Source organism: Bacillus sp. FSL R5-0286, from assembly GCF_038593245.1.
Lineage (GTDB): Bacteria > Bacillota > Bacilli > Bacillales > Bacillaceae > Bacillus > Bacillus altitudinis.
Map to the genome: position 1 here is coordinate 1,209,098 of NZ_CP151977.1, position 113,970 is coordinate 1,323,067.

The window sequence follows — 113,970 nt, forward strand, 5'->3', positions numbered from 1 at the left end:
AAATCATATCGAAACACGACTATGATTGATCGAAATACAACCTCTGAAAACGTATAGACAAGATTAAAACAGACTTTAAGAGTCTGTTTTTTTATGAAGTAGAATGAGTAAATGAACAGTTGGTCAATGTTATACTTATCTCAGATAGATACGAGGAGGCATCCACTTTGAAGTCATTCTGGGAGAAAGAAGAAGAGAGTCCTTTTACGTTAGAAAAGATAGATGAGGCACAAATTCGTGAAGCAGAGGGAACGCTTGGTGTCACTTTACCTGATACATACAAAAAACTCATTTTAGAATGGAATGGTGGTTTTACAGTTCGTAATGCTTTTCCAACCGATCGGCCGAATTCATGGGCAGAGGATCATGTTCAATTCGACCATCTAAGAGGAATTGCCAAAGATGATGGAATTATGAATAGCGCTCAGTTAAGTGATGAATTGGAGCTGCCAGAGGGACTTGTTTTCATCAGCGGGGAAGAAGATACATGGATCGCCATGGATTATCGAGAAACGAAGGAACATCCTCCTATTCACTATTTCGATTTAGAGCTGGAAGTAGATTTTAAGCTGGCAGATAGTTTCGATGAATTTGTTGAGCGGTTATATACAGCTGACGACGCCATGGTTGAAGTAATAGAGATTGAGGAGGAAGCTTCGGATTTATATATCAGTAAAGAAGAGCTTGAACACATTTTTGAGAGAGGAGACCTTCGTCAGCAGAATCTCTTCAAAATGGCACATTATCCGATGGAAGACATTGAAGAGATCGCATGGTTTTTCTTGCGCATGAAACAGTGCATCAAACAGATAAAAGATCAACATGTCTTGTATGAAACAGCTACTGCTATTCACTCCAACCTTTTGTTAAACCCAGATATGCCAAGGAATGACCGTATTAATCAAGAGCTGCAAGAAATTGCTGAATTTCTAGAAAATAGTGAAGATCCTAATATCGCCTTTTTGGGAGGGGACATTCATCCAGTGAAAGAACGATAGTGAAAGATGAAAAGCCCTTTCTAGGGCTTTTCGAATGTAGTTTATGATCTCTTTTTATTTAAAATTTTCATAATGAATAATGCTATATATGAAGCAATGAATGAGCCCAAAGTGTAAACAACAGCCCAGCCAAAGAAAGAGACATTAAAAAGTGTAAATGTCAGAATGAGCAAAATGATAAAGCTCACAACTGGCATGAAATAAACCTTTTGTACAAACAATGTGACGATTAATGAAGCGATCAAAATACTTACTGGAAGCAAGCCGAATGCGAATTCTAAATGAGTCATATCCATTCTCCTTTTAAAAATGACTTAGCTACATTTGATTTGTTCTCATTGTCTCTCATACACTCAAAATTCATAGTACATCGGGTTTTTGAGTTTAATAAATTATATTAGACAGAAGAATCAATAGCCATATCATAACACAGAAAAATGAAATTATTTCATTTTATGTAATTTAAAGGATGTTTGATGATTTTAAATCCTTCTTTTTGTCATCTTATTGAAAGTCATATTTAAATAAAGTATAGTAAATTTATATGATAAAGAGGAGGATGGTTAAAGATGATGCATTCAGGAAGATTACGCCAGAAAACTTTGAACAATCAGTAATTTCATATGTTCAAAGGCTCTGTTTTCATCAAACGGAGTAAACGGGGTAGTCTGCACATTTTTAATGATCTTCAGCGGGAAAGTATGCAATTTCACTAGAAAAGAGGCAGCTAATCGATCTGTCTTTTTTTTGTATGTTTTTTATGATGCAAACAAAGGCATATGTCTAGCTTTGTTTACTCTGACCACATAAAGTAGCCTGTTTGTGGGTTTTGTGATGATATTCTTGGTGCCTATTGATCATGACTAAATGAGCAATTGGAGGAATGGATATGAACAGACTGGAATTAAAGCAGTTAGTCAAACATCACGGATTAGAGATTTTAGAGAATACCATCAAAATAAATGAATCAGGTGTGGATTTCCGTGTCGCTCACGTCGAAGATTTACATGGTGATCAATGGATATTAAGAATGCCTCGCAGACCTGAATCAATGAAACATACCTTACAAGAAAAAAAGACATTAGATTACATTAGTAATCAGGTTCACTTTCAGGTTCCTAAGTGGTCTATCTTTACAGAAAATCTGATTGCTTATAAACAATTAGAGGGGGTACCGGCAGCTAGTATTGATGTGGAACAGCAATCTTATGTGTGGAGTTTTGACCAAACGAATGTACCGCAAGCTTATTATGAATCATTAGGAAGAGTTTTAGCGAATGTACATTCCTTAGATCAACAGCCTTTTAAAACGATCGGTGTGGAGATGATCAGTGCACATGAATTAAGAGGATCAATGAAACAGCGAATGGAACGTGTCAAATCGCAATACACCATTAACAGCGGTTTATGGGAGCGTTGGCAAGAATGGCTAGCTAAAGATTCTTTATGGCCGCCTTTTGTGGGAGTGAAGCATGGAGATTTGCATCCTGGCCACATTCTGATTGATGAAAATCAATGTGTTACCGGTGTGATTGATTGGTCTGAAGTGGGGATTGGTGATGTATCTGCCGACTTTTTGTCGCATCAACTTCTGTTTGGGAAAGAAGGATTAACGAAACTTATCCATGCGTATGAAAAAGCAGGCGGGAGAACTTGGTCAGGAATGGATGAACATATAATAGAACTTCTGACGACAAGTGCGATCACTGTGGCCGAGTACGCACAGAGATCAGGATTGAAAGATATGCATGAATCTGCCGCATACATGTTGGCAAACGAAAGCTGATCAATCAGAACGAATCCAAAAAAGCCCCCAAAAAGGGCTTTTTTTAATCTAATTCATGAAAAAATTGTTTGAGCTGATCAATGAAAACGGATTTGGATTTTCCCTTTTTATAGATAAACTCAATATTGATGTTGAAATTGATAGATGGATCGATAGAAATTTGTTTTAATGTTCCTTGTTTTACTTCATTTCTAACACAATGATGAGGAAGAAACGATAGTCCCATTCCTTGCAGCACCAAATTTTTTGCAGTTTCCATATGATCAACCTCAATGGAAATGTTCGGTGTAATATTGTTTTTTTGAAATAATCGGTGGAGCATTAACCAATCAAATGACCCATAGTCAAAGAAAATAAAAGGTTGTTCTTCTAGTTCATTCATATTGATGTTGCCATGGCTGGCAAGAGGGTGATGAGTTGGGACGAACAGCCCGATTGGATCGCTGAAAATCGGGATTGATTCAATTTGAGGATGTGTTTCAGTCCTGACAATGCCAAAGTCTACTTGGTTGTTAATCACTTTTTGGACAACATCCTTTGAATGTCCTGTTACAATTTTCACTTTCAGGTTTTCGTATTTTTCTTTTAGGGCGGGCAATATGTTAGGCAATAGATTATTGGAAATAGAGGATGCGCATCCAATCGTCAATTCATAAGGGATCATCGTTTGTTTGAGACTATGCTTTGCTTCTTGATAAGAATGGAGAATCTTTTTGGCATGCGGGTAAAACTGTTCACCTTTTTCCGTCAGAGATAATTTATTTCTCTGTCTATCAAATAATTTCAGATCTAATTCTTTTTCTAACGATTGAATACGTGCCGATACAGAAGGCTGGGTTAAATACAGTGCTTCTGCAGCTTTATTGATACTGCCTAGCTGGCATACATAAATAAACGCTTCTATATTCTCAATATTCATGTTATCCCCTTATATGACGTTCTTTAAATGTTTAGCTTTTCAAGCTCATACACTAATTTTACAGCTTCTTTCGCCAAAATGACAGTAGGATCAATCACTTTCACAGCTTTGGTTGACCTTAGAACTAAAGGAATTTCTGTACAGCCGGCAATGATGGCTTCTGCTCCTTGATTGATTAAAATTTCTGCAGCTAACGCCAGTTCACTTTCGCCTTTACTCAATTTCCCTGCTTTCACGGCATAAATCCCATTCATCACGTTTTTCTGAAGATTTTCACTAGGAGTCATGACATCAATCTTGTGATGGGCACAAGCCTTTTGATAGAGCTGGGTTTTTAATGTGCCATCAGTACATAGTAAGCCCACAGACGTATAGTGATGTTTGTTCAGGTGCTTAGCGGTTTCTAATGGCATATTCAAGATAGGGATATGAGTGGATTGTTGTACGTTTTCTAAAAAGAAGTGAGCGGTATTGCATGCAATCAGAATAAAGTCCGCTCCTGCGCGTTCTAATCTTTTAGCTGATGCAATCATATATTCTGTAGGATCTTCGCCTTTCCCAAATATGGCATTGGTTCTATCAGGGATTTGCGGATAATTATCAGCAATCACATGGAGATGATCCTGATCTTTAATAGCTGGTGTATGAGAGATAATTTTTTTCATCAGATCAATCGTCGCTAAAGGGCCCATACCACCCATAATCCCAATCGTTGTAGACATCACTATCACCACATTTCATTTTTTTCTATTATAAAAAAAGAAAGGATGGTGAGTGTTATAGAAAAGTTCTATTTGTATATAGAAGGTTGATCAAAAGCGCCTTTTATTTTCTTCTTTATCTGTTTTGAGGGATGAGTTGCAATCTAATCAAAAAACATTAGAATAAAGAAAAATTGATAAAGGAGCTACCATATGAACTTCAATTTGAATGAAGCTTTAGATATGTTGAGTCGAACTCCTCGTACATTAGAAAGTCTTTTGACAGGTTTATCGAAGGATTGGCTTCACAGTCGTGAAGGGGAGGGAACGTGGAATCCCGTTGAAGTCATTGAACATTTGATTGAAGCAGAGAAATTCAACTGGATTCCTCGATTAAATGTCATTCTTGCTGATGGAGAGAATACCCCATTTCCTGCATTTGACCGCTACTCCCATTTGAATCAAACTGAAAGACAGATAGAACAAGCACTAGCGGAGCTTCATCATGTGCGGATGGAGAATGTGGCATACATTCAGCGTATGACACATTCAAGTCTTGATCTAGAGAAAAAGGGCGTTCATCCAGAATTCGGCGTCGTGCAAGTGAGCGAATTACTTTCTGCGTGGGTTGTCCATGATTTCACCCATATTTCCCAAATTGTTCGGGTCATGGCGGAACGATATCGAACCGATGTAGGACCTTGGGGCGCTTATTTAGGGATTTTGAATAGGAAATAAATGATTAATGACGCTTCGCGGCCCACTCGGATTGAAGAATCGCATATTGATACTCATCGACCCAATGTCCTTTTGACATATAATTTTGTAGCAAATGTCCTTCGCGTCTCATGTCTAAACGTTCCAGCACTCGAATAGATTTTTCGTTGCGTACATCTGTAAAGGCAATGATTTTATGCTTGTTCAGTGTAGTGAAAATATATTCGATCATTGAATTCAAGGCTTCATGAATATAGCCCTTTCCTTGAAATTCAGGCGCGAGTGTAAATCCTATTTCAACGATTCTAGGCTCGCTGCCGAGTGTATGAATGGCGCAATCTCCTATCAGCTGATTGGATTCAGATAAGGCAATCGCGTATTGAAACCACGTCCCTGGTTGATTAGGTTGTTGCGTCATTTGGTGTTGAACAAATGATTCTGCGTCTTCGTGCGTGTAGTTTTCCCAGGATTGAAATGTGGCAATAGAGGGATTTGATCGGTATTGATAAAATGCTTCAATATCCTGCTGATCAAACTGACGAATCACAACCCGGTTTGTTCTTGTAAATATGCTGTTTGCATTCTTCATGTGTTACCCTCACTTTTTAGTTTGTTCTTGATTTAAAAAAGTCTATTAGCCATTCAGATAGCTGTTTTTGCGCTTTGGTCACAAATCGATCCGCATAATACGTTAATTCAAGATGCCGAACAGGAGCAGGGGCAGAGATAGGGATAGAGACAATATTAGGCCATGCTGAATGTTGCTTTAACAGCCCTCTTGGCTGGATGGTGGCGCCGATACCGGCTTCAACCAGCTGCAATAATGAAGTGGCAGACCCAACATCCATGACCGTGTCCAATTCAAAACCGTGTTCTTTACATACGTCATCGACCAAATCTCTTCCTAGATAGCCTTTTGGATACATGACCAGTGCATGCTTTGTCAGCTCTTTTAGCGTCACTTCACGCCTTTTTGCCAGTTCACTGTCTGAATGAACAAACAATTCGTAGGGCTCATCGCCAAGTGGAATTTGAATCAGTCGTTTATCCGCAGGCCCGCGCAGCCCAATTCCGATATCGACTTTATGTGAGAGCACCTCGTCACGAACAAAGATGGTCGAAAAAGCCTTTAGGTTGATCTCTGGATACAGCGTTTTAAATTCTACAAAAAGCGGAACAAGCTGAAAGTCAAGATCAGAGGGGAGGACGGCAAGCCGAACGGTACCCCGCTGTTCAGATAACAGTTCTTTCATAGCATTTTTGGCATCTCGTTCAGCCTGAAGCATTTTCATGCCATATTGATAAAGGAGCGTACCAGCTTCAGTTGCAACTACTTTTTTACCGATTCGGTCAAAAAGCGGCATCCCAACTTCAGCTTCAAGCAGCTGAATCTGTTGGCTTAATGTAGGCTGTGATATACCTAGTTGCTCTGCAGCCTTTGTGAAATGTAAATGATCGAATACAGCCATAAAATAGGTAATGTGACGAGTATCCATATGCCATCCTTTCATTAATGATAGTATTTTTCTATCATCATAATACGAATTATTGTATTGATCAATGAATGAAGCGGATTTATACTCATAGTAACCTCAACAAGATGAGAGAGGAAGAAGAGTATTGATAAAAAAAATATTTTATTTAGCTGCTTTATTTTTAGCTGCCTTAAACTTGCGCCCAATCATTACATCCGTAGCTTCTATGATGAGCATGATTCAATCAGACCTTGGCGTTAGTGCACTCACGGCAAGTCTTTTAACCACTTTGCCGGTCTTGTGCATGGGAGTGTTTGCCCCTGTAGCAACGAAACTAAGCCGCCGGTTTGGATTAGAGAGAACTCTTTTTTTCTCGATTTTTCTTATCACAATTGCGACTGGACTGCGTGGTACAAGTCAAACGGTTACCATCCTTCTCATGACTGCTTTTGCAGGAGGAGTTGGAATTAGTTTTGCCGGACCATTGTTGTCTAGTTTTATTAAAAAGTATTTCCCGAAAAGTCCTGGGATTGTCAGTGTGTACTCTATATCGATGACAGTTGGAGCTGCACTTGCTTCGGGCTTGACCATTCCGATTTACCTTCGCAGTGAGCATAACCTTCCACTTGCGTTATCCTGCTGGGCGATATTAGGCGTTATTGCCATGATTTTATGGCTCGGTCTAGCTCGTCAAAACCAACAAGCGGATCTTGCAGACGTGCCACTGAGATTACCGCTGCGAAACAAAAAAGCCATTCAATTCACCTTGTTCTTTGGCTTTATGTCTAGCATGTTCTATTCGTTAACAGCGTGGATTTCACCCATTGCGCTTGATTTTGGGAATAGTCCACAGTATGCCGCCATGCTGCTGACGATATTTACACTCATTCAGATTCCGGTGGCATTATTCGTTCCAAACATCGTCAATCGTCTAGGAAAGCCGAAATTATTTCTGATCTTATGCAGTTTGTCAGAGCTGATTGGCCTCCTATTCCTTCTACTGCCAATGCCGATCCTGCCAGCTGTTATTTTTCTGGGGATTGGAGCAGGTGGATTATTTCCTTTGGCGCTTATGCTGCCTATTATTGAAACGCGTACGCCAGAAGAAGCCGGTACATGGTCAGCGATGTCACAGATGGGCGGGTACATCATGGGAGGATTTGGTCCATTTTTAATCGGTTTGATTTTCGATATCAGCGGACATTTTCAAGCTGCTATTGTCGCAATGCTCGCCATCGTGATGCTGATGATTGGCGTTCAGTTATCGATGAAGTTAGGAAAAAAACGTGAAGAGGTATCCAATTAAAGATCAATATACCGCTGCTTTTATATCATGACTCAATTGAAATCGCCATAGCCTATTTCTAAGTAGGCTATGGCGATGATTTTGCTCAATCTTTAAAAGATGCACCTAAATGAATTATCGTGAAAGATTTTTTTCAACTTTACGAGTGGCCATTTCTGCAGCCTCCATGATCATTTCACCTAATGTTGGGTGAGGATGAATCGTCATGGCTAAATCTTCTACTGTAGCACCAATTTCAATAGAGAGAGAAAGTTCTGATATAAGAGTAGATGCCTCTGCACCTACGATTTGTGCTCCTAAAATAAGGCCAGATTCAGCATGGGCCACAATCTTCACAAATCCTTCTGGTTCTTTTAATGCCAGCGCTCGACCATTAATGGAGAACATTGTTTTTCCAATAACAGTCGGAATGGATTTTTGTTTGCAATCCGTTTCGCTCAGTCCAACACTCGTCAATTCTGGGCTGGAAAACACAACAAGTGGGATCGCTTTATAATCTATCATCGAAGGTTTCCCGGCGATTGCCTCTGCTGCCACCTTCGCTTCATAGGAAGCTTTATGAGCCAGAGCAGGACCCTCGGTGATATCACCAATCGCATATATGTGCGGAATGGAAGTTCTGCATTGTTCATCAATTTTAACCAGTCCGTTAGGGGTAATGGACAAACCGATAGAATGGAGACCTAATGTTCCATCTGTATTCGGTTTTCTTCCGACAGTAATCAGTGCATAATCCGCTTTCACCGTGTAGCTTTCTTTCTGTTTCTCATAATGAAGATCAATTCCGCTCATATGCTGCTCGGCATCTATGACGTTTGCTCCTGTAATCACGGTGATGTCATCTTCTTTCAATTGTCGAACAACAGGCGAGACAAGTTCACTTTCAAAGCCAGGCAATACTTGATTGCTGCCTTCTAGAATGGTGACTTTTGATCCAAACCTTGCAAACATCTGTCCGAGTTCAACACCAATATATCCACCCCCAACTACGACAAGGCTTTTAGGGATTTCGGGAAGGGATAGTGCTTCAGTGGACGATAATATACGACCTCCGAAAGGGAGTGATTTAATTTCAATTGGACGAGAGCCTGTTGCTAATATAAGGTGTTTGAAGTTGATTCGCTTTTCACCTTTTTCGGCATGTTGTATCACCGCTGTATGCTGATTGAACAAGCTTGCCTCGCCTTCCAGAATGGTAACTCCCGCTGACTTTAACAAAAATTGGACGCCTCCAGCTTGTTTTTCCACAACAGCTTTTTTGAACGCTTGAGCTTCATTGAAAGAACCGCTTTCTTGAAAACCATCCCATTGTGTGCGGAGTTTGAACCGCTCTGCTTCTGCTATTAGCGCTTTAGAAGGGATACAGCCTACATGGGTGCATACGCCACCTAATTGTTCACGTTCTACAATCGCTGTCTTCATGCCGAGATGAGCTGAACGTAATGCTGCCACGTAGCCTCCCGGACCTGATCCAATCACTAATGTATCTACTGTTTCAAAATGAATCATTTCTTGCACCTCCAATTTTAAAATATGATGATCATAATATATTATAGTCATCATATTTTAGCGAAGTCAATCCCATCTGAGTGAGCAAAGATGGATTTTAGTCAATTGACACATGATAATATGATGAATATAATATTTTGATAAATACACTTAGATGAGTTAAAAGGAAGGAGGAGAAAAGAGGATGCCTTATCCGAAAGGTCATAAGTCAAAAGTGAGAGAGCAGATCATCGCAAGTGCTGCACGAGCATTTCGAACAAATGGGGTCCGTAATATCAGTTTGCCATACATTATGAAAGGGGCAGGTCTAACTCATGGAGGGTTTTACGCTCACTTTAAGAACAAAGATCAGTTGGTGATAGAGACTTTTCATTTTGCTATTACGGATACGATCAAGCTGCTGCAAAGTGTTGCAGACAAGAAAGCAGATCAGCCTCGAATTCAGACGATCATTGAATTTTATTTAAGTTCCGTTCACCGTGATCAGACAGAAGTCGGCTGTATACTGCCAGCGCTGGCAGGGGAGATTTCTCAATTATCGCAAGAGGTACGGAAAGCTTATACCGATGAATTGAAACGGTTTATGGCGTTTATAGCCGATACGGGAAACATAAGTCTCTCTACAAGTTACGCACTAGTAAGCAGCATGGTCGGTACAATCGCTTTTGCGCGTGCTGTCAATGAGTCGCAGTTTAGTGATCAATTGTTACGGGGAGGCATAATACAGGCAAAACGTGTTCTAGAGGCAAATTAACATTCAAATAAAAAACATAGGGGATGTTGCGATGTTGATTAGAGAAGCAAGCATAGAAGATTATCCAGAATTAAGACAAGTCTATTTAGAATCCCGACGCCAGAGCTTTCACTGGCTCAATCCAGAAGAACTCAATCTGCAAGATTTTGATCAAGATACGCAGGAAGAGCAAATTTTCTTAGTTGAGGAGAACAATAAAATCCTTGGATTCATCTCATTATATGTACCAGATCGTTTTATTCATCTCTTGTTTGTACATCCAGAAGCTACTGGTCAAGGGGCTGGCGATCAGCTGCTCAAGCAAGCTATAAAAGTTTTGGGAACACCAGTCACCCTCAAATGTGTATCCGAAAATCACAAAGCTTTGTCTTTTTATCAAAAAAGAGGATGGAAGGCTGTTGTAGAGGAAGGGGAGCCTGGGGCGAAGTACTGGGTGCTTATTTATGAATAGAAGTCATGTTATCTATCATTCACACGGCCCTTTATAGGGCCTTTTTGATTGTCAGTTTCTAAAAGCCATTTCTTCAAATGAAAATCAATAACAAATGAGCGGCTAAAATCCGTTCTTTTTTATGCTTAAAAATTGGACATCTTATGAATGAGAATATGAGATTCCATTATTTTTAATATCCTAATGCATTATATTTTAAAGGGTGTTACCGTTGGATGTAAGGAATGATTGGCCAATCTTCCAATAAGAGTTGGAGGAGAATCATGAATTACAAAATTGAAATGTTAACGAATATGAAAATGGTGTATATGAGAAATATAGGACCGTATGGCAGTAAAGAGAATGTGGAGATGATGAAGAAATTTAAAAAATGGATCAACGAACATCAATTCAATGATGAATTAAAGAAGCATGGCATATACGGTGTCCCTCAAGATGATCCTGCAAGAACTTTACCTGAAAATTGCAGATATGACCTCATGTTCATGACAAATAGAGATTTCTCCAAAGATCAACTTGTTCAGACTGGTCATGTTGAAGGAGGAAAGTATGCTGTGTTTACGGTGACACATACAGCCGAAAAAGTGAATTTGTTTTGGAGACAATTACCTCAAATGATCCAACACAATCAATTGAACATACGCCATGCACCTATTATGGAGAGATATAGAGAAGATGAAGGCGAAGATAAGGTGTGTGAATTCTTACTGCCTATCTTTTAAACATTTTATCTAACTTTCATGAAAACAGACCTCTTGTGGTCTGTTTTCATGAATATAAAATCTACACGTTTAAATAGTTTAGGACTCGTTCCTTTAAATAACGATATTGATCCTTATTCGTATCTTGAAATGCTTCTTCCCGATTTGAAGGTACATCCATATAAAAAATTTCTTCAGAGAATTGTGAAGAAGTAAAGTCAATTCTTGTTCCATTCACTACGTTGTAAAAGTGCCATCCGCTGGGTAATGAGGTCTTGTTTATTTTTCCGCCTAAAAGATCATGGACAACTAAAGAAGTGACGCCACATTGTCCGTTTGCTGGGTTGTCTTTACTCCATTTTGAACTAGATTGAGAGGACCAGGCTTTATATAAAGCATCAATGATTTCGTCTGTCGAGTAGAGGTTCATTTACTAAAGATCCTTTCTATTTAAAGAGTGAGATAAATATAGCATCTGTTTAGTCTATAGTAGATTTTTTCATTTAAAAACCAATAAAATCTTTTCGTTGAAGCACTTGATCCAAATGATATACTATGGCTAAAACAATGAAAGGTTATGTCAGGAGGAGCATGGTGTGATATTCATCATAGGAATTGTAATCGCTTTTATTGTTGCTATTTTAGGCTTTACTGTTTTCGTAGGTAATGGGTTGGGAACGGCTTTTAGCATCATTGGGGGAATGGTCATTTTATTCATAGCGGGAAGGCTGCAAAGACAAAAAGAAAAGAATGATCCAAACATCTTATTAGATAAGATGATGATGCTCTTTCACGAAGACGGATTTCAGTCCTCAACATACATCTTTTCACAAAATGTTGATAAAGGATTTGCGATTGATGACGAGCGAAAGAAAATGCGCTTTATTACACATCAACCTGGCGGCTCATCTCAGAAATTCAGGTTTGAAGTCACTGAACTTTCTTTGCAAGAGTTGAAACAAGTTGACATGTTAGAAGATGGTAAACCGATTGAACATTCTACTAGTGATAATAATGAAGAGATTTCTACACTTCAATTAAGATTAACGATGAATGATCAAGAAGCATCAACGATCACGATCACCTTCCTGCAATTTGATGTGCCAGTTCGTAAGAGCACCGCCGAATATTTGATTGAACGAGAAAATCTGGAGGAGATTTATCATCAAATTGATTCAATGATGAAATCTGCGTATTAAGTAAATTTCTGTTCATAAAAAAGAAATCACAGTTTGATTGTGGTTTCTTTTTTTATCTCAATCAAGTTAAAGCCAGTCCAGTCATTGTAGTTGAATGTTTTTCTCAAAAATGAATAAAGATAGACTAGACACGAAAACGAACATTGATATTGAAATGACTCATGTGATGAGGAGGAAGCATACATGCAAAAGCTTTGCAGGGAAGTCTGGATTGAAGTCAATCTTGATGCGATAAAAAGGAATATCGAAGCGATTCAAGCGCATATTCCAAGAAAAAGTAAGATCATGGCTGTCGTGAAGGCGAATGCTTATGGACACGGTTCAGTGGAGGTAGCGCGGCAGGCACTAGAAAGCGGTGCGACAGAACTTGCAGTTGCTAGCTTAGAAGAAGGGATTGTATTGCGAAGAGCAAAAATAGAAGCACCTATTCTTGTGCTTGGATTTACACCGCTCGATTGTGTGAAAAGGGCCGCAGCCTGGAGAATTGATCTATCTGGCCTTCGAGAAGACTGGATTGCTCAAGCAAATGAGATCTTAGCTGAAGAAGAAAGCCAGCGCCGGCTTGGGATTCATGTCAATGTTGACACAGGGATGGGGAGATTAGGTGTACGGACAAAGGAAGAGCTGTTAGCGGTGGTGGGGGCGCTTGAAAAGAGTGAAAACCTGAGGTGGGATGGAATATTTACGCATTTCTCCACTGCGGATGAGCCTGATCCTGATTTTACGTTGCTTCAGCACAGCATCTTCATTGATTTTCTTCGGTTTTTGAAAGAAGAAGGGATCAAACTGCCGACCGTACATATGAACAATACAGCTGCTTCGATTGCGTTTCCTGAATTTAGCGCCGATATGATCCGGCTTGGTATCGGACTTTATGGATTGTATCCCTCGCAATACATTGAAAGCTTAGACGCTGTTCAGCTAGAGCCCGCTCTCAGTTTAAAAGCAAGGATTGCGTTCGTGAAGAAAATGGTGACAAAGCCAAGAACGGTCAGCTATGGGGCAACCTATGTGGCAAAGCCTGACGAAGTCATTGCAACCATACCGATTGGTTATGCAGATGGGTACTCACGTGCTTTATCCAATCGAGGGTTTATGCTTTTCCGCGGAGAACGAATGCCAATTGCGGGCCGAGTCACAATGGATATGACCATGATCAGCTTAGGAGACATGAAAGCAAAGCAAGGCGAGGAAGTCGTCATTTATGGCCGTCAAAAGGGCGGAGAAATTTCTGTTGATGAAATTGCTGAAATGCTCAATACGATTAACTATGAAGTCATTGCAACATTAAGCCGCCGTGTTCCAAGGTTTTATCGTCGAGGCGGGAAGATTATTAAAATATCGACGCCGGTGATGTATGTGTGAAAGTAAGGACAGCATGAAATTGCAAAAATCCCCCTTTATACGGAAAGGGGGATTTTGAGTTTCACGTCTTATTTCGGCTTAAGCTCGATACTCTTTATCTAAAATAAGAATTGGTTTAATCGTAGATCCATTTTTAGAATCTTCAAAAGCTTGTTCAATCTCTTCTAATTCGTAGAATTTTGCTAGTTTCTCAACTGGGAATTGTCCATTTTTAAAGAACTTGACTAGTTTAGGAATGAATAGTTGAGGAACGGCATCGCCTTCTATCACACCTTTTAACGTGAGCGCATTGAGCATGAGATCATTGGTCACATTAAACGTTAAATCGCGCTTTCCTACTGCTACTGTTGCACAAGTTCCTTTGACACGCAGGCAGTGAAGGGCAGCTAGCGTGACTTCTGGTACTCCAGTTGTTTCAAATGAGTAATGTGCCCCTTTTCCTTCTGTGATTTCCTTAATTTTTTCAGCTGGGTTCTCATGTTTACTGTTGATGACATGTGTTGCACCTAATTCTTTTGCTAGCTCAAGGCGGCTATCATGGATATCAACGGCAATAATCGGATCACAGCCTGCAATTTTTGCTGCCATTAACCCACTTAAACCAACAGCACCTGTACCGAACACAACAAAACTTGTACCTGGAGCTGGAGCAAGTGAATTTAAGACAGTACCGCTCCCAGTCATTAAGCCGCAGCCGAATGGTCCTAAATAACGTAAATCAGTTTCTTTGTCTACTTTTACCACATTTTTCTCATCAACCGTTGCATATGTACCAAATGACGATTGACCAAAAAATTGTGATACATCTTGATGATCATGTGTATGGATAGGCGTTTCATTATGTTTATTACGACCAGAAAAATTCAGTGGAATCATGTTTTCACATCCACCAGCGTTCCCGCCAAGACAATTATGGCAATGACCGCAATAAGCGAAACCTAGTACAACGTGGTCTCCTTCTTGAACGGTTGTGACATTAGAACCTGCTTTTACGACAATGCCAGAGCCTTCATGTCCTAATAAAGCAGGACGTGGGACAGGAAGCGTGCCATCTAATACAGTGGCATCCGTATGACAAACGCCAGATGCAACGATTTTGACAAGCACTTCATCTGCTTTTGGATCATCTAGTAATAGTGTTTGTTTCTCGAAATCTTTTTCATTTGTTGTGACCATCGCTTGAATTTCCATATCATGTGCCCTCACTTTTTGTATAGTATGATATTCTGAAGAAAGGTTAGATCAAATGTCACAAAAAATTCATTTCTTTATGACTAAGTTGATTGTAGGACGAAAGATTTTCCGTTTCAATCAGCAAAAAATCTTTTTTGTATAGGTTTTCAACACAAATGAATTTATGTATCTCTAATCAACATTTTTTAAAAAGTGTCTAAAGGAGGGGCCCATGATCAAAAAAGAGGACCGCCGGGTTGAGCGAACAAAAGAAACACTTCGTCAAACATTCAAAATACTAGTAAAAGAAAAAGGATATTCGCACGTAAAAGTGAAGGATATTGTGGAAAAGGCAAACTATAATCGGACGACGTTTTATGTGCATTATGAAAGTAAAGATGAATTAGCAGCAGATGTTATTCACCGGGAAATGGTAGATTTCGAATATGAATTTTGTAAGCCGACTCGTGAAAATCCACTGTTGGATTTAACTCGCATGAAACCAGAGGGCACCGATGTATTTCAATATATCGTTGAAAATTGCGACTATTATGATTTATTAGTGATGGAAGACCGAATTCCCCACATACAAGAACAATTGCTTAAGAAAATACAATATATTTTTCAAAATAGAATGTCATTTGTGAGTGATCAGTATGCAGAAATCAACGACAGTTATTTTGTCCAGTATCGTTCATACGGCATCTTTGGTTTTATTATTGAATGGATCAGAAATGACTACAATGCATCTCCCTCAGAAATGGCACGCCGCATTATCAATTTATTATATATTCAGTCCTCACTTATGATTCAGTTGAAAGATGAAGAAGCGATTATGAAAAGGTAATGCTTAGGCCGCATCTCTAGCGCACAACATTTTGAATGTATATAAAGTTTCGTTTAAAACTTCTTTAAATTGTAAAATTTGTAAAAAACAGCACGATAAAAGGAGGGAACATAACGAGTTGGAGGAATAGAAAATGAAAAAAAGGTTTTTATTATTTATCACGGTACTCCTATTAATGAGTACTCTTAGTCCATTTAAAGCAAATGCAGAAAATTCAATTGGATGGACGAAACGAGCTGATTTACCAGAAGAACGAATTAATGCTGGTGTGGGAGTCGTTGATGGGAAGATTTATGTATTTGGTGGAGCAAGTGAAAAAAATAAGTTGAATAACCAAACATTTATGTATGATCCAAAAAAAGATGTTTGGGAAGAGAAAGCCAGTATACCAAGAAATAGAACAGGCGGTACTTACGCTACTGTAGGTAAAAAAATCTATCTAATAGGTGGAATTAATGAAGAGACAGAAGTAGCTTATAACACTATAGATATTTATGATGCAGAACTTGATCAGTGGGCTGAAGAGCCGATTCGAATTCCAAGAGAGCCGGTTTTTTCAGCTTATAGTAAAGGAACTTTACAAGCAGTTGCAGTGAAAGAGAAGATATATATTGTATCTTCAAAAAACTCATATAAGAATAATGTCTATGAATACAATACAGTATCTGGTGAATGGAAGAGCTTGAACTCATCGGGTTTACCATCTCGGAATGGGAGAGCCATTTCTGCAATTGACGGAAATATATATGTTGCAGGTGGCGAAAATTCGATAGGGCATAGTAGAGAAAAGTATTTGTTTCAGTATGATATTGCAACAGATACTTGGAAGAGACTAATTGATGTTCAGTTAACATCTTATACATATGAACCCTCCTATGAAACTTACAACGGCAAGTTCTTTATTATTGGTGGGCAATTATATGGTGATAGTTCGAAACATATGGTAAACAAAGTTCAGATTTTCAATCCAAAAGATGGCCAATTTAAAAATTCAGCATATGATTTACCAGAAGGTAGAGTATCAGCTATCGCAGCAATTGTTGATGACCAATTGTATGTCATTGGCGGACGTAACTATTCGGAATCTATGAGACATCTTTCTGTGAAAAGTGATTACAGATCCGTGATTTCTATTTCATTAAAAGACTTACAAGTGACTGAGGATGAAACAAAGCCGGATGATGGGATAGCAGAAGACCCAAAGGATCAAGATGGGACAAAGCCTGGTAATGGAACAACAGAAGAACCGAAAGATCAGGACGGAACAAAGCCAGGTGATGATACAACAGAAGAACCAAAGGATCAAGACGGAACAAAGCCAGGTGACGGCACAACAGAAGAGCCCAAAGACCAAGATGGAACAAAACCAGGCGAAGACACTGCGAAAGGTATACTTTCTATTACCATGATCAATGGGTTACAAAAGGATTATCTGCTCTCAATGAAAGAAATCAACAATTTCCTTAATTGGTATAAAGAAAGAAGCTTTGGAATCGGAATGAACTTTTATGAGATTAATGATGAACACAATAAAGGACCTTTCACAAGTAAGAAAGATTACGTGGTGTACCAAAATATCTTAATGTTTGATATCAAGCAATATTAATAAAATGAAAGCTGCTGATAATAGATTAGCAGCTTTTTATATTTTACATTATTGTTAAAATTAGGATGAACATCATAAAAAAATAAGATATTTTTTTAAAAATCTGCTAAACATCCCATAACCACGTCCGATAATAGAATTGTCAGGGTTGATAAGCCCTAGAATAAAGGACTTTTTTCAGACAAGGACGTCTGTCAGGTCCCACATACATGGAGGTAATAGGAAATGAGAATTAACCACAATATCGCAGCACTTAACACATTAAACCGTTTGTCTGCAAACAATGGTGCGAGCCAAAAGAACATGGAGAAACTTTCTTCTGGTCTTAAAATCAACCGTGCAGGAGATGACGCAGCAGGTCTTGCAATCTCTGAAAAAATGCGTGGACAAATCCGTGGATTAGAAATGGCTTCTAAAAACGCACAAGACGGTATCTCTCTTATCCAAATCGCTGAAGGTGCATTGACTGAAACTCACTCAATCCTTCAACGTGTACGTGAGCTTGTTGTTCAAGCTGGAAACACTGGTACACAAGATGATACAGATCTTGGTGCAATTCAAGAAGAAATTGATGCTTTAGTACAAGAAATCGGAAATGGTACTGATAAAAATGGTATCTCTGATCGTACTGAGTTCAATGGTAAAAAGTTGTTAAATGGCGATTTTGCTAATGGAACAGCTACTTTAACTTTCCAAATTGGTGCTAACGGAACTCAACAATTATCAGTTAACATTGAAGCAATGTCTGCCGATAAACTTGGAACAGATCCAACTGATGCAACTAAAACAGTATCTGCTCTTAAAGTAACTGATTTTGCAACAATTGCTGCAAACGCTGCTGGTGGATTTGACGAACAACTTCAAATCGTTGATGATGCAATTAAACAAGTATCTACTCAACGTTCTAAACTTGGTGCAGTTCAAAACCGTCTAGAGCACACAATCAACAACCTTGGTGCTTCTGGTGAAAACTTAACAGCTGCTGAGTCTCGTATCCGTGACGTTGACATGGCGAAAGAAATGAGTGAGTTCACTAAGAACAACATTCTTTCTCAAGCTTCTCAAGCTATGCTTGCACAAGCGAACCAACAGCCACAAAACGTACTTCAATTACTACGTTAATGAAAGGCCCCTTAATGGGGCTTTTTTTTATGCTCTTTTTTCTTCGCTTTTTCTCCTTCTCTTCACTTGTGATTCTTTAATCCCTCTGTTAAATCATGAAAAATGACCTTTAAATTTGGCATACTCTAGCGAAACGATCATATTGAATGAGACTTTCCCCTTATTTATTCCTTTTTTGTTAAACATATTCCATTAAAGTTCGATAAATGGATTGTAAGGCTTACAGAAAAATTCTAATTTAGAACTTTTAGACATGGATGTCTAATTGGTTCAAACACATGGAGGTCATTTAATATGAGAATTAACCACAATATCGCAGCACTTAACACATTGAATCGTCTTTCTACTAACAACGGTTCAAGCCAAAAGAACATGGAGAAACTTTCTTCTGGTCTTCGCATTAATCGCGCAGGGGATGACGCAGCAGGTCTTGCGATCTCTGAAAAAATGAGAAGTCAAATCCGTGGTCTAGAAATGGCTACTAAAAACTCTCAAGATGGTATCTCTCTTATTCAAACGGCTGAAGGCGCATTGACTGAATCCCATGCGATACTTCAACGTATTCGTGAACTTGTTGTTCAAGCTGGGAACACAGGTACACAGCAGGAAGAAGATTTAGCATCCATTCAAGATGAAATCTCAAACTTGCAAGATGAGATTACAAGTATTTCTACTCGTACAGAGTTTAACGGGAAGAAATTATTAGATGGAACTTATTCGTCTAAGGGTGCTGATGACGGTGGTGAGGCACAAAGCCTTGTATTCCAAATCGGTGCAAACGCAACACAACAAATTACACTTAACATTGAAAACATGGGTGCTTCAGTTTTAGGTACAGATGGAACGGCTGAAGGTGAAGATGGAGCCGGTTCTGTTGCTGGAATCGATGTGACAAAATTTATTAGTGCAAGTGGTGAAGATGGCGAGGAAGCTGCTGGATTTGATGCACAACTTGGTATTATTGAAACAGCTATTAAGCAAGTGTCTGCTCAGCGATCTAAGCTTGGTGCAGTCCAAAACCGTCTAGAGCACACAATCAACAACCTTAGCGCTTCTGCTGAAAACTTAACAGCTGCTGAGTCTCGTATTCGTGACGTTGATATGGCGAAAGAAATGAGTGAGTTCACAAAGAACAACATTCTTTCTCAAGCGTCTCAAGCAATGCTTGCACAAGCGAACCAACAGCCACAAAACGTACTTCAATTATTACGTTAATTAAAAGCCCCCTTTGAGGGGCTTTTTTTATGTTGATTTTAGCAACAGATGTAATTGAAAATCTGGAACAGCTTCATAGAAGAAAGCTCGATTTAATTCATCATTTTTTTGATCCCACCTATGCCACCAGTTGCGGACCTCACCAGTGGAGTCAGCTTGAATCATGTCTTGCAGCTGCTCTAGGTTGATGATTTTTCTCGGTTCTATTAAGAATGAATGCATACGATGATACGCCTCAAGGCATTTAGGTTGTTTTGTTTGAACGGAATATTGTACATAATAATTGAAAAATTCTTGTACAAATGTCAGATGGGGAATGGGGGTTCCTTTTAATTCGACGCCTTCCCAAGCCATATCAGCAATTGCACAAAGCCACCAGCCAAGCTCATTGGCGTGCTGCATTTGTTGTAAGGTATGCCGTTCAAAAGAAATAAGCCCATCTTCTTGTGCTTGTTTGAGCATACGCTCAAGTGTCTGTGCCTCAAGAGCTGCCTTTGTCATTCCCTGACCATGTATTGGATCTAATGTGCATAAGGCATCACCCATGACCAATAAGCCGCTTGGCCAATCTTCCATTTGTTCATAGTGGTTTCTGACACAAGCCGGAACTCTAAATCCTTTTGGTTTCGTATAGGGAATTAAATGAGTGATGGCTTCTGCTATAGAGGGATTGGTCAGCCTAGCGGTCTCTACATCAAACTGATTAGCGTCCGTTGTTGGATAATGAGAGCCGCCAGCTGCAGAGAGAAGAACCGCTGCTAAATCATGATCTACTCGTTCAAACAGTCCTGTTGGAATTTTTTTATTTGGCTGTCCAACGATGACCATTGGTTCTAGGTTCGGTGCCTCAGATGGTATTTGGTAGTATCTCGTGCTATAGCCAAGAGACACGATTAGCTCATCTGTCTGTGGCAAGGTTCGTCCTGCGCTTTTCAGCCATTTTGGCAATTTAGACATTCTTCCAGACGTATCAATGACTAAGTCCGCACTCATTTTGTTGATGATTCCAGGCTTTATCCTCCGATCTTTGACCTGTAATCCACTCACTTTAGTCGTTTCTTCTTCAAAAAGAAGAGCGATCGCTTCATGTTTTTCTAAAAATTGAACACGATCCTCACGTAACATTCTTTGCATCAGCACCCACTCTAGCATGGCACGTCGTGTGACAGCTGTTTCTTCAGTATCGGTGAGTACTAACTCGCCATCTTTTGTCATAAATCGAGATGTCTGATGCCATGTGTTGTACCCGCCCATTTCGAGTAATTCTTTTGTATAACCAGGAAATAGACGTTCCACTATTTGTTTGCCTAGTGGCAACATTCTATGTGGATGAAAAGCTTGAGGCGTGCCAAGACGATTTTCAGGAGCGTCTGGCAATTCGTCCTTTTCAATAATCAATACTTCCAGGTAAAAACTTGATAAAACCTTTGCAGCGAGCATTCCCGTTATTCCGCCTCCGATGACGATCGCCCGCTCATACTTCATGGGTTGTGTCACAACATGCGCCTCCAGTGAATATATAAAATGGTTACATGACCATTTCATCATATGTTGATTTTCTAAGTATAGCAAATTCTCGTTTTTTTGAATATAGAAAGGAATTGGCATACTTTTTACTCGTAAATATGAAAAAAACTTCAATCATGATCATTATTTTTAAAAAATAATGATCAAATTTAAGAGGAATGACCGATAAATACATTAAGGGGGTAGAGAAAATGGATATACTACAGAGTATTGTAACCGCAGCACCTTATATGATGAAGATTTTAAAAGATGAAGTGACGATAGGGGTCATTGATCGAGAAAAATTCTTGCTGTATTTGCCATCAAAAGATGTGGATTTTCAAATACGGACAGGAGATCCCATTAAACCAGATGATCAGAATATGAAAAATGCACTTAGAGGCGAAACATCAAGTACATTTGTACCTGAATCGGTGTATGGGACGCCTTTAAATGCAATGGGATTGCCGATTTTCGATGAAAATCAACAAGTCATTGGTGCAATCGCTTTAGGTTTTCCACTTAAAAATCAAATAGAACTTGAGGCGTATATGGAGTCATTGAACGACATCATTCAAAGTATTCAAGAAAAAGTACATGTGGTGGCGGCTCATTCAGAAGAGCTCTCTGCGACAAGTGAGGAAATGACATTCCAAACACAGCAAACACTTGAAAGCTCGAAAAAAACTTCAGATATTACAAAAATGATCAAAGGTATCTCTAAACAAACGAGTTTGCTAGGATTGAATGCTTCAATTGAAGCAGCCAGGGCAGGGAAAGAGGGAGCGGGTTTTAGTGTGGTAGCGAGCGAGGTTCAAAAGCTATCAAGCGAAACCTCACGTGCAACAGAAAACATAGAAAGCTCATTGCAAGGGATATCCTCTAATATACATACATTACTTGAGAGTATGGGCCATATGAAAGGGTCATCTTCAGAACAAGCTTTATTAGTGACGGAGTTTAGTGAAATTGTAGACAGGTTGACGACGGTTAGCAAAGAAATGAAAGAATTTATGCAAAAGGTGATGTCAACGTAAAAAACGAATCCAAAAAGGGTTCGTTTTTTTGCTGGCTCGTTATTTTCTATTATTCTGATCAAAGCGATAATCGTATGTTTCACCTTTGACCACATTTAAAAACTCATGTCCAATTTGAACGAGCTGTGCATTTTCCCATTTGATCAGAGGATCTTTATCAGGGTACTTCCAGTAGATTGTTTTTTTGTGATGGGTGAGTTTGTTTTCAATTTCTGCTCTGACCGCATTCTCTTTTAGTTTTCCTCCGCTATGTCGATATGTGTTAATGGTATAGGTTCCATCAGGTGATGATATCGAGCGGATGAATGTTCCGTGAGACACGCCTTGAAGAGAGAAGCATTTCCAGTAAATAATTCCGGCGAAGCTAAGACATAAGATGGCAAGGATGATGGTGGTTTTCTTTTTAAACATGAATTCCTCCAGGTGTAGATCGCAATATTCTAATATATGAGAGAGATTACAAAAAGATTCATATAGTCCAAAAGTTCTATTCATTTCAATTATCGGTCATTTTTTCTCAACATTCAACAGTTAGCCCGTAAAGATAAGGAAAATTTAAGGATGCATTCAGATCACACTGGTTATTCGAAAACACTTTACAAAAGAATTTGCGATCAGTAGACTTATGCTCATATAGAGAAATGGGGCAGATGGAATGAATCAAATCATAGATACGTATCAAAATTATGAAGAGCTTTCCGCTCATGAAAGAAAAGGGATCGACTATCAGATTCTTCATCAGCGGAAAGGGGATCAGCTTCTCGTCCTGTCACCTCATGCGGGAGGGATTGAATCTGGCGTGAGCGAGCTGGTCCATGAAGTAGCAACCGATTATTCTATGTATTTATTCGAGGGCCTTAAAGTGAAAGGCAATCATGTTCTTCATATTACGAGCACACGTTTTGATGAGCCGATTTGTCTTTCTCAAGTGCATACACATCATTATACGTTTGCACTCCACGGCTATGGAGAAACAGACGTCCTACAAACTTTAGTTGGCGGTACCGACAGGGAAAAAGCTGCTGAAACAGTGAAGTATCTCACACAAAATGGCTTCCATGCCTTACTTTTATCTGAATCGGATCAATTTGCTGGAACACATCCTCAAAATATTAATAATCAATGCCTCACAGGAAAAAGTGTTCAAATTGAAATTAGCCAAGCTCAGAGAAGAGCTTTCTTTCAAGACTTTAGGCGGAGCCGTAGGCGTGATACACAAACCGAACAATTTTATCAATACACAAATGTACTGAAACAAGTGTTAAGCCTTTATGAATAAACTTCTGACGTCACGTGTGCAGACGCTTTTGTTTGATACGCAGCTTCATTTTCTGCGACCTTGCCTGCTCTCATTAAATAAGAAGTGAATTCTTTTTGAAATTGAATGCCGGCTCTTCGCTGTTCAAATAGAGCAAGCCGTTTTTCAGCAAAATCCCGAGTGACATGAAATGTTTGAGCAATATGCAAAATGGCTTGCTGCCTAAGGTTTGGGAGCGTCATTTGCAGCAGCATAAAAGTCGGAACACAAAAGTGATACATGAATTGTTTTGCTTGAAACTCTTGCAGTTCTCGAAAGAGCTTGTGCATGTTAAAGTGGTTGCCTGTATGCTTCAGCACATGACAAAGCTCGTGGGCGAAATCTTGCCACTGTTCTTCTGACGATAAGGCTCTGTTTAAAATAATACTGTAAAGACCTTGATGTTTGATCATCATGCTGCCAGTATCCTCGTAGTGTACCCATACATGAAATTCAGCGGCGATCCTATGCATGTCTACATAGGCAGGACCGCTTATTTGCAGTTGAGTGTATAACCGTTTAATATCTTCTTCTAAATGGGTTAAAAAATAAGTCATGTCAAAACCTCCATACAAACGTATGTTCTATTTTTGCCGTAAAAGAAAAGTCCATATAGGACTAAATGGCTAATAAAGCTATCGCTTACTTTTTATATCGGCTTGTTTTTAACAATTTTAACATAAAATCAAAGAAAATTGGAAGTTTTTCCTGTTTTTTATTCTATTTTTTTATATTTTACAAAGATAAAACGGCGATTGAATTCAAATTTTACCATAGTCTTATGACGAAAACAAACAAATTTGTCTTACGTTTGCCACCGATTGATGAGCAAGATCAAACATCAATTTAACAAAAAGGAGTGCAAAACATGGTACAAATTTATCAAGATTTTATTCCAGTTGGAAACGGAAATCGGCCAGGATATGCTATGACGCCGCTTTATGTAACTGTGCATAACACAGCCAATACATCTAAGGGAGCTGACGCAAAAAGTCACGCAGCATATGTCAAACGCTCAACAACAGAGGTAAGCTGGCACTTTACAGTGGATGACAAGGAAATTTTTCAGCATCTCCCTTTAAATGAAAATGGATGGCATGCTGGGGATGGACATGGAGATGGCAACCGAAAATCGATTGGCATTGAAATTTGTGAAAATGAGGATGGAAACTTTCAACAAGCTGTCAAACATGCCCAGTGGCTTATTCAAAAGCTTTTAAAAGAACATGGCATTCCATTAGCAAATGTGGTGACGCATCAGCATTGGTCAGGAAAAACATGTCCACGTCTGCTGCTAGCTACATGGGATGAATTTAAAAGAGGAATTGAGACTGCAGGTGATCCGGAAACGGTTATCACATATGTGGTGAAAAGCGGGGATACGCTAACGAGTATTGCCAAAGCCCATGGTGTCACAGTGAGTGATTTACAGACATGGAATCAGATTAGTGACCCGAACATGATTCGAGTTGGACAAGTTCTCAAGATTTATCATGCAGAAGAAAAGCTCAGTTATGAACTGCCAGATGGGGTGTTAAAGGTGACATCACCTCTGACAAAGGGGGAGCATGTACGTCTCGTCCAAAAAGCGCTTGCTGCTGTGTATTTTTATCCTGACAAAACAGCTGTAGATAAGGGCATTGATGGCGTTTATGGGGAAAAAACAGCCAATGCCGTCGCGCGATTTCAACTGATGAATGGTCTAACAAGTGATGGAGTATACGGTCCTAAAACAAAAGTGAAGTTGCTTCAACTATTAAATCAGTGAGTCTTTCTTTTTGGCCGCTTGAATGACGGCTTCACTTTTTTCATGTAATCGGCAGACATAAGGGGATGGCTTAAATTCAGCAAACTGAACATACCTCAATTGTTTAAGTTTCTTTTTCATATTGGCACCTCAATCGTTGCAGCAGTTGGTTTTATTGTATGCAAGTAGATGTGAAAACGGAAGTAGGACGCGGATGAAGTTCCGCGTCCTTTAGTGTAATCAAGCTTTTTTATTTTTATACTCATCTAGGAGCTGTTCATTCTTTTTGAAAATACGCTCCGTATGGGGACTTACTTTGTAATCAGCCATACTAATATGGCGCTTTTTCTTTAAAATCTTAAATGGGTTTTTCTTGCGATTGTTATTATCCCCTTGAAGTGCGTGTTCCATCTTCATCACCTTCCTCTTCGTCAGGCAAGATTAGGTCATAAATCGTTGTAAGTGAAGTCATTAATAAATAGTCGAATTCAGTGACAATTTCCTCAGAGGTCAGCTTAATCACAAAGTGTGCATCCGCTACTGAAAACGGGATGAGAACCAATTTGCCGAAATCATCGTAATACACTTCCTGCCTGTCAAGCTTTGCTTGAATGAGCGCTCTCTGATCAAGTGTCCGCAGCAAGTCATCTTTTTGCTCCTGCGTATCATAAGGACAAAGAACTGCTTGAATATTCATTTTTTCTGCAAAAGAATAGATCAGTCGTTCAATTCCCTCTATATAAGCTTCTATACTTCCATAATATACATGGATCGGTTCATTTTTCAATAGGTATTGGTACGTTTTTAGTTTATTGAGGTAAGAATGAAGCAGGTCGTTATTTTGTTCTAGGAGTTGATGGGTGTCGGTTTCAAGTTCATGATTTCCGAGTTTTTTTATATAGGAGCTGAGGAAAATAAAGGCATCAGTTAATGCGAAAAAAACAGCAATAATCAGGTAGTGCATCCAATCGGTGAAAATTGAAGCAGGGTCATTTGTCCAGTACACAACAGCACCCGCTACATAAATCCAATACCACGTTTTACGAATCGCAAACATCTTTTCTTTTACTTTTTGTTCAAAGCGCCATACCGCAAATACATATACAGCAAGAGCACCTAGCAATAACCAAACAGTCAATTGAAAAAATAATAGCATGTTCTTCTCTCCCATAGACAGATGGATACTTATTTATTTCTATGGATATGTTTGGAAACCCTGCTTCATGAAAAAATGGCTTGCAGAAAAAGACCATTTGAGGATGCAAACAAATAAAAAAGACCTGTTAGACAGGTCTTTTAAATTAAAGAATCGCATTTAACACAAAGTATATAAGTGCCCCTAGAGTTCCCGAAATCGGTAATGTGATCACCCAAGTGACAAGCATACGTTTTGCCGTACCCCAGTTGACTCCTTTTACTCTATGTGCAGATCCTACACCTAGAATAGAAGATGAGATCACGTGAGTGGTACTAACCGGTAAGTGAATAAATGTTGCACCGAAGATAATAGCTGCACCCGTTAAGTCTGCAGATACTCCGTTTACTGGACGAATCTTCATGATTTTTCCGCCGACTGTTTTAATAATCTTCCAGCCGCCAATAGACGTACCTAGTCCCATTGCAAGCGCACAAGAGAATTGTACCCAGAAAGGAATGTCGTCTGTTGTATGCAAATTACCTGCAATTAAAGCCATCGTAATAATTCCCATCGCTTTTTGCGCATCGTTTGTTCCGTGGGTATACGATTGCAGTGCAGCCGTTAAAATTTGAACACGTCGGAATTGTTTATTTGTTTTTGCGAGATTGTTGTTTCGGAATATAATTTTGATAATGGTATACACGATATATCCCAAAACAAAAGCCAGGATAGGTGAAAGCAATAGTGCTTGAATGATTTTAATGAATCCCGAATAGTTTAAAGCGCCAAAACCAGCAGAGGCAATAACAGCTCCTGCAATTGATCCGATCAGTGCGTGTGAAGAACTACTCGGAATCCCGTAATACCAAGTAAGCAAGTTCCAAGTAATGGCTGCAATTAAAGCAGCCAAAATGACGACAGATCCGTTTTGAAGTGTAAAAGGATCTGCGATGTCTTTTGTAATGGACTTTGCCACACCTGTAAATGTCATTGCTCCTAAGAAGTTCATAAACGCTGCCATAATAATAGCATGTCTTGGCTTTAACGCCTTTGTTGAAACAGAAGTAGCAATGGCATTTGCTGTATCGTGGAATCCGTTAATGAAATCAAAAGCAAGTGCACAAATGACAATAAGTATGGTAAGGATGAGTAAAGTATCCATGTTTAACTAACCCCGTTACGCATTCTTCATAATGATTGTTTCTAGATTGTTGGCAACACTTTGACAGGAATCTGCGATTTCTTCAAGTGTTTCGTAAATTTCTTTGTATTGAATGACCTTAATTGGATCTGTTTCTTTTCCAAACAAGTTCTTTAGTGATTTGCGGTGAAGATTGTCACAATTATGCTCAATCTCTTTAATTTTGATTGCGTGCGGATGAATATCTTTCAAGCGATTATCAGCCAGTAATTCAATAGTCGTTAAAATTTCTTTCGCACATTCTCTGATGTAGTGGCTGAATTTGTCGATATGTTCGTCAGAGCTTGTAATTGAATAAATTTCTAAAGTTGCTGAAAAATGCTCAATGCCGTCTAAAACATCGTCGAGGCTATTCGTCAATTGAAGAATGTCTTCACGTTCAATCGGTGTAATAAAGGCTTTGTTCAGCTCTTTAATCATGGTATGAACATGATTATCACCTTTTGTCTCATATTCCTTCAATGTGTCAGAAAATTCTTTCAGAGTGGTTTGATTTGTTACTTTATAGCTAACAAAATACTCAGCAGTTTCATCTAAATTTTTAGCAATTTCCGTTAACAAGACGGAAAACTTGTCTTTTTTCCTTTTTAACATGTAAAAACCCTCCATTGTATAAATGAGACAATGCACACATCAAATAATTATATATTCTTTTGTCGAAAAAAAACAGGTGTAGTCGAAAATTTCTTCACTTTTTCTATTTGATCTTATTCTGACCTAAAGATGTGATCTCAACTCACCTTTTTCAGAAAGGGGAAAAGAAAGCAAAAAAGCGGACCATTTTTGGCACCGCTTAAAAGTTAAGAAGCTGAATAAACAAGCTTAAATCGCTCACAAACAAGAAGCATATCTTCCTTAAATGTTAATCCGTACGGCTCAAGGGCTTCTGTGAAAAATTCTTCATGTTCTTTGTACCAATAGTCATATGAAAGATCGCCTTCACCTTCTGCTTTTGCAAATGATTCAGGAACCTCATTCATTGGCATGATATCTACTTGCGTGATCTCTATGATGGCTTTTGGTTCCTCCTGGCTGTCCAAAATGACCGCATATTGACCGGGTTTTGGAAGAGGCTCTTGTTCTTTTTCGTAAAAAAGGTATCCAGAACAAGTGGCTGTTTTTTTTCCTTGTTGTACAAGGTCAAGCAAGTGATCTGGATTTGCGCCAAATGCCCAAGCAGAAACAGAGGCGTGATCAGGAGTTTTTTCTGATTTTTCTTCCCAATAAGATTCCCAAAATAAAGTGCTTTTGTGGTTCATTCTTTTTCCCCCTTTGTTATGAGTTTATTATATCGTGAAGTTTCAAACTTGGAAAACGTATGTCTTTATTACTACGAGATGTGCATGTCATATGTTTTGAAAACATGCGTTTTGTTTGGCAGATATAGGATGATAGAATGAAAAATTTTGAAATTTTAGAATAATCTATTGTATTCTGGTCAAGAAGTCGGTAAGGTCAAAGTAAGAATATGGAAGGGGTGTTGTTCATGAAACGCATTTCTCTAACTGTTTTGTCCATATGTCTGTTTGTTTTCTCGTTTTTCCTGCCGGTCAGCCAAGTTACTGCAAACGAAACTCATGGGAATAAAGTAGCTGTTGGCAAAGATGGTATGGTGGCTACTGCACATCCGCTTGCATCGGAGATTGGTGCTGACGTATTGAAAAAAGGTGGGAACGCAGTGGATGCTGCTGTTGCCATTCAGTACGCACTTAACGTAACAGAGCCAATGATGTCTGGAATTGGCGGTGGCGGATTTATGATGGTTTATGATGGGAAGACAAAGGAAACTTCCATCATCAATAGCAGAGAGCGAGCACCACAGGGCGCAACACCTGACATGTTTTTAACAGATGATGGGAAAGTGATTCCGTTTGCTGAGCGATCTACACATGGAAATGCGGTAGGTGTTCCAGGGACTGTAAAAGGTCTTGAAGCTGCATTAGATAAGTGGGGTACTCGTTCTATGAAGGAATTGATTGAGCCCTCCATTCAACTTGCAGAAGATGGTTTTGAAATTGATTCTGTCTTGGCAAATGCGATTGATGATCACCAAGGAAAATTGAAAAAAACGGCCGCAGCGCCAATTTTTCTTCCAAATGATCAGCCGCTCGAAGAAGGAGATCTGCTTGTCCAGCCAGGTCTTGCAAAAACATTTAAACTCATTGCGAAAAAAGGAAGCAAAGCGTTTTATGAAGGAAAAGTAGCAAAGGCACTTGCAAATACAGTTCAAGATTTTGGCGGGACGATGACTTCAAAAGATATCAAACGTTATGAAGTCAAGACTGACAAGCCAATCTGGGGAGACTATAAAGGATATCAGCTTGCAAGCATGCCTCCACCAAGCTCAGGCGGGGTGTTTATGCTACAAATTCTCAAAATACTTGACCATTTTAACCTGTCTCAGTATGACCCCAAATCATTCGAAAAATATCAGCTGCTTGCTGAAACAATGCACCTCTCCTATGCTGACAGAGCCGCATATGCCGGCGACCCCGAATTCGTAGATGTTCCACTAAAAGGACTACTAGACGATGATTACATTTCAGAAAGAGCCTCTCTCATTCAATTAGATCAAATGAATCGCAGCCCGAAAGAAGGAGATCCTTGGGCATATGAGGATGAAAAAAATCCATCCCCAATTGTTCCTCAGCCAGAAGATAAAACCATTGGTGAGACGACCCATTTTACTGTTGCAGATCAGTGGGGAAATGTTGTGTCATTCACCACTACCATTGAACAATTATTTGGTACAGGGATTCTTGTTCCAGAGTATGGATTTTTCTTAAATAATGAACTGACTGATTTTGATGCAAGACCTGGTGGGGCAAATGAAGTCCAGCCCAATAAACGCCCATTATCAAGTATGACCCCGACGATCATTTTTAAAGATGGAGAGCCTGTCATGACTGTTGGATCTCCTGGTGGAACGACGATCATTGCTTCTGTTTCACAGACGATTCTCAATTTACTTGAATATGACATGGAGCTACAGGATGCGGTAGAAGAGCCAAGAATCTACACAAACAGCTTAACTTCGTATCGTTATGAAGTAGGTGTCCCTCTAGATGTAAGAACAAAGTTAAATGATATGGGTCACCAGTTTGGCAGTTCCCCTATTGATATAGGGAATGTGCAAGCTTTACTGATTGATCGAAAAGCAGGGACATTCACTGGAGTAGCTGATTCAACGAGAAATGGAACTGCTGTAGGTGTCAATCTAAAGGTAGCTGCAGATCAATAGCATTTCCCGGGAAAAGAAGCGCCTCATCAAGACGGCGTTTCTTTTTTCATTATAATAAAAACACAGTTGACACCTGTGAATAGTTTGAATAATATATAGACTAACATCAATCATACATAGCTGATCGGACAACCGAAGGCTCTTGGCATTGACGTACAGAACTTTTTTGTACTTCAATCGCTGAGAGCCTTTTTTGCGTATTGAACTGAAAACGGCAAGGTTGGTGTCACTATTCAATGTGAAAGGGAGCGGATAACATGAAAAAATGGATATGGATTTCTATTGCGATGACACTTTTCATCATCACAAGTGCTGCATGCTCAAATGCGAATGAAGCCTCAAATCAAAAGGGAAAGGTTGAGCTGTTGAATGTGTCATACGATCCTACACGTGAATTGTATCAGGAATACAATCAAGCCTTTCAGACTTATTGGAAAGACAAAACCGGTGAGGATGTGACAATACAGCAGTCTCATGGAGGGTCAGGTAAGCAGGGGAGATCGATTATTGATGGACTCGAAGCAGACGTGGCTACACTTGCTCTTGGGTACGACATTGATGCCATTGCAGATCGAGGGCTACTTTCAAAGGATTGGCAAAAAGAATTTCCAAATCAGTCCACACCTTATACGTCTACTATTGTGTTTCTTGTGAAGAAAGGGAACCCCAAAAATATTAAAGACTGGGATGACTTGATTCAGCCAGGTGTATCCATCATCACACCAAATCCAAAAACGTCAGGCGGTGCAAGATGGAATTATTTAGCCGCATGGGCATATGCCGATAAAACCTTTCATGGGGATGAAGAAAAAACGAAGGATTTTGTGAAAAAGTTATATGAGCATGTCGAGGTGCTCGATTCAGGTGCTCGTGGCGCCACAACAACTTTTGTCGAGCGCGGTCTTGGTGACGTGTTAATTGCTTGGGAAAATGAAGCCTATTTAACACTGCATGAATTAGGCAAAGACAAATTTGAGATTGTCAGTCCCTCCATTAGTATTCTAGCAGAGCCGCCCGTTGCCGTTGTCGACCAAAATGTGAAACGAAAAGGAACAGAGAAAGTGGCAAAGGCTTATTTAGATTATTTGTATTCTAAAAAAGGACAGGAAATTGCGGCGAAAAACTATTATCGACCAAGAAATCAAGAAGTGCTAAACAAATATAAAGATCAATTTAAAGAGATTGATATGGTGACCATTGATCAGGCATTTGGCGGATGGCGAAAGGCGCAGAAAAGATTTTTTGATGATGGCGGATTATTTGATCAAATATATAGCGGACAAAAATAGGGGGCGACGTGATGAAGAAAGGCTATGCTGCCGCCAATAAAAGAAAACGTGTATTGCCTGGATTCGGGCTGAGTCTCGGAGTGACACTTGTTTATGTCAGTGCGATTGTCGTGATTCCTTTATCTATGGTATTTATTTGGACGGCTTCATTAGGAGCAGAAGGAATTTGGAATGTCTTTAGTGATGCGCGGGTGCTAAAGTCGCTGCAGCTTACGGTTACGACTTCTTTTGCAGCTGCACTCATCAATGCAGGTTTCGGTGTACTGATCGCATGGGTTCTCACGCGGTACTCGTTTCCAGGAAAGAACATCCTGGATGCCCTCATCGATTTGCCGTTTGCTCTTCCAACGGCAGTGGCTGGCATCGCTTTGACGACTCTTTATTCTCCGAATGGGTGGATTGGGCAATTTTTGCATGTGAAGGTGGCATACACCCCGCTTGGTATTATTTTGGCACTGATTTTTATTGGCGTTCCATTTGTCATAAGAACGGTTCAACCGGTCATTGAGGGGCTTGAGCAGGAAGTGGAAGAGGCCGCAGCTATACTTGGTGCTACAAGAAAACAGACCTTTTTTCATGTACTGCTGCCTGCCTTGTTTCCAGCGGTGCTGACTGGATTTTCTCTTGCATTTGCAAGAGCACTCGGTGAATATGGCTCCGTTGTGTTTATAGCGGGAAATATTCCGTTTAAAACAGAGATTACACCACTGATGATCATGTCTAAGCTTGAGCAGTATGATTATCAAGGTGCCGCAGCCATTGCCTGTTTCATGCTGCTCTTATCATTTGTCATTTTGTTATTGATTCACGGATTGCAGTGGTTTGTCGAGCGGAAAAAACAAGTGGAAGTGAGGTGAGATGATTGGACAGGGAGCTTATTAAAGAGCACCGCATCAAGTACAGGAGTCCTGTGACGGAATCAAAAGCTGTGAAGAGTATGTTGATTGGTGTGGTGTATGCTTTTTTGATTTTGTTTTTACTCATGCCGTTGATTGCTGTGTTTTCAAAGGCTTTTGAGAAAGGATGGAGTTCTTATCTTCTTGCCATCTCACATCCAGACACGATTGCGGCAATTAAATTGACTGTTTTCATTGTGATGATCACATTGCCGCTTCAAATGATTTTTGGGGTCAGTGCTGCTTGGCTCATCACAAAATTTCATTTCCCGGGAAAACGTTTGTTAACGACTGTCATTGATCTTCCGTTTGCGGTGTCACCTGTCATTGCAGGACTTGTATTTGTACTTTTATTTGGTTCAAATGGACTTTTAGGACCGTGGCTTTTAGCAAATGGATGGAAAGTGATTTACTCTGTACCGGGGATGATTCTTGCGACCATCTTTGTGACATTTCCTTTTGTTGCGAGAGAGTTAATTCCGTTTATGCAAAATGAAGGCATTCATGAGGAAGAAGCATCGCTTACGCTTGGTGCCAGTGGGTGGAAGACCTTTTTCCTTGTGACACTTCCAAATATAAAATGGGCCCTTTTTTACGGCGCCATTTTAGCAGGGGCTAGGGCAATTGGTGAATTTGGTGCAGTGTCGGTTGTATCCGGTCATATCCGCGGAATGACGAATACGATGCCGCTTCATATAGAAATTCTATACAACGAGTATCAATTCCAAGCGGCTTTTGCCGTGGCCTCTCTCATGGCGTTTGTTGCGGTCATCACATTAATCATCAAGCAGATCATTCAGCAGAGAGATCATAGGCTTGGCAAGCGTTCAAAATAAATGGAGGGATCAGCCTTGGGGATTACAGTGAAACAAATATCAAAGCAATTTGGGCAGACGAAGGTTTTGCAAAACGTGGATTTGATGATCAGAAATGGGGAATTGATTTCCTTACTTGGGCCGTCTGGGTCAGGTAAGACGACTTTATTAAGAATTATTGCAGGGCTTGATGATGCGAATACAGGGCAAATCTTATTTGGAGAACAGGATTATACTTATATTCCAGTGCGAAAACGGCAAATTGGTTTTGTCTTTCAGCAATATGCGCTTTTTCGAAATATGACGGTATTTGATAATGTGGCTTATGGATTGAAGATGAAACCTAGAGGAGAAAGGTTGCCTAAAAAAGACATCAAAGAGCGGGTGCATGAGCTGCTGAAAGTCGTTCAATTAACGCAGTATGAACATCGTTATCCAGAGCAGCTGTCAGGTGGACAAAAGCAGCGTGTAGCACTTGCACGTGCTCTAGCCGTTAAACCGAAAGCTCTTCTCTTAGATGAACCTTTTGGTGCACTAGATTCAAAGGTGAGAAAAGACTTAAGACATTGGCTGAAAAAAGTTCATCAAGAATTTCAAATGACGACCATCTTTGTGACGCATGATCAAGAAGAAGCGTTTGATATCGCTGATCGTGTTGTGGTGATGAATGAGGGCAGAATCGAAAAAATCGGCACAAAAAAAGAAATGACAGAGCAGACAGACAACCTTTTTGTATCTGAGTTTTTAGATATAGGAAGCCATATTTAACAAGAAGTTGATGTGATGTAATGAAAGAGATGCGGCAAAAAGCTGCATCTTTTTTTATAAAAATTTTCCTAGGAACATTGACTTATAATTTCGAATATTATAATATCTTTACAAAGGTAACAGTATTGAACATTTTATAACACATCTGTTTGTAAGCGCTTTACAAAAGGTTCTATTTTAAAATGTTCATTCTATTTGTTACATGTGTTCATATTTATACCAAATGAAAGGGGTGGTTGTTTGAACAGCTTGTTTGAGTTAGATCAACAGCTGATTGAGCTGCAATACGAAGCATCTTCAAGTGAGGAGGTGACTGCCTATTTAGCAGAAAGGTTAGAAACTGGAGGGTATATTAAATCGAGCTTTTTACCAGCAGTGCTTGAAAGAGAAAAAACATATCCGACCGGTCTTCCTCTTGCGACCTTTGGGGTAGCCATTCCCCATACAGATCCTGAACATGTAAACAAACCGGCGATCAGTGTAGCGACATTAAAGGAACCTGTTATTTTTCATAAGATGGGAAGCCCTCATGAGACAGTTCAAGCCAAAATTGTGTTCGTTCTGGCAATCTCTGAACCTAGTAAGCAGCTCGTGATGTTAGAGAAACTGATGACGCTTTTCAGAAAAGAAGAAGTAATGACAAGTTTATCTCACATGACATCGTATGAAGAAGCCGTTGATGTACTTCAAAAAGAATTAAACCAATAGTTATTCAAGACATAATGTAAGCGCTTTATTTAAAATCAGGAGGTGGATGTATGATCAAGCAAGCCGTCGATTTCATCTTAGACTTAGGGCCAACAATTATGCTCCCAATTATTATGACGTTATTCGGTATGATTTTAAGGCAAGGATTTAAAAAATCCTTCCGTGCAGGTATTACCATCGGAATTGGATTTGTCGGGGTCAATCTGGTTATTAATTTACTTGTAAGCGGTCTTGGACCAGCAGCCAAAGCCATGGTCAATTCCCTTGGATTAAAGCTTGATATTTTAGATGTCGGTTGGCCGATTGGAGCCGCCATTTCATTTGGTACACCTGTTGCCCCTTTGATGATTCCTCTTGTGCTCTTGTTAAATGTCATTTTGCTGTCTGTTAACTTTACGAAAACATTGAATGTGGATATTTGGAATTTCTGGCATTTGATTTTCGCTGCTTCTGTTACTTACTACGCTTATCATAATATGTTCTTAGCTCTTGCCGTTGGTTTAATCGTTTCTGCGATTACTCTAAAACTCGCCGATTGGACGGCACCGACGATTGAACACCATTTCGGATTAAAAGGCGTATCGATGGCTCATGCTGAAACGGTCAACTTCGCTCCGCTGATGTATGCGTCAAACCGCGTGATTGATAAAATCCCTGGTCTAAACAAAATTCATGCGGATCCAGAAACTTTGAAAAAACGTTTTGGCATCTTTGGTGAACCGCTTGTGATGGGTCTTATACTTGGTATCATTATTGGTCTTCTTGGGGGCTATGATGCAAAAGGTGTCATGACCCTTGGAATTCAAATGGCTGCAGTGCTTGTGTTAATGCCAAGAATGGTTGCTTTATTAATGGAAGGACTTATTCCAATCTCTGAGGGGGCTCGTTCTTATATTCAAAAGCGTTTCCCGGGAAAAAATGTCTATATTGGTTTGGATACAGCGATTGTCATTGGTCATCCAGCGAATATGGCTGTAGCCCTTTTGATGGTGCCAATCACCATTTTGCTCGCTGTCGTTCTTCCTTACAATGGTATGCTGCCGTTTGCAGACTTATCGGTTCTGCCATTTACAGTAGTATGGGCAGTAGCAGCCGCTCGTGGGAATATTATTCGCGGCCTCATTAACAGTATTTTTACCTTAATGATTGTCTTCTTCATTGCAACGAACCTTGCACCACTCGCCACAACAATGGGGAAAGCAGTTGGTTTCGACTTCCCAGAAGGGGCAAATATGATCTCTGGTATCGATCTTGGTTCACACGTCATTCCTTGGATCATGGTGAGACTTCTTGATCCGAGCAATCCTTACTTCATTGCAGCGATTGTCTGTGCACTGGCATATGCGCTTCTTTGGTACTGGGTGCGAAATGATATTAAAAAGCAGTATGCAAAAGAAATGGGCTTAGATCAGAAAGATCAATAAACGACCTGGAGGGATTCTCATGGCAAAAAAAATATTAGTATCTTGCGGAACGGCAGTTGCAACGTCAACGGTTGTGGCAAAAAAGGTAGAAGAGACATTAAAGGAAAAAGGATACGATGTCATCGTTGAACAATGTAAGGCATCTGAGGTTCCGCAGAAAGCGGAGGGTGCTGATTTAATTGTGACGACAACGCCTGTTAGTGATACAAAAGGAACGCCTGTGATTCAAACGTTATCTTTTTTAACGGGATTTGGCATTGAAGATGATATTGAAAAAATTATCGATCATATTAAGTGAACGATGATTGCGTGGAGGAGCTGCGAAAGCTCCTTCCATGTCATTTGAAAGGGGGAGCTCTCATGCAGCAGCATGCTTATAGCCGAACGTCTGCCATGTTTTCTATTTTCCTTCCGGCCTTGTTAATATGTGTGTTTTTTCTCTGGTCTCTTTATACGTTGATGTCGGCAGGACCTGAGCCATTAGCTGTGTTAGGTGTCTATACGCTGCCTATCCTTATGCTTTCTAGCATCACTGGCCTGAATCAGCCAACGAATATCATGATTAGTGAAGATGAGCTGAAAATAGGTGCTTTTGGCAGGTGGCACACATATGCCGTGTCCGATATTAAAGGAAAATTGTTTTTAAAACCATATCCTCATATCGGGAAAGTATATGTCAGAGTGGGACCTGCGAGAATATTTGGCGGACGCTACTGGATTTCAAGTGAGATGAGTGAGTACAAGCAGCTCGTTCAATCCTTGCAGAGTCTTGCGACATGTGATGAAAAGGAGGATGCGGCTAAATGAAATCAGCTGTCTTTTATTCTTCAGAGGACATTCGTTACGAGGAGCGGAAGCGGCCAGCCATTGGTGATGATGAAGTATTATTAAAAATGCGTGCCTGCGGGTTATGCGGGACGGATATTTATAAAGCGACACATGAGACGGTACCTCCTGGCACAGTGCTAGGGCATGAAATCGCTGGTGACATTATCGAAACAGGCCGTCACGTCACACATGTTCAAACGGGAGACAGGGTGTATGTAGCGCATCATGTCCCTTGTTTTACTTGTGACTTTTGTCAAAGAGGATTTTATACAATGTGCCCGCAATTTGTAGCTACAAATGTAGAGCCGGGTGGTTTTTCAGAATATATTCGTGTTCCTGCTTTACATGTTAAGCATACAATGGGCAAGCTCCCACATGACGTCTCATATGAACAAGGAGCGATGGTCGAACCGGTTGCCTGCTGTCTTCACGGCTTTGAAAGGGCGCCCGTTCATCCTGGAGATTCGGTCTTGATTCTTGGAGCGGGGCAAATTGGCTGCATTCAATTACAGCTTGCCAAATATTATTTGGCTGGAAAAGTGATGATCACAGACGTAAATGAGAACAGGCTGCTTCAAGCAAGAAATCTTGGGGCAGACGTCGCTTTTCATCCAGCATCTGAGCCAGTAGAAAACCGCGTCATGAAAGAAACAGATGGAAAGGGAGCGGACCTTGTCATTATTTCTGTGGGGAGCAGTGCGCTTTTAAAAGAAGCATTTCAAGCTGTCGCAAGAGGCGGAACGATTTTGGTCTTTGCTCACTTTCCGAAAGGGGATGTCTCCATTCCAGCAGAACGTTTTTTCCATGATGAAGTGAAAGTAGTCGGAGCTTATTCCTCGCATCCATACCATTATCGTGAAGCGCTAGAGCTCTTAAAAGCAAAGGCCGTTCATACAGAAAAAATGGTGACGCATCGATATCCATTAAGTCAGCTTCGTCAGGCGATAGAATGCGCTAGGCATCCAGAAGGTGAAAGCGTCAAAATCATGATGTATCCAGATGAATGAGAATGTACGAGATGGAGAGAAAGAGAAGGTCTTTGGAAAAGGGCTTTGCCTTTCTCTTTTTTTCTGAAAAAAGATGAAAACGCTTAAAAAATAAACGGAAATGCTTGACTTCAATGAGAGTTAAACGTATGATAATTACAAATGTAACACATAAGAACAAATGTAAAGGGGAGAGAAGAAATGCAAAAACAAATCACTTTGCCTGAACAGATTAGTCATGAGAAATTAGCAGATTTATATAAACAAATGTGGTTAGTAAGATATTTTGATGAAAAGGTCGATCAATTCTTTGCTAAAGGATTAATCCATGGAACGACCCATTTATGTGTTGGACAGGAAGCATCGGCTGTTGGATCTATTGCTGTGTTAAAGGATGAAGATAAGATTGTCAGTACACACCGCGGACATGGTCACTGTATTGCAAAAGGTGCAGAGGTCAATAAAATGATGGCTGAACTGTTCGGACGTGAAACAGGTTACTGCAAAGGAAAAGGCGGATCCATGCATATTGCCGACTTAGAAAAAGGAAACCTTGGGGCAAATGGGATTGTTGGCGGCGGTATTCCGCTTGCAACAGGTGCAGCGCTCACGTCCAAGATGAAACAGGAAGGCTTTGTGGTCCTTTGTTTCTTCGGAGACGGCGCCACAAATGAAGGCAGCTTCCATGAAGCGCTGAATCTTGCTTCCATTTGGGATTTACCTGTTGTGTTTATTTGTGAAAACAACCAATACGGCATGTCTGGTCCTGTGAAAGAAATGATCAACATTGAAGACATCTCAACAAGAGCAGAAAGCTACGGAATGCCAGGGAAAACAGTTGATGGAAATGACATGGTTGAGATCATGAATACAGTAGATGAAGCGGTCAGCCGTGCAAGAGCTGGAGAAGGGCCATCACTCATTGAAATGAAAACGTATCGCTGGAAGGGTCACTCTAAGAGTGATGCGAAAAAATACCGTACACGTGAAGAAGAGACAGAATGGAGACAAAAAGACGGAATTAAACGCTTTAAGTCACTCTTAATGGAGCTAGATGTTCTGACAGAAGAGCAGGCTGCTCGTTTACAAGAAGAAGCGAAGCAAGAGATCGAGGCATCTGTTGAATTTGCGAAAAATAGTAAAGAACCATCAATTGACACACTATTAGAGGATGTATACGCCTAATTAGGAGGGGAATCACGTGACAAACACGACAGTGAGAGAGATTTCATATTTAGAAGCCGTTCGAGAAGCAATGAGTCAGGAAATGAGAAAAAATCAAGATGTCTTCATTTTAGGTGAAGATATCGGCGTATACGGTGGCGCATTTGGTGTCACGCGCGGGATGATCGAGGAATTCGGTCCAGAACGCGTCCGCAATACGCCGATTTCAGAGGCTGCCATCGCAGGAGGCGCAGTCGGAGCGGCTTTGACAGGGATGCGTCCGATTTTAGAACTACAATTCTCTGACTTTATTACAATTGCAATGGATCAGCTTGTAAACCAAGCAGCAAAAACACGTTACATGTTTGGCGGAAAAGGGAAGGTGCCGCTTGTTGTCAGAACACCAGCAGGTTCCGGGACAGGTGCCGCAGCGCAGCACTCCCAAAGCTTAGAAGCGTGGATGGCTCATATTCCTGGACTAAAGGTGGTTCAGCCTTCAACAGCTTATGATGCAAAAGGACTTTTAAAAGCAGCAATGGATGATGACAACCCTGTCATTTTCTATGAACACAAGCTTTTATATAAAACAATTGGTGAAGTACCAGAAGAGCAGTATTCGATTCCTTTAGGGAAAGCGGATGTGAAGAGAAGCGGAAAGGACGTCACAATTGTCGCAACAGCCATTATGGTGCACAAAGCGCTCGAAGCAGCGAAGGAACTAGAAGCGGAAGGAATCGATGTCGAGATCATTGATCCGAGAACGCTCGTCCCATTAGATGAAGAAACCATTATTGAATCTGTGAAAAAAACAGGCAAATGTATCGTTGTGCATGAGGCAGTGAAACGAGGCGGCTACGGCGGAGAGATTGCGAGTATGATAGCGGAAAGTGAAGCCTTCGACTATTTAGATGCACCTATTAAACGACTTGGCGGTCTTGCCGTCCCAATACCGTACAACCCAACGCTGGAAAAAGCAGTCATTCCACAAGTGCCAGATATTATTGAAGCAGCAAAAGAGCTCGTGCGCTCTTAAGTAAAGGGGAGAAGATCATGCCAAAAGAGATATTTATGCCGAAGCTAAGCAGTACGATGGAGATCGGTACCTTGCTTCAATGGTTTAAAGAAGAAGGAGATTCGGTTGAAATCGGTGAGCCTCTATTTGAGATTATGACAGACAAAATCAATATCGAGGTTGAAGCCTATGATGATGGCGTTTTTCTAAAGAAATATTACGAAGCAGATGATCAGATTCCAGTTAATGCTGTCATTGGATATATCGGAGAGGCTAATGAGCAGGTACCGAGCGAGCCGCCAGCGCAGTCAGATGAAGCATCTTCTGAAGACAGCGGAACGTCATCACCATCTGAACCATCTGTTTCGACTGAAGTTGAACCAGCGGTGGGTGAGAAAGTACGCGCAACTCCTGCAGCGAGAAAAACGGCAAAAGATCACCAAGTAGCCATTCACGAAGTATCTGGTACAGGACCAAAAGGCAGAATTCAAAAACGGGATGTCGAAGCGGCCCTTCACACGAACGAGGAAGGCCAGCGCGTATCACCACTTGCAGGAAAAATGGCTGCTCGTGAAGGAATCGACTTAGCGAATGTTGCTGGTTCTGGCGCTCACGGAAAAATCATGAAGAGTGATGTGACAGCAGCAGGCGCACAAAAGGCAGAGGCTGCTCCAGTGAGAACACAAAAACTAGCCGGGATGAGAAAAGTGATCGCAGATCGCATGTCACAAAGTGCCTTTACAGCGCCGCACGTCACATTAACAAGTGAAATTGATATGACAAAAGCAAAAGAAGTGCGCAAACAGCTGCTTCCAGCGATAGAAAAAGAGACAGGCTACAGATTGTCGTTTACAGAAATCATCATCCATGCGGTCAGCAGTGTCCTCACGCGCCATCCGCAAATCAATATGACGTTTGAACAAAATGAGCTCCATTTCCATGAGGATGTGCACATTGGTCTTGCGGTTGCTGTGAAAGACGGCTTAATGGTTCCGGTCATCTCTCATGCAAATCAAAAAGGGCTGAAACAGCTCACAAAAGAAGCAAAAAAAATTGGTCGAAATGCACGCGATCAAAAGCTACTGCCAGACCAGTTGAAGGGGTCTACATTTACCATTAGTAACTTAGGGATGTATGCCATTGACACGTTTACCCCAATTATTAATCAGCCGGAAGTGGCGATTTTAGGTGTTGGACGCATTCAAGAAAAACCTGTAGTGATCGATGGAGAAATTCAGGTGCGGCCAATGATGGGTGTCAGCTTATCATTTGATCATCGAGTGGTAGATGGTGCACCAGCAGCAGCCTTTTTAACAGACCTTAAAAAAGTGCTTGAACAACCATTTGAATTGCTAATGTAGGAGATGAATCGGATGACAAAAACGTATGATCTGACAGTCATAGGCGGAGGGCCTGGCGGATACACTGCCGCCCTTCAAGCCGCTGAACGTGGACACAAAGTTGCATTGATTGAAGAGGATTTTCTAGGGGGGACTTGTTTAAATCGAGGCTGTATCCCTTCAAAGACACTGCTCAAACATGCAGAAGTCATTGAATCCATTGAGAAAGCAAAAAGCTGGGGAATCGAAACAGGTGAGATGGTTCTTTCCTTCGATAAAATGAGAAAACGTAAAGATGATGTCATCGAAAAACTCAGGGGCGGAATCGCCTTTTTATTAAAGCAAGGAAAGATTGATGTATATAACGGCAGAGGCACAGCTGTGACAAAAAATCGCATTGACATTGAAAAACAAGATGGGTCAGAAACGATTGAAACAAAAGAGCTGATCATTGCCACTGGCTCATCACCTGCTATTCCGCCTATTCCAGGGCTCAAAGAGATTCAATTTGACACAAGTGATACGATCTTTGACATCCCAGATATTCCTGCATCTGTCGTCATTATTGGCGGGGGTGTAATTGGTCTTGAGCTGGCATGCATCTTCCAGAGTCTCCAATCAAAAGTCACCATTATAGAAGCCGCTCCGTCGATTATTCCACAGGAAGATGAAGAAGCGTCGAAATTACTAGAAAAAGAATTGAAGAAAAAAGGCATCCATATCGCAAAGAAAACGACGGTGACAGAGGTAACAGAAAGCGAAGGAGTCAAAGCGATTCATGCGACAGACGATAAAGGAGAGACGCACATCTTTACGGCTGAAAGACTGCTAGTTTGTGTCGGAAGAAGACCAAATGTTTCTGCTGTCAGTCAGCTTGATCTTCAGCTGGATGGTCCTTTTATTAAAGTAAACGATGAGATGAAGACAAGTGCTGAAGGTGTATATGCAATTGGAGATGTAGCCGGCGGCTATCAGCTCGCTCATGCGGCGATGGCAGAGGCAGCTGTTGCGGTTAGCAATATATGCGGCGAGCCTGAAAAAATGAATCACGACATCGTTCCTAGATGTATTTATACATTGCCAGAAGTAGCGAGTGTGGGACTGACAGAGAAAGAGGCAAAAGCCAAAGGGCTAAACGTGCGGGCAGAGCGATTTGATTTAGCTGCAAGCGGGAAAGCGTTGGCAGCAGGTGTTCAAACCGGTTTTATTAAACTCGTGTACGATACCGTATATGGTGAAGTCATTGGCGCTACAATGGTTGGTCCGCATGTAACGGAGATGATATCAGAGGCTTCCTCATTTATGTATTTAGAAGGAACAGCAGAAGAGATGGCCAAAATGATTCACCCGCATCCAACCATCTCAGAAGGCTTTTATGAAGCAGCTCTTGATATTGTGAGTAAGCTGAGAAAATAAATGCCAAACAAGGGATAGGGAGGAGATCCGTGTGCACGTCCAGCTTCATCAGAAAGTGGCACTTGTGACAGATAGCACAGATGGATTTGGAGAAGCCATCTGCCTAGCTTTGGCCCAGGCAGGTGCACATGTTTTCATACACGCTTTTCGTGATGAATCAAAAGCAAAGTCGATAAGCGAAGACATTGAAAAATTAGGCGGCCAATCGACTGTTGTCATCAATCCGCTTGAGACACCGCGTGATGCTACGCTTATGCTAAGACAAGTCATCGATACATGCGGCAAGCTTGATATTTTAGTCAATCAAGCCGAGCAAAAAGCAGATGGGGGGATTGATGACGTAAGTCCTGAGATATGGGTCGATGAAGTGGAAAGATCCGTAAATACAGTCTTTCTTTCCAGTCAAGCCGCTGTGTGGCATATGGTGGATCAGAAGCAGGGCTGCATCATTAATATTTCCTCATCAGGCAGCATAACAGGTGATGGCGGGATCTCACATGCTACATCAAATAGTATGTTGAATGCCATGACAAAAGGATTAGCGCGCGAATTTAAAGACAAAGGCATCCGGGTATTGGCACTACTTCCGCCGCCTCTCCATTTGCTTCCTGACAAAGAGCAAATCAAGGAGACGGTGGCTCATATGACGGTTTTCTTAAGTACGTCGTACGGTGCATTTACAGATGGAGCAGCGATTATGCTCGATGGGGGTGAGAGCGCTGGCTAATCAACAAAAACCAGTTCTCATCGTAGGTGGCGCCCAAGGAATCGGCAAAGAAATTGCTCAGCGTTTTTTAAAAGAAGGGCATCGTGTAGCTGTGTCAGATATAGATGAACAGGGACTTTCGCTTTTAAAACAACAGCATCCTCAGCTGCTGACGTTCCAAGCTGACGTTTCATCGTGGGAAAGTGTTCAGCAAATGGCGTCAGCAGCTGAAAAAGAGCTGGGTGGCATTGGGCATCTTGTCTATTCAGCAGGAATGACGAAATCCCTTCCTTTTTTAGAGGTTGATTTTTCACTTTGGAAAAAGACACTGGCTGTGAATCTATATGGTCTTTTCTACTGCATCAAAGCATTAGCACCCTATCTATGTGAGCGGAAAGAAGGCAGCGTTGTCATTATTGGATCAGGATCTGCGATAACAGGCTCTGGCGGCGGCATCCAGTATTACGCGTCAAAAGCCGGGGCATTTGGTCTCATGCGTTCGCTTGTAAAGGAATTGGGTTCCCATCATGTCCGCATCAATGTCATTGCACCGCGCGTCATTGAATCTCAGATGCTTGATACGCTCTATCCGACTGAGCTTGAGAAAAGTCAGCTTCGATCCCTTATTCCTATCGGGAGATTAGGAAAACCAGAAGATATTGCTGGAGTCACTTTATTTCTCGCAAGTGACGAGGGAAGCTATTTGCACGGACAGATACTCTTATTAGATGGCGGGAGAACGTATCAGCCTAAATATAGCGAGGGAAAAAGAGCGGAGAGTTAATCGCTCTTTTTTTATTTTCATAACAATTGTTCCAATTAGAAACGAATGTTTGGTATACTGGTAATCATAGTATATTAAAAGGATGATGTCACATGCTGAATTGGGAAGAAAGACGACAGCTCGTCAAGGTTGCTCATCTTTATTATACAGACGGGTGGACGCAGCAGGAGATTGCAAAAAAGCTCAATGTCTCAAGACCAGTCATTTCAAAGCTCTTACAAAAAGCAAAAGATGTGGGAATCGTTGAAGTGTACATTAAAGACGAAAGTATTCATACAGTGGAACTTGAAAAGCAGCTCGAAACGACCTTTCAATTAACGGATGCTGTCGTTGTCCCAAGTGTCGGGACAATGTCTGAGATGGTCAAACGGGCAGTCGGTCAAGCGGGCGCCTATTATCTTTCTAAAAACATGAAAGACGCTGAGAAAATCGGTATTTCATGGGGAACCACACTTGCCGAGCTCGTGAAGGAATATCCATTTGAGCGAAGAAACGATGTCAAAGTCATTCCTTTAGAGGGCGGAATGGGCAGGCAGGCAGTCGACATTCACGCGAATCAGCTGGCATATGAGCTGGCAAAGAAGATGAATGGTACGTGCTCCTATCTATATGCACCTGCGATTTTAGAAACAGAAGAATTAAAAGAGCGGCTGATGGCGATGCAGGACATAGAAGCTGTGCTTGAAGAAGGCAGAAATGTTGATATTGCCCTGATCGGTATTGGGAATCCGCATAAAGGCTCTACATTGAAAACAGTCGGTTATTTAAAAGAAGAGGATTTGTCTGGTTTAAGGCAATCAGGAGCTGTTGGTGATATTGGTTTTCGTTTCTTTGACGGGGAAGGGAAACCAGTCCAAGATGAGCTGAACCAAAAAGTGATTGGATTATCGTTAGAACAATTAAAGAGCGTGAAAAAAGTCATCGCAGTTGTGGAAGGAACTCATAAAGCTGAAAGTATTTTAGGGGCTTTAAATGGCGGCTTTATTCAGGTACTCGTCACCGACGAATTGACTGCGGCAGCTATTTTAAAGGAAGCATCTGTCCAATAAACAGCTGACAGCCATCGTATTGTATAAAAAGAGCAACATCAAACGAGAAAGGAGCTGTGTATCTTGAAGAAAACCGAAATGGAAGCAAACCTACACTGTACTCGGTGCCAAGAAGAGACCCTCCACAGCATCGTTTATGTGAATGATCAGATGAAAAGCGTTGAGTGTACAGAGTGTCATCAGAAGATCAGTGTGCAAGTCGACATCATGAAGGAATTTTACAAAGAAGTGTATGAAAAAATTGCCACAAAGCCAAAGCGGATGACGCAGGAGTATAAGGCGAATCTGAATGGATTTATTTCAAGACTCCCCATCCGGGTTTTAAGTAAGCCATACCGGCTGATGAGATATTTAAACGAATCTTATAAGGTCATTAAGCAATATAAAAAATAAAGCAGAGGCTGTCTTAGCGCTCTGCTTTATTTTGTGTTTTTTTCATGTAGTAATAAATCGGCAGTCCGGCAATGCCGATCAGCATGGAGATCAGGCAGCTTTGCCAATCGGTGATCATGGTGCTGATTAAGACAAAGAAAGAGCCGATAATCGCAATGATCGGTGTGAGCGGGTAAAGTGGTACGCTATAAGCGCGCTTCATTCCCCTGTTTTGTTTTCTTAACTTAAAGACAGCGAAAAAGGCCATCACATAAAAGATGTAAATCATGAAAATCGAAACCTCTGACAGCTTCTCGGGATTACTGACGATCATAAACACAATGGCAATCAAAATCTGTACAAATACAGCGATCCAAGGTGTTTGAAAAGTAGGATGAATGCGTGAAATGGCTTTGGCAAACGGAATTTGTTTTCGTTCTGCCATCGCAAAAATGACACGCGGGAACGAAAGAACCTTTCCATTCAAACAGCCAAAGATACTAATGATGATTCCGATACTAATAATTTTACCGCCAATTGGACCAAAGAGCATTGTAGCAGCTGTGCTTGTTGCATTTTCACCTAGTTGAACGATTTGATCAGCTGGTAACACATGTAAAAGGGCGATGTTAATAAAGAGATAACATGCTGTGACAATTAAAATACCGCCTGCCATCGCGCGAGGAAGCAGTTTCTCTGGATTTTTCATTTCACCACCAAGCGCTGCAAGCAAAATCCAGCCATCATAGGCGAATAATGTCGCCAAAATTGCTGCACCGAAGTTCATTTGTGCGATACTCTCATTGACGGCTGTGAAAATATGTTCATTTCCTTTCCATAAGCCAAACACAATAATTGCTGCAATTGGAACAAGCTTTCCGATCGTGGTCAGTCCTTGGACAAAGCCACCGTATTTCGTTCCCATGATGTTGATCACACATAAAAAAAGAACGGTGATAATGCCAATCGTTGTAGCCCATAAAGAAGAAAGAGAAAATAAATTAGCTAATAATGAACCAAAATAAAGACCAAGAGCACCAATAATCGCTGGTCCGTAAATAATAATTTGCACCCAGCCACATAAGTAGCCCCAAAATTCACCGTATACTTCTTCAAGATAGGCATATAAACCACCAGTACGTGGGATTTGCGTACCAATTTCAGCGACTGTGAGTCCGCCTGCAAGGGTTAAGATCCCGCCTAACAGCCATGCGAATAAGGCGATGTCTGAGCTTCCTGAATAAGAAAGGACGTTGCCAGGCTTCATAAAAACGCCAGATCCAATTATTGTTCCGATGACAAGAGATAGGGCAAAAAATAAGCCGATGTCTTGTTTTAACGCTGGTTGTTCTTTGTTCATTACACACGACCTCCTGCATCACTTTCGTACGTTACTGTGACATGTATTTTGTTCATTGTAATACGATTTTAGGAAAACAAGAATTAAAAAAATTTTCTGATTTTCGTATTTGTATTTAAAAGTGTTCGTTTATTGGAGATATTAGGATGAATGTTATCTTAAAAGCGAACAATATAAGAATATTTTTGGTGTAATGTTAATTTAATGGGCGAAAACCGAACATCCAATAAAGATGCAGTCGAATGGTTGACTTTTCTTCTAAAATGACCTATTTTATTCATAAGGATATTATCTTGAATTCGAGATACTTTATAATAGGAGTGAACGCAATGGAAATAAATGGGATTCACCACGTATCAGCACTAACAGCAAATGCTCAGAAAAACGTTGATTTCTACCGCCAAATCCTTGGCTTAAAACTGGTGAAAAAAACAGTCAATCAAGATGATCCATCGATGTATCATCTATTTTATGGAGATGAGGTCGCCTCACCTGGTACAGAGCTGACGTTTTTTGAAATACCGATGCTCGCCCGCCGGCTGGACGGAACAAATGCGATCTCACGCACAGGTCTGATTGTCTCTTCAGAAGAGGCAATCACCTTTTGGGAAAAGCGCTTTGAAGAAAAAGGTGTAAAGAAAGAAACAGCTTCTTTAAGAGGCGGCAGACCTGCCTTGAAATTTACAGATCCAGAAGGACAGCAGCTGTTTTTGACTGTAGAACCAAGCGTGCAAGATGGAGCGAAGCCGCCAGTGCATGATGAGATTCCTGCTGATTTTGCGATTAGAGGTTTGGGACCAGTAGAATTAACAGTCGCAGAAGCAGATAAAACGATCAGTGTGTTAACGAGCATCCTTGGTTTCACAGAAAAAGCACGTGAACAATCAAATGATGGGGAAATCGTGACGATTTTTGAATCAGGACAAGGCGGAGCTGGAACAGAGATTCATGTCATTGAAAAAGCAGAAGGACCTGCTGAGCGATCTGGCAGAGGGAGTGTTCATCACGTAGCCTTTCGTGTAGCGGACGCAGAAGAGCTTGAAAAATGGCATGATAAAATAGCCAAAGCCGGTTTCACCAACTCTGGTGTTGTAGAACGTTTTTATTTTAAAGCCCTATATTTTAGAGAGCCAAACGGCATTTTGTTTGAAATCTCAACAGACGGTCCGGGATTTACAGTGGATGAAAGCGTGGATGAACTTGGTGATCAATTAGCACTTCCACCATTTTTAGAGCACAAACGAGCAGAAATTGAACAAAGATTGGTCCCAATCAAGTGAACATGAAAAAAGCAGCTCAATTTTTATGAGCTGCTTTTTTCGTTAAGAACTGACTTGCTTTGATTCAGATTGTGTTAATGTCACTTGTTTTGTTTCTTCTTTTCCATTACGAACGAGTGTGATGCTGATGGTATCTCCAACTTTTGCATTCGTGTAAAGCTCGTGGCGTAATTCACTGCCGGTTGTCACTTTTTTGCCATTGATGGCGGTGATGACATCCTCTGCCTTTAATCCAGCTTTTGCAGCAGGTGAGCCAGCAGCGATTTCTTTTACGTACACGCCTTTATCCAGCTGACTGCTTGTCAGTCCAAGCGTTTCCTTCTGATAAGCATCTGGTACTTGTTCGAGATCCAGCATGCTGATACCGATATAAGGTCGTTCGATTTTTCCTTTTGTGAGAAGCTGCTCTGCAATTGGTTTGACATCATTGATTGGGAGCGCAAACCCGATACCTTCCACACCTGTTTCAGAAATTTTCATACTGGTGATCCCCACAACCTTTCCGTCTGTTGTTAAAAGCGGCCCGCCGCTGTTGCCGGGGTTAATGGCTGCATCTGTTTGGATGACATTAATACTGCTTTCGCCAGCTGATGTATCCATAGACACTGTTCGATCGACACCGCTGACAATTCCTTGTGTCACTGTTCTTGATAAATCTTCACCAAGCGGGTTTCCGATTGCGATGACGGTTTCTCCCGCACGAAGGGATGAGGAGTCTCCAAGTTCAGCGACTTTTGTAACGCCGCTGCTGTTAATTTCCACGACAGCAAGATCGGTCAGCGGGTCAGACCCAACCACTTTTCCTGCTACCGTCTTGCCATTATGCAAGGAGACTGTTAATTTATTTGCTCTTTCAATCACATGGTTGTTTGTTAATACATAGGCTTTACTGCCGGATTTTTTGAAAATAACCCCTGATCCGGTACCGCTTTCTTGTTCTTGACTGCTGCTGTTTTGATTTTGCTGTGATCCATCAAAAGGTGTGTTCATATCGCCAAAATCTGTGGTTGTTTGACTTTGTGTTTGATAGTTTGTAATGCCGACGATGGCTGGTGATACGTTTTCGACCATACTTGAAATACTGCTGGTCGAATTCGATGTTTGTGACGCTGTTGTTTTTGACGAATTTGTACTTGTATCATTTGTCGATACAGCGGCTGTTTTCGTTGACGAATCAGTTGAACTATTTTCTGAATGCTGAGCATATGGAGTTAGAACGTAAACACCTAACGCTAACGTACCTCCTACAATCCCGCTGACAAATGGCTTCAGCCAGCCACTTGGCTTCTTCTGCTTTTGTTTCGGCTGTTCAATGGTTTGTAATTCATAAGAAGTGTGTTTTTCATCTTTGTGATGTGTCATCAAGATCACTCTCTTTCATCGATTTTTACATGTATGTGTGTAAGGTGATTGACCGTATGTGGTGGATACTGACTTTATCGTAAGAAAAAAGTGTGGGATAAAAATGAAAACATTGTGGGAAATTGTTAAAATAAGTAGTGAATCTAAGCAAAATAGAGGAGATTAAACTGTGGAGACTATTGGAATCATTGGATATGGAAGTATGGCAGATATGATGGTACAAAAATGGCTGGACAAAGGAGTACTTCATGCCAGTCAATTTATGATCCATACAAGAAGTGAAACGGAGCGGCTGCAACAGCTGAAAGAGAAGAACCAGCATGTCAACATTTGCTCTTTAGATGACATCTCTGCATCATGTGATGTCGTGTTTGTTTGTGTACCACCGCTTGCTGTACTTGATGTCTTAGATCAGCTGAGCCCCGCAAAGACATCTCTTCAAATCGTATCAGTGGCAGCGGCTGTCACGTTAGACAAATTAATGCAACATACGAATCAGCCGGTGTCTAGATACATTCCCACTTTGACATCAGCCGTAGGGACGGGTGTATCCCTTGTGGCGCATGGTGAAACCGCTGGGCAGGAGGCACAAGAACGACTCTACCGCCTGCTTTCAGCTTTTAGTATCGTCAGGGAAGTGGAAGAGGACCGGTTTGATGCGGCGAGTAATTTGACAAGCTCTTCTCCGGGCTTTATTGCAGCAATCTTTGAAGAAATGGCGAGAGCCGCTGTTCGGAATAGTGAGCTTTCTTTAGAAGAAGCCTATGAATTTTTAACATATGCGCTGCTCGGTACAGGACAAGTTCTTGTTGAACACGGACTGACATTTGCTGAAACGGTGAACAGGGTCGCAACAAAAGGCGGGATTACAGGAGAAGGCGCTGCAGTCATCCAGCAGCAGGCACCGCAAATGTTCGATGACTTGTTTACACAAACGATGAAAAAATATGCGCAGCTAAAATCGCAAATCGATGAAGCAGACAAACACCACTAAAGACATAGCTAGTGGTGTTTTTTCTGTAAAATAAATCCTTTATCATCAATGCTTTTGACCTGTATTACCTGAGTCTAATTTCCTTATTTTCAGACATTGTATTGAAAAATCAATCAAGTTCTCATATAATTTTTTAGAAAATTTAGAAAAATATACACAAATTTTAAGTTTAATTAAAGGGGGATGGGGATGAAGCTCTATGTATCAGTCGATATGGAGGGAATTACTGGTCTAGCTGATCATACATTTGTTGATAGCCGCCAGCACAATTATGAGCGCGGGAGAAAAATCATGACAGGTGAAGTGAACGCCTGTGTAGAAGCTCTTCTTACACATGGGGCGACCGAGATTTTAGTGAATGATAGCCATTCTAAAATGAATAATTTGTTGATTGAAGATTTGCATGAGGAAGCATCTCTCATATCAGGGGATGTAAAGCCTTATTCAATGGTTCAAGGATTAGATCAAACGTATGATGCCGCTGTTTTTTTAGGCTATCATGCAAGGGCATCAATGAAAGGTGTGATGTCGCACAGTATGATTTTTGGTGTCAGACATTTTTACATAAATGATCATCCAGTTGGTGAAATGGGCTTTAATGCGTATGTCGCAGGGTATTATGGTGTTCCAGTCATTCTTGTATGTGGAGACGATCAAGCGGCACTTGAAGCCGAAAAGTTAATGCCTGGCGTGAAAACAGTGGCGGTGAAAGAAACCATTTCAAGATCTGCTGTGAAATGCTTAACACCAGCGAAAGTGAGCACCCTCATCTCTCAGCAAGTGGAAGCTGCCATGAAACAAATTCATCAAATGAAGCCGCTCACGCCTCCTGAGCAGCCAGTGCTGAAAATCGAGTTTGCCAATTATGGACAAGCCGAATGGGCGAATTTAATGCCGGGTACGACCATCATCGAAGGGACAACAACGGTGACGTACCAAGCAGAGAATATATTAGAAGCCTACCAAGCGATGCTTGTCATGACAGAGCTTGCCGCACGTACAACATTTTGTTAAGCGAGGGGGAGACAGCAGATGGCCAGCTTTTTGCTCAAGCGTTTGATTGCCATGATTGCCACGATTTTAACCATCACAACTTTAACGTTTATTTTAATGAAGGTCATCCCAGGATCGCCCTTCAATGAAGAACGAAATACAAACGAAACTGTCCAGCGAAACCTCGAAAGCTACTATCACTTAGACGAACCACTCTATGTTCAATATATGATCTATTTAAAATCCATCGTTACTTTTGATTTTGGTCCTTCCATTAAAAAGCCTTCTGAAAGTGTCAATGATTTATTGGCGAGAGGTTTTCCAGTCTCATTAGAACTTGGTCTTATCTCTATTTTGATTGCTGTCATCTCCGGCATCTTGCTCGGAATCATGGCTGCCCTCCGGCATAATGGCTTGATTGATTATATCGCCATGACGATTGCTGTTTTCGGTATATCCATACCAAACTTTATCTTTGCTACCTTATTAATTCAGCAGCTTGCTGTGAATGTAAAGCTCTTTCCTACAGCGATGTGGACAAGTCCAATGCATATGGTGCTTCCTACCATTGCACTGGCGGTAGGTCCAATGGCTATCATTGCCCGGTTAACGAGATCGAGCATGATTGAAGTGCTGTCGCAGGACTATATTCGAACTGCAAAAGCGAAAGGACTTTCCCCTTATAAAATTGTGTTTAAACATGCCCTGCGGAATGCGCTTTTACCTGTTGTCACGATCCTCGGCACACTTGTCGCAAGTATTTTAACAGGCAGTTTTGTGATTGAAAAAATATTTGCGATCCCTGGAATGGGAAAATACTTTGTTGAGAGTATTAATAATCGTGACTATCCTGTCATCATGGGAACCACTGTTTTTTACAGCATCATCTTAATTACCCTTCTTTTCATTGTAGATGTGACATATCGTCTGCTTGATCCAAGGATCCAGCTGCATCAGAAAGGAGGAAAGGCATGAGTATACATCTTCAGCATGATCAAACGAATCAAGCGCATGAAGTGCCAGATGAATGGTTTGCTCCTAAAGAACAAAAGACATCTGAAGTCCATGCCATTAAAAGACCCTCGCTTTCGTATTGGGCAGATACTTGGCGACGGTTAAAACAAAATAAACTCGCTATGTTTAGTTTATCGGTGCTGATTTTTCTTTTCGTCATGGCTGTATTAGGCCCACTCCTTGCACCGAATAGTGTGACAGAACAGCGGCTTTCCATGCAAAACTTGCCACCGTCAGCTGCTCACTGGTTTGGAACAGATGAACTTGGACGTGATGTGTTTACACGTACTTGGTACGGCGCACGCATTTCATTATTTGTGGGCGTGATGGCCGCTCTCATTGATTTTGCAATCGGTGTCATCTATGGCGGTATTGCAGGCTATAAAGGCGGGAAGTATGACCATGTCATGATGCGGATCGTCGAGGTGCTTTACGGTCTGCCGTATTTACTCGTCGTCATTTTATTGATGGTTCTGATGGGGCCTGGGCTTGTCACTATTATTGTGGCGCTCACTGTCACAGGATGGATTGGGATGGCAAGAATCGTGAGAGGTCAAGTCCTTCAGCTGAAAAGCCAAGAATATGTCCTTGCCTCGAAAACCTTTGGCGCAAAAAGTTTGCGCATCATCCGCAGAAATTTACTGCCGAATACGATGGGACCGATTATTGTCCAGATGACGCTAACTGTACCGACAGCGATTTTTGCTGAAGCGTTCTTAAGTTTTCTTGGTTTAGGGATTCAAGCGCCGTTTGCAAGCTGGGGTGTGATGGCCAATGATGCCTTGCCGACAGTGCTATCAGATAATGGTCACTGGTGGCGTTTATTCTTTCCGGCATTTTTTATTTCGCTGACGATGTTTTGCTTTAATAATTTAGGTGATGGCTTGCAAGATGCGCTTGATCCGAAGATGAAGAGGTGATGGCGTGATGAAAAAAATGCTTCGGATTATCAATCTGCATGTTAGCTTTCGGACATATGGCGGTTCTGTTCAAGCGGTACGCGGGGTGAATGTGGATGTGTATGAAAAAGAAACCCTCGCCATTGTCGGAGAATCAGGCTGCGGAAAAAGTGTGACGTCTCAAAGTATCATGCGGCTTCTCCCTGCATACAGCGCACAAGTCGATCAAGGGGAAATTTGGTTTCGTGATCGCAACTTGCTGTCATTATCTGAAAAAGACATGCGAAGCATACGTGGTGTCGATATCTCCATGATTTTTCAAGATCCTATGACGGCACTCAACCCGACGCTGACAATTGGAGATCAGCTGATGGAGGCTGCAAAAGTGCATCAGAAGCTGACAAAAAAAGAAGTGAAAGAAGAGGCGCTTCGTATGCTTGATTTGGTGGGGATTCCGCAGCCGAAAGAGAGGCTGAAGCAATATCCGCATCAATTCAGCGGTGGCATGAGGCAGCGGCTCATGATTGCAATGGCTCTTATTTGTGAGCCGAAGGTGCTGATTGCAGATGAACCGACAACTGCACTTGATGTCACCATACAGGCGCAGATTTTAGAACTATTTAAAGAGATTCAGAAAAAAACAGGCGTGACGATTATTTTAATCACACATGACCTAGGGGTCGTAGCACAAGTCGCTGATCGAGTGGCTGTCATGTACGGGGGGAAAATCGTTGAAGTTGGGACAAGGCGAGATATCTTTTACAGTCCACAGCATCCCTATACAAAAGGGCTGCTGCAATCCGTTCCAAGGCTGGATATGAAAGATGAACTCATTCCTATTGAAGGAAGCCCGCCAGATTTATTTGCTCCGCCAAAAGGTTGTCCATACACCGATCGATGTCCGTCTGCGATGAAAGTGTGTGATCATATTATGCCGCATGAAACGCAGCGTTCACCTACACATGCAGTACATTGCTGGCTTCAAGATGAACGAGCGAAGCAAACGGTTTTATCTTCAACACAAAGGGGGAGTTTTTCATGAGAAAAACAGGTTGGATTCTCAGTATGTGCTTTATCACAGTGATGCTGCTTGCAGGATGTACAGCCAATGAGCAAGCAGGCAAAGGATCTTCAAGCAAGGGTGAAGAGAAAGTTTTAACATTAAATAACGAAAACGAACCGACATCATTTGATCCACCCATTGGTTTTAATAATGTGTCCTGGCAAGGGCTCAATAACTTAATGGAAGGATTAACGAGACTGAATGAGAAGCACGAACCATCTGCTGCCATGGCGGAAAAATGGGACATTTCAAAGGACGGAAAAACGTACACGTTCCATTTAAGGGATGGAATTAAGTGGTCAAATGGTGATCCAGTCAAAGCAAGTGACTTTGAATATGCGTGGAAGCGGCTGCTAGATCCAAAGACGGGCTCTTCTGCGGCATTCTTAGCTTATATGATTGAAGGGGGCGAAGCGTTTAACAGCGGAAAAGGGAAGAAAGAAGATGTAAAAGTTAAGGCTGTTAATGATCAAACGCTAGAGGTCAAGCTAGCATACCCGCAGAAATCTTTCTTAAATATGACGGCAAACCCTGCCTTTTTCCCAGTGAATGAGAAGGTAGCGGAAAAGGACCCGAACTGGGCCAAGGATGCGAAAACCTTTGTCGGCAATGGACCGTTTAAGCTGACAGAGTGGAAGCATGATGAAAGCTTTACAATGGAAAAAAGTGACACGTATTGGGACAAACAAACGGTCAAGCTAGATCAAGTGAAATGGCTCATGATCAGTGATCGAAACACAGATTACCAAATGTATCAATCAGGAGATTTAGATACGGCCTTCGTTCCGGCAGAACAAAGTGAAGACCTGTTAAAAAGCAAAGATGTGCAAATTGAGGATCAAGCAGGGCTGTTTTTTTATCGTCTAAATGTCAACATGGAGCCTTTTCAAAATAAGAACATTCGCAAAGCCTTTCAAATGGCGATCAATCCTCAGGATATTGTAGAGTATGTGACGAAAAATGAAGAGAAGCCAGCACATGCCTTCGTTTCACCAGGAATTTTAGATTCAAAGGGTGAAGATTTCAGAGAAGCTGGCGGCGACCTTGTCAAACATGATACGAGTGAAGCTGTAAAACTATTAGAAAAAGGGTTGAAAGAAGAGAACTATTCTAAGCTTCCGCCCGTCACATTAACATATAGTACAAAGCCTGAAAATAAGAAAAAAGCAGAAGCCATTCAGCAACAATTAAAAGAAGCGCTAGGGGTAGATGTGAAGCTTGCAAACATGGAAGCAAATGTGTTTGCAGAAGATCAAAAGGCACTCAAATTCCAATTCTCGCAAAGTTCATTTCTAGCTGACTATGCAGACCCAATCAATTTCTTAGAGAGCTTCCAAACAGGAAATGCGATGAACCGGACAGGTTGGTCAAATGATACGTATGATCAGCTGATCAAAAAGGCGAGTCAAGAAGCAGATGAACAAAAGAGAAATCGTATGCTGCATGATGCCGAGGCACTTCTCATGGAAGAAGCACCGATCATTCCCATTCATTTTTATAACCAAGTCTATTTACAAAAAGAAGGCGTAAAGGGCATTGTCCGTCATCCTGTTGGTTACATTGATTTGAAATGGGCACAGGTAGATGGAGAGTAAATGAAAAAATGAGAGAACGGGACGCTTTGTAAAAAGCGTCTGTTCCTTTATTTGTTCATGTTATGAAGAAGATGCCCATAGATTGAAAGAAACGAAGAGAAAGAGGGGATTGGCATGAACCATCTGCCAGTGGCACTTCAAACAGGAGATACAGTGGGAATCATTGCACCAGCAAGCCCGCCTGACGAGCTGAAATTAGCAAAAGGTATTTCTTTTTTAGAAAGCTTAGGGCTAAAGGTGAAAAAGGGGAAGTATATCAACTCCCGGTATGGTTATTTAGCAGCTCATGATCATGAACGAGTGGAAGATATTCATCACATGTTTCAAGATCCAGATGTGAAGGCAGTGATTTGTGCTTGCGGAGGATACGGAACAGGAAGAATTGCAGAAGCCATTGATTATGACTTGATTCGCCGGAACCCAAAAATCTTTTGGGGATACAGTGATATTACGTTTTTACATACAGCCATTCAGCAGCAGACGGGTCTTGTGACCTTTCATGGTCCAATGCTCTCCTCTGATGTGGGACTTGAAGAGGTTCATCCGTATACAAAGGATACCTTTTTACAGCTATTCACTCCAAAAGCCTTTTCGTATACGAACCACCTGTCACCTCTTCACACTTTTTATCATGGCACGGCTTCAGGCGAAATCACCGGAGGAAATCTTGCCCTTATTGTCACGACACTTGGTACACCTTTTGAAATTGATACAAAGGGGAAGCTTTTATTGATAGAAGATATAGACGAAGAACCATATAAAATCGATCGAATGATGCAGCACTTAGCCTCTGCAGGAAAATTACATGATGCGGCGGGATTTATCATTGGTGATTTTCATCAATGTGAGCCGAAAAAGAAAGAGCAGTCGTTAACGCTGGATCAGTTGTGGGAGACGTATATTGTCCCGCAACAGAAACCTGCACTTGGCGGTTTTCGGATCGGTCATTCCTCTCCAAACTTCGCCATTCCAATCGGCGTGCAGGCTACATTAGATGCTACAGGGAAAAAACTGCATATTTCCCCAGGTGTTGCAGCGAAAGAGGCGATCAAATGAAAATCGTAGATGTTCGCACAAGCAGAACGAGTGTACCGCTAAAGAAGCCTTTCAAAACAGCATTAAGAACGGTGTATGACGCCGCATCTCTTATTGTGATCATCACCTATGATCAAGGCGATGTCAGCTATGGAGAGGCAGTGCCGACATCGGTCATTACAGGTGAAACACTGGAAAGCATCGACTATGCTATTTGCGCTGTGATGAGGCCGATCTTGATTGGTGCCTCATTGTCACAATATGAACAAATCTTTTCAGCGATCGACCGTGTACTTGCAGGAAACACGAGTGCAAAGGCTGCAATAGATATGGCGATTTACGATGGTTTAGCGAAGCAGGCTGGCCTGCCACTTTATCAATATCTTGGTGGTTATCGTGATCAGCTGGAAACGGATTACACGGTTAGTGTCAACCGTCCGCTAGAAATGGCAGAGGATGCGAAGCAATATGCAGCTGAAGGCTTTCGTACCTTAAAGATCAAAGTGGGAAAAGATGATATAGATACGGATATTCAGCGGATCAAACGGATTCGAGAAAAAGTCGGGCCGGATATTCAAATCAGGCTTGACGCCAACCAAGGCTGGACATGGAAGGAAGCGATTGTCGCCATTCGAAAAATGGAGGCACTCGATATTGAACTAGTCGAGCAGCCAGTGCCTAAAGAAGACATCGAGGGTCTGCGCCGGGTGACGGAAGCAACAGACACATTGATTATGGCGGATGAAAGTATTTTTAGCCTCCATGATGCCATCAAGGTGTTAGAAACGAGAAGCTGTAATCTCATCAACTTAAAATTAATGAAAACAGGCGGTATCAAAAAAGCGCTGAAAATCAATAGTTTAGCAGAAGCATACGGCGTCAAGTGCATGGTTGGCAGTATGATCGAGTCAAAACTAGGGATTACCGCAGCCGCTCATCTTGCTGCAAGCCAGCCGAATATTACCCGTTATGATTTTGATGCGCCGCTTATGCTCAAAGAGGACTTAATAGACGGAGGAATTATCTATCAAGGAAAAGATATTCTCTTTCCGCCGCATCATGGGTTAGGCATTCAAAGAGTGAAAGGGGTCTTATGATGTTATATGAATCAAAGGTTCCAGTCGCAAATATATGGACAGCACCGCAGTCGCCGAGAGAAATAGATCGACACGTTCTTCAAAGTTCCGTCCAGATCAAAGAATGGATTGATGAGCAAACATATGAACAGAAATTGGCCTTATGTGAAGAAAACCTTATTCAAACCCAAGTACTGCTTGGCGAACGAGTCATTGGGCTGGAGGAGACAGATGGCTGGATGAAAGTTGTCATCCCGCAGCAGGCAAGCCGGAAACACCCGCAAGGCTATCCAGGTTATATCCCTGTAGAGCAATTAAATGAAGTATCAGAGAGTGAACCACCTGCTAGTCCCTTGATTGTTTGTCAGAAAAAAGCCGTTTTATATCAAAACGGAACACCGGATATGGAGGTTAGTTTTTTAACAGAACTAACACCTGTTGAAGAAACGAGCGATTCCTTTGATGTTCTGACTCCAGTAGGAAGAAGAGAAATCAAAAAAGAAGATGTGCGCCGTGCTTCATCACCTTCTTCTATGAGCGGTAAGGATGCCTTAGCTATAGGAAAACAATTTATTGGACTGTCATATTTGTGGGGCGGCATGAGCAGCTATGGCTACGACTGTTCGGGTTTTGTTTACAGCATGTACAAAGCGTGTGGATGTTTATTACCGAGAGACGCAAGTGACCAAGCAGTTCAAGGAACTCCAGTCGCATCAAACCATTTGGCGCCAGGTGATCTCATGTTTTTTGCCAATGACAATGGGAAGGGAGCAGTTCGCCATGTAGGGATGTATGCTGGAGATGGCATGATGCTTCACTCACCTAAAACGGGCAGACAGATTGAACTCCTTTCTCTTTCTGGTACTTCATATGAACAGGAATGGGCAGGAACAAGGCGGTATTTGAAAGCTGAGAGGGGGAGATGTGATGGGAAGTGAACCACTTCTGCAAGTCAACAACTTAAAAAAGCATTTTCATCTATCGAAAGGAAGAACGTTAAAAGCATTAGATGGGGTCACCTTTCAGCTGAAACAAGGCGAAACCTTTGGTCTTGTTGGTGAGTCAGGCTGCGGGAAATCTACACTTGGAAAAGTGCTCATGCGGCTTTATGACCCGACAGAAGGTGAAGCTTTGTATGAAGGGAAAAGTCTCCATCACTTATCGAACCGAGAATCATTTGATTTCAATAGACAAATTCAAATGGTGTTTCAAGATCCGTATTCTTCTTTAAATCCTAGGCTCTCTGTAAAAGATATTATGCTAGAACCGATGGAGATCCACCAATTGTATGGCAGTCAAAAGAAAAGACTCGAACGTGTGAAGGAACTGCTTGAAGCGGTGGGGCTAAGTCATGATTTTGCTACACGCTATCCTCACGAATTCAGCGGAGGTCAGAGGCAAAGAATAGGGATTGCTAGAGCACTAGCCTTATCGCCAAAGTTTATTGTGGCAGATGAGCCGATTTCTGCACTAGATGTATCCGTTCAAGCTCAAGTCGTGAATTTGCTGAAAAAACTGCAAAAAGAAGAGGGATTGACGTTTTTATTTATTGCCCATGATTTATCGATGGTTAAATATATTAGCGATCGAATCGGTGTCATGTACTTAGGACATCTCGTGGAGATGACTAGCAGTGATGCTTTATATAAAACACCGCTTCATCCATATACACAAGCATTGCTGTCTGCTATCCCGATTCCAGATCCTGATGTGGAAGATAAACGCAAGCGGTTTATTTTAAAGGGAGAAATTCCAAGTCCAGTGAATCCGCCAAGCGGCTGCGTATTTCGGACAAGATGTCCTGCTGCAATGGATGTATGTGCGGACAAAAAGCCAGTATTACAAGCAGTCGAAGAAGGACATGAAGTGGCTTGTCATTTATATGATAGGAAGTAGATAGAGGGAAGAAGGTAAGCATTTAAAAAGCCAGCGAGTAGACAAGCTGGCTTTTTGGCTTTTATGAACGCCTAATAGGTAATGTACAGCATCTAAAAGAGCCGCCGGATTTAATGATTTCTGAAAAATCTACTTCAATGACGGTGTAGCCGCGGGCTGTTAATGCAGCATTTGTTTCTTGGTTGATTGGTAAGCTGATGACTTTTTTCTGACCAATGGACAACACATTTGGTCCAAGTGTGAACTGCTCTTGCTCACTTATTTCAATGAGATCATAATGCTTTTTGAGCATATGAAGATCCTTTTCCGTAAAAGCTTCAGGGTAAATCAAGATCTCATGATGAGAAAGAATATTCATCACACAATCAAGATGCAAAATGTGAGAAGGAAGATGAATAGGAATGATGTCGTGATTCGGCAGTTCTTTTTTGAGCTGCTGGATGGCGGCTAGATTTGTTCTTTTGCTGATCCCCACAAATACCCGGGTTTGGTCTACAAGCACATCGCCGCCTTCAATCGTTCCATCATCCAGCGTGATGGTTGTCCATCCTTTTGTCTGTGCCCATTCATTTAAGGAATGTTCTTCTCCTTGTCTGACAGGGGCTGCCATGTTTGAAACAAATAAAGTCTGTCCAATTGTAAATCCAATATCCCGAGTGAAGACTTGTTCAGGGAAACGTTCATTTGCAGGAAGAAGGACAGGCCGGACATGATGGTTTTTCAGCGTTTGGATGAATTGCTTATGCTGCGTGAGGGCTTTGATTTGAGAAATATTTTCTCTTGCAAAATGCTTTTGGGTTTCATTGATGATCTGTTTAATTTCCATATAAATTGGACTGCATAAGAGGACTTCTTGTAAATCATCATATTCACTCATACATTGCGGCGTTTTATACACTTTCTCTGATTTCATAGAATCCATCAAAGGGCCTCCTTGTTTATCGATAATTATATTATTCCTCCTTCTAGTAAATGTTGAAACATTTCCGAAAGAAAATCTCTCATGAGAGACTAAAGCAAAAAGTTTAGACAAACCTAATAGAATAGTGTTTAATAAAAGTCGTTCCGCATCAACGAAAACAGCAAGAAGGAGCTATGACGATGAGTGAAGAAAATTTCAAATACTGCAAGGAATCGAAAGTTGTGAAAACCAGCAGGGTATTCCCCCTCGATACGAATAACCACCAAACGTTATTTGGTGGGAAATTAATGAGTTATATAGATGACATTGCTTCCATCTCGGCAGCAAGACACAGCCGTAGTGAAACAGTCACCGCATCAATGGATTCAGTTGATTTTTTAGAGCCGATTGGACAGAAAGAGTCCGTCTGCTTAGAATCTTATGTGACATGGGTCGGTACATCTTCTATGGAAGTATTCGTCAAAGTCATTAAGGAAAACTTGATGTCTGGAGAGCGCAGACTCGCAGCAACTTCATTTCTTACTTTTGTCTCGCTTGATGAAAACGGGAAGCCAAAACGAGTTCCACAAGTCATGCCGGAAACAGAGGAAGAAATCATGCTTCATCAAACAGCGAAGCAGCGGGCAGAGGAAAGAAAAAGCCGCCGGAAGCATAGTAAAGCTTTGGCTGACGCACTTGGGACGGATAAGCCTTGGGCGTAAAAATCACCCTTTAAGCGGTGATTTTTTTCTGAGTCGGTATCTTGCATGGCAAGATAGTGTGTGGTAAGATCAAACTATCTTGTCATGCAAGGTACTGAAAGCGGAGGATCGATGATGACACAATCAACACAAATGCTAAAAGGAATTTTAGAAGGATGCCTGCTGTCGATTATTTCTGAAGGTGAAATTTATGGCTATGAAATGACAAAGAAGCTTGCGCACTATGGGTTTGATCAAATTAGTGAAGGTAGTATTTATCCGATCTTGCTGCGCATGCAAAAAGAACAACTGGTTCATACGTCCACAAAAGCATCGGCGAGTGGGCCGAAAAGGAAATACTATACGCTCACACAAAGAGGCGAAGAAGCGCTGACGGATTTTACTATGCGATGGAATGAGCTGTCAGGGAATGTAGAGCGATTATTACATAAAGGGAAGTGAGAAGATGGTAACAAAAGAAACGAGACACATCTTATTAGAGCTGCAACTCTATCTCATATCAAAAGGGAAAAATCAGGACGAGATCGACGAAGTGATGGATGAATTAACGACACACGCTGTCGAAGCTGAGAAAGATGGGAAAACAGGGGAAGATGTATTTGGAGGAGATCCACGGGGCTTTGCTGATGAGCTAGCGAAAGAGCTCTCTAGAAATCATAAAGACTGGGTTCCGTTTGTCAGTGCTTTTTTAATTGGATCTCTTTTTTACATGATGTTAGCAGATGCCATCAGTCAAAGTTTATCGTATTCTTGGTATGCACTCATTGGTTATCCGCTAATAATAGTGGCCAATGTGATCATGACCATTGTGATGTTTAGAGCTTCTGCCTTTCAAACAAGCGGGAGGGCATTCTTTTACTTTTGGATATTAGGTGTTTTTCAGATGACAGCCTTGATCACAGTGAAATTATTGGACCAAAAACTTGGTACTCCTTTACTTGTGCTGACCTCGAGCCAAAGATGGGGCGTCATTCTTCTGTTGCTGCTGTGTATTGTCTTATTGAATGCCATATTAAAGGCGAATATGATGTCGCTCATTCCGTTGATCTTCTTTGGACCGCAACTCCTATTCGAATGGCTTGGATGGACATCACCTCTGATGCTTCTTTTCACAAGTCTGGTATCCATTGTGATTTTAGTCTTGCTCACAATCGCTTTTTTACAGAAAACAAACAAGAAAAATGAACATTTAATGTAGATAGAGCACATCACTTGCGATGTGCTTTTCTTTTTCTAAAAAAATGTAGATATGGGATCACATTTTTCTTTACAATGAGAAGAGGACAAAAATGAAAAGGGGTTCTGTGATTGGATATTGTATGGGGGTATGTACTCGTTTTTATATTGGCTGCTTTACCTTTCTTTGAAGTGGTTGGTGTCGTTCCGCTGGGGATTTTAAGTGGTCTGCATCCTGTGACAACGGCAGTTATTGGATTCGTCGGCAACTTTCTTACCGTCTTGCTACTCATCGTCTTCGTGGACCGATTTAAAGCGTGGTGGCTGAAGAGGAAAGAGGAGAAACATGATGAAAAAGGAGAGAAAAAACAGCTGAAAGCCAGAAAGGTTTGGGAACGGTACGGTCTCCCTGGTTTGGCACTTATCGGTCCTTTTATCATTGGCAGTCATTTAGCGGCTTTTATGTGTATGAGCTTCGGGACGAAAAGAAAACAAGTCACTGTGTGGATGACGGTCAGTTTAATCATGTGGACCGCATTAGCTGCTAGTTTAACGGGTGCGGGGTTCCATTACTTTGCCCCAGATTCAAATGGGTTGTTCGGAGATATTTTTAGCAAGTAAGCAGGGGGGATAAAAATGGCACATCAAACACGGATCGTGCTTGAAACAGAGCGCCTCAGACTGAGAACAATGGATGAAGACGATGCGCCTTTTTTATACGAAAAGCTGTTCCAAGATGAAGAGGTCATGAAGTATTATCCTTCACTAAAGGATGAAAAGCAGACAAAAGAGTGGATTGCTTGGAATCAAAAGAATGACCGCACATTTCATACATCCCTGTGGATCATTGAAGAAAAAGAAACGAAGGAACCACTTGGTCAAAGCGGAATTGTTCTCCAAAACGTCGAAGGACAAACAGAGCTTGAAATTGGCTATATGCTAAAGAGATCGGCATGGGGAAAAGGATATGCTGTTGAGGCTGCAAAAGGCTGTCTTGCGTATGGTTTTGACGAAATGAAGGTGAGGCGAATGGTCAGCTTAATTCGCCCTGACAATGAAGCGTCAGTCAAGGTTGCAATGAAAATGGGGATGAAAAAAGAAAAAACCATTTCAAAATGGGATCAAATGATTGATGTTTACAGTGTTACTCGTGACGGAAAAAGCGGCTCGCTTGAATCATAAGGAGAGCCGCTTTTTCTTTTATAGACGCTGTTCTAACTGAAGTAAATATTTCTTTCGTTCGATTCCCCCGCCATATCCGCCAAGTTCACCGCTTGTTTGAATGACTCGGTGACAAGGAATGATGATGGCCAACTGATTGGCACCATTTGCATTTCCAACTGCCCGAACCAAATGGGGATCGCCAAGCATGATGGCAAGATCTCGATACGATCTCGTTTCGCCTGGCGGAATCTGTAATAGAAGATCCCATACCCTTTTCTGAAAAGGGGTGCCATGTATAGCAAGTGGCACAGTAAACTGCGTGAGTTTCTTTTCAAAATATAAGGCTAATTCCTTTGCTAATTGCTGATGAACGTTTGTTTCTCCAACTAAAATACGGGCATGATGTTTTTTTCTGATGTTCTCAATTTCTCTTTCTAATCCTCGCCTGTCCATAAATTCCAGCAAATACACATGGGTTGCATCTGAAATGCTCATCATCCGCCCAATCGGAGTAGAAATAAAATTCGCATGCAAAATATTGACTTGCGCCTTTTTGGGTGGATTCCCCATGATTTTCGTAAAGGCATCATTGAAGGCACTGGAAGACTCGTAACCGAAGGTGACTTGCTGATCAATGACTTTTTTTCCGTTCAGAATCTCTTTAAACGCTAGCCCCATTCGGCGTGATCTAGCATATTGAACAAAGGTCATTCCATAGATTTCTTTGAATTTTCTCCGAGCTGTTGCAGAGTGAATCCCTAATTGGCGAAAATCTTCTTCTTTCCACCGTTTCTCAGGACTCTCTTCAACTGCTGATACAAGTGTTTTGACTTCTTCTGGAATGCTGTTAGGATATGTTAAAGGCGTGCATCGCTTACACGGCCGATACCCTGCAAGCAGCGCCTCCTCTGCTGTAAAGAAAAACTCGCAGTTCTCATATTTTGGTTTTCTAGCAGTGCACGTGGCATGGCAGAAGATGCCGGTTGTTTTAATACCAGCAAAAAACGTGCCATCATATTGCGGATTCTTATCAACAAGTGCTTGATAAAATTCGTGTTTTTGTTCGTCGGTCATCATCATTTGATCCACCTCTTGTTTTATTATATCAGTGATGTGGTCGTTCCTCTTTCTAACATTTAGTATACTTCGCTTTCATCCACTTTCTTTCGAAAAATGAACAAGTATATTTGAAGGGGAAAAGCAAAGTGGTAGACCGGCATATCAGGGTGTGATACACTTTTTCATACAGAATCGGCTGTATGCTAGATCTGATTATCATGAATTGGTTTTCTAGGGTTCCGTGCGGGCAGCGCAGTCTGGACCGAGAGAAAACACATAGGGTCTAGACAATAGACCGTATGGACACGGAGGGATAAAAGCCCGGGAGATTTGATCAAACGATCGATTTCCGGGCTTTTTTTATTGCTTGGAATCGGTAAGAAAGGAAGAGATCGAATGAAATGGGGAAATGTTTTGATTGCAGCCGTATTTGAAGTCGGCTGGGTGATGGGGTTGAAATATGCTGGCTCTATATTGGAATGGAGTGCAACCATCGTTTGTATTGTTGTCAGCTTTTATTTACTCCTGAAAGCCACGACTGTACTTCCAGTTGGCACACTTTACGCCGTTTTCACCGGACTTGGAACAGCCGGTACGGTCATAGTAGGGATGGTCATGGGTGAGCCGGTACAGCTAGTAAAATTACTTTTGATCATGGTGCTTTTAAGCGGTGTATTAGGACTCAAATTGACTACAGGTGAAAAGAAAGGGGAGGCTGAATCGTGAGCTGGCTTTTACTCATTGGGGCAGGCATCTTAGAAATGCTTTGTGTCACCATGATGAATCAATTCCAGAAAGATCGCCATGTTAAATGGATTTTCTTCATAGCAGCTGGATTTTCGCTATCCTTTTTGATGCTGTCTCTTGCGATGAATACAATTCCGATGGGAACGGCGTATGCGATTTGGACAGGAATCGGAGCAGCTGGAGGAGCGATTGTTGGGATGATGTATTATGGTGAGTCGAAAGACGCAAAACGTATTTTCTTTATCGCACTCATTTTATCAGCAGCGGTCGGGTTGAAAATCATTGAATAAGAAAAGGCTGGCAAACATGTGCCAGCCTTTTTGCTACATCGAATGATGATTGGAATCGTTTTCATTTTTGCGGTAAAGCTGACTCACAAGCAGAAAACATACACCAAATGTAAGTAAAGGAATGAGTCTTTCTCCGGTCATAAATAGATAAATGCCCGTGATTAGACATACGATGCCTAGCCAAAAGCTCACTTTACCAAACAAAGTCATGCTTTTCATCTCCATCACTCCTTTTGTGATAAAAGGTCTATTCATATTATATCACGCCAGGTGCAGAATTGAATGAATATTCAATAAAAAACACGACGCTTAATTGCTTTTTCTCTTTCCAGTCCAGTATAATATTTCATTAGAATGAAAAATGTAAATGAGGTCATAAGACATGAGAACATTGATTACAGAGAAACTTGAATTGCACAGACAAAAGCATGAGCAAAAAGGAAGGCTTTTAGTCAGCTGCCCGGATCAGCCTGGTATTGTGTCAGCTGTTTCTACTTTTTTATTTGAACATGGAGCAAACATCATTGAATCTAGTCAATACACAACAGATCATGAGAGCGGCCGGTTCTTTTTAAGAATTGAATTTGATTGGAAAGATATCTCGGCCAACTTAGATCAATTGAAAAGCAGTTTTGAGCCAATTGCGCAATCATTTCACATGACATGGAGCATGTCGCGTGCAAGTGATCTGAAAAAGCTGGCGATCTTTGTGTCCAAAGAGCTTCATTGTTTACATGAACTTTTATGGGAATGGCAAAGCGGTAATTTAATGGCTGAAATAGCGGTTGTCATCAGCAATCATGAAACGGCAAAAGATACAGTCGAAGCACTCGGCATTCCATTCCACTTCGTGAAAGCAAATAAAGACATTCGCCAAGATGCAGAAAAACAACAACTTGCATTATTAGAAGAATATGATATTGATGCGGTTGTGCTTGCGAGATACATGCAAATTTTGACGCCAGCCTTTATTGAACAGCACCCGAACAAAATCATTAATATTCATCATTCCTTCCTTCCAGCGTTTATCGGTGCAAACCCATACAAGCGGGCATACGAGCGGGGAGTCAAATTAATTGGCGCGACTTCCCATTATGTCACCAATGATTTAGACGAAGGGCCAATCATTGAACAGGATATTGAGCGGGTAGATCATAGAGATGATGCAGAGGCATTAAAAAATATTGGCCGCACGATTGAGCGCAGTGTGCTTGCCCGAGCTGTCAAATGGCATCTGGAAGATCGAATCATTGTTCATGAGAATAAAACGATTGTGTTTAATTGACCGCTTGACTTTTCTGAAGCAATTGGTGATAATATAAAAAAATTAACGAGCGTTGAGAAGGAATAGTAAGCAGGACCTGCTGTGTAAAAGAGAGCAAATGACATGCTGAAACATTTGCCGCAGACAGCTGCTGAACCTACCCTTTGAGCCTTAGAGGAAAAATCTAAGCGCATGCCTGGCGTTACAGGAGTTGAGTGGAATAAGCAGACGTATGCTTATTCAATGAAGGTGGTACCACGGAAAATCCCTTTTTCGTCCTTTACATAAGGAGAAAAAGGGATTTTTTATGTGGTGAAAGGTATAGCGGAGGGAATCAATGATGAAAAAGCAAAGGATCGTCATAAAAATTGGTAGCAGTTCATTAACAGAGCAAAAGGGAGCCATTGATGAACACAAAATGCAGGATCATGTCAAAGCCATCGCAAAGCTAAAAGAGGCAGGGCATGAAATCATTCTCATTTCGTCAGGTGCCGTTGCGGCGGGATTTGGCAGTTTAGGATATCCGTCAAGACCTGTGACCTTAAAAGGGAAGCAGGCTGCTGCTGCTGTTGGTCAAGGTTTGTTAATGCAGAAATATACAGAACTATTTTCACAGTTTCAGATGACGCCTGCACAAATGCTTTTAACACGTAATGACTTTTCAGATCGTACAAGATATCGAAATGCTTACGCAACGATGATGGAACTGCTCGAAAGAAAAATTTTACCGATCATTAATGAAAATGACTCTGTGTCCATCGAGGAGCTTACCTTTGGTGATAATGACATGTTATCAGCACTGGTCAGTGGCTTAATTCATGCAGACCAATTGATCATTTTAACAGATATCAACGGAATTTATGATGCCAATCCAAGTGAGAATCCTGATGCGAAGCGGTTTGATGTGCTGACTCACATTTCAGATGAATTGTTCTCATATGCGAAGAGTACGGGTTCAAAGGTTGGAACAGGCGGGATGAAATCTAAGCTTTCAGCTGCACAAACAGCTCTCTCCCTTGGCGTTAAAGTCTTCATTGGCACAGGTACAGGGGAAGACAAGCTTCTTCACATTCTCGCTGGTCAGGGGGACGGCACATATATTGGTGAACAAGACTTATCATCAGTCAATAACCGTCGCCAATGGATTCAATTCCACTCACCAGTCTCTGGGAAGATCATGATTGATGCGGGGGCAGAGGCGGCGATTTTGCATAATGGAAGGAGTCTTCTTCCAGCTGGTGTCATTGATGTAGCTGGTGAATTTTCTAAAGGAGAGGTCGTCGAAGTTGTTGGTCCAAACGGATTAGTCGGTAAAGGACAAACATTGTATGATTCAGATGAGCTTCTTGGCATTAAAGGGATGCGAAGTCATGAGCTTTCTTATGAAAAACCTGAAGTCATTCACCGAGATCACTGGGTTCAGCACGTACAAAACTGAGGAGGGAAAACGATGAATGAAGTTCTAGAAAAAGCAAAAAAGGCAAGCGCAGCCAAAGATCAGCTGCTATTAAAAACGACTGAACAAAAGAATGCTGCATTAGACGCTATTGCAAAAGCATTAAAAGCATCTTCAGCTTATTTAATTGCCGAAAACCAAAAAGATGTTCAGGCGGCTATAGACAAAGAGTTCACGCCATCTGTGATCGACAGAATTACATTAACAGAAGAGAGAATTGAAGCGATTGCAGACGCTACGCATCAACTCATTCAGCTCAAAGACCCAATTGGTGAAACATTAGAGACCATTCAAAAAGAAAACGGGCTTCTCATTGAAAAAGTACGTGTGCCTCTTGGAACGGTTGGGATGATTTACGAAGCAAGACCAAACGTGACAGTCGATGCGGCCACTCTTTGCTTGAAAACTGGAAATGCTGTGATTCTTCGAGGAAGTTCATCGGCCATTCATAGTAATAAAGCGATTGTGAAAGTCATTCATGAAGCGCTGCAACCAACGGATATTCCCGTAGACAGTGTACAATTGATTGAAGATACAGGCCGTGAGACGGCTAAAACCCTGTTCACTTTAAATGACTATCTAGATGTCCTTATTCCACGAGGCGGGAAACATTTAATTGATCTTGTTGTGAGAGAGTCTACTGTTCCAGTACTTGAGACGGGTGCAGGGAATTGTCATATTTACATTGATGAAACAGCCCAAAAAGAAATGGCTGAACAAATTGTTCTGAATGCGAAAACACAAAGACCATCTGTTTGTAATGCCATTGAGAGCATTGTCATTCATGAAACATGGGCAAAAGAACATGGCGCTTCGCTTTTTGAAGCACTTCAGACACATGGTGTAGAAATACGGGGCGATGAAGCAGTATGTGCACTTGCACCTAGTGCCACATTAGCGACGACCACTGATTTTGAAACGGAATTTTTAGCGCCGATTGTCAGTATTAAAACCGTCAAGACCATGGAAGAGGCGATACAGCATATTCAAATGTATAGCTCTAAGCATTCTGAAGCGATCATTACGGAAAACGAGCAGCATGCGGCACTTTTCTTAACAGCCGTTGACGCTGCCGCTGTGTATCATAATGCATCTACCCGGTTTACAGATGGCTTTGAATTTGGCTATGGAGCGGAAATCGGCATTAGCACACAAAAATTGCATGCTAGAGGACCAATGGGTCTGCCAGCCCTAACCTCTGAAAAATTTGTGATTCGTGGTCAAGGACAAATAAGAGAATAACCCATCCAAAAGAGAGTCTTATCGCACAAGGCTCTCTTTTTCCTTTCATTTTTGTATTTCTTCGGTCAAGTATGATAAAATATGGTAATGTTTTATATTTTGAGAAGATTGGAGAAGGCAACGTATGGCGAAAATCATTCCCTCTTCGGATATTGGAGTGAAAATCAACAAGTGGTATGAATTAATCCGCAGATTTGATTCAGAACAAGCAGAACAGTTAAAGCAGGAAATTCGCACCTCTCTTGATTCAATGGAAGAAGATCAGAATTTGCTTCTCTATTTTTCTTTAATGGAATTCAGACATGAGGTCATGCTTGATTATTTAAAGCCATTAAAGGAAGGAAAGCTTCGCGCCAACTTTTCCGAGCTTTCGAAAGAAATAGATGAGCATCAAACGCATGTCACAGGCATGCTTGAATATTACTATCATTTCTTCAGAGGCATGTATGAGTTCGGCCGGAGAGAGTACATTGCTGCCATATCGTCCTATCAAAAGGCAGAGCACAAGCTTTCTTTTGTATCCGACGATATTGAACGTGCAGAATTTCATTTTAAAATGTCAGAAATATATTATCACATGAAACAAACACACATTTCGATGCACCATGCCAAACTAGCGCTGGATGTCTATATTCAGCACGAACTATATGCGCTTCGTACCATTCAGTGTGAATTTATTGTAGCCGGTAATTATGATGATATGAGAAGGCATGAAAAGGCATTGCCACATCTCGAAAGAGCACTTGCAAGGTCAAGAGACTTTCAGAATGTGCGTTTTATTGCTTCTTCTTTGTTTAATATGGGCAACAGTTATTACAGAATGGGAGACTTGAACCGCGCACTCGACTTAATGAAAGAATCCATCTCATTATTTGATCAAAACCAATCTGATCATCTTCGTCGATCGATAGACCCTCTTTATACAGCCGCTCAGATCTTATACAAACAAGGTAAAAACGATGAAGCATTATATTACAGAGAAGAATGTATGAAACGAGCAGAAGCTCTGCAGGATGACATTCATATTCAAAAGACCATTTTTTTAGAAGCGTTGTACTTACGACAAGATGCAGAGCATATTAAACAGATTTTCCATTTTTTAGAATCTTCCTATGCATATCCAGATATAGAAGAGCTGGCTTTAGACACCGCAAAGTATTATAATGAAATGGAGGATTATGAAAAATCTTCCATGTTCTATGGGGAAGCGGAACATGCTCGTATCTATATTCAGAGAGGGGATTGTTTATATGAATTTTAAAAAATGGGCAGTCGTCTGTACAAGCATCACGATCTTGGCATTATGGATCACATCACCTAATGCCGACCCCGATAACAGAAACCATACGCTAGAAAAACCGAATCCGCAGCATATCACGATCTAAAAAGCCCTTTTTAAAGGGCTTTTTTTATTGACCGCTTCAATCATCGTAGGTTGCACATTCATAAAAATAAAAAATGGAGGAAAGATGAAAGTGAGTGTTTTTCATTGACTCTTGAATTTAGATTGTGTACAATTCAATTGTAGAAAATATTAATAGAGCGAAAGAGGGTTATATTCATGTCAGAAGTTTTATTTACTGCAACGGTATCAGCTGTAGGAGGAAGAGAAGGTAAGGTTGTGTCAACAGATGGTGTACTAGAGCATGATGTAGCAATGCCAGGAACGCCAAGAGCGAAAAAGCTTGAGAAAGCAACGAATCCAGAGCAATTATTCGCAGCGGGCTATTCTGCATGTTTTGATTCAGCCCTTCAAATGGTCGCAAGACAAGAGCGTATCCGTTTTGAAAGTGAAGTAACGGCACATGTAAGCTTAATCAAAGACAGTTCAGACGGCGGTTTCAAACTAGGTGTCAAATTAGAAGTAAAAGGAACTGGAATTGAGCAATCTGCACTTGATGAACTTGTTCATAAAGCACACGGCGTTTGCCCATACTCAAAAGCAACGCAAGGAAACATTGAAGTAGAATTAGTAGCTGTCGCTCAATAATAGACATCAAAAAAAGGCTGAGGGAATATTCCCTCAGCCTTTTGATTGTGTTAATTTTTGCAGAAGCTCATGTAAAGAAGCGCGAAGTGTTTTCAGCTCTTCTTCTGATCTGCCTGTTCCAGACAGCATTTGAAATGGAATCGAAGTGGCCTTCTCTTGTAAAGCTTCTCCGTATTCTGTTAAACGAATTTGGACCGAACGCTCATCCTCTTTCGAACGTTCACGGATGATGAGTCCATTTTGTTCCATTCGTTTTAGCATAGGTGTGAGTGTACCGGAGTCTAAATATAAAAGCTCTCCCATTGTTTTCACATTTAATGTCCCATGCTCCCATAACAAAAGCAGTGCCAAATATTGCGGGTATGTGATATTTAACTCTTCTAATAATGGTTTATACTGCTTCGTCATTTCTCTTGAACTTGCATATAACAAGAAACAAAGCTGATTTTCCAGCTTCATATGTTCAAATTCATTTGTCATATCTTTCACCAACTATTTTTTGTCATACTTATCATTGTATAAGATTTTCTTCCTTTTTAAAATAAATACAGACTAAAAATGAAAAATTCTTCAATGTGCCATAAATGTTTGAGCAACGAATAGAACGTGAAAGGTATAAGTAGAAGAAGGAGGAGATCAAGATGAAACCATTATTTACTGCAAAAGTAAAAGCACAGCACGGAAGAGCAGGACATGTTCGTTCTGATGATGGTGTGCTTGACCACAACATTGTGATGCCAAACGCAAAGAAAGATGGAGAAACTGGTACGAATCCTGAACAATTATTTGCAGCGGGTTATGCGGCCTGCTTCGGAGGGGCGCTTGAACAAGTCGCCAAGAAGCAAGGTGTCGAAATTGAATCAGAAGTAGAAGGACATGTCAGTCTATTAAAAGATGAAAGTGATGGCGGTTTTAAACTTGGTGTGAAGCTGATTGTTTCCGCTAAAGGGCTCGATCATGACAAAGCGAAAGAGCTTGTTGAGGCTGCACATGAATTCTGTCCATATTCAAAAGCAACAAGAGGAAACATCGAAGTAGAGCTCGAAGTGGCGGACTAATGAAAAGAAAAAAGGGCTAAAATTTAGCCCTTTCTCAAGCATCTACTGACACCTGCTGTGGAGCAGGTGTCTTTTTTTAGTATTCTTTCTTTTTGTCGTATGTGTCCCATGCTTCAAATGGAGCAAGGGTTTTTTGAAGGGTCAGCTGGTAAAATGGAATGTTTCTTGATTCGTATTCTTTATTGATTTCTTCATAAATAAAGGAGTCATCAAAACCAGAAGTCGCTGCATCCTTGTGTCCAGCGGCAAAATATACGGCCTTTGGTCTAGCCCAATAGATAGCACCAAGACACATTGGACAAGGCTCACAACTTGTATACAAAATACAGTCTTCTAATTGATATGTATGTAGTGTTTGGCACGCCTTTCGAATAGCTGTCACTTCTGCATGTGCAGTTGGATCATTACTTGTTGTGACATTGTTGCTTCCCTCTGCAATAATCTGACCGTCTTTGACAATGACCGCTCCAAAAGGGCCGCCTGTGCCACTATTTACTCCTTCTACTGCAAGATCAATTGCGCGTTGTAAAAAAGCTTCGTGATTCATTGTCTTCCTCCCTTTGTTCGACTGACTTCTCTAGTATAAACGAATCATGATAGAAAAGGAATCATTGTAGGAGGAGATCGAACAGGACAATTTACGGATAAAAAACCCCTGCCAAATGTTCAGCAGGGGAAGAGTGAGTCCATTATGCGTGCTGCGCTAGCTTTTTACGAGCGACTTCAGCAGCTGTCACCATGTTTTTCAAAGCAGCAATGGTTTCAGGTTCTTGTCTTGTTTTCAGTCCACAGTCAGGGTTGACCCAGAAGCGATCTGTCGGACATACGTTCAGTGCATCATCAATGATTTTACTCATTTCTTCAACAGATGGAACGCGCGGGCTGTGAATGTCATATACCCCAAGTCCAAGGCCTTTCAAATACGGGTGTTTTTCTAAATAATCGAGGAACCCGCCATGACTGCGTGAATGCTCAATCGTAATCACGTCTGCATCAAGGTCTTCAATCGTATCAACAATATCCTCGAAGTTGCTGTAGCACATATGTGTATGAATTTGCGTTTCATTTTGAACAGACGATGTCGATAGACGGAATGACTCTGCTGCCCAGTTTAAGTATGCTGCCCAATCACTCTCTTTTAAAGGAAGACCTTCTCTTAGCGCAGGTTCATCCACTTGAATCACTTGAATACCCGCTGCTTCTAACGCTTCTACCTCTTTACGTAAAGCAAAAGCGATTTGGAAGGCAATGTCTTTACGAGAGATATCTGTTCTTGGGAAAGACCAGTTTAAGATCGTGACAGGCCCTGTCAGCATTCCTTTGACTTTTTTCTCCGTTAAGCTTTGAGCGTAAACCGTTTCTTTCACTGTCATTGGTTCTGTAAATTCTACATCTCCATAAATGATCGGCGGCTTCACGCAGCGTGATCCATAAGATTGAACCCAAGCGAATTTTGTAAAGGCAAATCCAGCGAGTTTTTCACCGAAGTATTCAACCATGTCTGTACGTTCAAATTCTCCATGAACGAGTACATCTAGGCCAATCTCTTCTTGAATATCAATCCATCTTTTTGTTTCTTTTTTAATAAATTCATCATACTCTGCATCTGTCCACTCATTTTTGCGCCATTTTTGACGAGCACTGCGCACCTCAGCTGACTGAGGGAAGCTTCCGATTGTTGTGGTTGGAAGAAGCGGCAGTTCAAGAGATTCATTTTGAATGCGTAGTCGTTCTTCAAAAGCAACTGGACGTTTAAAATCTTTTGATGAAAGATTGTTGCGCTCTGCTGTCAGGTCCGCATTCGTTCCTTTCGCGAATTCTTTTAACGTCAGAAGTGCTTCATTTGCTACATGGATGTCTGCATCAATGGCAGCCGCTCCTTTTGATAAGCCTTCTTTTAATAGCGTTAATTCAGCCAGCTTTTCAGTGGCATAAGAAAGTCCGTTTAATAGTTTTTCTTCAAGCTGTTCGCTCGGATGTTTTGCAACTGGGACATGTAGCAGGCTGCTTGAAGGCTGCAGCCATACTTCTTTCGGCTGCACGTCAGCAATCACTTCAGAAATAAACGATAATCTTTCTCCTAGATCTGATCTCCAAATATTTCTGCCGTCAATGATTCCGGCTGCTAAAATTTTATCTTTTGGGAAGCCGTGTTTTTTCAATTGTTCAAGGTTTCGTCCTTGATCATGGACAAAATCAAGACCGATGGCTTCAACAGGATACGTCACAAGCTCTTCATAGGCATCTACTGAGTCAAAGTATGTTTGAAGGAGAACGTTTAAGGCAGGTACAGCTTCTTTAATCGTTTGATAGATGGCTTTTACTGCTTTCACGTCTTCACTTGAAGCTGTGACTAAAGCAGGCTCATCAATTTGAACCCATTTTACACCGGCTTCTTCAAGCTCTTTTAACAACTGAGTATAAAGCGGCACTAGGCGCTGCTGAATCTCTTTCACTTCATTGGCTTCATAGCCTTTAGAAAGAGAAACAAATGTATAAAGACCAAGAACGACAGGTTTTGTTTCAACACCAAACGCTTTTTTCACCTTTTCATATGCTTCAAGCGGTTTGTTATGTGTGAGTTTAAATTCTGTGCTTTTTTCGTATTCTGGAACGATGTAGTGATAGTTTGTATTAAACCATTTTGTCATTTCACTTGAGACAGCATCTTTTGTTCCTCTTGCCATCGCAAAGTATGTATCTAGCGGGTCTTTCAAGCTGCGGAAGCGCTCTGGAATCCAATTGAACATAACGGCAGTATCCAGCACGTGATCATAGAAGGTGAAGTCGCCAGAAGGAACAACGTCAATTTGTTGATCAATTTGAGTTTTAATAGCGGCTAAAAATTGTTCATCGAGTGTGCTTAAGAGGGTTTCTCGGTCAGTTTGACCTTTCCAATAAGACTCAAGTGCTTTTTTCCATTCTCTGTTTAAACCAATTCGCGGGAAACCTAGATTACTTGTTTTAACAATTGTCAATTCCAATTCCTCCTCTAAATATAAAAAGACACTCACACTCATGGTCAAGATTGATGAGGGCAAATGTCTGGTTTAAAAAGACAAAATGTGTGTGCGAAAGAAGGCGTAAGTATCAATGACGAACGCTTTTCCGACATCTCCTATCAACCGTAGGGGGTTTGATGTGATAGAGCGGCTGGTATCCTGGCTAGTGAATCTGCAAGCTTTTCATCCTTCCCATCTTCACGACAGTGGATGATTAACGAAAAGCTCTCCTCACTTACAGTGGCGGGACCGCGCCGGATTTTCACCGGTCTTCCCAATTAAAATTCGACGTGTGATCGAATTACCGACTCTCAAACTATGAATTTATTGTGTTCGATTATATAACGTTCACTTCATTTCGTCAAAGTAAATTTTGAATAATTTTAATTAAAAAAATCCTGAGAAAATTCTATCTTTTCTCAGGACCTAACATGTACCTATAGAGACAAAAGTTCTGCTTCTAATGTTTTCTCAAGAAGCACATCTGGTGCAGTTAAATATAAAAACCCGTTTCCTACAAGGGTTTTCGATTGTTTTAGCGGAAGGGTTCTCCGTACGAGCTGAGCATATACCTCAGGTTCTGTCAGCTTGCGCTGGAACGCTTCTTCTTCGGCATTTTTAATAATGGCGAGTGCACCGCTCACATGAGGGGCAGCCATGGAAGTGCCTGTTAGTCTTCCGTATTTATGGTTAGGGAGAGTGGATAAAATGTCTTCACCTGGAGCGACGAGGTCGATTTCTTTATTCGCATTGGAGAATTCAGAGGATTCTCTTGCAAGAGAGACAGAGCCGACGGCAATGACCTCGTTGTATGCAGCTGGGTAGGAGAACTCTTCAGTACGCTCGTCTCCGTCACCTTCATTTCCTGCTGCGCAGACAACAAGCACACCGCTGCTTACCGCATGTTGGATGGCCTTTTGTAGTTCTGGTTCATTGCTTGGCCCACCGAGAGACATGGAAATAATATCAACCTTCTGTTCAACCGCATAGTTAATGCCATTGATAATCCATTCGTATTTCCCGCTGCCATTTTTCCCTCCAAGAACTTTCACGATCAACAGCTTGGCTTCAGGCGCAACACCTAAAATGCCGCCATTTTGATCCGTTGCTGCAATCGTTCCTGAGACATGGGTACCATGCCCGTTGTAGTCTTTTACATTCTCAGCATCGCCATTGTCATCATCGGTAAAGTTTTTTCCTCCGATAATCTGATCTTTTAAATCGGGATGCTCCGTGTCGCAACCTGTATCAAGGACAGCAATGGTTATGCCTTTTCCTTTGAAGCCACTTGACCAAAGTTCGGGTGCTTTAATCTCCTGAATACTTTCCGGCGTCTCTTTCGCTTCCATCACATTGGCTTTTACTTCATACGGAATTAAGCGAATTTCACCTTTCATAAGAAAGCCCTCCTTATTTTGTTTTCAAAGTAGATTCAGGTTGCGTAATGTTATTGTATAAAACAAATGTTTGATCGGAAAGGGTCAATTGTAATAATTTTTCAAATAATCAAATAATTATTTATTGTGCAGTTCTCCTCATATCTTGCCGAAAGAAGTCACCTTTTGAGGAAAACTCTTAGTATCATATGAAAAAGAAGGAAATGCTGCATAGTGAGCTTGCACCTGTACAGATAAAAATGGGTGGAAAGAACTAAAAAAGACAGATCGAAAAAACAATCATATAAAGATATAGAGGATGACAGAAAAGAAAAAGGTACATGCCATGTGCAGATGATTGTTTTTTCATTATAATGATCGAAAGAATATAAAATGTAAAAAGTATTTGACATTTTTTAAGCGGATGATATGATTGAAATGTAAAAAGTATTTGACATTTTGATTGGGAGGGGACTACCCGTTGGATGTTGTAAAAGTTGTGTATTCAGTCATCTTATTAGTGGTCGGACTGTTCATTTTTATCGCGCCTATGATTCAAAAGGGTGATGAAAGAAAGAGATTTATCTACTCAAAAGCTCAATCGTATGCATTTATGGTGGTCATTGGTATGCTTTTATTAGAAGTCGCAGAGTCCATATTTTTAACGACCCAAGGGAACAATGCTTATAAGGGGTTTGGGATTTCTCCCATCATGTTCCTAACTGTGATTTCGGTCATATATTTAGTTACATTACTCATATACAGAAAAAAATATGGTGATTAAATTGCAAAATCATATAAGAGAACTAAGGAAATCCATTAAATTATCCCAAGAAGAACTTGCTAAACGGTGTAAGGTTTCGAGACAAACCATCAATGCCATTGAAAACGATAAGTACGACCCTACTTTACAATTAGCCTTTGACATCGCCTCTGTTTTGAATACGACTGTAGATGAGCTTTTTGTCAGTCAACCTAAAAAGAAGTAAGGGACCAGCCTCAGAAAAGAGGCTTTTTTTGTTGATTTGTGTAATGTGAAAGGATCAGCTGAAAATAAAAATCAACCATATTACATAACAATTCCTTATTCATGAAAAATAAGATATGAAGATTGTGACTGTTCCAATGGAGAAAGGCAACATATAATAATGGAAAGACAAGCTTGCCTTTCAGATAGGAGAGATAGAGATGAACAAAGGGAAGATACTCGTGGTAGAAGATGAAAAGAAAATTGCAAGAGTGCTGTCATTAGAACTTGAATATGAAGGATATGAGGTCACAGTCCAAGATACAGGGATGAAAGGACTCCAGGCGCTCGAAGAGGAGAGTTTTGATTTAGTGCTTCTAGATGTCATGCTTCCAGAATTAAGCGGACTTGAAGTGCTTAGAAGGGTTCGAAAGACAAATACGGCAACACCGATCATTTTGATTACCGCAAGAGGAAGTGTTCCCGATAAGGTCAGCGGTCTTGATCTTGGGGCAAACGATTATATTACAAAACCCTTTGATATAGAAGAATTATTAGCGCGAATTCGTGCACAGCTGAGGTTCAATCACAATGCGCAAGAGGAAAAGGAAATTGAGCTAAGTATTGCAGATTTAACGGTGAATGAGAAAACAAGAGAAATTCAAAGAGGCGATCAGACGCTTGAGCTGACACCGAGAGAATATGACTTGCTTGTTCATCTATTGAAACATCAGCAGCAAGTGCTCACAAGAGATCAGCTTTTAACAGCTGTTTGGGGTTTTGATTATTTTGGTGACACGAACGTGGTTGATGTCTATATTCGCTATTTAAGGAAAAAAATCGATTACCCGTTTGAAAAACAATTGATTCACACAGTGAGAGGTGTGGGTTATGTGATGAAAGGATAAAGCATGAGATTAAAAAATAAGATCCAGCTTTATACATCGTTGTCCTTGTTTTTAATGGTGCTGCTGTTTCATACAGCGATTTACTTTATTTTTTCGATGACCTTGACGCAAAAAGATATGTCCAGACTGTCGGAAGTAGCTGAAAATATTGCGATTGCACTAAAGAAGTCAGAAGAAGAGGGCCTTCCATCTTCAGAGCTTCTGAAAGCGTATCTGCCTCAAAATGGTATGATCCGTGTCGTCACAGAGAAAGGTGAATCAAAGCTGACCGTCACGAAGGAATCTACGTTCAGCTCACTTCCTTTTACATACGAATCTGGTCAGACAGCAGAAATTCAAGAATACAATAAGCATATGATTGCGTTCGCGGCTATCCCTGTCATTTGGACAAATGGGGACATTGTGTCGCTGCAAGTATATGAAGAAATTGAAAATACAGAAGAGAACTTGGCGTTATTAAAAATGATTTTAATCGCTACTGGCGTTTTGTTTATTGTGCTTTCTTATTTTGCAGGCCACATTTTAACGAAACAAATTGTACGCCCAATTAGTCGAATGACCAATACGATGAAAGCAAGTATGAGAGAAAAGGCATTTAAACGAATTGAATTAACAGGCGATTCAAAGGATGAACTGTATCAAATGGGTCAAACCTTTAATGAAATGGCCGAAATTCTCGAGAAACATTATGAGAAAGAGCAGCAATTTTTACACGATGCTTCTCATGAATTGAAAACACCCATTACCGTCATCATGAGCTACAGCAATTTACTAAAACGCTGGGGGCAAAGCCGGCCAGAGGTCGTAGAAGAATCCTCTCAAGCCATTCATGATGAGGCAAAAAAAATGAAAAGGCTGACAGATCAACTACTCACACTGGCGAAAAATGGGCAGCCGCTTTACTTGGACATGAAGCCGGTTGATCTTGGTCATTTGTGCAGCCAAGTTGGGCATACACTTGAAGTGGCAACCAATCGAACCATCCTTACTCATGTACAAACAGATCAGCCTGTGATTGCTGAAGGAGACGAAGAGAAGATCAAACAGCTTTTGACCATCTTGATTGATAATGCGGTTAAATATAGTGCAGAGCCAGTTGATGTGAACTGCGGACGATCAGGAGAGAAACCGTTTATTTCGGTTGTTGACAAAGGAATTGGCATAAAAGAAGAGGATCTGCCGAAAATCTTTGACCGCTTTTTCCGTGTGGATGAAGCGAGAAACAGTGAGACGGGTGGGACTGGACTTGGCCTGTCAATTGCGAAGCAAATTGCTGAAGAGCATGGGGCTGAGCTAAAGGTAGACAGCCGTATCGGTGAAGGAACCGTGATGACCATTCTTTTTCAGAAATAAGTAGGTCTTTTCTCATCAATTTCTCATTTCCTCCTTATAAAATAGGAAATAGGAAGGAGGCGCTGCATGTCTAAAAAAATGAAAATGCTGCTTACGCTCGCAGGATGTCTTTTCATTCTTGTGGCCTTTGCAATGCTCATGATTCAAACCATTGACCAAAAAATATTAAGCGAAGCAGACATTAAAAAAATCATCGCAAATGACTACAATGGAAACATCACAAATATTGAGCTGATCAATCATAAACAGGACTATACATTGACGCTTGAAAATTCAAATGGCATCTATCAAATCATTGCATCTTCCTCAAGCGGTCAAATGAAAGAGATGAAACAGTTAAAGAGCTATCAAAAACCAAATGAGAAAAATGCCGAACTCCAAGCAGAAGAAGTGGCAGTGAAAAAAGTGAAGGGTACCGTGATTCAAAAGAAAGAAAAATCGGATCGCTTTATCTTTACGATTCAATCAAAAAAAGAACTGTATCAAGTGGATGTAGAGAAAGACACGTTCAAGGTGATTGAAGCAGAAAAGAAAAAGCCAACCTCTAACGAAAAGAAGCTGACAAAAATAACAGTAGAAGAAGCCATTCAGATTGCCGTAAAAGAAGTGGGCGGCACAGTGGATGATGCAGATCTTGAAACTTTTAGCGGAATGCTCGTGTTTGAGGTAGAGCTCGATTTGCCGGATGGAAGAGAGGCAGAGGTATTAGTGAATGCCTATACAGGAGATATTGAAGGCATTACGTACGAAAACTAATCATTTTCTCATGATTTTCTCATCTTCCTTTCCTTCCTTTATCATCTTGTTTTTTTAAGATAAAGGAGAAATCAAACAGAGGAGGAATGAAATATGATAAAAAAAGTACTAGTAGCTACAGCATTCACAGGAGCACTTGTCGCAGGTGGTTTCACCCTTCAAGCGCAAAATACAAATCAAACGGCAAATGCCGAACAAGTGGTGCAAAAGAAATCTTCATTTGTCTCAAAGAAACAGGCTGAAAAAGCAGCATTAAAAGTTGTGAAAGGCTATGTAGATGATGTAGATCTTGAGCGTAAAAAAGGAAAATGGGTATATGAGGTCGAGATTAAAAAAGGCGGCTTTGAATATAAAGTATATGTCGATGCCAAAACAGGCAAAGCGCTCAATGATCCAGTCAAAGAAAAGAAACAAAATGTAAAAATCACCAAAAAACAGGCTGAACAAATTGCCCTTGCAAAAGTAAAAGGAACAGTCACAGATTCAGAATTAGATAAAGAAAATGGTGTGTACTTGTATGAAATTGAAATTACGACACCAAGCGGCGAAGAAGTTGATTTTGAGATTTCCGCTAAAACAGGCAAAATCCTCAAGCAAGAATGGGACGATTAAGGTATAAATGAACCTTTGAGCGTGATAGAAAACCTTTGCAGCCCTAGGAAGGACGAGTACTGGCGCGAGGCGAAATTGACATTCGTGAGCACCAGCACGCACACGCTGAACCTTACACTTTTATGTGTAAGGTTTTTTCATTGGGACAAACTACTCGAAAGGAGGCGAGAGAATATGATGAAGAAAAAAGAAGAAGAACAGACGATGGATCGTGCGGAATATGTTCCCCATCCTGATGGAGAAGGATATGCTTTGTTTTTGCATGATTCTTTTCATCTCCTCTCCCAAGAGGATATGAATCAGCCAGAAGAGGAATAGAAGACATAAAAGGGCGATGGTCAACTTGTCTATCGCTCTTTTTTTGAAAAGTAAGCGAATACATCAGAAAACTTGGCATCTTGCTTATTGACATCATTGCGCTTTTTCTGTAATCTCAGTGTGTCAACAATATGAGACTTCGTTAGGTGAGGCTCCTGTATGGAGATACGCTGCTGCCCAAAAATGTCCAAAGACGCCAATGGGTCAACAGGAATCATCGACATAAGGTGATTTTTAATGCAGCTGGATGAATCCTATGCCATACAGTGCTAAAGCTCTACGATTGAAGGAGCAAGTGTTTATTTGTCATGCTTACAAAGCGCCTTCATTCGATTGAAGGTGCTTTTTTATGAGAAAAGGAGGTGTGGGGATGGATCATCCCGATTCGAGACACATAGAGAGTATGTCAAAAGATCAGATTGACGCATCAGATAGCGGAGATCCTGACCCCCGCACAATCTAAGGGATTCGGGTATCTCCTGATTTTGGGGAGGTAACAGCGATGATACAGAACATTACGTACGATGAACTCATTTTACGCATCATTATTTTACTAAGAGATGGAAAACGTAAAGAATTTAAAAACATTATGGAAGAACTTCAGCCTTATGATATGGCCTACTTATTCAAGGAGCTTCCAGAAAAACACCGCGGCCGCTTTCTCAGCTTTTTAACAGTCGATGACGTGACGGAAATGATGGGTGAACTGGAGCGGGAATATCAAGAGATTGTTCTTGAAAAAGTAGGGAAAGACAAAGCCACCTTCGTCACAAACAAAATGGATAACGATGATCTTGCCAACTTGTTTGATGAGATGGAAGATGAGCTGAAGGATCAGCTTTTATCTAACATGGAAGCAGAGGAATCCAAGGCCGTCCAGCTTCTCATGAATTACCCTGCTGAGACAGCAGGCCGGATCATGACCAATCGGTACGTTTGGATTCCGCAGCATTATACGGTTCAGGATGCCGTGGTGAAGCTGAAAAGCTTTGCTGAAATTGCCGAATCGATCAACTACTTATATGTCATAAATGATCAAAAACAGCTTGTAGGGGTACTCTCATACAGGGATCTTATTTTAGGTGAACCGGATGAAAAAGTGCAGGATCTTATGTTTACAAGAGTCATTGCCGTTGGTGCCTTTCAAGACCAGGAAGAAATCGCAAAGCTCATTGAGCGATATGATTTCCTTGCCATCCCTGTTGTAGAAGAGAACAATGTCTTAGTCGGAATTGTGACAGTCGATGATATCATTGATGTTGTGATTCAAGAGGCAGGAGAAGACTATGAAAAGTTTGCTGCCTCTGGTAAAGATATCACGTTCGACACACCGGCATTTGTGGCGGCATACCGCCGTCTTCCATGGCTCATTTTGCTCCTATTCATTGGGCTGATTTCAGGCAGTATCTTAAATTATTTTGAAGATACCCTGCAGCAAGTCGTTGCTTTAGCATTCTTCATGCCGATGATTGCAGGTATGACAGGGAATACAGGGACACAGTCTCTAGCGGTTGTCATTAGAGGATTGTCAAAAGAAGAATTAACGAAAAAAACCATTATGCGCTTGATTTTCAGAGAGCTGAGAACAAGTATTTATATTGGGATTGTTTGTTCAATCATTATTACGGTCGTTGCCATGGTATGGCAGGGCAATATGATTTTAGGTTTTGTTGTTGGTTCCTCGCTTCTTGCAACACTGATTATTGGGACAATGGCAGGTACGGTCGTGCCGATTATTTTACACAGATTAAACGTCGACCCAGCCATTGCATCTGGACCGCTGATCACAACATTGAATGATATTTTATCCTTACTCATCTATTTTGGAATTGCAACAGCATTTCTTCATACACTGATGTAGTCAAAAGACTGTAAAATGTAACGTTTTACAGTCTTTTTTGAATAAAGATTGCATATAGCGCTTCCATCCTTTACATTTTAAGGAGAAGGTGGGAGAAAAAATGAAGAAGTTTTTATTCATTTTCATGTGCATTGTTTTGCTAAGTGCATGTTCAAGAGAAGACGAGGGGAAAGACAGAAGACTTGTGGCATCAGAGCATATGCTTGAAGCGATAACTGAAGGAAATAAACGAAAAATGGACAATGTCTATGTCGAAGGCGCAGTCCCAAGCCCAAGTGACATTCTTAAATCGAAAAAGGAATGGGGAATTGAGACGCTTTCTTATGAAGATTTCCAATTGGAAGAAGCCAGCATCCATGTCTTTCATGCAAATTATAAAGATGTAAACACTGGAGAAAAAAAGGCGCTTGCCTTTCGGGTGAAAGAAGATCCTGAAAAAGGCGGCGTACGAATTGACTTTGTAGGGGTTGTTGAAGGAACTGACGCTTCATCTAAATAAAAAGTATCGTTCATATGCTTTATGATAAATCAGGCATAAGTTGAGATAATGTAAAAGGATAGAAGAGCTGAAAGAATGTCGCTCTATCTATCCTCTTTTTTTAACACACATGATCTTATTCATGAAAACAATGATTTGTCTCAGATCACATATTCGTAATGCCTATTAACTCCATAAATTGTGACAGAGCACTGGTCATGTACGAATCACGTCGCCTGATCAACACAGTGGGCACGATCCGATGTGGTTCCGGTAATGGATGACAGGTAAATTTGCCTTCCCCCCGAGATTCAACCATAGATTTTGGTAATATAGTCACTCCCAGCCCGCTTTCAACACATTTAAGGACGCCCTCTAACGTACCATATTCCATGACCTTCATAGGAGGATAGCCGTTGTTCTCTAGCCACTTTTGCCATCGTCCTAAATAAATACAATGGGCGAATGACGAGAGCAACGGCTCATGTAAAATAGATTCTACCTGGAATTGCTCCGTGGAGTAGCTTGTAATGAGAACGAGGGATTCTTCCAATACAGGATACTCGATGATTTCTGGATGAAGAATTGGCCCATCTACTAACGCGCTGTCTACTTTGTAGTTGAGGATAGCGCTAACTTGGTCGACTGTAGGTGCCATATACAAACTCAATTCTACTTGTGGAAATTTTTTGTGATATTCTGTGAAAATGCTGGGCAATCTTGTAGAAGCGGTGGACTCTATTGATCCAATGTGTAAAGATCCCCGCGGAGTAGAGGAAAGCTTTACTGCTTCTATCGCTTCTTCGTAATCGTATAGTAATTTATTTACATAGGGCAGCAGTTCACGTCCTGCAGGCGTTAAAGATATTTTCTTATGATATCGATAGAGAAGAGGTACACCTAACTCTTGTTCAAGACGTTGGATTCTTGCGGTGACATTGGACTGCACATAATTTAATTTTTGAGCAGCTTTTGTGATGCTTTGTTCAATGGCAACGGCTTTAAATACTTCCAAAGATTTAATATCCAAACTAACTCTCCTTTTTTGCATCACAAATTGTGATGATCTATATGCTATTTTTTGATTTTACGTGATCCAAAGAAGTATGTAAACTAAATGATAGAAGAGGTTGATGCTCATTGCGGCGTCCTTTTTATCTGATCGAGAGGAGAAAATGAGAATTTTTTAGCTGTGGCAACTAAAACAGACGTTTCCATTTAATAAGGAGGGGAATCGATTGATTTCAAAGGTAAATATCGAAGAAAAATTTTCGCAAATAAATGATTATTGGAATCCTAGAATAGGTGGAGAGTTGAACGACTCATACATGAAAATGGTGAAAATGAAGGGTGAATTCATTTGGCATCACCATGATGATGAGGATGAAATGTTCTTTGTGTGGAAAGGCAATCTAGTCATCCGTTTTAGGGATAGGGAAATAACGCTTCATGAAGGGGAATTTCTTGTGATTCCAAAAGGAGTTGAACATCAGCCAATTGCTGAAGAAGAAGTTCACTTGCTCTTAATAGAACCCAAAACGACGCTAAACACGGGGAATGTGCTCAATGAGCGAACTGTTTCGATTCCTGAACAAATTTGAAAAACTAAATCGTTAAAGATCAAGTATCTTAGGTGATAAATAGTTGAATGGTTGTTTTAGCTAATAACGAGGCTGCAATTGCTGCCTCGTTTTGTTGCTTCAATGATTCAAGATGAGCTGTAACGCATTTCCTTTCGCTACCTGAAATAGACTCTTCAGCAAGAATCGGTCTTTGGGTAAGTTCGTGCTTTCATCGATTCATATTCAGGACGATCAGATGCTAAGGCTATTTTGCCGAGTAAGCGATTGTTATTTAGTTCATCGATTCTTGTACCGGAAGTGCGCGTTGATCTGTCCTTCCAGCATTTTTTTCTTATATTGTCCGCTTTTTAATGCCTGTTCTTTTTTCTTCATGTCTTTTAAAATTTCCGCTGTCTGCACACCATCTTCCCGTTTATTGGCGATATCCATTAAACGTTCTACATCAGAAAAAGAATATTTCCGTGTGCCTCTTGTTGAGCGCTGGGGGTAGATGAGTTTACGTTCCTCATAATATCGGATTTGCCTGACGGAAAGTCCTGTTAATTCACTGACAATCCCAATTGAAATGACTTTTTTATCTTTATAAGATACATCTTCCTGCGTCATATCCTCACCCCTGCAAGTCTTTTCTTCATATTATATCCAACAGTCAGTAAAAAAACCTAACGTTTGTTAGATAATATAACACAAAAATGAAAAAAACGAAAAACAATGGAAGGAAAATTAACATATAAAGTGCAAATCATATCACGTGAACATATGATAAGAAAAAGAAAAAATAAGGAGGAGGCGCACTTGATGGAGAAAACACAGATCATCCGTATGGCAAAAGAAATCATCGCATTAGATGTGAAGAGGGATGAACTGCTGGAGCAGTTCATGCAGGCTGCAGGTCAGAATGCACATGCTCTTCTTAGAGCCGTACAAAATGATTTGTATAAAAAGTCCTCATAAGCACCCGATCCATATCCATTGATAGGAGGGGAGAAGTCATGCGGCGTATATTAAAAGAAGCTTTAGCGAAAGAAAGACATTATTATACGAAGCAGCTTTGCTCACTTGGGGTGTATAGCCCTGATATGACCAAGAACATGACAATTAGTGACTTAAAAAAAGAGTATCATTTCTTTTTCAACAAAACAGATCGCTATCTTTAACATCCCTTATCATGTGCGTTGTCACATGAAGGGTTCTTTTTTTGTGTGTTTAATATTATAGCAATATTGAATTTTGTAGAAATTTGACGAATCAAATGTAAGAAAATATAGAGCCTTTACAGATTATGTTAAAATTTGTCGTAACATGATGGTTTGCTGGAAAAGCTTTTTTTCGAGATGATTGTGAAAAATAAGAAGGATTTTAAAAGTTTATATCGAAATCTTATACATAACACGAATGGAGTCACTTATGTGGTTGAAAGGGTTTTCAAAAACGTACTTCTATTTTTTACGAAAGGCTCCAACTGCACCGCAAGAAAGCCTTGAAGTTAAAAAAATATTATAAGAGGTAGATATGTGATGAGACTATCGTTTAATGAAGAAGAAGTAGAACGTTCAATGACGCTTTACAAAGTTTTTGCAAGGGCATTTAAAAGCGTTTCCGAACACAGTATTAGAGACAGCAAGGAGCATGGATTCAATCCAACTGAATTTGCCGTTCTCGAATTACTGTATACGAGAGGTGCTCAAAAACTTCAGCAAATCGGCTCAAGACTCCTGCTTGTCAGCGGGAATGTCACGTACGTAATTGACAAGTTAGAACGAAATGGTTTCATTGAAAGAGAACAGGACCCAAAGGATAAGCGGTCAGTTTATGCTCATTTAACGGATAAAGGGCGCAGTTATTTGGATAAAATTTATCCAATCCATTCTCTTCGAATTGCGCGGGCGTTTTCTGGTCTTTCGCGTGAAGAACAGGAGCAATTAATTAGTCTGCTGAAAAAAGCAGGTATTCACAGTCAGCATTTGTTATTTAGATAAAACGAAAAGGTGCCATGGTTGGCACCTTTTAGATTGTTGACAAAGGGCTAAAATGAACTTGATTTTAGCCCTTTGTCTTCTTTTCAGCCCAGCGTGATAGAAAACCTTTGCAGTCTAGGAAGGACGAGTACTGGCGCGGAGCGAATTTGTCATTCGTGAGCACCAGCACGCAGGACTGACAAAGAATGCGAGGGTTTGTCTACACGCTGAAAGGTGCCATGGTTGGCACCTTTTTTATGTATCCAGCTGATGAGCAGGATAGGCGATAAATTTTTCAATATCACTAGCTGGAAGGGGCTTGGCATAATAAAAGCCTTGTAGATCGTCACAGCCCTGCGCAGATAAAAGTTGCGCTTGTGCAAAAGTTTCAACACCTTCAGCAATGACTTCTAGAGATAGCTGGTGTCCCATTGCAATAATAGCCCCTGTGATTTGCTCAGACTTTGAATCACTTAAAATATCCTCAATAAATGATTTATCAATTTTCAGGCGGTGAATCGGCAAATCCTTCAAATAGCTTAAAGAGCTGTGGCCTGTACCAAAATCATCAATACTAATACGGACGCCAAGTTGTTTTAGAGACGTCAGTACCTGTTTTGACTGCTTGATGTTGTCCATTGTCATACTTTCTGTCACTTCAAGCTCAAGAAGTGATGGTTGAAGGTCGTATTTTTTTAGCGTTAGTTTGATCAAATCAATTAAGTCTTCAGAGTTAAACTGCTTAGCAGATAAATTGACCGCTACAGGGATTTTCAATTGCTTGTCATACCACAATTTTGCCTGCTTACATGCCGTGTCAATGACCCACCTTCCAATATCGATAATCAGGCCCGATTCTTCAGCAAGTTCAATGAAAGCCTCTGGTGATTTTAGAGAACCGTCTGGTGCTTTCATTCTTAAAAGGGCTTCAACACCTGTCATCTGTCTTGTTTTGGCGCTGATTTGTGGCTGATAATGAAGCACAAACTGCTTTCTTTGAATGGCATCTCGTAGCTCCAGTTCGCGATTGAGTCTGTCCTCACTCAATCTCTCCATAGATTCAGTAAAGAATTCATAGCGGCTTTGTTTATGTTTCTTTGATAAATACATGGCCATATCTGCTTTTCTCATCAATTCCATACCATTCTTTCCGTTTTGCGGGGAGATGGCGATTCCAATACTAATGGATGTAATGAGCTGATGGTTTTGAATGAAAAAAGGACGTTCAAATTGGCGAATGATGTTTTTCAAAAGCTGTTCAATTTTATGTGTGTTATGCTCCATGTGAGGAAAGATCATTAAAAATTCATCCCCGCCAATTCTTGCAATAAAGCCATTGTCAGGCAAACATTTGGTTAGTCTGTTTGCGGCGGCTTTCAACAGCAGATCGCCTATGTTATGACCAAGGGCATCATTAATAATTTTAAACCGATTTAAATCAAGAAAAAGAACTGCCGTTGACGTTTTTGTCTCTTCTTGAGCGGATAAAACATCATTTAAATGATTAATTCCGTGACGACGGTTCGGAAGTTCAGTTAATGCATCATAATGTGCCATCACATGAATTTCTTTTTCAGCAATCTTCTGCTGGGTTAAATCCTTTAAAACGAGATAAATGCTGTCAAGTGTATGGTTGACGTGTACGGGTATGTATGTAACATGATAATAATAAAAACGATCTGCTGCTTTCAGTTCTGCTTCACGCGTAATTGCTTTTTTTGATTGATAAATAAAGTCTTCCCACATCTCAGTCGGCATGACGTATTGACTCACATCATCACCAATCCAGGAATTGCACATTTTCAAAATGTGTTTGCCTGGGTCATTCGCCGATATCACTTTTCGATCAACAGATAACACGATAATACCATCTATATTATGTTTGATCAGTGATTGGAACCGCTGTTCATTTTCTTTTAGCTGATCTGATTGTGACATAATCCGTTGATCAATATAGGCGCCGAAAATCATGAGTGATTGGACGATAAGCGTCATCAGGCCGATGAAAATGGACAGGCTAAATGGTGACATTTCAAGAGAACCACCCGTAGCGACCTGACCATCTGAATGAAAAAACATCGTCGAAGACGCCATGCCAGTGTAATGCATGCCCGCAATAGCACCGCCCATCATCAGTGCACCCGCTATTTTTAACAGCTGATCCTCCCGCCTTTTCTCAGAGCGATGGAGCCGGAAAAAAAGGTGTAATGAAAAGAATGAAGCGAGCGCACCAATAAAAAACGAAAGAAAAAAGAGAACAGGGTCATAGCTGATGGTGACATTCGCCATTGATTCCAATCCGAGATAGTGCATGCTGCAAATAGCTGAGCCCATCGTGATCGAACTAATCAAAAGTCGCCTTGTGGAAAGTTGCTGCTGAATACATATTGAAAAAGCAATGAAAGAACCGATAAAAGAGGCCAAAATCGATAAAATGAGTAAGGGTGTTTCATATGTGATACCAGAGCGTAGATGAAACGCCATCATGCCAATAAAATGCATTGACCATATTCCCATCCCCATGATCATCGCACCAATGATCAACCATACTCTTTTCTTTGCGCCGCTCGACTGGATCACCCGGCTGGCTAATTGAAGAGCTGAGTAGGAGGCGACAGCGGCGACAGCGACTGACAGAAAGACAAGCCATCCGTTGTAGCTTCCTGTTAAATGTGTCATGTAAGAAAACCTCCTGTATCTAAAAACAGACATATACTTAATATATCGGATCAAGTGGCGCCTGTGTTCACTTTTCCTTTACTTAAAAAGGGCATTCAGCATTTTTTTGAACATTTTTTATAGTAAAATCAAATTTAATGTAAAAAAACGAAGAAAAGTGAATCGTTTTTGGTGTTTTATTCGTTTAATAGGTGGCACGGTACGATTTGCAAGCATAGCCTGTCAAACTGATTATGTGTGAAAGGGATTGATAAACATCGAAGATTTTATTATTTCATTAGCTGATGCCTTTAAGAATTTGTCGTACTTCGGCATCTTTCTTGCATTATGCATTGAATTTGTTCCTGCTGAAGTGGTGTTGCCTCTTGCAGGTTACTGGGTTTCAAAAGGGGACATGGCCTTCATCGGTGTTGTGGCTGCCGGTTCTATTGGCGGTGTGGCAGGCCCCTTGACCTTGTACTGGTTAGGGCGTTATGGAGGGAGACCCTTTTTAAATAAATATGGGAAGTATTTCTTTGTTAAACCTGAGTCACTTGATAAGTCGGATGCCTTTTTTGAAAAGCATGGCGGATTTGTTGCGTTTAGCGGCCGGTTTATTCCAGGGGTCAGAACCCTTATTTCCATTCCGTGCGGGATTGCGAAGATGAATGTGTGGGTTTTTTGTCTGTATACGTTTTTGGCGATTACGCCGATTACATTTGTGTACGTGTATTTAGGATTTGTCCTTGGAGAGAACTGGCAAGAGGTTGGAACCATTTTAGAACCATATGTATTGCCGATTGGAATTGGTGTGCTCTTGTTGTTTGTTGTCTACGTGTGGCTCAAACGAAGAAAAAGAAAAACAGAAACACCAACGGCTTAATCAGCGGGTGAAGATGAAAAGTCACCTGTTGACAATCCGGGATCTGTTGATTATGATATAAGTAATCTAAATATTCTTAATCCCACCAAAGGGGAGTAGCGTCCGGTTATCACCGGAAACAAAGTCGTCATTACATGGAATCTCATTCCATCGGCTTTGTTGGCATGATTTACATATCACATGTCTAGCAAGACCTTTGCCATTACAGGCAAAGGTCTTTTTTGCATTCATAAGTCTTTGTCTGTTGTGGGACAATAGATAAAAAATAAGGAGGAATGATGATGGATGCAGCAATTATTTTAGAGTACGGGTGGGTTCTTCTCGTATTGATTGGATTAGAAGGGATTTTAGCAGCTGATAATGCGCTGGTTATGGCTGTGATGGTCAAACACCTTCCTGAAAAACAAAGAAAAAAGGCATTGTTTTACGGACTTGCGGGAGCATTTGTCATGCGATTTGGTTCTCTTTTTCTTATTTCGTTTTTAGTAGATGTGTGGCAAGTTCAAGCCATTGGCGCAATTTATCTTCTATATATTTCGATTCACCATATTTTAAAATCGCACGTATTTAAGAAAAAGGAAGCAGACACAAACATGAAACAAAGCGGCTTTTGGGCAACCGTCGTAAAAGTTGAGCTTGCTGACATTGCATTTGCAGTAGATTCTATTTTAGCAGCCGTTGCATTAGCTGTGACTCTGCCAGCAACAAATCTTCCGCAAATTGGCGGGCTTGATGGCGGTCAATTTATTGTCATTCTATTAGGCGGTATCATTGGTCTAGTGATCATGAGGTTTGCGGCGACTGTATTTGTGAAACTGCTTAAAACGAGACCAAGCCTAGAAACAGCAGCATTTGTCATTGTCGGATGGGTTGGCGTGAAGCTGACGCTCTATACACTTTCTCATCCAGCCATTGGGATCGTGTCCTCTCATTTCATTCATTCAACATTATGGAAAATCATTTTCTGGACGGTCCTTCTCGCGATTGCAGCATTTGGCTGGTTTTTATCAAGTCCATCAAGAAAAGGCGGCCAGCAAAACGAGGAAAAACAAGAGATTCGGCTGGAAGAGTAGGTTTTTTGAAAGAAATATCATTTCATTTTCATAACACGTATATTACAAAAAAGGGGGGGATACCCCCTTATTTCTTTGCTTTTAAACGAAACGTTGTAAAGTAGATAAAGAAATACATGTCACAATTGAGTAACAGGAAATGAATTCCTCATTTCTTCCTTTGCGCTTCCCTCATAAATTAGCTATCATAAATGAGTAATATAGGGAGAACTGAGGTGAAACCATTGCTTAGCCTTTTGTTTAAAAAGGGAAAGAAAAAGCAAACATTAGAGCAGTCGGCAATCAACATCCAACAGGGTGATACCGAGCTGCAAAATGCATTAATAGAGCAATACAAACCATTTGTCGCTAAGACGGTTTCATCCGTTTGTAAACGATATATAGATGAAAAAGATGATGAATTTAGCGTAGGCTTAATTGCCTTTAATGAAGCGATAGAAAAATACTCTGCCGAAAAAGGCAACTCACTCCTTGCATTTGCGGAGTTAATTATTAAAAGAAAAGTAATCGACTATATTCGAAAAGAAGCAAGAAACGCGCCAACGGTTCAAATGGACCTTCAAGAAAGTGAGAATGGCGAATACTCACAAAGCATGATTGAAGCAGAGCTTTCTGCAAATGAATATAGGCGTTTAATTGAACAAGAACATAGAAGAGAAGAGATTGAACATTTTAAAGAACGATTGAAAGTATATGGTCTTACGTTTCAAGAACTGCTTGAGCATTCACCAAAGCATGCGGATGCGAGACAAAATGCCATTAAAGTGGCCCATACACTCGTTAAGCACGATGAACTGAGAACCATTTTATTTCAGAAAAAACAATTGCCAGTCAAACAGCTGGAAAAGCTAGTGGAAGTCAGCCGCAAAACGATTGAGAGAAATAGAAAATATATTATTGCGATGGCGATCATTATGACAGGTGATTATGTGTATTTGAAAGATTACCTTAAAGGGGTGCTTAATTCATGAGAAGAGGCATTATAGTAGAGAAAAACAAAAAATATGTCACACTGCTGACCCCTGATGGACAATTTCTGCGGACAAAGTATGAACAGCAAGACTATGAAATCGGTCAAGAAGTGACGTTTCCGAATGAATCACGTCTCGAAAGAAAAAGAGCCGGTTTTTTTGACCTGCTTCGTTTACGTCCGTTAAATGCAGGAATTCTATCAATTGCAGCAATTATTGTCGTGATTTTCACTATGATGCCATCTTTCTCAAGTCAAAAAGCATATGCATATATGACGATTGACATTAACCCAAGCTTTGAGCTGAAACTCGATCACAACTATCAAGTGATCGGTGTCACTCCGCTGAATAAAGATGCGAAGCAAGTACTGGCCAGTATGAAAGATTTAGAAAAAAACGACATGACCAAAGTCGTGCAGGAAATCATCGATGATTGTGATAAAAAAGGATACGTGAACCACTCTAAAAGCATTTATATTTCAACTGTTTATGAAAACAAGCAGGATCATACATACAAAACAAACGTAAAAAGTAAAATCAGCACCATCTCGGGGGAATATCAAAAGCGCAATTATAAGCTGGAAACTGTGGAAGGTGACCTGGAAACAAGAGAAAAGGCACAAAAAGCAGGCATTTCAACAGGAACTTATATTAGAAATCAAGAAATGCAAGACAACGAACAAGAGGACGTTAAAAAAGATGATGAAGATCCAGCAGATGACGAGGCTGTCAAAGAAGAAGAGCCGAAAAATGCTGATGAAGATCAAAAAGACGAAGACAAAAAAGAAGACATAAAGACAGACGGTAGCGATGAGATGCAGCCGGATAAAGAAGCTCCTGAAGGCGAAGACAAAGAGCAGAAGGAAGTTGAGAGGGAAGAGCAAGGAGCTGTTCAAAAGCCTCACCAAACAAGCCCTAATCTTGACAACAAAGAGAAAAAGGGAAAAGAAGAAAAGGATCGCTCTTTTGAAAAAGACAAAGAGCAAAAAAAAAATCACTCAACTGATCCAGATGAAAAAAAACATCCAAACGGCACATCACGTGGTGATGTTGAAAAGCATGTAAAAAAAAACGACAGTGGTCAGAATCGTCCGTACGGCGAACGTAACAGAGATGGCGTCAAACAAAAAGGAAAAAACACATCGCCCTCATACCGTGAAAACCGGGATGAGCCTACATATGAACAGTAAAAAAACGCCAGAATAGATCCGGCGTATTTCACCATGTCTTTATTTAGTTGAATGGCCCATTTGAGATTGCGCCTGCTGTACGAGTCTTTTTGTCATCTCGCCGCCAACAGAACCGTTTGAACGTGCGACTGTATCTGAACCGAGAGTCACGCCAAATTCTTGAGCGATCTCGTATTTAAATTGATCTAAAGCTTGTTCTACTCCAGGAACAAGAAGTTGATTTCGATTTGCCATCACATATTCCTCCTTTCACCTCATGTTTGTTGCGCCTTCTTATTTTGAAAAAAACAGCCTGCAATTATGCTGGCAATTGCTGCACAAAAAAGCCGAGGTGATGAAAGTCACCTCGGGCTCAGTTTTAAGCCTTTTTCAGCTGAAGCGTATTAAACATCATTTCTTGCGCTGTGCTTTGCAAGTGAGAAGTGAAAACGGAGAAAACGGTAGAACTGATAATGCCTTTAATCAAATGCCATTGCGGCTTCGTCAATTCTGTAAACTCTTCGTGGAGCTTGTCCGTCTGCTCTTCTGTCATTTCTCGTAAATTCGTTTCCTTTAATGGAAAATGTGTATGGTGATAAATAAAATCAAGGACGTGCGCATATGCTTCATAAAAACGGATGGGGCTGATAATATCATCCGTTCGATCTGTGATCGTATTAAATAAGGCAGATAAGATCGTACGAATAGAATCAAAATCAAATACTGATTTTAAATCCCGGACAATTAATAAAATAACGACTTGATCAATGGAGTACTTCTTGCCAAGCTCTGGATGACCGATCATATCTTTAATATCGCGCTTGATCCAGTTTTGAATGGCTGTCGATTTAAGTGAAGTCAGCTCACACAAGTTGCCAAGCTCAACGATTTCGTTCGTTGAAAGCCCGTGCTCTGATTTTTGCTTCCGCCGTTCGAGTTTTTCAAAAAAAGAAGGGATTTTTAATTCATCATATTCATGTTCCTTATCGCTTTTTACAGATAAATTCAAAAGCTGAAGCGGAGTCAGATCTCCCTCGCCTTTTAGAGAATACAGAAGTCTCGTCATGTCAATTCTCGTTAATTTAAAAGTCACCATGTTCCACCTCATTTTGTACGTCAAAAACGTGATTATTGATCTAATTCAACATCATAATCTCTTTTTAATGAAAATGCAAAATAAACTAAAATAGGACCGCTGCGTCACAATTTGTTCACTTGTTTGCGGATGCAAGTAGCGTAATCATTGAAATGACGAGGTTTTAGCCAGTATGATAAACATAGTAAAACGATTCCTTTTTCCTTGCAATTTGAGACGTTTATTTTTATAATTTTATTAATAAGTTCAAATGAACTTAATATGACAGCGGAGGTTATGTATGGGTAAAAGAATATTTCTGTTTATATTAACGAACATTCTTGTTATCACTACGATTGGTATTGTCCTATCGGTTATTAGTGCAGCAACTGGTGTTGGTTCTTATATAGGAGCAGACGGAAGACTTAATATCCTTTATCTTCTTGTATTCAGTGCAGTTGTTGGTTTTGTAGGCTCGTTTATGTCACTAGCGATGTCTCGCTGGATGGCAAAAATGATGATGGGTGTGCGTGTGTTAAATCCAGAAAAGGATTCATTAACATATGATGAGCAGCAGCTTGTTGACCGCGTTCACAGACTATCAAGAGCAGCAGGCCTTTCTAAAATGCCTGAGGTCGGTATTTACCAATCATCTGAAGTAAATGCATTTGCGACAGGTCCTTCTAAAAGAAGATCGCTTGTTGCCGTATCAACTGGATTGCTTCATGAAATGGATGATGCAGCAGTTGAAGGGGTTATCGCTCACGAAGTCGCTCACGTAGCGAACGGTGACATGGTTACAATGACGTTACTTCAAGGAATCGTCAACACGTTTGTTGTCTTCCTTTCAAGAATTGCGGCATGGATCGCAAGCCGTTTCGTTCCACGTGAAGAGCTTGTGCCGATTGTTCACTTTATCGCTGTGATCGTCTTCCAAATTATTTTCTCTATCTTAGGAAGCCTTGTCGTATTTGCTTACTCTAGACATCGCGAATTCCATGCAGACCGCGGTGGTGCGGACCTTGCAGGAAAAGATAAAATGATTCATGCGCTTCGTTCACTAGAGGCGTATACATCAAGAATCAAAGATGATGATCAAGCAGCTGTTGCTACACTGAAAATCAGTGGTAAAAGAAAAGCTTCTCTTTTCTCAACACACCCTGATTTAAACGAAAGAATTAGAAGACTAGAAGCAAAATAAGAAAGATCAAAAGACATTCTGCGTAAGGATGTCTTTTTCTTTTTGATGAAAAAGTAAATAAAGCACAAAATACCTTTAAAATCTTCTTTCTTTTCATTAAAATGATATAGTATTCGAAAAGAAAGATAAAAGAAGGAATAACCATGAATCCAATGAAAAAACTAATCGACCGGCTGTCGGCTTTTCAGCTGATTGCCCTTTATTATTTTCTTGCTGTGACCGTGTCGTTCATACTACTCAGTCTACCAGTGGCTCACCAAGAAGGAGTCAAATGGACATTTATTGATGCGCTGTTTACAGCTGTGAGTGCTGTCAGTGTCACGGGTCTGACTGTCGTCGATACGTCACAAACATTTAGTGTGACCGGGATGTGGATCCTTGCATTTGTTTTGCAAATCGGCGGTATCGGCATTATGACCCTTGGTACATTCGTCTGGCTGGTTATGCGAAAAAGGATCGGCATTAAAGAAAGAAAATTAATTATGGCAGACCAAAACCAGAGCAACTTATCAGGAATTGTAAAACTCATGAAGCAGGTCTTATATTTAATCTTGCTGATTGAGTTTGTAGGCGGTCTGATTTTAAGTATGTATTTTCTAAAGTATTACGATGTGCAAGGCGCTTTTTTACACGGATTTTTCTCTAGTATCAGTGCCACAACCAATGGAGGCTTTGATATTACTGGGAATTCGTTAATTCCTTATAAAGATGACTATTTCGTCCAATTTATCACGATGCTGCTCATCATTTTTGGCGCTATTGGCTTTCCGGTACTTGTCGAAGTAAAGGATTATTTATTCAATCAAGACCGAAAACATGCATCGTTTTCATTGTTTACGAAAATTACAACAATCACGTTTGGCCTCCTTGTTGTCGTTGGGGCAATTGGGATTTATGCACTTGAAGCCCGGTTTACTTTTCTAGGGAAGAGCTGGCATGAAATCTTGTTTTATTCTTTGTTTCAATCAACAGCTACTAGAAGTGGCGGGCTTTCGACATTAGATATTACGCAATTGACAGAGCCGACACTCTTATTTTTATGTTTGCTGATGTTTATCGGGGCATCTCCAAGCTCGGTAGGGGGCGGAATTCGGACAACCACGTTTGCCCTTAATTTACTTGCTTTGTTTCATTTTGCGAGAGGAAATAAGTCCATTAAAATCTTTAAAAGAGAGCTTCATCAAGCGGATATTAATAAATCCCTCATGGTGACGATGATGGCCTTTATTTTAGTGTTTGGTGCTACGTTTCTGTTAACTTTATCAGACCATCATACACTTCTTGAAACTTTATTTGAAGTTTGTTCTGCTTTCGGAACAACAGGACTGTCGCTCGGAATTACGTCTGACTTGTCCGTATTTGGTAAGTGTATTATTATGGTGGTCATGTTTATAGGACGGATTGGAATTCCAAGCTTCTTGTATTTAATTGGCCGCCGGGAAAGTGAAGCGAATTATCATTATCCGAAAGAGCGTGTCATCATCGGTTAACCAGCATTCCTACTGAATGCTGGTTTTTTATTTCCATTATATAACTGGCTAAATCACAAAGGATGTTCGCAATCTATAGGTAAGAGGTGAAAGAGACGTGCTGGATGTGTTATGGAAAGCAATTGTTATGCTGCTAGTTGGGACCTTGCTGCTGAGAATAGCAGGGCCTAAATCCATTAGTCAATTAACGGTTCAACAGACAGTCATCATGATTTCAATTGGATCGATCATTATCCAACCCTTCATTGAGCATAATTTACTTGAAACCATTTATGCGGCCTCCATTTTTATTATGGCACTTGTGATTATGGAAAAGCTGTCGATCCAATTTGATTTTTTTGAAAAATTGGTTTCAGGGAAGTCTGTGGTGATTTTAGAGGATGGAGAAATGCTTGATCACAAGCTGAAAAAAACGCGGCTGACAAGGGACCAATTCAAAATGCGCTTAAAGCAGCAGGGCATCACAGACATCAGCAGTCTCAAAAAAGCAACACTAGAAGCGAATGGGCAAATTGGATATGAGTTAAAGCCTGAGGAAAAACCAGTGACAGTCAAACAAATGAAAGAGCTGTTTGATCAATTGAGCGAAGAACTAAACATGTTAAAAAGGAATGATGACAAATGAAAAGAAAAACAGCAAAAAATGAAGCACTCACGAATAATATGACGCCTACAGAAAGCATGGCACACGATCAAGGACAAACACAATTTGACGAGCAATCAGAAGACCGCCAGGCGAACCGAAATTCTCATCAAGGTAAACAGGGGGGAGCATCTCGTGACTAAAAAACATGTGAAAAGTAAAGATATGAAAGACCATAAAAAACCAATGAACCCCGATATCTTGGAAGAGGAATTTGGCAGCGAGCTGGGAGATATAAACAGCAGTAAATGGATTGATACCTTAATGAAGCCTAAAAAAAACGATGAATGTCACACTGAACAGAAAAACAAAAAATAAATAGAAAAAAACGATCCAAAGAGATCGTTTTTTCTATTTAATATAACTGTTTTGTCTGCCAGTAATGGTTCGCATCAGACTGGTCATTTTGAGCTCGATGACTGGTTGTGCAACAGTTTTAACAAATGTGCTAGATAGGGTAAAGGTTAAAAGAACCGTAAGCAGCAATAGAATCAATACACTTGCCGTATTTAGTGCCCAATCATCAAACCAAGTCGTTCTTAAAAGCTTAATCACAAAGCCATGAAGTAAATAGACATATAACGTTCTTGTGCCCCATTTGGTAAAAAAGAACCGGCGGGTTGGGACTAATGCAAAGAAACTAAAGGTAGCAGCAAATGCAAGTAAATACCATGCCATTCGTTTCATCGCTGCAATGAGTCCTTCATCTCCAAGAGAAGCGTACGATTGTGACCCAAATAAAAAGGAATAATCGAATTCATAAAAATAGCAAAACATGAACACGGCCATCAGTACAAGAAGTGCAGTCAGTTTCCCTTTGCTTGTTCGGATAAATTCAAAGTGCTGCTTTTTTAAATAAAAGCCAGCTAAAAACATCGGCAAAAAGACAAACGTACGAGATAGGCTGAGCGTATCGCTAATGCTGTCCACGTAACCGACAAGTAACGCCATCGATAAACTAACAATCATTGCCCAGTGGAATGGCAGTTTTGAAAAAGGAATGAGTAGTAAGTTCCAAAAGAATAAACTGATTAAAAACCATAAAGACCATTGCGGATCAATCGGATTTAAGTTAGAGATGCTTTGATCCTGTAAGAAATAATAATACACAGAATAGATGACCTGAAAAATCAAATATGGGATGATCAGCTTAACTGCGACTTTTTTCATAAAACCTGGTTTTCTAAAACCTTTGGCAAAGAAGCCAGACACCAATATAAAAGCGGGCATATGGAATGTATAAATAAATTTATATAAGTAGAGTATCCAGTCATTATCATGTATGAATGACCGTAACAAATGACCAAAAACAACTAGAAAAATCAGAAGAAATTTTGCATTATCAAAATAACTGTCTCTCGTTGACGTCATAACATCACCTTTCCTGCTTCATTTCGAACATAAACGTTCTAAGTGCACTGTTCCCTCATTTGCCCCATTTTAAAATACAAATTGGCTCATTTCGCTATTTGATGTGAAATTGTAGAACGGTTGTAAAAGAAGCGTAAGAAAAGAGAATCGTTATACAATCGTGTCATCCAAATGAAACAAATGAAGCAAGCCTCGTGTAAAAAGTTCTCTTTTTTTATGAGTCGAATGAAGGAACAATGAAAATCTTGTAGAAATATTGTAGAGGAATGAGGCTGGAAAAGGAGTGTAAGAGAATGACTGAAACGCTCGATGGCGCGAAAAATATCAGAAAATTAGAAAAAGAGAACGAATATTTGCGAAATGAATTGATACAGCACAAAATGCTGTTAAATAAGACGCTAGATGCCATTTTTATATTTGATCAGCACCTCAACATTATTCAAGCCAATGAAGCGACATGTAGGCTTGTGCAAACACCGAAAGAAGACCTCCTCAATAAATCCGTTCTAGATTTCCTATACGGCATCCCGAAAAACAAAATTGACTGCTCACTTGAGATTTTTTTTCGAAAAGGAACGTTAAAAAGAGAGATCTCCATTCAACTTGAAAATGGAGAGACAAAATATATTGAATTTGTAGCGGAGCACGACGTGGTGAATCAACAATATATTGTCGTCATGCGTGATATTTCTTCAAAGAAAATATTAGAGCGAGAACGTTCGATGAATGAGCAGCTGTTTAAAGATTTATTTGATCGAGCGATTGACGGTATGGTCATTTTTGATCAGGATGGTTGTATGATTGACGCCAATCACTCTTTTTGCCAGAGCTTTGAACTTCAAAAAACAGATTTAACAGACCGCTACTTAAATGAATTTGTTGAAGAAGAAAATCTCCCAGCGCTCCAGCAGCTCTTAACTTCATTGAAAGAAACAGGGAAAGCAAAGGGAGAACTTCCTGTTACCCTTCAATCTGGGCAGCACAAATTATTCGAACTGACCATCACATCCAATGTGATGAGTGGTTTTTACATGTCCATCATGCGTGATATTACAGAAAAAAGATTAATGGAAGAAAAGCTGCTAAAAAGTGAAGAACGTTTTAGAGAAATATTCGAAAATGCGATGGATGCCATCATCATTTGGGCGGATGATGGAGAAATTGTCAGGGCAAATGAATCAGCCTGCCGAATTTTTGAATTACCGATGCATCAGCTGATTGGCAAGAAACTCATGGATTTTCTAGTCAAATCTGATCGCAGATACCGGCCGACAAGAAGACGGTATATAAGGAATCTTGAAATCAGAGAAGAACTCCTCTTTAGAATGGCGAATGGCCAATTCAAAGAGCTTGAGTTCACCTCTAAGCATGCGGTATTAGAAGGACAGCACTTAACCATTTTACGGAATGTCAGTGACAGAAAGCGAATGGAAGAGGAGCTGCGAGAAAGTGAGCTCAAATTCCGTAAAGTATTTAATGGTTCTATGGATGGCATTGTTCTTTTCGATAATCAATACCGGATTATTGATGTGAATCCATCCGCAAGTGAACTACTTGGCCTCAAAGATGATCACCTAACGGAAATGAATCTTTTTCATATCCTTGCGCCATATCAAATTGAAAATTTGGCGCAGCCAGCTCAGGCGATGTCATTAGATGAGATGGACAATGAAGTTCCATTTGTGCTGAACCATCCAGATCAACGTATTTTGGAGTTTTCTTTTAAACGAAATATTATTCATAACATGAATTTGGCGATCTTTAGAGATGTGACTGAGCGCAAGGAATTAGAGGAGCGGGTAAGAAAATCGGATACGCTTCATGTTGTCGGAGAGCTTGCCGCTGGAATTGCCCATGAAATTAGAAATCCAATGACGGCTTTAAAAGGCTTCATTCAGCTGCTCAAAGGAAACATTGAAGGGGAGTATTCGCTCTATTTTAATGTCATCACATCAGAGCTAAAAAGAATCGAATCCATTATTACAGAATTTCTGATTTTAGCAAAACCGCAGGCCATCATCTATGAAGAAAAAAATGTCGTGCAAATTGTCAAAGACACAATGGATCTTCTTCACGCACAGGCCAATCTTGGCAATGTGCAAATGCACTTAAATGTGCTGGATGATATTCCGCTCATCTACTGTGAACAAAATCAATTGAAGCAAGTCTTTATTAACATTTTAAAAAATGCGATTGAAGTAATGCCTCAGAAAGGAAATGTATACGTGAGCATTCAAAGGAAGGGCGAGGAGCACATTGTCATTTCTCTTCGTGATGAAGGCTGCGGCATGACAGAGGATAAACTAAAGCGTCTCGGAGAACCATTTTATACAACAAAAGAAAGAGGCACTGGACTTGGGTTAATGGTTAGTTATAAAATTATTGAAGAGCATCAAGGAACCATTGAAGTAGAGAGTGAAGAAGGGGTTGGAACAGTGTTCCATCTCACGCTTCCACTCCGGCAGCAGAAACAAGAAGGGGAGCTTTAATGTGTATTATACAGTCTATACCGCACCAATCGGGGCATTATACATACTAGAGAAAGATGGTGCCATCATTGAAGTGAAGTTTGATGATGAATCGTTTTTGGTCAAAAAACAGAGAGACCGTTTTAAACAAGAAGACACGCCTGTATTAAAAGAAGCGAAAAAACAGCTGGATGAATATTTTAAGGGCGATCGGAAAGTGTTCGATCTCCCGCTCAAGCAAGCAGGCTCTCCGTTTCAAGAGCAAGTGTGGGAGGCACTTTCTACTATTCCGTATGGTGAATCAAAAAGCTATGCTGATATTGCAGAAGCGATCGGCAATCCAAAGGCTGTCAGAGCCATTGGACAAGCTAATAGACGCAATGCATTGCCTATTTTTATCCCGTGTCACCGGGTCATTGGAAAAGACAGGACTCTGACTGGTTATGCAGGGACGAAGACAGGGATGAAAGCGATCCTGTTAGAATTAGAAGGCATCCCATTTGTTCAAAAATAAATGAATTGACCTGTTCCAAATGTTTAGTGAGCGACATATCCTTTTATTAAGCTAAAAAAGTTGGTCTAGGGAAAAAGGAGGCTGCTAACATGTTATGGGGCAAAAAAGATAAAATGTACGCTGTCACATCACTATGTGTCAAAATGAACGTGTTGACAGAAGAACAGAAAAAAGAAATATTAGCAAAAACGAACGAAACAAAAAAGCGCGGTGCTCTTAAATGATAAGAACTCCGCGCTTTTGTTTGATTAAAGTGACACGCTTTCGGTGAATAGTGCATCAATCTCTTCTGTATAGTTGGAAGTGATAATGCCTTTTTCTGTAATGATTCCGGAAATGAGGTGATGAGGAGTGACATCAAAGGCAGGGTTAAATACCTGCACGTCAGGAGGCGCAATTTGGATGCCGTTTAATTCCTTTACTTCCTGTGGGTCGCGTTCTTCAATCGGAATATCTGACCCATCCTGAGTTGACACATCAAAGGTCGAAAGAGGCGCAGCCACAAAAAATGGAATTTGAAAGTGTTTAGCTAAAATAGCCAGACTTAACGTTCCAATTTTATTTGCTGTATCACCGTTTCTAGCGATTCGATCTGCACCAACAATAACGGCAGAAATTTGTTTTTCTTTCATCGTATGGGCTGCCATATTATCCGTGATAAGTGTCACATCTACGCCGCCCTGCATCAATTCCCATGTCGTCAGACGGGCGCCTTGAAGGACAGGACGTGTTTCACATGCGTAAATGTGGAGATCGAGGTTTTTCTTTTTCGCTAAATAAAAGGGTGCAAGCGCTGTTCCGTAGCGGCTTGTGGCAATGGAGCCTGCGTTGCAAATGGTCATAATTCGATCACCAGATTTAAAGAGCTGAAGAGCATTTTGACCGATTTGCCGGCATGTTTCTTCATCTTCGATTTGAATTTGAATGGCTTCATGGACAAGATCAGTTTTGGCTGCATTCACCGAAGCAGCACGCTCAATGCGCTGATAAAGCCGGTCTAATGCCCAGGCAAGATTCACAGCGGTTGGACGAGCACTGTTTAAATATTCTTTCAGGCGAGCGACTTCTCGCTTAAAGAGATCAATGTCTTCTGTATCAATCTCTTGTGCACTGAGTGCGAGCCCAAAAGCCGCTGTAATGCCAATAGCAGGTGCTCCGCGTACTTTTAGTGTCACAATGGCATCATACACATCTTCTTTTGTATATAAATGCTCAAACACGGTTTCAGCGGGTAATTTTTGCTGATTCAAAATGTTGATACGGTTTTCTTCCCATTCGACGGAACGGGGAACTTCAAATTCTTTAGACAAAACTCGTCACTCCTTTACAGTTTGCTGGAATAATGCGACGAGGTCAGACGCTGTTTCCACTGCTTGATATTGTTTGATGAATGTTTTTCCTAGTGTAAGTGCTGCTTTTTTCTGCTGAAGCCTTCTAGAATGTGATGGAATCGCATCGAGATCAGCCGCATGCGCAAGACCGATGGTTCGGCGAACAAGCTCACAGCCAGCAAAGCCGGTGGCCTCTTTTAAAATACGGTCAAAGGTTGTTTCTAAAAAGCTGTCCGATACACTAAACGCTTCAATACTGTCTTCTTTCCATGCTTTTGTGAACACTTCTTTGAATGTTGCCCACACATTGACGACATGATCAAAAAGGTGCTGCTGATCCTGCTCATTCTCATGAGATAAAGCATTAATGAACAGATTGGCAATAAAGTGACCGATATCGAATCCGAAAGGACCGTAAAAAGCGAACTCTGGATCAATGATTTTCGTTTCCGTTTCGTTTGCAAAAATACTGCCGGTATGAAGATCTCCATGTACCAGTGTTTCAGCAGAGGTTAAGAAGATCCGTTTCAATTCGGCTGCTTTTGCTTGCAGTTCAAGATCAGCCCATAGTGCTTGTGCCTCTTCTCTTAATTCCTCTTCGAAGTCATTCGTTTCGCTGTCAAAGAAAGGATCTGTGAAGACGAGTTTTTCTGTAATGTCACAAAGATCAGGGTTCGTAAACTGCTTCACGAATTGTTTTTTGATTTTAGGATTTGTGGCAAAGTCAGACGTGTAAAATAGTGTTTTGCCTAAAAATTCTCCGACATGATCTGATAAATACGGATAATGTTTTCCGGCAATTAGCCCTTTTCTGACGATTTCAAGGTGTGATAGATCCTCCATTGCCGTCACTGCAAGAGCTGTATCCGAATAATAGACGGCTGGTACAAGATGAGGTGCATACTCTGACTGCTTGATGAGTGCTGCACTTTCAATTCTTGCACGATCTAATGTCAGCGGCCAGCTTTCTCCAACGACTTTTGCGTAAGGAAGGGCCTGTTTGATAATCAGTCCTTTTGCTTGTTTGTGATCATAAATATGAAAGACGTAATTTAAATTTCCGTCACCGATTTCAGTGCATGTTAAATGACTGCTCTCCTGAATCAATCCAAGTCTAATGGCAAGTGCAACTGCCGAACTTTCTGTTAATTCTTCATATGATGCCGTAAGTGTAACCAATTGCTTCCCCTCCAAATCATATAAAAAAGCCTCTTTCTCCTGAGAGAAAGAGGCTTGATGGCGTGTATGCTCGAAGCCTCTCTTATCTCTCAGCACATACGTCTGATGGAATTAGCACCGTGCCCTATAAGACAATTGTCTTGGCGCTGTACTTGCTGCGCCCCACTTCACAGTGGTATTAACGGTCGGTTGCTGTTGGGGTCAAAAGGCCAAATCCCTCGCCCAACTCTCGATAAGAGAAATCAATATGTAATTGTTTCATGTCTGCTTGCATTTCTTAATTCTAGATATTATCAGAGCTGCAGTTCACATGTCAATCTTTTTTCAAAATTGCTTTACAATTCATAAAACAATCCATTACAGTGATTGTATTGTCACGTAACTTGAATAGAAGGTGAAAAAATGGAATTCCAGCAATCGGATGTATTGAAACATTTACCGAAACAATTTTTTGCGTCGCTTGTACAAAAAGTACAGAAAAAAGTGCAGGAAGGGGCAGATGTGATTAATTTAGGTCAAGGAAATCCTGATCAGCCCACTCCTCCACATATTGTGAAAGCGATGCAGGAAGCGGTAGCAAAACCTGAAAATCATCAATACTCCTCATTCCGCGGGACAGCGAAACTAAAGAAGGCTGCAGCTGCTTTTTATGAAAGAGAATATGGCGTCACGCTTGACCCAAAGACAGAGATTGCCATCTTATTTGGAGGGAAAGCGGGACTAGTCGAATTGCCGCAATGCTTACTGAATCCAGGTGATACGCTGCTTGTTCCAGACCCAGGATATCCTGATTACTGGTCAGGCGCTGTGCTTGCCGGAGCTCGCATGGTCACAATGCCTCTTCTTGAACAAAATAACTTTTTGCCTGACTACCACCAACTGTCTGAGGAAGATAAGAATCAAGCAAAATTGATGTACTTAAATTACCCAAATAATCCGACTGGTGCGACTGCAACCCGGACATTTTTTGAAGATACTGTTGCGTTTGCGAGTGAAAATAAGATGTGTGTAGTCCATGATTTTGCATATGGCGGCATAGGATTTGACGGCGAAAAGCCCCTTAGTTTCCTGCAAATAGACGGAGCAAAAGAGACAGGTATTGAAATCTATACATTGTCCAAAACGTATAATATGGCTGGTTGGAGAGTCGGTTTTGCAGTAGGGAATGCCTCTGTTATCGAAGCCATTGAGCTTTATCAGGATCACCTGTTTGTGTCACTGTTTAAAGCAACTCAAGATGCAGCAGCAGAAGCACTTTTAAGCGATCAAACGTGCGTACAAGTACAAAATGATCGGTACGAAAAAAGACGAAACACTTGGATTGCTGCATGCAAAGAGATTGGCTGGGACGTCAGTGCGCCAAAGGGCTCGTTTTTTGCTTGGTTAAAGGTGCCTGAAGGGTATACATCTGAAACTTTTTCTGATGTATTATTAGAAAAAGCACATGTTGTTGTTGCACCCGGGAATGGCTTTGGTGCTCACGGTGAAGGCTACGTCAGAGTCGGACTTTTAACAAGTGAGGAGCGGCTAAAGGAAGCCGCTGATCGTATCGCTGCCTTGCAGTTATTTGAAAAAAAGCCATTGACAACGTAAAAAAATGGTGCGATAATTCAGGCAATATTTAAGAAAATTGAATATTCTTATCAAGAGTAGGCAGAGGGACTAGCCCAATGAAGCCCGGCAACCGACTTCCATGAAGCACGGTGCTAATTCTTGCAGCAAGCGCTGAGAGATAAGATTCGGATGAATGAGACGAAACCTCTTTAACGCGCTGATCAAGCACTTAAAGAGGTTTTTTTATTGACCATATACAGGACGCAATCGAAAGGGGATTCCTAGTGAGTGAACTACTGGCAACATACGTACTAACACATCGAGAGGATGAACAAATAGACCTAAAAGCAGAGCAGATCGCACTTGGGTTAACGGTCGGGTCATGGACGGACTTGCCGCAGCTCAAAAAGGAGCAGCTGAAAAAACATAAAGGCCGTGTGGTGAGCGTAAAAGAACAGTCTCCCGCAATTGGTGGTCTGTATCAATCAGAGGTGACCATTGCTTATCCTGAGGCGAACTTTTCAGCTGATATACCAGCGGTGTTGACGACGATTTTTGGAAAGCTTTCACTGGATGGGAAAGTAAAGCTCGTTGATATCGAATTTTCGGAAAGGTTTAAAAGCTGTCTGCCAGGACCGGTATTTGGCATTGAGGGGATACGAAAGAAAGTAGGCGTGTTTGATCGGCCGCTATTGATGAGTATATTTAAAGGCGTGATCGGTCGTGATATGGAGGATTTAAAAGAACAGCTCCGCTTACAGGCTTTAGGTGGAGTAGACTTCATCAAAGATGATGAGATTTTATTTGAAAGCCCATTAGCCCCTTTTGAAGATCGAATCAAGGAAGGAAAAAAGATATTAAAAGAAACATATGAAGAGACAGGACATCGCACGCTTTATGCTGTTAATTTAACTGGTAGAACTTTTGATTTGAAAGATCGAGCAAGAAAGGCAGCCGAACTCGGGGCTGATGCGCTTTTATTCAACGTTTTTGCCTATGGACTTGATGTCATGCAAAGCTTGGCTGAAGATCCAGAGATCCCATTGCCGATCATGGCACATCCGGCAGTGAGCGGTGCAATGACATCATCTCCAGACTATGGATTCTCGCATTCTCTTCTTTTAGGCAAATTAAATCGATATGCTGGTGCTGATTTAAGTCTTTTTCCCTCTCCTTATGGATCAGTCGCCCTTCCGAAAAAAGATGCCATTGGCATTTTCGAAGCATGTGTGAAAGAGGATACAGTTCAACAAACATTTCCTGTCCCTTCAGCAGGCATTCACCCGGGAATGGTGCCGATCTTAATCAAAGATTTTGGACTTGATCATGTCATTAATGCAGGCGGGGGAATTCACGGACATCCGCGGGGAGCAATTGGAGGAGGGAAAGCCTTTCGTTCGATCATTGATGCGGTGGTCAAAAAAGAGTCTATCGAAGAAAAAGCATCAACTTGTCAAGACTTACAAGCAGCACTTGATCTTTGGGGAAGGGTAGCAGAATAAATGAAAAAACCAATTGTATGTTGTGATTTTGATGGCACGATTACGAAAAATGATAATATCATTCGCATCATGAAGCAGTTTGCTCCAAAAGAATGGACGAAATGGAAGGATGGTGTTCTAGCAAAAGAGATCACGATCCAAGAAGGCGTCGGGCAGATGTTTCAGTTACTGACGAGTGATCAGAAAGAAGCCATTCGGTCATTTATTTTAGAGGATACAGAGATTCGTGAAGGATTTGAACAGTTTGTCGATGATGTCAAAAAAGCAGACATTCCTTTCTATGTACTCAGCGGCGGTATGGACTTTTTTGTCTATCCTATCCTTGAAGGGATTGTCGAACAAGAGAATATTTATTGTAACCATGCATCATTTAAAGAAGACCATATTCAAATTGAATGGCCGCATGCCTGTGATTCAGAATGCCAAAATGGCTGTGGCTGCTGCAAGCCTTCCATTATTCGAGAACTGACGCAGGAAGATGATTTTATTATCATGATAGGTGATTCAGTGACTGATATTGAGGCAGCGAAACATGCGGATCTCACGTTTGCGCGTGATTATTTACTGAACGAATGTAAAGAGCTAGGGCTCGTACATAAAGAGTATGAAACATTTGTTGATCTAAAAGCGCAATTTGATCAAATAAAGGAAGTGAAGGAATGGCAGACGAGAAGAGTAAACACTGGAAGGAACTAGCAGACGTCAAACGTGAATTGGCACAAAGAGACTGGTTTTACGGAACGAGCGGCAATTTATCGATAAAAGTGTCGGATGATCCCATCACGTTTTTGGTGACGGCAAGCGGCAAAGATAAAAGAAAAGAAACCGATGAAGATTTTGTTCTTGTTGATGCAGCAGGTCAGCCGGTTCATCCGAATCAGCCGCTCAGGCCATCAGCTGAAACACTGCTTCACACATACGTTTATGAGCGGACGAAAGCAGGATGTTGTCTTCACGTCCACACGATCGATAACAATGTCATTTCTGAGCTGTATGGTGATAAAGGAGAAGTTCGTTTTAAAGGCAACGAAATCATTAAAGCGCTTGGTTATTGGGAAGAGGATGCAGAAGTTGCTGTTCCTATTATTGAAAACCCAGCTCATATTCCGCACCTTGCAGAGCAATTTGCAGTGCACCTGACGGACGATGCTGGTGCTGTACTCATTCGTAATCATGGCATCACCGTTTGGGGGAAAACCGCATTTGAAGCCAAACGAGTCTTAGAGGCTTATGAATTTTTATTTACCTATCATTTGAAAGTAGCGCTTTATCAAAAGCAGCTTGTTAAATAAAAAGGAGGAAAAACACATGGCGACCATTTACATTCATAATGAAGAAAACACGTTACTTGAGAACGAACAAGAGGTCCAGGCGTATTTAGAACAGCAAGGGGTCATTTATGAACATTGGGATATTGAAAAACTACCAAAACAGTTATCAGAAAAGTACGATTTAACAGATGATGAAAAGGAAGAAATTTTAACTGTGTTTCAAGAGGAAATAAAGAGTATCTCTGAGCGAAGAGGATACAAAGCGCAGGATGTGATTTCATTATCAGATGCGACCCCTAACCTGGATGAACTGCTTCAAAACTTTAAACGTGAGCATCATCATACGGATGATGAAGTCAGATTTATCGTGAGCGGTCATGGAATCTTTGCCATTCAAGGCAAAGACGGCGTCTTTTTTGATGTGAGACTGAATCCAGGTGATTTAATTTCTGTGCCCCCGAATATTCGTCACTACTTTACACTTCAAGAAGATCGTCAAGTCGTCGCAGTTCGCATATTTGTCACAACTGAGGGCTGGGTGCCAATTTACGAAGAAGAAACGGTTTAATAGTGGGAGCTGATCATTTCGCATGAGGCGGAAGATCAGCTTTTTTTTAGGAAAATAGACATAAAATGAGAGAGAAAATAGTTGATTTTGGTCTTCTGCATAGGATAAAATTCTGTTTAATCAATGTGTCAGTCCTGTCCAATTTTGAAGTTTACCCCCAGAATTCATTGGGTAAAAGGTCTTTAGGCTGTAAAAAATTAAATAAAATAAGCATATTTAATTTAATTTACAAATAAAGTATAATTTTGGTGTCGGATCATTTAGAGCGTAGACAGACGAATTCATAGCGGGAGCTGAGATCATGAATATTTATGTACGGAAAGAACAGCTATTAATGTCAATTGATGAAAAGAGAAGACAAATGGTAGAAGCTGCTCAAGTAGAAGGCTATACAGGTGAGACGACAATTAAATATAGCCAAGAACTGGACAACCTGATGAATGAATATCAGTATCTTCTTTTTCATGAACAACAATCTGTTGCTTCCTTTCATGATCTTGTATCACAAATGAGTCTCCTTTCTGTCAATCGTCCTTCTTATTGACATCAAAAAACCGGTCTTGCCATTAGCAAAACCGGATGAATGCGTCAGCTATTAGTGTGCAGAAGGGAGCATGATGATCACGGTTGTTCCTTTATTCACTTCGCTCTCGATATCGATTGTCCCCCCATACATCGAAATGATTCGTTTACACACAACAAGCCCAAGACCTGTTCCTTTTTCCTTCGACGTAATAAAAGGGAGGAAGATATGTTTCAGCATCTCTTCTGGTATACCTTCACCTGTATCTTTCACTTTTATGATGACCTGTTCTTTTTCAGCCTCAATGACAATCTTCAAATGACCGCCATTTGGCATCGCTTCTAACGAGTTTTTCGCTACATTCAATACCACTTGTTTAATGTGATCCTTCGTGCAATACACGCCAACATCTTGAATGGTATTGATTTGCAAATCAACCTCGACATTATAAAGGTTCGCCTCAGAAAATACAATGGGCATGATCTCACTCACAATTTCTTTCACAGAATTATTTTGCCACTTTTCAGCCGTTGGTTTTCCTAGCACAAGAAACTCACTGACGATTTGGTTAATCCGTTTAATTTCTTCCTCGATGACAGAAAAATAAAGCTGATCCTCTTCTGAACGATACTTCTTTTGCAAAAGTTGAATAAACCCGCTAATGCCTGTTAATGGATTGCGAATTTCATGCGCTGTACTTGCCGCAAGTGTTCCAATGAGTTCAAGTTTTTGTGCTTCATTTTGGTGGCGTTCCTGCTGGGTTTGTCGTCTTAAAATGATATATTGGACGAGTGTGAATAAGATATTTAAGAGAATAAATGCACTGGATAAAGGAAACAGCATCACAGACAGTACTTCACTTGTTGTCGCACGCTGCGGAAAAACCTCCAGCTTCCAGCTGTTTTCATCTAAATATGTAGACACGGTGCTATCACTTTCAGATGCTGGCTGTGGACCACTTGTAAACACAACGTCTCCATTTTGATTCAGCATCTTAAAATGAAGCTCTGGGTTTAATACATTCATAATATTTCTTAAATAATCAATTTGAATCGCAGCGACTAGCACATCCGTGACTTCGTCGTTCTCATTCAAAACAGGGACACAAATGGAGAGAATCCGCTGCTTAGTAATGCGGCTTACATAGTTA

125 protein-coding genes, 1 pseudogene, 6 riboswitches and 1 other annotated feature (2 of these 133 only partly in view) are annotated in these 113,970 nt (G+C 40.8%); of the genes and pseudogenes, 91 read left to right on the forward strand and 35 right to left on the reverse strand.

Annotation, left to right across the window (positions count from 1 at the left end; translation table 11 throughout):
- A protein-coding gene (locus tag NST24_RS06075; protein ID WP_216894933.1) for a RapH phosphatase inhibitor crosses the window boundary here: on the forward strand, positions 1-57 show its 3' portion. 117 nt of this gene lie to the left of the window's left edge; only the last 57 of its 174 coding nucleotides appear in the window; its start codon lies beyond the left edge, outside the window; its stop codon occupies positions 55-57.
- A 110-nt stretch (positions 58-167) separates the two neighbouring features.
- On the forward strand, positions 168-998 hold the full coding sequence (locus NST24_RS06080) for an SMI1/KNR4 family protein (RefSeq protein WP_342462440.1): 831 nt from the start codon (positions 168-170) through the stop codon (positions 996-998).
- Positions 999-1,039: 41 nt separating this feature from the next.
- Here the strand turns inward: NST24_RS06080 and NST24_RS06085 are convergent, their stop codons facing one another.
- Positions 1,040-1,288, reverse strand: a complete 249-nt coding sequence (locus NST24_RS06085) for a DUF2651 family protein (RefSeq protein WP_039168808.1) — start codon at positions 1,286-1,288, stop codon at positions 1,040-1,042.
- A gap of 599 nt (positions 1,289-1,887) precedes the next feature.
- On the opposite strand from NST24_RS06085, the gene NST24_RS06090 reads away from it, so the two are divergent.
- Entirely contained in the window at positions 1,888-2,784 is an 897-nt protein-coding gene (locus NST24_RS06090) for a macrolide 2'-phosphotransferase (protein WP_008348347.1), read from the forward strand.
- Between the two features lie 43 nt (positions 2,785-2,827).
- On the opposite strand, the gene NST24_RS06095 is transcribed toward NST24_RS06090, so the two are convergent.
- Positions 2,828-3,703, reverse strand: a complete 876-nt coding sequence (locus NST24_RS06095) for a LysR family transcriptional regulator (RefSeq protein ID WP_268373667.1) — start codon at positions 3,701-3,703, stop codon at positions 2,828-2,830.
- A 23-nt stretch (positions 3,704-3,726) separates the two neighbouring features.
- Positions 3,727-4,425, reverse strand: a complete 699-nt coding sequence (locus tag NST24_RS06100) for an amino acid racemase (RefSeq protein WP_342462441.1) — start codon at positions 4,423-4,425, stop codon at positions 3,727-3,729.
- A gap of 192 nt (positions 4,426-4,617) precedes the next feature.
- Between NST24_RS06100 and NST24_RS06105 the strand changes: the two genes are divergently transcribed.
- Positions 4,618-5,142, forward strand: coding sequence for a DinB family protein (locus tag NST24_RS06105; RefSeq protein WP_342462442.1), 525 nt, complete (start codon positions 4,618-4,620; stop codon positions 5,140-5,142).
- A 4-nt stretch (positions 5,143-5,146) separates the two neighbouring features.
- Here NST24_RS06105 and NST24_RS06110 read toward each other — a convergent pair whose 3' ends face one another.
- Together NST24_RS06110 and NST24_RS06115 are read right to left on the reverse strand one after the other, a co-directional pair.
- On the reverse strand, positions 5,147-5,710 hold the full coding sequence (locus NST24_RS06110) for a GNAT family protein (RefSeq protein ID WP_035700391.1): 564 nt from the start codon (positions 5,708-5,710) through the stop codon (positions 5,147-5,149).
- Between the two features lie 16 nt (positions 5,711-5,726).
- Positions 5,727-6,632 (reverse strand): LysR family transcriptional regulator, encoded by a 906-nt coding sequence (locus NST24_RS06115; RefSeq protein WP_019743043.1) that lies wholly within the window; start codon positions 6,630-6,632, stop codon positions 5,727-5,729.
- A 112-nt stretch (positions 6,633-6,744) separates the two neighbouring features.
- On the opposite strand from NST24_RS06115, the gene NST24_RS06120 reads away from it, so the two are divergent.
- Positions 6,745-7,902, forward strand: coding sequence for an MFS transporter (locus tag NST24_RS06120; RefSeq protein ID WP_342462626.1), 1,158 nt, complete (start codon positions 6,745-6,747; stop codon positions 7,900-7,902).
- Between the two features lie 114 nt (positions 7,903-8,016).
- Here NST24_RS06120 and lpdA (NST24_RS06125) read toward each other — a convergent pair whose 3' ends face one another.
- Positions 8,017-9,411, reverse strand: coding sequence for a dihydrolipoyl dehydrogenase (gene lpdA, locus NST24_RS06125; RefSeq protein WP_342462443.1), 1,395 nt, complete (start codon positions 9,409-9,411; stop codon positions 8,017-8,019).
- Positions 9,412-9,595: 184 nt separating this feature from the next.
- Between lpdA (NST24_RS06125) and NST24_RS06130 the strand changes: the two genes are divergently transcribed.
- The 3 genes from NST24_RS06130 (at position 9,596) to NST24_RS06140 (ending at position 11,338) form a co-directional block, all read left to right on the forward strand.
- Positions 9,596-10,165, forward strand: coding sequence for a TetR/AcrR family transcriptional regulator (locus NST24_RS06130; protein WP_173407955.1), 570 nt, complete (start codon positions 9,596-9,598; stop codon positions 10,163-10,165).
- 31 nt (positions 10,166-10,196) lie between these two features.
- Positions 10,197-10,616 (forward strand): GNAT family N-acetyltransferase, encoded by a 420-nt coding sequence (locus NST24_RS06135; protein WP_212356466.1) that lies wholly within the window; start codon positions 10,197-10,199, stop codon positions 10,614-10,616.
- Positions 10,617-10,879: 263 nt separating this feature from the next.
- Positions 10,880-11,338: a GyrI-like domain-containing protein gene (locus NST24_RS06140; RefSeq protein ID WP_039168785.1), complete on the forward strand. Its 459-nt coding sequence runs from the start codon at positions 10,880-10,882 to the stop codon at positions 11,336-11,338.
- Positions 11,339-11,399: 61 nt separating this feature from the next.
- Here NST24_RS06140 and NST24_RS06145 read toward each other — a convergent pair whose 3' ends face one another.
- Complete coding sequence (locus tag NST24_RS06145; protein ID WP_039168782.1) at positions 11,400-11,747, reverse strand: hypothetical protein; 348 nt, start codon at positions 11,745-11,747, stop codon at positions 11,400-11,402.
- Between the two features lie 166 nt (positions 11,748-11,913).
- Between NST24_RS06145 and NST24_RS06150 the strand changes: the two genes are divergently transcribed.
- Both NST24_RS06150 and alr read left to right on the forward strand, forming a co-directional pair.
- Complete coding sequence (locus tag NST24_RS06150; protein WP_342462444.1) at positions 11,914-12,516, forward strand: hypothetical protein; 603 nt, start codon at positions 11,914-11,916, stop codon at positions 12,514-12,516.
- A 183-nt stretch (positions 12,517-12,699) separates the two neighbouring features.
- Positions 12,700-13,881, forward strand: coding sequence for an alanine racemase (alr, locus tag NST24_RS06155; RefSeq protein WP_342462445.1), 1,182 nt, complete (start codon positions 12,700-12,702; stop codon positions 13,879-13,881).
- Between the two features lie 78 nt (positions 13,882-13,959).
- Here alr and NST24_RS06160 read toward each other — a convergent pair whose 3' ends face one another.
- Positions 13,960-15,072, reverse strand: coding sequence for an NAD(P)-dependent alcohol dehydrogenase (locus tag NST24_RS06160; protein ID WP_342462446.1), 1,113 nt, complete (start codon positions 15,070-15,072; stop codon positions 13,960-13,962).
- A 214-nt stretch (positions 15,073-15,286) separates the two neighbouring features.
- Between NST24_RS06160 and NST24_RS06165 the strand changes: the two genes are divergently transcribed.
- The 4 genes from NST24_RS06165 to hag (NST24_RS06180) all read left to right on the forward strand — a co-directional run bounded on the left by NST24_RS06165 (position 15,287) and on the right by hag (NST24_RS06180) (position 19,844).
- Positions 15,287-15,901, forward strand: coding sequence for a TetR/AcrR family transcriptional regulator (locus NST24_RS06165; protein ID WP_342462447.1), 615 nt, complete (start codon positions 15,287-15,289; stop codon positions 15,899-15,901).
- 133 nt (positions 15,902-16,034) lie between these two features.
- On the forward strand, positions 16,035-17,507 hold the full coding sequence (locus NST24_RS06170; RefSeq protein WP_342462448.1) for a kelch repeat-containing protein: 1,473 nt from the start codon (positions 16,035-16,037) through the stop codon (positions 17,505-17,507).
- Between the two features lie 225 nt (positions 17,508-17,732).
- Positions 17,733-18,629, forward strand: coding sequence for a flagellin Hag (gene hag / locus NST24_RS06175; protein ID WP_034322337.1), 897 nt, complete (start codon positions 17,733-17,735; stop codon positions 18,627-18,629).
- Positions 18,630-18,923: 294 nt separating this feature from the next.
- A complete protein-coding gene (hag, locus tag NST24_RS06180; protein WP_041092274.1) occupies positions 18,924-19,844 on the forward strand; it encodes a flagellin Hag in 921 nt (306 codons plus the stop codon).
- A 27-nt stretch (positions 19,845-19,871) separates the two neighbouring features.
- Here the strand turns inward: hag (NST24_RS06180) and NST24_RS06185 are convergent, their stop codons facing one another.
- Positions 19,872-21,341: an FAD-dependent monooxygenase gene (locus NST24_RS06185; RefSeq protein ID WP_342462449.1), complete on the reverse strand. Its 1,470-nt coding sequence runs from the start codon at positions 21,339-21,341 to the stop codon at positions 19,872-19,874.
- Between the two features lie 221 nt (positions 21,342-21,562).
- Between NST24_RS06185 and NST24_RS06190 the strand changes: the two genes are divergently transcribed.
- Entirely contained in the window at positions 21,563-22,387 is an 825-nt protein-coding gene (locus tag NST24_RS06190; RefSeq protein ID WP_342462450.1) for a methyl-accepting chemotaxis protein, read from the forward strand.
- Between the two features lie 39 nt (positions 22,388-22,426).
- On the opposite strand, the gene NST24_RS06195 is transcribed toward NST24_RS06190, so the two are convergent.
- Positions 22,427-22,798, reverse strand: coding sequence for a DUF5412 domain-containing protein (locus NST24_RS06195; protein WP_342462451.1), 372 nt, complete (start codon positions 22,796-22,798; stop codon positions 22,427-22,429).
- 244 nt (positions 22,799-23,042) lie between these two features.
- On the opposite strand from NST24_RS06195, the gene NST24_RS06200 reads away from it, so the two are divergent.
- Positions 23,043-23,666: a poly-gamma-glutamate hydrolase family protein gene (locus NST24_RS06200; protein ID WP_024719586.1), complete on the forward strand. Its 624-nt coding sequence runs from the start codon at positions 23,043-23,045 to the stop codon at positions 23,664-23,666.
- On the opposite strand, the gene NST24_RS06205 is transcribed toward NST24_RS06200, so the two are convergent.
- On the reverse strand, positions 23,657-24,241 hold the full coding sequence (locus NST24_RS06205) for an ImmA/IrrE family metallo-endopeptidase (RefSeq protein WP_041507425.1): 585 nt from the start codon (positions 24,239-24,241) through the stop codon (positions 23,657-23,659). The two genes, NST24_RS06200 and NST24_RS06205, sit on opposite strands and share 10 nt — an antisense overlap.
- Positions 24,242-24,552: 311 nt before the next feature.
- Here NST24_RS06205 and NST24_RS06210 point away from each other — a divergent pair, with 311 nt between their 5' ends.
- The gene (locus NST24_RS06210; protein ID WP_017359601.1) at positions 24,553-25,452 is read left to right on the forward strand and encodes an N-acetylmuramoyl-L-alanine amidase; all 900 of its coding nucleotides are present in this window, start codon (positions 24,553-24,555) and stop codon (positions 25,450-25,452) included.
- On the opposite strand, the gene NST24_RS06215 is transcribed toward NST24_RS06210, so the two are convergent.
- The 6 genes from NST24_RS06215 to NST24_RS06240 all read right to left on the reverse strand — a co-directional run bounded on the left by NST24_RS06215 (position 25,441) and on the right by NST24_RS06240 (position 29,029).
- The gene (locus NST24_RS06215; protein ID WP_255290884.1) at positions 25,441-25,572 is read right to left on the reverse strand and encodes a hypothetical protein; all 132 of its coding nucleotides are present in this window, start codon (positions 25,570-25,572) and stop codon (positions 25,441-25,443) included. The genes NST24_RS06210 and NST24_RS06215 overlap by 12 nt on opposite strands.
- Positions 25,573-25,671: 99 nt before the next feature.
- A complete protein-coding gene (locus tag NST24_RS06220) occupies positions 25,672-25,848 on the reverse strand; it encodes a type II toxin-antitoxin system SpoIISB family antitoxin (protein WP_008346289.1) in 177 nt (58 codons plus the stop codon).
- Positions 25,817-26,587, reverse strand: coding sequence for a type II toxin-antitoxin system SpoIISA family toxin (locus NST24_RS06225; protein ID WP_017359599.1), 771 nt, complete (start codon positions 26,585-26,587; stop codon positions 25,817-25,819). The genes NST24_RS06220 and NST24_RS06225 overlap by 32 nt, the downstream gene beginning before the upstream one ends.
- A 145-nt stretch (positions 26,588-26,732) precedes the next feature.
- On the reverse strand, positions 26,733-27,731 hold the full coding sequence (locus NST24_RS06230; RefSeq protein ID WP_017359158.1) for an inorganic phosphate transporter: 999 nt from the start codon (positions 27,729-27,731) through the stop codon (positions 26,733-26,735).
- A 15-nt stretch (positions 27,732-27,746) separates the two neighbouring features.
- A complete protein-coding gene (locus NST24_RS06235; RefSeq protein ID WP_017359157.1) occupies positions 27,747-28,364 on the reverse strand; it encodes a DUF47 domain-containing protein in 618 nt (205 codons plus the stop codon).
- 206 nt (positions 28,365-28,570) lie between these two features.
- The gene (locus tag NST24_RS06240) at positions 28,571-29,029 is read right to left on the reverse strand and encodes an ASCH domain-containing protein (RefSeq protein ID WP_024719593.1); all 459 of its coding nucleotides are present in this window, start codon (positions 29,027-29,029) and stop codon (positions 28,571-28,573) included.
- A 227-nt stretch (positions 29,030-29,256) separates the two neighbouring features.
- Between NST24_RS06240 and ggt the strand changes: the two genes are divergently transcribed.
- The 18 genes from ggt to NST24_RS06330 all read left to right on the forward strand — a co-directional run bounded on the left by ggt (position 29,257) and on the right by NST24_RS06330 (position 46,589).
- Positions 29,257-31,011 (forward strand): gamma-glutamyltransferase, encoded by a 1,755-nt coding sequence (gene ggt / locus NST24_RS06245; RefSeq protein WP_035700423.1) that lies wholly within the window; start codon positions 29,257-29,259, stop codon positions 31,009-31,011.
- 257 nt (positions 31,012-31,268) lie between these two features.
- Positions 31,269-32,300, forward strand: coding sequence for a sulfate ABC transporter substrate-binding protein (locus NST24_RS06250; RefSeq protein WP_268373133.1), 1,032 nt, complete (start codon positions 31,269-31,271; stop codon positions 32,298-32,300).
- 11 nt (positions 32,301-32,311) lie between these two features.
- Positions 32,312-33,157 carry a sulfate ABC transporter permease subunit CysT gene (gene cysT / locus NST24_RS06255; protein ID WP_024719596.1) on the forward strand — a complete coding sequence of 282 codons (846 nt, stop codon included), beginning with the start codon at positions 32,312-32,314 and terminating at the stop codon, positions 33,155-33,157.
- A 5-nt stretch (positions 33,158-33,162) separates the two neighbouring features.
- Positions 33,163-34,032 (forward strand): sulfate ABC transporter permease subunit CysW, encoded by an 870-nt coding sequence (gene cysW / locus NST24_RS06260; protein ID WP_342462452.1) that lies wholly within the window; start codon positions 33,163-33,165, stop codon positions 34,030-34,032.
- A gap of 15 nt (positions 34,033-34,047) precedes the next feature.
- Complete coding sequence (gene cysA / locus NST24_RS06265; protein WP_342462453.1) at positions 34,048-34,779, forward strand: sulfate ABC transporter ATP-binding protein; 732 nt, start codon at positions 34,048-34,050, stop codon at positions 34,777-34,779.
- A 240-nt stretch (positions 34,780-35,019) separates the two neighbouring features.
- Positions 35,020-35,487: a PTS sugar transporter subunit IIA gene (locus tag NST24_RS06270; protein ID WP_008346265.1), complete on the forward strand. Its 468-nt coding sequence runs from the start codon at positions 35,020-35,022 to the stop codon at positions 35,485-35,487.
- 50 nt (positions 35,488-35,537) lie between these two features.
- Positions 35,538-36,911, forward strand: coding sequence for a PTS transporter subunit IIC (locus NST24_RS06275; protein ID WP_007498866.1), 1,374 nt, complete (start codon positions 35,538-35,540; stop codon positions 36,909-36,911).
- 19 nt (positions 36,912-36,930) lie between these two features.
- Entirely contained in the window at positions 36,931-37,209 is a 279-nt protein-coding gene (locus NST24_RS06280) for a PTS sugar transporter subunit IIB (protein WP_017367077.1), read from the forward strand.
- A gap of 62 nt (positions 37,210-37,271) precedes the next feature.
- Positions 37,272-37,718 carry a hypothetical protein gene (locus NST24_RS06285; protein ID WP_008346260.1) on the forward strand — a complete coding sequence of 149 codons (447 nt, stop codon included), beginning with the start codon at positions 37,272-37,274 and terminating at the stop codon, positions 37,716-37,718.
- A complete protein-coding gene (locus tag NST24_RS06290) occupies positions 37,715-38,746 on the forward strand; it encodes an alcohol dehydrogenase catalytic domain-containing protein (RefSeq protein WP_159159573.1) in 1,032 nt (343 codons plus the stop codon). Before NST24_RS06285 ends, NST24_RS06290 begins: the two co-directional genes overlap by 4 nt.
- Before the next feature lie 180 nt (positions 38,747-38,926).
- Positions 38,927-39,910 carry a pyruvate dehydrogenase (acetyl-transferring) E1 component subunit alpha gene (gene pdhA / locus NST24_RS06295; RefSeq protein WP_041507420.1) on the forward strand — a complete coding sequence of 328 codons (984 nt, stop codon included), beginning with the start codon at positions 38,927-38,929 and terminating at the stop codon, positions 39,908-39,910.
- 31 nt (positions 39,911-39,941) lie between these two features.
- Positions 39,942-40,922 (forward strand): alpha-ketoacid dehydrogenase subunit beta, encoded by a 981-nt coding sequence (locus tag NST24_RS06300; protein ID WP_026050078.1) that lies wholly within the window; start codon positions 39,942-39,944, stop codon positions 40,920-40,922.
- Positions 40,923-40,939: 17 nt separating this feature from the next.
- Complete coding sequence (locus NST24_RS06305) at positions 40,940-42,262, forward strand: dihydrolipoamide acetyltransferase family protein (protein ID WP_342462454.1); 1,323 nt, start codon at positions 40,940-40,942, stop codon at positions 42,260-42,262.
- 12 nt (positions 42,263-42,274) lie between these two features.
- Positions 42,275-43,657: a dihydrolipoyl dehydrogenase gene (gene lpdA, locus NST24_RS06310; RefSeq protein WP_056407862.1), complete on the forward strand. Its 1,383-nt coding sequence runs from the start codon at positions 42,275-42,277 to the stop codon at positions 43,655-43,657.
- A 31-nt stretch (positions 43,658-43,688) separates the two neighbouring features.
- On the forward strand, positions 43,689-44,384 hold the full coding sequence (locus NST24_RS06315; RefSeq protein WP_058337444.1) for an SDR family NAD(P)-dependent oxidoreductase: 696 nt from the start codon (positions 43,689-43,691) through the stop codon (positions 44,382-44,384).
- Positions 44,362-45,147 carry an SDR family oxidoreductase gene (locus NST24_RS06320; protein ID WP_072367659.1) on the forward strand — a complete coding sequence of 262 codons (786 nt, stop codon included), beginning with the start codon at positions 44,362-44,364 and terminating at the stop codon, positions 45,145-45,147. The genes NST24_RS06315 and NST24_RS06320 overlap by 23 nt, the downstream gene beginning before the upstream one ends.
- A 92-nt stretch (positions 45,148-45,239) precedes the next feature.
- Complete coding sequence (locus NST24_RS06325; protein WP_144678893.1) at positions 45,240-46,196, forward strand: sugar-binding transcriptional regulator; 957 nt, start codon at positions 45,240-45,242, stop codon at positions 46,194-46,196.
- Between the two features lie 63 nt (positions 46,197-46,259).
- Positions 46,260-46,589 carry a hypothetical protein gene (locus tag NST24_RS06330; RefSeq protein WP_008358910.1) on the forward strand — a complete coding sequence of 110 codons (330 nt, stop codon included), beginning with the start codon at positions 46,260-46,262 and terminating at the stop codon, positions 46,587-46,589.
- Positions 46,590-46,602: 13 nt separating this feature from the next.
- On the opposite strand, the gene NST24_RS06335 is transcribed toward NST24_RS06330, so the two are convergent.
- The gene (locus NST24_RS06335; RefSeq protein WP_341015765.1) at positions 46,603-47,928 is read right to left on the reverse strand and encodes an amino acid permease; all 1,326 of its coding nucleotides are present in this window, start codon (positions 47,926-47,928) and stop codon (positions 46,603-46,605) included.
- Positions 47,929-48,257: 329 nt separating this feature from the next.
- On the opposite strand from NST24_RS06335, the gene NST24_RS06340 reads away from it, so the two are divergent.
- Positions 48,258-49,208, forward strand: a complete 951-nt coding sequence (locus tag NST24_RS06340) for a ring-cleaving dioxygenase (RefSeq protein ID WP_342462455.1) — start codon at positions 48,258-48,260, stop codon at positions 49,206-49,208.
- Positions 49,209-49,250: 42 nt separating this feature from the next.
- Here NST24_RS06340 and NST24_RS06345 read toward each other — a convergent pair whose 3' ends face one another.
- Positions 49,251-50,570: a trypsin-like peptidase domain-containing protein gene (locus NST24_RS06345; RefSeq protein WP_342462456.1), complete on the reverse strand. Its 1,320-nt coding sequence runs from the start codon at positions 50,568-50,570 to the stop codon at positions 49,251-49,253.
- Between the two features lie 169 nt (positions 50,571-50,739).
- Between NST24_RS06345 and proG the strand changes: the two genes are divergently transcribed.
- From proG to NST24_RS06395, 10 genes are all read left to right on the forward strand, one after another.
- Positions 50,740-51,564, forward strand: a complete 825-nt coding sequence (gene proG / locus NST24_RS06350) for a pyrroline-5-carboxylate reductase ProG (RefSeq protein ID WP_342462457.1) — start codon at positions 50,740-50,742, stop codon at positions 51,562-51,564.
- A gap of 189 nt (positions 51,565-51,753) precedes the next feature.
- Positions 51,754-52,578, forward strand: a complete 825-nt coding sequence (locus tag NST24_RS06355; RefSeq protein ID WP_342462458.1) for a M55 family metallopeptidase — start codon at positions 51,754-51,756, stop codon at positions 52,576-52,578.
- Positions 52,579-52,596: 18 nt separating this feature from the next.
- On the forward strand, positions 52,597-53,532 hold the full coding sequence (locus NST24_RS06360; protein WP_008346233.1) for an ABC transporter permease: 936 nt from the start codon (positions 52,597-52,599) through the stop codon (positions 53,530-53,532).
- Positions 53,529-54,491, forward strand: a complete 963-nt coding sequence (locus NST24_RS06365) for an ABC transporter permease (RefSeq protein ID WP_024719611.1) — start codon at positions 53,529-53,531, stop codon at positions 54,489-54,491. Before NST24_RS06360 ends, NST24_RS06365 begins: the two co-directional genes overlap by 4 nt.
- Positions 54,492-54,498: 7 nt before the next feature.
- Positions 54,499-55,512 (forward strand): ABC transporter ATP-binding protein, encoded by a 1,014-nt coding sequence (locus NST24_RS06370; protein WP_251185944.1) that lies wholly within the window; start codon positions 54,499-54,501, stop codon positions 55,510-55,512.
- On the forward strand, positions 55,509-57,128 hold the full coding sequence (locus NST24_RS06375) for a peptide ABC transporter substrate-binding protein (protein WP_342462459.1): 1,620 nt from the start codon (positions 55,509-55,511) through the stop codon (positions 57,126-57,128). Before NST24_RS06370 ends, NST24_RS06375 begins: the two co-directional genes overlap by 4 nt.
- Positions 57,129-57,242: 114 nt before the next feature.
- On the forward strand, positions 57,243-58,184 hold the full coding sequence (locus NST24_RS06380) for an LD-carboxypeptidase (RefSeq protein WP_341015773.1): 942 nt from the start codon (positions 57,243-57,245) through the stop codon (positions 58,182-58,184).
- On the forward strand, positions 58,181-59,260 hold the full coding sequence (locus NST24_RS06385) for a dipeptide epimerase (RefSeq protein WP_342462460.1): 1,080 nt from the start codon (positions 58,181-58,183) through the stop codon (positions 59,258-59,260). Before NST24_RS06380 ends, NST24_RS06385 begins: the two co-directional genes overlap by 4 nt.
- On the forward strand, positions 59,260-60,177 hold the full coding sequence (locus tag NST24_RS06390; protein WP_342462461.1) for an NlpC/P60 family protein: 918 nt from the start codon (positions 59,260-59,262) through the stop codon (positions 60,175-60,177). The genes NST24_RS06385 and NST24_RS06390 overlap by 1 nt, the downstream gene beginning before the upstream one ends.
- Positions 60,167-61,135, forward strand: a complete 969-nt coding sequence (locus NST24_RS06395) for an oligopeptide/dipeptide ABC transporter ATP-binding protein (protein ID WP_008346217.1) — start codon at positions 60,167-60,169, stop codon at positions 61,133-61,135. Before NST24_RS06390 ends, NST24_RS06395 begins: the two co-directional genes overlap by 11 nt.
- 61 nt (positions 61,136-61,196) lie before the next feature.
- Here NST24_RS06395 and NST24_RS06400 read toward each other — a convergent pair whose 3' ends face one another.
- Positions 61,197-62,057, reverse strand: a complete 861-nt coding sequence (locus NST24_RS06400; RefSeq protein WP_342462462.1) for a dimethylarginine dimethylaminohydrolase family protein — start codon at positions 62,055-62,057, stop codon at positions 61,197-61,199.
- A 179-nt stretch (positions 62,058-62,236) separates the two neighbouring features.
- Here NST24_RS06400 and NST24_RS06405 point away from each other — a divergent pair, with 179 nt between their 5' ends.
- The 5 genes from NST24_RS06405 (at position 62,237) to NST24_RS06425 (ending at position 65,116) form a co-directional block, all read left to right on the forward strand.
- Positions 62,237-62,758 carry an acyl-CoA thioesterase gene (locus tag NST24_RS06405; protein ID WP_008346212.1) on the forward strand — a complete coding sequence of 174 codons (522 nt, stop codon included), beginning with the start codon at positions 62,237-62,239 and terminating at the stop codon, positions 62,756-62,758.
- A gap of 114 nt (positions 62,759-62,872) precedes the next feature.
- Positions 62,873-63,199, forward strand: a complete 327-nt coding sequence (locus NST24_RS06410) for a PadR family transcriptional regulator (protein WP_017367090.1) — start codon at positions 62,873-62,875, stop codon at positions 63,197-63,199.
- A gap of 4 nt (positions 63,200-63,203) precedes the next feature.
- The gene (locus NST24_RS06415; protein ID WP_047945981.1) at positions 63,204-63,956 is read left to right on the forward strand and encodes an NADH dehydrogenase; all 753 of its coding nucleotides are present in this window, start codon (positions 63,204-63,206) and stop codon (positions 63,954-63,956) included.
- 110 nt (positions 63,957-64,066) lie between these two features.
- Entirely contained in the window at positions 64,067-64,555 is a 489-nt protein-coding gene (locus tag NST24_RS06420) for a small multi-drug export protein (RefSeq protein WP_007498817.1), read from the forward strand.
- 15 nt (positions 64,556-64,570) lie between these two features.
- A complete protein-coding gene (locus NST24_RS06425) occupies positions 64,571-65,116 on the forward strand; it encodes a GNAT family N-acetyltransferase (protein WP_039168722.1) in 546 nt (181 codons plus the stop codon).
- A gap of 18 nt (positions 65,117-65,134) precedes the next feature.
- Here the strand turns inward: NST24_RS06425 and NST24_RS06430 are convergent, their stop codons facing one another.
- Positions 65,135-66,178, reverse strand: a complete 1,044-nt coding sequence (locus tag NST24_RS06430) for a trifunctional transcriptional activator/DNA repair protein Ada/methylated-DNA--[protein]-cysteine S-methyltransferase (RefSeq protein ID WP_024719619.1) — start codon at positions 66,176-66,178, stop codon at positions 65,135-65,137.
- A 199-nt stretch (positions 66,179-66,377) separates the two neighbouring features.
- A riboswitch (guanidine-I (ykkC/yxkD leader) is annotated at positions 66,378-66,487 on the forward strand.
- Positions 66,488-66,553: 66 nt separating this feature from the next.
- On the opposite strand from NST24_RS06430, the gene NST24_RS06435 reads away from it, so the two are divergent.
- Both NST24_RS06435 and NST24_RS06440 read left to right on the forward strand, forming a co-directional pair.
- Positions 66,554-66,883: a multidrug efflux SMR transporter gene (locus tag NST24_RS06435; protein WP_024719620.1), complete on the forward strand. Its 330-nt coding sequence runs from the start codon at positions 66,554-66,556 to the stop codon at positions 66,881-66,883.
- Positions 66,880-67,194 (forward strand): multidrug efflux SMR transporter, encoded by a 315-nt coding sequence (locus NST24_RS06440; protein ID WP_342462463.1) that lies wholly within the window; start codon positions 66,880-66,882, stop codon positions 67,192-67,194. Before NST24_RS06435 ends, NST24_RS06440 begins: the two co-directional genes overlap by 4 nt.
- Before the next feature lie 33 nt (positions 67,195-67,227).
- On the opposite strand, the gene NST24_RS06445 is transcribed toward NST24_RS06440, so the two are convergent.
- Positions 67,228-67,413, reverse strand: a complete 186-nt coding sequence (locus NST24_RS06445) for a hypothetical protein (RefSeq protein WP_024719622.1) — start codon at positions 67,411-67,413, stop codon at positions 67,228-67,230.
- A gap of 163 nt (positions 67,414-67,576) precedes the next feature.
- Between NST24_RS06445 and purU the strand changes: the two genes are divergently transcribed.
- The 6 genes from purU to NST24_RS06475 all read left to right on the forward strand — a co-directional run bounded on the left by purU (position 67,577) and on the right by NST24_RS06475 (position 73,146).
- The gene (gene purU, locus NST24_RS06450) at positions 67,577-68,479 is read left to right on the forward strand and encodes a formyltetrahydrofolate deformylase (protein ID WP_007498809.1); all 903 of its coding nucleotides are present in this window, start codon (positions 67,577-67,579) and stop codon (positions 68,477-68,479) included.
- 43 nt (positions 68,480-68,522) lie between these two features.
- Positions 68,523-68,742: a binding site (T-box leader), on the forward strand.
- 56 nt (positions 68,743-68,798) lie between these two features.
- Positions 68,799-69,896: a glutamate 5-kinase gene (proB, locus tag NST24_RS06455; protein WP_061420873.1), complete on the forward strand. Its 1,098-nt coding sequence runs from the start codon at positions 68,799-68,801 to the stop codon at positions 69,894-69,896.
- Between the two features lie 12 nt (positions 69,897-69,908).
- Positions 69,909-71,156, forward strand: coding sequence for a glutamate-5-semialdehyde dehydrogenase (locus NST24_RS06460; RefSeq protein WP_041092333.1), 1,248 nt, complete (start codon positions 69,909-69,911; stop codon positions 71,154-71,156).
- 124 nt (positions 71,157-71,280) lie between these two features.
- Positions 71,281-72,417, forward strand: coding sequence for a Rap family tetratricopeptide repeat protein (locus tag NST24_RS06465; protein ID WP_168948709.1), 1,137 nt, complete (start codon positions 71,281-71,283; stop codon positions 72,415-72,417).
- Positions 72,407-72,541 carry a hypothetical protein gene (locus NST24_RS06470; RefSeq protein ID WP_008346190.1) on the forward strand — a complete coding sequence of 45 codons (135 nt, stop codon included), beginning with the start codon at positions 72,407-72,409 and terminating at the stop codon, positions 72,539-72,541. The genes NST24_RS06465 and NST24_RS06470 overlap by 11 nt, the downstream gene beginning before the upstream one ends.
- 176 nt (positions 72,542-72,717) lie before the next feature.
- Positions 72,718-73,146 (forward strand): organic hydroperoxide resistance protein, encoded by a 429-nt coding sequence (locus NST24_RS06475; RefSeq protein WP_007498801.1) that lies wholly within the window; start codon positions 72,718-72,720, stop codon positions 73,144-73,146.
- A gap of 33 nt (positions 73,147-73,179) precedes the next feature.
- Here the strand turns inward: NST24_RS06475 and NST24_RS06480 are convergent, their stop codons facing one another.
- Positions 73,180-73,626, reverse strand: coding sequence for a MarR family transcriptional regulator (locus NST24_RS06480; protein WP_008346188.1), 447 nt, complete (start codon positions 73,624-73,626; stop codon positions 73,180-73,182).
- A gap of 161 nt (positions 73,627-73,787) precedes the next feature.
- Here NST24_RS06480 and NST24_RS06485 point away from each other — a divergent pair, with 161 nt between their 5' ends.
- Positions 73,788-74,204: an organic hydroperoxide resistance protein gene (locus tag NST24_RS06485; protein WP_039170286.1), complete on the forward strand. Its 417-nt coding sequence runs from the start codon at positions 73,788-73,790 to the stop codon at positions 74,202-74,204.
- Positions 74,205-74,280: 76 nt separating this feature from the next.
- Here NST24_RS06485 and NST24_RS06490 read toward each other — a convergent pair whose 3' ends face one another.
- The 3 genes from NST24_RS06490 to NST24_RS06500 form a co-directional block, all read right to left on the reverse strand.
- On the reverse strand, positions 74,281-74,751 hold the full coding sequence (locus NST24_RS06490; protein WP_008346184.1) for a nucleoside deaminase: 471 nt from the start codon (positions 74,749-74,751) through the stop codon (positions 74,281-74,283).
- A gap of 142 nt (positions 74,752-74,893) precedes the next feature.
- Positions 74,894-77,182 carry a 5-methyltetrahydropteroyltriglutamate--homocysteine S-methyltransferase gene (gene metE, locus NST24_RS06495; RefSeq protein ID WP_342462464.1) on the reverse strand — a complete coding sequence of 763 codons (2,289 nt, stop codon included), beginning with the start codon at positions 77,180-77,182 and terminating at the stop codon, positions 74,894-74,896.
- A gap of 155 nt (positions 77,183-77,337) precedes the next feature.
- Positions 77,338-77,530: riboswitch (cobalamin riboswitch) on the reverse strand.
- 113 nt (positions 77,531-77,643) lie between these two features.
- On the reverse strand, positions 77,644-78,603 hold the full coding sequence (locus NST24_RS06500; RefSeq protein ID WP_007498796.1) for a S8 family peptidase: 960 nt from the start codon (positions 78,601-78,603) through the stop codon (positions 77,644-77,646).
- A 460-nt stretch (positions 78,604-79,063) separates the two neighbouring features.
- On the opposite strand from NST24_RS06500, the gene NST24_RS06505 reads away from it, so the two are divergent.
- The 9 genes from NST24_RS06505 to NST24_RS06545 all read left to right on the forward strand — a co-directional run bounded on the left by NST24_RS06505 (position 79,064) and on the right by NST24_RS06545 (position 85,856).
- Positions 79,064-79,366, forward strand: a complete 303-nt coding sequence (locus NST24_RS06505; protein ID WP_342462465.1) for a hypothetical protein — start codon at positions 79,064-79,066, stop codon at positions 79,364-79,366.
- A complete protein-coding gene (locus NST24_RS06510) occupies positions 79,356-79,571 on the forward strand; it encodes a helix-turn-helix transcriptional regulator (protein WP_169476040.1) in 216 nt (71 codons plus the stop codon). The genes NST24_RS06505 and NST24_RS06510 overlap by 11 nt, the downstream gene beginning before the upstream one ends.
- 199 nt (positions 79,572-79,770) lie before the next feature.
- The gene (locus NST24_RS06515) at positions 79,771-80,457 is read left to right on the forward strand and encodes a response regulator transcription factor (RefSeq protein WP_019743445.1); all 687 of its coding nucleotides are present in this window, start codon (positions 79,771-79,773) and stop codon (positions 80,455-80,457) included.
- Between the two features lie 3 nt (positions 80,458-80,460).
- Positions 80,461-81,810 (forward strand): ATP-binding protein, encoded by a 1,350-nt coding sequence (locus NST24_RS06520; protein ID WP_342462466.1) that lies wholly within the window; start codon positions 80,461-80,463, stop codon positions 81,808-81,810.
- Between the two features lie 66 nt (positions 81,811-81,876).
- Entirely contained in the window at positions 81,877-82,566 is a 690-nt protein-coding gene (locus tag NST24_RS06525; RefSeq protein WP_342462467.1) for a PepSY domain-containing protein, read from the forward strand.
- Positions 82,567-82,659: 93 nt separating this feature from the next.
- Entirely contained in the window at positions 82,660-83,178 is a 519-nt protein-coding gene (locus NST24_RS06530; RefSeq protein WP_008346169.1) for a PepSY domain-containing protein, read from the forward strand.
- Positions 83,179-83,352: 174 nt separating this feature from the next.
- Entirely contained in the window at positions 83,353-83,496 is a 144-nt protein-coding gene (locus NST24_RS06535) for a hypothetical protein (protein ID WP_008346168.1), read from the forward strand.
- 131 nt (positions 83,497-83,627) lie between these two features.
- Positions 83,628-83,791: riboswitch (M-box (ykoK) riboswitch) on the forward strand.
- A gap of 207 nt (positions 83,792-83,998) precedes the next feature.
- Positions 83,999-85,357: a magnesium transporter gene (gene mgtE / locus NST24_RS06540; protein ID WP_007498785.1), complete on the forward strand. Its 1,359-nt coding sequence runs from the start codon at positions 83,999-84,001 to the stop codon at positions 85,355-85,357.
- Between the two features lie 100 nt (positions 85,358-85,457).
- Complete coding sequence (locus NST24_RS06545) at positions 85,458-85,856, forward strand: lipoprotein (protein ID WP_039170299.1); 399 nt, start codon at positions 85,458-85,460, stop codon at positions 85,854-85,856.
- Positions 85,857-86,001: 145 nt separating this feature from the next.
- On the opposite strand, the gene NST24_RS06550 is transcribed toward NST24_RS06545, so the two are convergent.
- A complete protein-coding gene (locus NST24_RS06550) occupies positions 86,002-86,865 on the reverse strand; it encodes a LysR family transcriptional regulator (protein WP_039170301.1) in 864 nt (287 codons plus the stop codon).
- A gap of 208 nt (positions 86,866-87,073) precedes the next feature.
- On the opposite strand from NST24_RS06550, the gene NST24_RS06555 reads away from it, so the two are divergent.
- Entirely contained in the window at positions 87,074-87,436 is a 363-nt protein-coding gene (locus tag NST24_RS06555; protein ID WP_081105410.1) for a cupin domain-containing protein, read from the forward strand.
- Positions 87,437-87,694: 258 nt separating this feature from the next.
- Here the strand turns inward: NST24_RS06555 and NST24_RS06560 are convergent, their stop codons facing one another.
- Positions 87,695-88,024, reverse strand: a complete 330-nt coding sequence (locus NST24_RS06560) for a MerR family transcriptional regulator (protein ID WP_007498778.1) — start codon at positions 88,022-88,024, stop codon at positions 87,695-87,697.
- A 192-nt stretch (positions 88,025-88,216) separates the two neighbouring features.
- On the opposite strand from NST24_RS06560, the gene NST24_RS06565 reads away from it, so the two are divergent.
- The 3 genes from NST24_RS06565 to NST24_RS06575 all read left to right on the forward strand — a co-directional run bounded on the left by NST24_RS06565 (position 88,217) and on the right by NST24_RS06575 (position 89,397).
- Positions 88,217-88,372, forward strand: a complete 156-nt coding sequence (locus tag NST24_RS06565) for a hypothetical protein (RefSeq protein ID WP_008346151.1) — start codon at positions 88,217-88,219, stop codon at positions 88,370-88,372.
- A 38-nt stretch (positions 88,373-88,410) separates the two neighbouring features.
- Positions 88,411-88,575, forward strand: coding sequence for a hypothetical protein (locus tag NST24_RS06570; protein WP_008346148.1), 165 nt, complete (start codon positions 88,411-88,413; stop codon positions 88,573-88,575).
- A 357-nt stretch (positions 88,576-88,932) separates the two neighbouring features.
- Positions 88,933-89,397, forward strand: a complete 465-nt coding sequence (locus tag NST24_RS06575; protein WP_088004396.1) for a MarR family transcriptional regulator — start codon at positions 88,933-88,935, stop codon at positions 89,395-89,397.
- A gap of 234 nt (positions 89,398-89,631) precedes the next feature.
- Here the strand turns inward: NST24_RS06575 and NST24_RS06580 are convergent, their stop codons facing one another.
- The gene (locus NST24_RS06580) at positions 89,632-92,055 is read right to left on the reverse strand and encodes an EAL domain-containing protein (protein WP_160757953.1); all 2,424 of its coding nucleotides are present in this window, start codon (positions 92,053-92,055) and stop codon (positions 89,632-89,634) included.
- A 247-nt stretch (positions 92,056-92,302) separates the two neighbouring features.
- Between NST24_RS06580 and NST24_RS06585 the strand changes: the two genes are divergently transcribed.
- The 4 genes and pseudogenes from NST24_RS06585 to NST24_RS06600 all read left to right on the forward strand — a co-directional run bounded on the left by NST24_RS06585 (position 92,303) and on the right by NST24_RS06600 (position 96,151).
- Complete coding sequence (locus NST24_RS06585; protein WP_039169164.1) at positions 92,303-92,917, forward strand: DedA family protein; 615 nt, start codon at positions 92,303-92,305, stop codon at positions 92,915-92,917.
- A 78-nt stretch (positions 92,918-92,995) separates the two neighbouring features.
- Positions 92,996-93,102, forward strand: a riboswitch (yybP-ykoY riboswitch).
- Positions 93,098-93,990 (forward strand): annotated as a pseudogene (locus NST24_RS06590) (TerC family protein). (Overlaps the previous riboswitch by 5 nt.)
- 215 nt (positions 93,991-94,205) lie before the next feature.
- A complete protein-coding gene (sigI, locus tag NST24_RS06595) occupies positions 94,206-94,961 on the forward strand; it encodes an RNA polymerase sigma factor SigI (protein WP_008346139.1) in 756 nt (251 codons plus the stop codon).
- A complete protein-coding gene (locus NST24_RS06600; RefSeq protein WP_342462468.1) occupies positions 94,958-96,151 on the forward strand; it encodes an anti-sigma factor domain-containing protein in 1,194 nt (397 codons plus the stop codon). Before sigI ends, NST24_RS06600 begins: the two co-directional genes overlap by 4 nt.
- 39 nt (positions 96,152-96,190) lie before the next feature.
- On the opposite strand, the gene NST24_RS06605 is transcribed toward NST24_RS06600, so the two are convergent.
- Complete coding sequence (locus tag NST24_RS06605) at positions 96,191-96,385, reverse strand: alpha/beta-type small acid-soluble spore protein (protein ID WP_017367112.1); 195 nt, start codon at positions 96,383-96,385, stop codon at positions 96,191-96,193.
- Between the two features lie 124 nt (positions 96,386-96,509).
- A complete protein-coding gene (locus NST24_RS06610) occupies positions 96,510-97,226 on the reverse strand; it encodes a DUF1836 domain-containing protein (RefSeq protein WP_056407826.1) in 717 nt (238 codons plus the stop codon).
- Between the two features lie 280 nt (positions 97,227-97,506).
- On the opposite strand from NST24_RS06610, the gene htpX reads away from it, so the two are divergent.
- From htpX to NST24_RS06635, 5 genes are all read left to right on the forward strand, one after another.
- Positions 97,507-98,406: a protease HtpX gene (gene htpX / locus NST24_RS06615; protein ID WP_008346130.1), complete on the forward strand. Its 900-nt coding sequence runs from the start codon at positions 97,507-97,509 to the stop codon at positions 98,404-98,406.
- 143 nt (positions 98,407-98,549) lie between these two features.
- Positions 98,550-99,896 carry a TrkH family potassium uptake protein gene (locus NST24_RS06620; RefSeq protein ID WP_007498761.1) on the forward strand — a complete coding sequence of 449 codons (1,347 nt, stop codon included), beginning with the start codon at positions 98,550-98,552 and terminating at the stop codon, positions 99,894-99,896.
- Positions 99,897-99,993: 97 nt separating this feature from the next.
- Positions 99,994-100,521 (forward strand): YetF domain-containing protein, encoded by a 528-nt coding sequence (locus NST24_RS06625; protein WP_342462469.1) that lies wholly within the window; start codon positions 99,994-99,996, stop codon positions 100,519-100,521.
- Complete coding sequence (locus NST24_RS06630) at positions 100,518-100,682, forward strand: hypothetical protein (RefSeq protein ID WP_008346124.1); 165 nt, start codon at positions 100,518-100,520, stop codon at positions 100,680-100,682. The genes NST24_RS06625 and NST24_RS06630 overlap by 4 nt, the downstream gene beginning before the upstream one ends.
- On the forward strand, positions 100,675-100,857 hold the full coding sequence (locus tag NST24_RS06635; RefSeq protein WP_008346122.1) for a hypothetical protein: 183 nt from the start codon (positions 100,675-100,677) through the stop codon (positions 100,855-100,857). The genes NST24_RS06630 and NST24_RS06635 overlap by 8 nt, the downstream gene beginning before the upstream one ends.
- Before the next feature lie 33 nt (positions 100,858-100,890).
- Here the strand turns inward: NST24_RS06635 and NST24_RS06640 are convergent, their stop codons facing one another.
- The gene (locus tag NST24_RS06640) at positions 100,891-101,910 is read right to left on the reverse strand and encodes an acyltransferase family protein (protein ID WP_007498757.1); all 1,020 of its coding nucleotides are present in this window, start codon (positions 101,908-101,910) and stop codon (positions 100,891-100,893) included.
- 293 nt (positions 101,911-102,203) lie between these two features.
- On the opposite strand from NST24_RS06640, the gene NST24_RS06645 reads away from it, so the two are divergent.
- The 3 genes from NST24_RS06645 (at position 102,204) to NST24_RS06655 (ending at position 105,116) form a co-directional block, all read left to right on the forward strand.
- Entirely contained in the window at positions 102,204-104,399 is a 2,196-nt protein-coding gene (locus NST24_RS06645; RefSeq protein ID WP_017367117.1) for a PAS domain-containing sensor histidine kinase, read from the forward strand.
- Between the two features lies 1 nt (position 104,400).
- Positions 104,401-104,892, forward strand: coding sequence for a methylated-DNA--[protein]-cysteine S-methyltransferase (locus NST24_RS06650; protein WP_019743074.1), 492 nt, complete (start codon positions 104,401-104,403; stop codon positions 104,890-104,892).
- A gap of 89 nt (positions 104,893-104,981) precedes the next feature.
- A complete protein-coding gene (locus NST24_RS06655; RefSeq protein ID WP_017359454.1) occupies positions 104,982-105,116 on the forward strand; it encodes a hypothetical protein in 135 nt (44 codons plus the stop codon).
- 24 nt (positions 105,117-105,140) lie between these two features.
- Here NST24_RS06655 and mtnA read toward each other — a convergent pair whose 3' ends face one another.
- Together mtnA and mtnK are read right to left on the reverse strand one after the other, a co-directional pair.
- Positions 105,141-106,202: an S-methyl-5-thioribose-1-phosphate isomerase gene (mtnA, locus tag NST24_RS06660; RefSeq protein WP_017367119.1), complete on the reverse strand. Its 1,062-nt coding sequence runs from the start codon at positions 106,200-106,202 to the stop codon at positions 105,141-105,143.
- Between the two features lie 6 nt (positions 106,203-106,208).
- Complete coding sequence (mtnK, locus tag NST24_RS06665) at positions 106,209-107,402, reverse strand: S-methyl-5-thioribose kinase (protein WP_017359452.1); 1,194 nt, start codon at positions 107,400-107,402, stop codon at positions 106,209-106,211.
- Positions 107,403-107,481: 79 nt separating this feature from the next.
- Positions 107,482-107,641: riboswitch (SAM riboswitch) on the reverse strand.
- A 163-nt stretch (positions 107,642-107,804) separates the two neighbouring features.
- Here mtnK and NST24_RS06670 point away from each other — a divergent pair.
- From NST24_RS06670 to NST24_RS06695, 6 genes are all read left to right on the forward strand, one after another.
- Entirely contained in the window at positions 107,805-108,995 is a 1,191-nt protein-coding gene (locus NST24_RS06670; protein ID WP_144678878.1) for a pyridoxal phosphate-dependent aminotransferase, read from the forward strand.
- Between the two features lie 44 nt (positions 108,996-109,039).
- Positions 109,040-109,141, forward strand: a riboswitch (SAM riboswitch).
- A 99-nt stretch (positions 109,142-109,240) separates the two neighbouring features.
- Entirely contained in the window at positions 109,241-110,458 is a 1,218-nt protein-coding gene (mtnW, locus tag NST24_RS06675) for a 2,3-diketo-5-methylthiopentyl-1-phosphate enolase (protein WP_144678877.1), read from the forward strand.
- Positions 110,459-111,154, forward strand: a complete 696-nt coding sequence (locus tag NST24_RS06680; protein ID WP_135008969.1) for a 2-hydroxy-3-keto-5-methylthiopentenyl-1-phosphate phosphatase — start codon at positions 110,459-110,461, stop codon at positions 111,152-111,154. It abuts the gene before it with no gap.
- A complete protein-coding gene (locus NST24_RS06685) occupies positions 111,118-111,750 on the forward strand; it encodes a methylthioribulose 1-phosphate dehydratase (protein ID WP_160757956.1) in 633 nt (210 codons plus the stop codon). The genes NST24_RS06680 and NST24_RS06685 overlap by 37 nt, the downstream gene beginning before the upstream one ends.
- Before the next feature lie 16 nt (positions 111,751-111,766).
- On the forward strand, positions 111,767-112,297 hold the full coding sequence (locus NST24_RS06690; RefSeq protein WP_024719646.1) for a cupin domain-containing protein: 531 nt from the start codon (positions 111,767-111,769) through the stop codon (positions 112,295-112,297).
- 301 nt (positions 112,298-112,598) lie between these two features.
- A complete protein-coding gene (locus tag NST24_RS06695) occupies positions 112,599-112,841 on the forward strand; it encodes an aspartyl-phosphate phosphatase Spo0E family protein (protein ID WP_008346101.1) in 243 nt (80 codons plus the stop codon).
- Positions 112,842-112,892: 51 nt separating this feature from the next.
- Here the strand turns inward: NST24_RS06695 and NST24_RS06700 are convergent, their stop codons facing one another.
- A protein-coding gene (locus NST24_RS06700; RefSeq protein ID WP_007498739.1) for an ATP-binding protein crosses the window boundary here: on the reverse strand, positions 112,893-113,970 show its 3' portion. Its footprint extends 422 nt past the window's final position; only the last 1,078 of its 1,500 coding nucleotides appear in the window; the start codon falls outside the window, past its right edge — the gene reads right to left on this strand; it ends in the stop codon at positions 112,893-112,895.

Bases quoted from the DNA above. Each gene is read 5' to 3' on its own strand.
- NST24_RS06695 (WP_008346101.1), top strand. From the start codon at position 112,599: ATGAATATTTATGTACGGAAAGAACAGCTATTAATGTCAATTGATGAA.
- NST24_RS06210 (WP_017359601.1), top strand. From the start codon at position 24,553: ATGGTACAAATTTATCAAGATTTTATTCCAGTTGGAAACGGAAATCGG.
- NST24_RS06500 (WP_007498796.1), bottom strand. From the start codon at position 78,603: ATGAAAGGTGAAATTCGCTTAATTCCGTATGAAGTAAAAGCCAATGTG.
- NST24_RS06205 (WP_041507425.1), bottom strand. From the start codon at position 24,241: ATGACTTATTTTTTAACCCATTTAGAAGAAGATATTAAACGGTTATAC.
- NST24_RS06655 (WP_017359454.1), top strand. From the start codon at position 104,982: ATGTTATGGGGCAAAAAAGATAAAATGTACGCTGTCACATCACTATGT.
- NST24_RS06405 (WP_008346212.1), top strand. From the start codon at position 62,237: ATGAGTGAAGAAAATTTCAAATACTGCAAGGAATCGAAAGTTGTGAAA.
- NST24_RS06110 (WP_035700391.1), bottom strand. From the start codon at position 5,710: ATGAAGAATGCAAACAGCATATTTACAAGAACAAACCGGGTTGTGATT.
- NST24_RS06530 (WP_008346169.1), top strand. From the start codon at position 82,660: ATGATAAAAAAAGTACTAGTAGCTACAGCATTCACAGGAGCACTTGTC.
- NST24_RS06335 (WP_341015765.1), bottom strand. From the start codon at position 47,928: ATGAACAAAGAACAACCAGCGTTAAAACAAGACATCGGCTTATTTTTT.
- NST24_RS06400 (WP_342462462.1), bottom strand. From the start codon at position 62,057: ATGGATTCTATGAAATCAGAGAAAGTGTATAAAACGCCGCAATGTATG.
- NST24_RS06375 (WP_342462459.1), top strand. From the start codon at position 55,509: ATGAGAAAAACAGGTTGGATTCTCAGTATGTGCTTTATCACAGTGATG.
- lpdA (WP_342462443.1), bottom strand. From the start codon at position 9,411: ATGATTCATTTTGAAACAGTAGATACATTAGTGATTGGATCAGGTCCG.
- NST24_RS06090 (WP_008348347.1), top strand. From the start codon at position 1,888: ATGAACAGACTGGAATTAAAGCAGTTAGTCAAACATCACGGATTAGAG.
- NST24_RS06215 (WP_255290884.1), bottom strand. From the start codon at position 25,572: ATGAAAAAGAAACTTAAACAATTGAGGTATGTTCAGTTTGCTGAATTT.
- NST24_RS06410 (WP_017367090.1), top strand. From the start codon at position 62,873: ATGACACAATCAACACAAATGCTAAAAGGAATTTTAGAAGGATGCCTG.
- NST24_RS06285 (WP_008346260.1), top strand. From the start codon at position 37,272: ATGCAGCAGCATGCTTATAGCCGAACGTCTGCCATGTTTTCTATTTTC.
- cysT (WP_024719596.1), top strand. From the start codon at position 32,312: ATGAAGAAAGGCTATGCTGCCGCCAATAAAAGAAAACGTGTATTGCCT.
- NST24_RS06280 (WP_017367077.1), top strand. From the start codon at position 36,931: ATGGCAAAAAAAATATTAGTATCTTGCGGAACGGCAGTTGCAACGTCA.
- NST24_RS06560 (WP_007498778.1), bottom strand. From the start codon at position 88,024: ATGACGCAGGAAGATGTATCTTATAAAGATAAAAAAGTCATTTCAATT.
- NST24_RS06160 (WP_342462446.1), bottom strand. From the start codon at position 15,072: ATGGAAATTCAAGCGATGGTCACAACAAATGAAAAAGATTTCGAGAAA.
- NST24_RS06225 (WP_017359599.1), bottom strand. From the start codon at position 26,587: ATGCTATTATTTTTTCAATTGACTGTTTGGTTATTGCTAGGTGCTCTT.
- NST24_RS06165 (WP_342462447.1), top strand. From the start codon at position 15,287: ATGATCAAAAAAGAGGACCGCCGGGTTGAGCGAACAAAAGAAACACTT.
- NST24_RS06465 (WP_168948709.1), top strand. From the start codon at position 71,281: ATGGCGAAAATCATTCCCTCTTCGGATATTGGAGTGAAAATCAACAAG.
- htpX (WP_008346130.1), top strand. From the start codon at position 97,507: ATGGGTAAAAGAATATTTCTGTTTATATTAACGAACATTCTTGTTATC.
- NST24_RS06140 (WP_039168785.1), top strand. From the start codon at position 10,880: ATGAATTACAAAATTGAAATGTTAACGAATATGAAAATGGTGTATATG.
- NST24_RS06275 (WP_007498866.1), top strand. From the start codon at position 35,538: ATGATCAAGCAAGCCGTCGATTTCATCTTAGACTTAGGGCCAACAATT.
- NST24_RS06645 (WP_017367117.1), top strand. From the start codon at position 102,204: ATGACTGAAACGCTCGATGGCGCGAAAAATATCAGAAAATTAGAAAAA.
- NST24_RS06685 (WP_160757956.1), top strand. From the start codon at position 111,118: ATGGCAGACGAGAAGAGTAAACACTGGAAGGAACTAGCAGACGTCAAA.
- NST24_RS06525 (WP_342462467.1), top strand. From the start codon at position 81,877: ATGTCTAAAAAAATGAAAATGCTGCTTACGCTCGCAGGATGTCTTTTC.
- NST24_RS06360 (WP_008346233.1), top strand. From the start codon at position 52,597: ATGGCCAGCTTTTTGCTCAAGCGTTTGATTGCCATGATTGCCACGATT.
- NST24_RS06095 (WP_268373667.1), bottom strand. From the start codon at position 3,703: ATGAATATTGAGAATATAGAAGCGTTTATTTATGTATGCCAGCTAGGC.
- NST24_RS06385 (WP_342462460.1), top strand. From the start codon at position 58,181: ATGAAAATCGTAGATGTTCGCACAAGCAGAACGAGTGTACCGCTAAAG.
- NST24_RS06680 (WP_135008969.1), top strand. From the start codon at position 110,459: ATGAAAAAACCAATTGTATGTTGTGATTTTGATGGCACGATTACGAAA.
- NST24_RS06085 (WP_039168808.1), bottom strand. From the start codon at position 1,288: ATGACTCATTTAGAATTCGCATTCGGCTTGCTTCCAGTAAGTATTTTG.
- NST24_RS06435 (WP_024719620.1), top strand. From the start codon at position 66,554: ATGAAATGGGGAAATGTTTTGATTGCAGCCGTATTTGAAGTCGGCTGG.
- NST24_RS06340 (WP_342462455.1), top strand. From the start codon at position 48,258: ATGGAAATAAATGGGATTCACCACGTATCAGCACTAACAGCAAATGCT.
- NST24_RS06365 (WP_024719611.1), top strand. From the start codon at position 53,529: ATGAGTATACATCTTCAGCATGATCAAACGAATCAAGCGCATGAAGTG.
- NST24_RS06395 (WP_008346217.1), top strand. From the start codon at position 60,167: ATGGGAAGTGAACCACTTCTGCAAGTCAACAACTTAAAAAAGCATTTT.
- ggt (WP_035700423.1), top strand. From the start codon at position 29,257: ATGAAACGCATTTCTCTAACTGTTTTGTCCATATGTCTGTTTGTTTTC.
- NST24_RS06490 (WP_008346184.1), bottom strand. From the start codon at position 74,751: ATGAATCACGAAGCTTTTTTACAACGCGCAATTGATCTTGCAGTAGAA.
- NST24_RS06515 (WP_019743445.1), top strand. From the start codon at position 79,771: ATGAACAAAGGGAAGATACTCGTGGTAGAAGATGAAAAGAAAATTGCA.
- NST24_RS06370 (WP_251185944.1), top strand. From the start codon at position 54,499: ATGAAAAAAATGCTTCGGATTATCAATCTGCATGTTAGCTTTCGGACA.
- NST24_RS06445 (WP_024719622.1), bottom strand. From the start codon at position 67,413: ATGAAAAGCATGACTTTGTTTGGTAAAGTGAGCTTTTGGCTAGGCATC.
- NST24_RS06430 (WP_024719619.1), bottom strand. From the start codon at position 66,178: ATGATGATGACCGACGAACAAAAACACGAATTTTATCAAGCACTTGTT.
- NST24_RS06145 (WP_039168782.1), bottom strand. From the start codon at position 11,747: ATGAACCTCTACTCGACAGACGAAATCATTGATGCTTTATATAAAGCC.
- NST24_RS06135 (WP_212356466.1), top strand. From the start codon at position 10,197: ATGTTGATTAGAGAAGCAAGCATAGAAGATTATCCAGAATTAAGACAA.
- NST24_RS06605 (WP_017367112.1), bottom strand. From the start codon at position 96,385: ATGGCAAATCGAAATCAACTTCTTGTTCCTGGAGTAGAACAAGCTTTA.
- NST24_RS06195 (WP_342462451.1), bottom strand. From the start codon at position 22,798: ATGTTTAAAAAGAAAACCACCATCATCCTTGCCATCTTATGTCTTAGC.
- NST24_RS06630 (WP_008346124.1), top strand. From the start codon at position 100,518: ATGAAAAGAAAAACAGCAAAAAATGAAGCACTCACGAATAATATGACG.
- NST24_RS06570 (WP_008346148.1), top strand. From the start codon at position 88,411: ATGCGGCGTATATTAAAAGAAGCTTTAGCGAAAGAAAGACATTATTAT.
- proB (WP_061420873.1), top strand. From the start codon at position 68,799: ATGAAAAAGCAAAGGATCGTCATAAAAATTGGTAGCAGTTCATTAACA.
- NST24_RS06520 (WP_342462466.1), top strand. From the start codon at position 80,461: ATGAGATTAAAAAATAAGATCCAGCTTTATACATCGTTGTCCTTGTTT.
- NST24_RS06220 (WP_008346289.1), bottom strand. From the start codon at position 25,848: ATGAAGATGGAACACGCACTTCAAGGGGATAATAACAATCGCAAGAAA.
- NST24_RS06690 (WP_024719646.1), top strand. From the start codon at position 111,767: ATGGCGACCATTTACATTCATAATGAAGAAAACACGTTACTTGAGAAC.
- NST24_RS06510 (WP_169476040.1), top strand. From the start codon at position 79,356: ATGGTGATTAAATTGCAAAATCATATAAGAGAACTAAGGAAATCCATT.
- NST24_RS06485 (WP_039170286.1), top strand. From the start codon at position 73,788: ATGAAACCATTATTTACTGCAAAAGTAAAAGCACAGCACGGAAGAGCA.
- NST24_RS06230 (WP_017359158.1), bottom strand. From the start codon at position 27,731: ATGGATACTTTACTCATCCTTACCATACTTATTGTCATTTGTGCACTT.
- lpdA (WP_056407862.1), top strand. From the start codon at position 42,275: ATGACAAAAACGTATGATCTGACAGTCATAGGCGGAGGGCCTGGCGGA.
- NST24_RS06345 (WP_342462456.1), bottom strand. From the start codon at position 50,570: ATGACACATCACAAAGATGAAAAACACACTTCTTATGAATTACAAACC.
- NST24_RS06355 (WP_342462458.1), top strand. From the start codon at position 51,754: ATGAAGCTCTATGTATCAGTCGATATGGAGGGAATTACTGGTCTAGCT.
- NST24_RS06535 (WP_008346168.1), top strand. From the start codon at position 83,353: ATGATGAAGAAAAAAGAAGAAGAACAGACGATGGATCGTGCGGAATAT.
- NST24_RS06190 (WP_342462450.1), top strand. From the start codon at position 21,563: ATGGATATACTACAGAGTATTGTAACCGCAGCACCTTATATGATGAAG.
- NST24_RS06240 (WP_024719593.1), bottom strand. From the start codon at position 29,029: ATGAACCACAAAAGCACTTTATTTTGGGAATCTTATTGGGAAGAAAAA.
- NST24_RS06580 (WP_160757953.1), bottom strand. From the start codon at position 92,055: ATGACACATTTAACAGGAAGCTACAACGGATGGCTTGTCTTTCTGTCA.
- NST24_RS06390 (WP_342462461.1), top strand. From the start codon at position 59,260: ATGTTATATGAATCAAAGGTTCCAGTCGCAAATATATGGACAGCACCG.
- NST24_RS06325 (WP_144678893.1), top strand. From the start codon at position 45,240: ATGCTGAATTGGGAAGAAAGACGACAGCTCGTCAAGGTTGCTCATCTT.
- NST24_RS06565 (WP_008346151.1), top strand. From the start codon at position 88,217: ATGGAGAAAACACAGATCATCCGTATGGCAAAAGAAATCATCGCATTA.
- NST24_RS06130 (WP_173407955.1), top strand. From the start codon at position 9,596: ATGCCTTATCCGAAAGGTCATAAGTCAAAAGTGAGAGAGCAGATCATC.
- NST24_RS06305 (WP_342462454.1), top strand. From the start codon at position 40,940: ATGCCAAAAGAGATATTTATGCCGAAGCTAAGCAGTACGATGGAGATC.
- hag (WP_034322337.1), top strand. From the start codon at position 17,733: ATGAGAATTAACCACAATATCGCAGCACTTAACACATTAAACCGTTTG.
- NST24_RS06480 (WP_008346188.1), bottom strand. From the start codon at position 73,626: ATGACAAATGAATTTGAACATATGAAGCTGGAAAATCAGCTTTGTTTC.
- NST24_RS06640 (WP_007498757.1), bottom strand. From the start codon at position 101,910: ATGACGTCAACGAGAGACAGTTATTTTGATAATGCAAAATTTCTTCTG.
- NST24_RS06425 (WP_039168722.1), top strand. From the start codon at position 64,571: ATGGCACATCAAACACGGATCGTGCTTGAAACAGAGCGCCTCAGACTG.
- NST24_RS06470 (WP_008346190.1), top strand. From the start codon at position 72,407: ATGAATTTTAAAAAATGGGCAGTCGTCTGTACAAGCATCACGATCTTG.
- NST24_RS06545 (WP_039170299.1), top strand. From the start codon at position 85,458: ATGAAGAAGTTTTTATTCATTTTCATGTGCATTGTTTTGCTAAGTGCA.
- NST24_RS06290 (WP_159159573.1), top strand. From the start codon at position 37,715: ATGAAATCAGCTGTCTTTTATTCTTCAGAGGACATTCGTTACGAGGAG.
- NST24_RS06200 (WP_024719586.1), top strand. From the start codon at position 23,043: ATGAATCAAATCATAGATACGTATCAAAATTATGAAGAGCTTTCCGCT.
- NST24_RS06105 (WP_342462442.1), top strand. From the start codon at position 4,618: ATGAACTTCAATTTGAATGAAGCTTTAGATATGTTGAGTCGAACTCCT.
- NST24_RS06235 (WP_017359157.1), bottom strand. From the start codon at position 28,364: ATGTTAAAAAGGAAAAAAGACAAGTTTTCCGTCTTGTTAACGGAAATT.
- NST24_RS06250 (WP_268373133.1), top strand. From the start codon at position 31,269: ATGAAAAAATGGATATGGATTTCTATTGCGATGACACTTTTCATCATC.
- NST24_RS06115 (WP_019743043.1), bottom strand. From the start codon at position 6,632: ATGAAAGGATGGCATATGGATACTCGTCACATTACCTATTTTATGGCT.
- NST24_RS06170 (WP_342462448.1), top strand. From the start codon at position 16,035: ATGAAAAAAAGGTTTTTATTATTTATCACGGTACTCCTATTAATGAGT.
- NST24_RS06600 (WP_342462468.1), top strand. From the start codon at position 94,958: ATGAGAAGAGGCATTATAGTAGAGAAAAACAAAAAATATGTCACACTG.
- pdhA (WP_041507420.1), top strand. From the start codon at position 38,927: ATGCAAAAACAAATCACTTTGCCTGAACAGATTAGTCATGAGAAATTA.
- NST24_RS06620 (WP_007498761.1), top strand. From the start codon at position 98,550: ATGAATCCAATGAAAAAACTAATCGACCGGCTGTCGGCTTTTCAGCTG.
- NST24_RS06100 (WP_342462441.1), bottom strand. From the start codon at position 4,425: ATGTCTACAACGATTGGGATTATGGGTGGTATGGGCCCTTTAGCGACG.
- NST24_RS06670 (WP_144678878.1), top strand. From the start codon at position 107,805: ATGGAATTCCAGCAATCGGATGTATTGAAACATTTACCGAAACAATTT.
- alr (WP_342462445.1), top strand. From the start codon at position 12,700: ATGCAAAAGCTTTGCAGGGAAGTCTGGATTGAAGTCAATCTTGATGCG.
- NST24_RS06475 (WP_007498801.1), top strand. From the start codon at position 72,718: ATGTCAGAAGTTTTATTTACTGCAACGGTATCAGCTGTAGGAGGAAGA.
- NST24_RS06460 (WP_041092333.1), top strand. From the start codon at position 69,909: ATGAATGAAGTTCTAGAAAAAGCAAAAAAGGCAAGCGCAGCCAAAGAT.
- hag (WP_041092274.1), top strand. From the start codon at position 18,924: ATGAGAATTAACCACAATATCGCAGCACTTAACACATTGAATCGTCTT.
- NST24_RS06415 (WP_047945981.1), top strand. From the start codon at position 63,204: ATGGTAACAAAAGAAACGAGACACATCTTATTAGAGCTGCAACTCTAT.
- purU (WP_007498809.1), top strand. From the start codon at position 67,577: ATGAGAACATTGATTACAGAGAAACTTGAATTGCACAGACAAAAGCAT.
- NST24_RS06320 (WP_072367659.1), top strand. From the start codon at position 44,362: ATGGGGGTGAGAGCGCTGGCTAATCAACAAAAACCAGTTCTCATCGTA.
- NST24_RS06380 (WP_341015773.1), top strand. From the start codon at position 57,243: ATGAACCATCTGCCAGTGGCACTTCAAACAGGAGATACAGTGGGAATC.
- mgtE (WP_007498785.1), top strand. From the start codon at position 83,999: ATGATACAGAACATTACGTACGATGAACTCATTTTACGCATCATTATT.
- NST24_RS06610 (WP_056407826.1), bottom strand. From the start codon at position 97,226: ATGGTGACTTTTAAATTAACGAGAATTGACATGACGAGACTTCTGTAT.